We start from the raw sequence: 115,343 nt of genomic DNA on the forward strand, positions 1-115,343 counted from the left end.
CCAACTGATTATAGCCAATGCCATTCGCGAAGATGTAGGTCCCGGAGACTACAGCTCTCTTGCCTGTATTCCTGCCAATGCTGAAGGCCGCGCAAAGCTTTTGGTAAAAGATACCGGCATACTTGCCGGAGTAACTTTTGCACAGCAGGTATTTGCTTATGTAGATCCGCAATTAGAGGTAGAAGTTTTTATACATGACGGTACTCCCGTAAACTATGGCGATGTGGCATTTCATGTTTCAGGCAGCTCGCAAAGCATACTTAAAGCCGAAAGACTGGTACTCAATGCAATGCAGCGCATGAGCGCCATTGCCACTAAAACAGCCGGTTATGTAAAACTGCTTGAAGGGACGGGCACAAAAGTACTTGACACACGCAAAACTACCCCGGGCATACGTGCTATTGAAAAATGGGCTGTAAAAATAGGTGGAGGCGAAAATCATCGTTTCGCCCTTTACGATATGGTAATGCTTAAAGATAATCATATTGATTTTGCCGGAGGGATTACACCTGCTATTCAAAAAACTCAGGAATATCTTAAAACCAACAATCTTGACCTTAAAATTATTGTTGAGGCAAGAGATTTAGAAGAGGTGCGTGAAATAATTGCCAACCCGGGCATTCATCGCATACTGCTTGATAATTTTGACTATGATCAAACACGTGAGGCTGTTACCCTTATTGGTAATTACTGCCAGACCGAATCATCAGGAGGCATTAACGAGCAAACCATGCGACAATACGCGGAATGCGGTGTAGATTATATTTCATCGGGCGCACTTACCCATTCTGTTTACAATATGGACTTAAGCCTAAAAGCATTTTAATGTCGTTAGAACTGGAACATAAACTGGAACGCATTCCTGTACTTAAATACCTGGTTCGCTTTGGTAAAAGCATCAAGCTCCCCTATTCTGAAGGGCTCACGCTATACCATCTTGCAGAATTATATATTACAGGTATTGTTAAAGGTGACATTTCCTATCGCGCCGGAGCCATTGCTTTTAGCTTTTTTATGTCGCTGTTTCCGTTTGCGCTGTTCCTGCTTAATCTTATTCCTTATATCCCTCTGGAAGACTTCCAGCAGGACTTTATGCAGTTTGTGGCAGATAATGTTCCGCCAAATACTTTTTATGCTATAAAAGGCATTCTGGACGATATTCTTCATAACAGTCAGGGTGGGTTGCTTTCGGTAGGTATCCTTCTTGCCATACTGCTTATGAGTAATGGCATGAATGCTATACTAAGCGGTTTTCAAAGCAGCCTGCACATAACTATAAAACGAACCTATTTCAGGCAGTATGCACTTGCTATAGGGCTGTCATTAGTGTTTGCTATATTGCTTATTATTACAGTTGCAGCCATAGTAACACTTGAAGTTATTATTCATACACTTACAAGCCAGGGCTTTCTTACCGATGACGTTTATCTTCTTAAATTAGGCCGGTTTGTTGTGCTTATAGCCCTTGTGCTTACCATAACATCATTACTATTTAAATTTGCCGCAAAAGAAACCCGCAATGCAGCCTTTTTTAGTTATGGTTCGGTTTTCAGTACTATATTATTCGGCCTTACCTCTTATGGCTTCGGAATTTATGTGGTTCGTTTTGCCAAGTACAACCAGTTATACGGCTCAATTGGCACATTACTTGTATTAATGCTTTATATATGGATCAACTGCTTTATTCTTCTCCTCGGATTCGAATTAAATGCACTTATTCATAAATTAAAAAGAAAAAATTTATATATTTAACAAAACTAAAAAGCATTATTTATGAAAAAAGCGATTTTTACAATCCTACTTGTAGCCGTAGCCGGCATATTTTCTTTGAATGCTCAGGTGACAGGCAAATGGAAAACCATTGATGATGAAACGGGACAGGCAAAATCTATCGTGGAAATATATGAGCAGAATGGTAAAATTTATGGTAAGGTAGTAGAAATACTTAACCCTGCCAAAAAACAGGCCAAATGCACAAAATGTAAAGGTGCAGATAAAGACAAACCTATTGACGGGCTTGTAATTATTAAAGGCCTTACTAAAGATGGTGATGAATATACTGATGGCGATATTCTTGACCCAAATAAAGGTAAATTATATAGCTGTACCATAAAACTTGATGGTAAGGACAAATTAAATGTAAGAGGCTATTTAGGCTTTTCATTACTTGGCCGCACACAGGTTTGGCATAGGGTAAACTAGATTTCCTTTTCCTCAAAAAAATGCACAAATTATATAGCAAGACACCTTCACATGGAGGTGTTTTTTTATTTAAAAAAACCTGCATAAAGAACTGTGAATCGCATACTGTGAACTGTAAATTATATGCATTATATTTGTAATTCAAATCCCGTATATGCCTTTTTTTATAGAAGTAGTACTGCCTTTAGCTTTGCCAAAACCCTTTACCTATGCTGTTAATGAGGCCGAATATGCCTTTTTGCAAACAGGTATGCGTGTGGCTGTACCTTTTGGCCGGAACAAAATATATACGGGCCTGGTTTTAAATAAACATCAAAACCCGCCACAGCTTTACGAAGCAAAAGACATTCACCAGATACTTGACGATTTTCCACTTGTAACACAAAACCAGTTAGATCACTGGTTGTGGATAGCCAATTACTATATGTGCAGTCTTGGCGAAGTATATAAATCTGCCATGCCGGGCGGTTTTCTCCTGGAAAGTGAAACCTTAATTACATCTCGCCCCGATTTTAATGCACAAAGTGAAGAACTTTCTGATGATGAATATCTTATTTACGAAGCTTTACAAAAGCAATCTGCATTAAAAATACAGGAAGTTGTTTCCATACTCAACAAAAAAACGATACTACCGGTAATAAATAAACTCATTTCTAAAAATGCGGTGTCGCTTCAGGAAGAAATTAATGAAAAATATAGGCCTAAAACCATACGGTATATCCGGATGCAGCAGGAATTTCTGCAACAGGATCAGCTAAGTGAGTTAATGGAGGTGCTTTCACGAGCGCAAAAGCAACGAGAAGCAGTTATGCTGTATTTTCAGTTGCAGGCTTCAGACAAACAACCTGTAACTGTAAAAAAACTTACAGAAGCCGGAGCGACAGCCGCAGTAATAAAATCACTTATTGATAAAGAAATTTTTGAAGAATATTACCTTGAAGAAGACCGCGTTCAGTTTGAAGGCTCCGATAATGCAGGCTTTAGCCTCAGCCAAAAACAACAGCAGGCGTTTGATGAAATAAAAACTTCTTTTACGCAAAAAGATGTTACCCTTTTACATGGCATAACATCAAGCGGAAAAACAGAGATTTATATAAAATTAATTGAAGAATATATTGCTAAAGGCAAACAGGTATTGTATTTGCTTCCTGAAATTGCGCTTACCACACAACTGGTAGTAAGGCTTACTGCGTATTTTGGCAATCAGGTAGCTGTATTCCATTCAAAATACTCTAATAATGAGCGTGTAGAAACATGGCAGCAGGTACTATCAGGTTCCGAAAAAGCGAGAGTTATTATTGGAGCCCGCTCTGCCCTTTTCCTGCCTTTTCAGAATCTGGGGCTTATCATTATAGATGAAGAACATGAGCAAACCTTTAAACAGGCAGATCCTGCACCGCGCTACCATGCGCGGGACGCCGCTATTGTATTAGCCAATTCCAATGAGGCAAAAGTATTATTAGGTTCGGCCACTCCGGGCATAGAAACCTATTATAACGCCACGCATGGTAAATATGGGTATGTTTCGTTAAACGAGCGGTTTGGTAATGTTATGCCTCCGGAAATTGTACTTATAGATCTTAAAGACAAATACAAGCGCAAACGTATGACAGGACATTTTAGCGATGAAATGACTGATGCAATAGCCGAAACTCTTTATAACGGTAAACAAGTAATCCTTTTTCAAAATCGCAGAGGCTTTTCCCCGTGGGTGGAGTGTATGACGTGCGGGCACGTGCCGCAATGTCCGCAATGTGATGTTAGCCTTACCTATTATAAATATAAAAACGCGCTAAGATGCCACTATTGCGGTTATCACATCGCTAATCCGACCAACTGCCATAAATGCCACTCTACCGATCTAAACACAAAAGGTTTTGGCACAGAGCAAATTGAGTTAGAATTAAAGTCTTTATTTCCAAATAAAAATTCCTGGCGTATGGACCAGGACACAACCCGTGGAAAACACGGTTATGAAAAAATAATAGACTCTTTTAAAAACAGGGAGATCGACATACTTGTTGGTACGCAAATGCTGGCAAAAGGACTTCATTTTGATAATGTTGGCATGGTAGGAATACTTAATGCCGATAATATGTTATACCAACCGGATTTCAGGGCTTTTGAACGGGCTTATCAAATGATGGTACAGGTAGCAGGACGTGCAGGACGTAAAGACAGCAGAGGAAAAGTTTTTATACAGACCTACAATCCTTTACATAATATTATTCGTCAGGTTACAGATAATGACTATGACGGCATGTATAAAGAACAGGTATATGAAAGGCACAATTTTAAATATCCTCCTTTCTACAGGCTAATACGCATTACATTAAAGCATAAAGATTATGAAAAGCTTAAAGACAGCGCATTGTGGCTGTACAATATGCTTTCGCAAAATTTAGCACTGCCGGTACTTGGCCCCGAAGAACCGGGAATAAACCGAATAAGGAATGAATACATCCGCACCATAATGATAAAAATACCGGGAGGCATAACATTAGGCAATACTAAAAAAACAATAGAAAAAATACTCGGCAGCTTCGATGCTGTGCCGCAGTACAGACCTGTAAAGGTTACTATAAATGTAGATCCTTACTAAGACTTATTAAGTGCTTTGGCAAGATCTTCCTTTTTATTTCGGCTTAAAGGTATTTTTGTATTCCCTATTTCTGCAAATTTACTATTAAAACGATCTACCTTGTCAATATTTATGATGAATGATTTATGCACTCTCAAAAACTTCTCAGATGGTAATTCATTCTCAAAAGATTTCATAGTAGAAAGTACAAGATGTGTTTCATCTTCAGTATTTAATTTAATATAATCTCCAAAAGCCTCAATCCATTTTATTTTTGAAATAAAAATTTTAAAGTTTTTCAGATTACTTTTAATAAAGATAAAATCACCATCATCATCGGCGCTTTCTTTTTTACGCTGGCTTACTTCGATAGCCTTCTGAACAGCTTTATAAAAACGGTCTTTTGTAATAGGTTTATGAAGATAATCTATAGCGGCATAGTCAAACGCCTTTAACGCATAGTCGGATTTAGACGATACAAAGATAATCTGTGGCCTTACCTTGAGTCCGTCAAGCAGGTCAAAACCGCTCTGCACCGGCATTTCAATATCAAGAAACAAAAGATCTACATTCTTATTAAGAATACAGTTTCTAGTTTCAGAAGCATTAGAAAAATCACCCACCAGGGTTAAATCAGGATGCTCATTGACCAGTTTAGCGATAGTTATCCTATGTATTGTGCTATCATCGACAACAACACAGTTAAGTTTCATTAGCAGCTCTTAGTTAATAATGTTCAGTAAATTTTTTGGTATTCGGTTGGATGAATACAAATATAAACAAAAAAAGGTTTTTTTAACATTTTAAATTTCAAAATTACGTATTGCCAATTAAATATTAATTACTATTTTTGCACCCAATTTTATAACAAATAAATACTTTGTATTATGAATCACTATGAAACTGTTTTCATCTTGAATCCCGTTTTATCTGAAACCCAGGTAAAGGAAACAGTAAGTAAGTTTGAAGATTACCTTACTTCTAAAGGGGCCAAGATGGTATCAAAAGAGGATTGGGGCCTGAAAAAACTGGCTTACGAAATTCAAAACAAAAAAAGCGGATTTTATACGCTTTTCCAATTTGAGGCTCCGGCTGATCTACTAATCGGTTTTGAAACTGAATTCCGTCGTGATGAGCGAGTTATGCGTTTCTTAACTGTTAGCCTTGATAAACATGCTATATCTTGGGCAGAAAGAAGAAGAGAAAAACTAAAAGCAGCTAAAGCAAACTAATTATGTCAACAATAGAACAGTCAGCTAAAGGAAAAAAAGACGGGGATATCAGATATCTTACGCCTTTAAATATAGAGACGAACAAGACTAAAAAGTATTGCCGTTTCAAAAAATCAGGCATCAAATATGTAGATTATAAAGATCCTGATTTCTTATTGAAATTTGTTAACGAGCAAGGTAAAATACTTCCTCGTCGTTTAACAGGTACTTCATTAAAATACCAGAGAAAAGTGTCTGTAGCTGTAAAAAGAGCACGTCACTTAGCATTAATGCCATATGTGGCTGATTTATTAAAATAAAAACGAGTCATTGTAATGGAACTTATACTTAAGCAAGACGTTCAGAATCTAGGATTTAAGGACGATGTAGTTACAGTTAAAGCCGGATATGGCCGTAACTATTTAATACCTCAGGGATTTGCACAAATGGCAACTCCAACAGCTAAAAAAGTACTAGCTGAAAACTTAAAACAACGTGCATTTAAAGAGCAAAAATTAGTTAACGATGCTAAAAACGTTGCTGAAGCTCTTAAAGCTCTTGAAATAAAAATTACTGCTAAAGCAGGCGGCGATAAACTATTTGGTTCTGTAACCAATGCTGATATCGCTGAAGCTCTTGATAAAGCAGGACAGTCTATCGACAGAAAATACATCACTAGTGGAATTGTTAAGCGTACAGGTAAATATACTGCCAACGTAAGACTACACAGAGAAGTTATTGTTGAGCTTCCTTACGAAATTGTTGCTGAGCAGGAAAAATAATAATCATTCATGATTAAACCAAAAAGCCTTCCAAATGGAAGGCTTTTTCTATTTATACACATTTCTAACTACCATAAAACAGCTTAAACTTTGTAACTTTGCTGCTTTGAAACTTAATATGAAATACGCAAGATTAACCAAAGAACAATTAGAAGAACTGCACCCGGAATTTGTACGTTTTCTGGCCTCGCAGCAAATAGACAAAACCGAATGGGATATACTAAAATATGAAAAACCCGAAGTAGCAGAACAGGAACTGGATGTTTTTAGTGACCTGATATGGGATAATGTACTAGAAAAAGCCGAATGGCTGGAGCATTACTCTAAAAACCATATCTTCCTTTTTAAAATGAATAAAGAAGGTATGGAAAGTATTGTTATACATGCGCACAATTCGCACGCAGATTTTCTTACCGAGGGCGGATTACAATGGCTTAATGAAAATATATTTTCAGATGATGTACAGCTGACCCGCGGTAAAAAAGATTTTGGTGAAGACCGTAATCTGGATATTTTTAACCTTATTGAACAAGGTGCTATTTTAAGCGACGGGATATTATACCAACAGCTTGAGGATATGTTTTAACAATAAGTTGCTAAGGCAGTAAACTATTACGTTTCTTAGCAACTTATCTATAAAAACATTTTCCTTTTTTTAAAAGTTAGCTAAATTAGCAGAGCAAACAAACATTTAATAAATGGACATCCTTCAAACTATTCAGGCACTGCGTGAAGAGCTTAACCAGCATAACTACAATTATTACGTACAAGACAACCCCATTATATCTGACTTTGAATTTGACACCAAACTCAAAGAATTACAGGAACTTGAGGCGAAACATCCTGAATATTTTGACGAAAACTCTCCTACTCAGCGTGTAGGAGGTGCCATTACTAAAAACTTCAATACAGTAGTACATGAAACACGCATGTATTCGCTTGACAATGGCTATTCTAAAGATGAATTGTTAGAATGGGAGAAGCGCGTGCAGAAAGGACTTGGCACTACCGATGTAGAATATGTTTGTGAACTGAAATATGATGGTGCATCTATAAGTATTTCTTACGAACACGGCAAATTAACCAAAGCGGTAACCCGTGGAGATGGTTTTCAGGGTGATGAAGTTACAGCGAATATTAAAACCATTCGTGCCATTCCGTTAAAGCTTAAAGGTGAATATCCTGAAAAGTTTGATATCCGTGGGGAAATAATTCTTCCCTTAGAAGGTTTCGCAAAGATGAATCAGGAATTAATAGAAATTGGTGAAACTCCTTATTCAAATCCACGTAACACAGCATCGGGCAGCCTTAAGCTTCAGGATAGCGCTGAAGTAGCCAAACGCCCGCTTGACTGTCTGCTATATTTTATTGTAGGCAATAATCTGCCATTTAAAACTCAGTTTGAAGGCCTTGAAAAAGCACGCCAATGGGGATTTAAAGTTCCCAAACAATCAAAGCTTGCTAAAAGCATGAATGATGTTTTTGCTTTTATAGACCATTGGGACATTCACCGCCATGACCTGCCTTATGAAACAGATGGTGTGGTCATAAAAGTAAACGACCTGCACCAACAGGATGAATTAGGCTACACAGCCAAATCGCCACGTTGGGCAATTGCCTATAAATTTAAAGCCGAGCGTGTATCTACCCGGTTAAACTCCATATCCTATCAGGTAGGGCGAACAGGTGCTATTACTCCGGTAGCTAATTTAGAGCCGGTGCAACTTGCAGGGACCATTGTAAAAAGAGCATCATTACACAATGCAGACCAGATTGAAAAACTTGATGTCCGCGTAGGCGATGAAGTATTTGTAGAAAAAGGCGGTGAAATAATACCAAAAATTATCGCGGTAGATTTCACAAAGCGGCCTGAAGACTCTATGCCTACAATTTACATTGATAAATGTCCTGAATGCCTTACCGAACTGGAACGCAAAGAAGGTGAAGCACAGCACTATTGTCCTAATTTTTATGGGTGCCCGCCACAAATTATAGGCCGTATACAACATTACATTTCGCGTAAAGCAATGGATATTGAAGGCCTTGGCGGAGAAACCGTTGCATTGCTTTATAATTCTGACCTAATACATAACTACGCTGATTTATATGAGCTTAAAAAAGAACAGGTATTACCATTAGAGCGTATGGCCGATAAATCGGCAGACAATCTTATTAATGGCATTGAAAAATCGAAAGAAATACCTTTTGAGCGCGTATTGTATGCTTTAGGTATTCGTTATGTAGGTGAAACCGTTGCCAAAAAATTAGCAAAGCACTATAAATCTATTGATAATCTTGCTAATGCATCTTTAATGGACTTAGTTCTGGTGGATGAAATTGGTGAACGTATAGCACAAAGTGTAATTACTTTCTTTGAAAACGACGAGAATAAAAAAATTATAGAACGCCTTAAAACCTATGGGGTTCAGCTTGAAACCAAATCCGGTACCGACACAAGTGTAAGCGACAAACTTGCCGGTAAAATTTTTGTAGTATCAGGCGTATTTGAGAAGTTCTCACGTGACGACCTTAAAAAAGCTATTGAAGATAATGGCGGTAAAGTAGGAAGCTCTATATCTTCTAAAACCAATTATGTGGTTGCGGGAGATAATATGGGTCCTGCAAAGCTTGAAAAAGCCAATCAGCTTGGTGTAGCAATTATTAGTGAAGATGATTTTATTAAATTAGTGGCTGAGTAACAAAATGAACATTAAACTTCTTGCTATTGGCAAAACCGATAATAAAGCATTACAGCAACTTATAGACGATTACACGAAACGTTTATCTTTTTATGTAAAGTTTGAGCTGGAAATTATTCCGGATATTAAAAACGTGAAAAATCTTAGCGAGGCACAGCAAAAGGAAAAAGAAGGTGAACTGATATTATCTAAGCTCTCCCCTACCGATCAGCTTGTTTTACTGGATGAGAACGGAAAAAACTTTAGTAGTGTAGGTTTTTCGGAAGAATTACAAAAGAAAATGAATTCAGGTATAAAAACACTCGTATTTGTTATTGGAGGCCCCTATGGTTTTAGCCAGGAAGTATATAATAAAGCGCAGGGTAAAATATCATTATCACTAATGACATTCTCTCACCAAATGGTTAGATTGTTTTTTATTGAACAGGTGTACAGGGCATTTACCATATTGAGAAATGAACCCTATCATCATCAGTAATGTTAATTTGTTTATGCGATAATTTGTGATTTGTCAACAAAATTAGATCAAATTAATTGACTGCAAATACGGATACATTCTACTGCTTCTTTAACATCATGTACTCTTAGAATATTAGCTCCTTTTGTTAAAGCAATTGTATTTAACACTGTCGTGCCGTTTAAAGCTTCGTGCGGCGTGATATCGAGTAACTTATACAACATAGACTTTCGCGACATTCCTACCAGTAGAGGCAGTTCTGTTATTTTAAAAAGTTCCATTTTATTAAGCACCTTATAATTTTGTTGCAGCGTTTTTGCAAAACCAAAACCGGGATCTATAATTATATCGTCAATACCATGTTTACGGGCTTGGGCTATCCTTTCCGAAAAATAAAACAGCATTTCTTTAATTATATCATCATACTGCGTAAGCTTTACCATAGTTTGCGGCGTACCGCGCATGTGCATCATTATATAAGGCACTTTAAGCTTACCTACGGTTTCCAGCATCTTATCGTCCAGCATTCCTGCTGCAATATCATTAACTATGGCTGCACCACTTTCAACCGCTGCTTTCGCTACAGAAGCGCGGAATGTATCAACAGAAATTAAAGTATCCGGAAAATGTTTTAAAACCAATTCTACTATAGGTGCCATTCGGCTCGTTTCCTCCTCTTCGGTAACAAAATCAGCATTAGGTTTTGAAGAATAAGCACCAATATCTATAAAATCAGCACCTTCATATAATAACTTTTCTGCCTGCTTTAAAAACTGACTTTCATCTTTATATTTCCCCCCGTCAAAAAAAGAATCGGGTGTACAGTTTAATATCCCCATCACCTTAGGAGACGAAAGATCTACGAGCTTGCCTTTGCAGTTAATAAGCATACTTTGTATTTTTAGATACCCCTTGCCTTTGGGGGGCTTTTTTATTACATTTGAAAAAATTTCAAATACAAAGATACTACATTAAATGAGTAATACTTCTCAGGAATATGACCGCGTAATAGCCATTTGCAGGCAACTTTACATCAATAAAATGAAAGATTACGGTAGTGCATGGCGCATACTTCGCCTGCCTTCACTTACCGATCAGATTTTTATAAAAGCACAGCGCATTCGCAGCTTACAGGAAAATCAAGTTCGCAAAATAGATGAAGATGAAACCGGAGAATTTATTGGTATCATTAATTATTCTATTATGGCACTTATTCAGCTTGAAAAAGGCATAGCAGACCAACCCGACCTGAATGTTGAAGAAGCTACTAAACTGTATGACGAAAAACTGCATCTTACCAAAACACTTATGGAAGCTAAAAACCATGACTATGGTGAGGCATGGAGAGATATGCGTGTCAGCTCGTTAACCGATCTTATTTTACAAAAGCTGTTACGTGTTAAGCAAATTGAAGATAACAAAGGTAAAACGTTAGTGTCTGAAGGTATTAATGCCAACTATCAGGATATGATAAATTATGCTGTTTTTTCGTTGATATTGATGAATTTTGGTCAATAACAACTTGTTAACAAATTGAAAGGACATAAGCCTTAATTTTGAGAAAAAACTTATTGAAATGGAAAACATCAAAAAATATTTACCCTGGACAATACGAATTATAATTGCATTTTTATTCCTGATTTCTGCAGCAGCTAAAATGTACCCGTCGCCTTATTTTGCAATCTCTACATTTGAAGTAAAACAGTTATATCCGCTTGGGTTTTCGGCAGATCTTGCTGTTTATTTTTCGCGTACCCTTATAGGTATTGAATTTGCTTTAGGGTTATTGATGCTGCAACCCCATTATCTTAAACGATTGGTGATACCTGCAACCATTTTGATGTTGGTAGTTTTTATAATTCACCTTACCATAGACACTATTTTACATGGCAATTCAGGTAGTTGCGGTTGCTTTGGCAGCTTATTACCTATGACTCCTGTAGAAGCTATTGTTAAAAATATAATTGCAGTTATATTATTGGTATGGTTATATAAATTGCTGCCTTTTGGTACAGACCGCAAAAATTTCTGGGTACTTACAACTGTCACCTTTGCTTTAATACTAATGGTATTTATGATGGCACCAATACAGCTTACACAATCTGAACCTGCTGTAATTGAAACAACCGAAACTATTCCGGCAGGAAATACTGAATTTATTGATGCCATTAAAGAAGATACCATAAACATTATAACAAGTACAGGAGATAAACCTGCAGTTATAACCGAAACTCCTGCTACAGTAACAACTAAACCTGTAACGGATGAGCCTCAGGCTACAAAATCTATATATTCTAAATATTTTGCAGGTGCGGACAAAGGCAAAAAGATTGTTGGGCTTTTTGCTCCGGGATGCGAGCATTGCATGAATGCTGCAAAAGAGCTTACAGCAATGAAGGCCAAAAATAAAGATTTCCCTGAATTACAAATTATATTTATGGATGAGGAAGCAGATAAAATACCTGATTTCTTTAAATATGCAGGGGCTAAATATCCTTATAAAGTAATTGATATTATTTCCTTCTGGAATGTTTTAGGTAATACAAAAGATACACCGGGTGTTGTATATCTTTGGAATGGTAATATTATTAAAGACTGGGATGGTATTAACGAAAAGAAATTTGTTGGAACCGAACTTATGAAACTTTATAAAAAACCATATTCTGAAATAAAAAAATAAGCCTGGAGATAACATATTAAAATAGAATTATGGAAAATCAGACAAAGGATACTAAATCAAGGCCATCGATATTCAGAAGGCTGCCCCTACTACCTATTGCATTTCTTTATCTTTTAGGTTTTTTCATAGTTCGAAAAAGTAATTTTGACGGCAGTACAGCTCTTGGTATTGGCATGCTTATTTTTGGGTGGTTATGTATAGTCGGCTCTTTAGTCTTAAGTATATCAGTACTGGTAAGCCTGTTTAAAGCAGCCTTTAAGAAAAAATAATTGATTAAATACTTTATATATAAAACAGGTTATGCTTTGCTTACACTTTTTGGTGTAGTAACTGTCATATTCTTTTTATTTACGGTCCTGCCGGGCGATCCGGCACGTATGATGCTGGATCAGAACGAAAATTCAGAACAGCTGGCCCTCATCAAAAAAAAATACGGTTTCGATAAGCCGGTTTCTACGCAATACATGTATTACCTCAACGACCTGTCTCCTGTTTCTTTTCACAGCACTACCGAAGGCGATTATACATTTTTGTCTGAAGGAAAATATAACGCCGTAAAACTCTTTACAGTAGGCGGCAGTACAACTGTACTTAAAGCGCCCTACCTGAGGGAGAGTTTCCAGAAAAGCGGAAAGAAGGTTACTCAGGTTATAGGCGATACTTTGCCAAATACCATAGTACTGGCCTTTTTTGCAATTGCCATAGCTATAATTATCGGGATTATATTCGGAATAATATCCGCTCTTTATAAAGACACCTGGATTGACAGAACAATTGCTTTGGTAAGTACGTTAGGCATGAGTCTGCCTTCCTTTTTTGCAGCTATATTATTTGCCTGGCTGTTTGGGTTTTTACTGCATGAATACACCCATCTTGATATGACCGGAAGCCTTTATGAAGTAGATGATTTTGGCGAGGGTACTTATATTAAATGGAAAAATATAATATTGCCTGCTATAGTACTGGGTATACGCCCGCTTGGGGTAGTAATACAATTAATGCGTAATTCGTTACTTGAAGTATTAAATCAGGACTACATACGCACAGCAAGAGCTAAAGGACTAAGCGAGCTAAATATTATTAGAAGGCATGCATTAAAAAATGCTCTTAATCCGGTAGTAACGGCAATATCGGGCTGGTTTGCATCAATGCTTGCCGGAGCTGTTTTTGTTGAATACATTTTTGGATGGAACGGGCTTGGCAAAGAAGTGGTTGAAGCATTAAACACATTAGATCTGCCTGTTATAATGGGATCGGTACTTGTTATTGCAACCACATTTGTAATCATCAATATAATTGTAGACCTCATCTACGCTTACCTTGATCCCAGAATCAGATTATCTTAACTTCACGAAAACGATATAATCAATTTTAATGATAATTGCATCTTAAATATTTCCATTTGGTCGGGTATTTGTTACACTTGTTATCGTAAATTTGTTACGCTTAATTTAGAAAAATGAAAAAATTACTTTTATTACCCATAGTTCTTTTCAGTATGGTATCATGTTCCCAGCCACAGGATACCGCTTTTACCGAAGCTGCATTAAACTCGAAAATGACAACTACTGAAGGACAAGAAATTACTTTTAAAGATATCCTTAAACAATACAAAGGAAAAACCGTTGTAATAGATGTTTGGGCTTCATGGTGTCCCGACTGCGCTAAGGGCATGCCTAAAGTTCATGACCTTCAAAAACAGTTTCCTGATGTTGGTTATCTTTTCCTTTCATACGACCGTGTTGATGATGCATGGAAAAAAGGAATTGAAAAATATGAATTACAACAGTACGGAAATTACCATGTAGGCAAAAGCATGAAAGAAGGCGACTTTGCCAGAGATATTAAACTGGACTGGATACCACGTTACATGGTTGTAGATAAAAACGGAAAAATTGCATTGTTTAAAGCCATTGAGGCAGATGATGACAAACTTATAGCTATTCTAAAAAAACTTAAATAATGAGAAAACAAATCGTTGCAGGAAACTGGAAGATGAATAATGACAGTGCGCAGACTGAAGCACTACTGGCTGAAATAATTTTAAAAAGACAAAGTGGCAGCATTGCTAAGGTGGTAGTTGCTCCTACATTTGTTAACCTTCAGTCGGCAGTACATCAGGCAAGCGGTACAGGTGTAATTGTGGCAGCACAAAATATGCATCAGGCAGAAAGCGGTGCTTACACAGGTGAAATAGCAGTAGGTATGCTAAAAAGCATTAATGTAAATACTGTTATACTTGGCCACTCTGAAAGAAGAGCCTACTTTGGTGAGACCAATGCACTACTTGCTGAAAAAGTAAATACTGCTCTTAAACACAATCTTACCATAATTTTCTGTTTCGGTGAAGAACTGGCAGACAGACAATCGGGCAATCATTTTAATTTAGTAGAATCTCAGCTAAGAGAGGCTCTTTTCCATATCAGCGAAAGCGACTGGAGTAATATCGTTCTTGCTTATGAACCCGTTTGGGCTATTGGCACCGGAGAAACTGCTTCGCCGGAACAAGCTCAGGAAATGCATGCTTTTATACGTAATCTTATAAGAGAAAACATAGGAGAGGCTGTAGCTAACAGTACTTCTATTTTGTACGGAGGAAGCGTTAAGCCTGATAATGCCCGTGAGATTTTCGGAAAGCCCGATGTTGATGGCGGACTTATAGGTGGTGCATCTCTAAAAGCCGATGATTTCTTAGCTATTGTAAATGCCATATAACTCATACAGTATATAAACAGAAAAGCGGTAATTATTAAATTACCGCTTTTTTTATAAATGACAATTAGTTCTTAATGCCTTTATTTATAGTGTATAATCAATCCCTGATTTTCTCTTGCGTATTCTAAGCAGCCTTTCCCGCTCAATTTGCAGATAGGATGCTAAAAGATGCGGTGGTACCCTTTGTAATATATAGGGTTTATTTTTTGCTATATATTCATAACGTTCTGTAGGAGTATATAACTTAAACATATCTGTATGTTCCTCAAATCTTGCAGCTGTAAAATAAAGGCAGTTTTTTTCCAGTATAGCTATTTGATTAACACTGGCACCGGCTTCTCTCAGCTTTTCTTTATCAAATTCAATAACTGTAACAGGCTCACACGCTTCAATTGTGTAGGCAGATAGTTCCCCTGTAGAAAAACTATGTATGTTTGTTACAACCTCATCTTCAAAATGAAGAGCTATATTAATTTCTTTGCCATCAACTTCATGAAAATTACGCACAAAACCTTCTTCTATAAAAAATAATGAATTGCAAACTTCTCCTTCAGCAAGTAATACTTCTCCTTTTGCATAAGTTTTCTTTGTAAGTGCCGGCTTTAATGCTTCCCAGCTTTCGTTGGAAAACTCTACAAGCGAATTTATGTAAGTAAATAATTTTTGCATAGCTTTATTTTTTAGCTAATTTAAATACAATACGTTACGGTTGTTTTTCATTTAACTTTTCCTTGAAAAACTATATGAAAATTTTAATATTTAAGGCATGTAAGAGTCTGCTGTATTTTTAACTTTTGCATAATATTAGTTATTATAAAACTGAATATCACTGCTTAACATCTATTTGTTAAAACCTTAATTTTCTTGGGCATCCTTCCCTTACTATTACTATAGTGTTAAGTAGTTAACTTTAAGCTTACTATTACAAAACAATAACAAATATCATCTTAATACTACTTTATTATTCTGGTAATGGTAACTTAAACTGCAACATGGACTTTTGTAGCACTATTAAAAAAACCAAAAAAGACCATGCTAAACAATTACCTTAAAAAAGGATTACTCCTCGCAGGATTGTGCTTATCAGTACAATTTACAAATGCACAGGATCTGATTCATTACTGGAACTTTAATGATAATACAACTGTAGTTACTCTGGCAACACCCACCCAAACTATAGGCGGAGCTACAATAACTGCTTTTACAGGTACTGCAAGTGAGCTTGCCATAGGTACAGGACAAAACTTTGATGTACTTAACCTTAATGCTCAAAATGGCGATGCTGCCGGAACTCACTTACGTTTCAATAACCCTATTGGTGGTTCACTTGAATTTGCATTACCAACTGTTGGTTATGAAAATATAACAGTAAAATTTGCTACCAAACGTTCAGGATCTGGAGCCGGAACACAAACATGGTCGTACTCTACAGATGGAATAGCCTATACTGTTCTTACTACAGTAACACCTGTTGATGGTGACCCGGAACTAGCAACTCTAGACCTTTCTGATATAGAAGCTGCTGATAATAATGCCAACCTTAAACTTAAAGTTGAATTTACAGAAGCTCCGGGAGGTGCAGCAGGTAATAACCGTTTTGACAACTTTACGGTAAATGGTAGCGCTATAGGTGGTGGTGACACTATTGCCCCTATTGCTATAATTACACCAATAAACAATGCTGTAAATCTTGCTACATCATTACAGCCAACTATTGCCTTTAATGAAGATGTAAGACTTATTGATGATTCTGCTATAAACAATACAAATGTAGATGCTATAGTAGAACTTCGCCTTAACGACGAAAACGGAACAACAGTTCCTTTTGATGCTACATTTACTGATAATACTATTACAATTGTTCCTACAGCTGCTTTGCTAAACGGACAACAGTATTATGTTGCTCTTTTAGCCAATACTATAGAAGACACAAGCAATAATGCTATTGAAGAAACCAAATCTTCTATATTCTCTGTAATTGCACAACAATCTCCTATCACTGCAGGCGATATGGTATTTACTGCTTACAGAATGAACGCTACAGGTGCTGAAGACGAAGTTGCATTGCTAACTTTTGTTAATATTTCACCGGGTACTTTTATTACTCTTACAGATTCTAAATATACGAGTAATACAGTGCCTCAATGCGCTAATGGTATTACATGGACAGCTACAGATTGCGTTCCTGCAGGATCGGTAATAACAATACAAACCTCTGCGTTTATTGCTAATACAGGTTTAGTTACAGGATCAGGATTTGGCTTAAGCTCAAACGGAGACCAGGTTATTGTTTATACAGGTACTGCCGCGTCGCCAAACTATATTACTGCTCTTTCATCTAATGGGTGGGTAGCAGATAATACAGACTGTGGAGGAAGCCTTTCAATGATTCCTGCCGCTTTAACAGATGGTACAAATGCACTTAATTTAAGCGCTAACCCTGCTAACATAAGCGGAAACACAGTAAATGCTTATTATAATGGTACACAAGCAGGTGCTGTTACCAACTTAAGAGCTTCTATACTTAACCCAGCAAACTGGACAGGTGTTGAAGGGTCTACTGCACCGCAAGTATGGCCTGCGTGGGCTTTCCCAGGAGCACCGGTCGTACAAAATGCTGAAGTTACTAATAATACAAATATTGTACTTACATTCAATAATGAATTACAGTCAGCATCTGCTACTAATATTGCTAATTATACAGGCGTAGAAGGTTTAACTTCTGCAACACTTAACGGAAATGAAGTAACACTTACCTTCTCAACTCCATTTATCGCAGGTACAGAATATATACTTACGGTAGACAATGTGGCTGACGTAACAGGTCTTGAAATGGCCTGCCCATATAACTTTACTTTTGGTTATATTACAAAAGTTTCTTTAGCTAATGACTTTGTTGTTGTAAATGAAGATCACGGTACATTAAACTTTGTTATTAACCTTGAAAGCCCTGCTGCCGGTACAGTTGATGTTGTTCTTAAAGCTGCTCCGTTTAGCACCGCTACAGCAGGCGAAGATTTTACTTATGCAACCCAGACACTTACATTTACTGCTTCAAGCCCATTAACGCACACTATCGCTATTCCGATTATAGATGATGCAGACGAAGAGCAGCATTCGGAATATTTTGTACTTAGCCTTGAAAATGCAACCGGGTTAACTATTGATGGAGAATCGTTAGCAACCATATACATAAAAGATAACGACAGAATGGCTCCTGTGCCTACACAGGATATAGAACTTAACTATGTAATGAGCTTTGACCCATCGGGTGCTGGTGAAAGTACATGCGAAATTGTAGTTTATGATGCTGAAAGCCAAAAGTTGTTTACAACGAGTGCCGTAGCCGGTTTCCTTGATATTATTGACTTCTCCGACCCTACTGCACCTGAAGTGACAGAATCTGTAGACATGAACGTTTACGGCGGCGTAACAAGCGTAGCCGTTAAAAATGGTTTAGTTGCCGTGGCATCACCTAATACTCTTGAGCACCTTGACGGATCTGTAGTATTTTTAGATACTGACGGTAATTTCCTTAAGCAGGTAACTGTTGGTGCACTTCCTGACAATATCTCTTTCACAACGGACGGAACAAAAGTACTAACTGCAAACGAAGGTCAGCCAAACAGCGATTATACTATAGACCCTGAAGGATCCATAAGTATTATTGATATAAGTGGGGGTATTGAAAACCTGACACAATCTAACGTTACAACATTATTATTTGATGCATTTAATGCACAGGAAACTGCACTAATAGCTTCTGGTGTGAGGAAACTGAAGCTAAGCAGTACCCTGTCGCAGGATCTGGAGCCGGAATATATTACAACGGCTGCAAATTCTGAAAAAGCATGGGTAACCCTGCAGGAAAATAATGCCGTTGCAGAAATCAACCTTACAAATAATACTATTACAGATGTATGGGCACTTGGAACTAAAGATATGAGCCTACCAGGAAATGGTTTTGATATTTCTGATAAAAATGGCGAAATACTTATTGCCAACTGGCCAATACTATCATACTATCAGCCGGATGGCGTTGCTAACTACAGCGTAAATGGTGTTAATTATATTGTTACTGCCAATGAAGGTGACGAAAAAGAATATACAGGTTTTGTAGAAAGAACAACAATCGGTGCTGATTCTTATAACCTTGATGAGACTGCCTATCCGCAGGCAGCAATGCTTAAAAATTCTAATAATGCAGGTCGTTTAAGGGTTAGTGCTTTTGCAGGCAGCAATGGTACTGCTTACGATCAGATATATGCTTTAGGCGGACGTTCATTCTCTATCTTTAATGCTGACACTAAAGAAATTGTTTATGATAGTGGTGATGATTTTGAAATGTACACTGCACTTACCCCATCAATAAACGCATTGTTTAACTCTGACCATGAAGATAACTCTTTCAAAAGCCGCAGCCGTGCTAAAGGCCCGGAAGCTGAAGGTATAACTATAGCTACTATTGCCGAAAGAACATTTGCTTTTATTACTCTTGAACGTATAGGCGGTGTTATGGTTTATGATGTAACAGATCCTGCTGATGTTAAGTTTGTAGATTATAAAAACAGCCGTAGTGTTTCTGCATACGAAGGTGACCATGGCCCTGAAGGTATTACGCATATTAAAGCTGCTGACAGCCCAGACGGAAAAGATTACATTATTGTTGCTAATGAAATAAGTGGTACGCTTACCATTTTTGAAATTGATACTACTATACTGGGTAATGGTGAATTTAACCCTGAACCTAAAACATTTGTGGTATTTCCTAACCCTTCCGTAAGTGGTGTAGCTTACTTTAACCGTGCTGCCGATATAGAAGTATATGATTACAGCGGTAAATTGATTTATTCGGCTAAACAAGCCCTTAAAATAGATACCTCCGGAATGGTATCAGGTATATATCTGATCAAAACTTCTGAAGGTATCGTAAAAAAACTACTCGTTAAATAGAGTGTTAGTTTCGTGTTTTTTAATTTTTTCATTGAAAGTCCTGCCCCTAAAAAGGCAGGATTTTATCTTTAATCCTACTATTATAGAAAGTATGTTACAGAATCTTAAAAATATTTTCCTTCCAAAATATTTTTTCTAAATTGTAATACAAATACTTTCAGTATACCCCCATGACGTTTTTTAACCCCATCACTTTCTTTTGGATATTTAGTATAATAGCATTTGTACTGTATAAAAGGAAAAAAGAAAAAGCTGGGAAATATTTACTTATAACGGCTTTTACAGGCCTGTTTATTTTTTCTGTTACGCCATTGCCTGTTTATATGCTGCATCATTTAGAAAACAAATATGCTGCTTACAGAAACCCCGATAACGCAAAACTACCTATACTTGTTTTAGGCAATAATCATAGTGACGACTCAACTCTTTTTCCTAACCAGCAACTTAGCCTACATTCATTAGAAAGAGTAACAGAAGGCGTTCGTATTTATAAATCATTTTCAGGGAGCACTATAGCTTTTTCCGGCTTTGCTATAAACGGAAAACAGCCAACGGCATCTGTCATGGCAAAAACAGCCTTAACAATGGGAGTATCTCCCAAAGACACTATAATGCTTACTAAGCCATCAAGCACATGGCAGGAAGCACAGGAATACAAAAAGAGATTTGGTACTAAAAATAAGTTTATACTGGTTACAAGCGCATCCCATTTACCAAGAGCTATGCAAATTTTTAAATCACTGGGAATGCAGCCTATACCAGCTCCTGCTGACTTTTTTATTAAAAAAGACGGACAAAATTCAATCTATAACTGGCAACCTTCGCCTTTTAAATTATTATATACCGAAATAACCCTATATGAATATTTATTGCAGGGCTATTACAAATGGTTTAAAAACTAAAAATGCCTCCTGTATAACAGGAGGCATTTTAGTATAGGTATAAATATTATTGCCTTTTCAGTCTGTGTTCTAAATAAAGGTTTACTTCGCCATTGATAAGCGTGTATTCTTCATTGCTTTGTTTTTCCAGCCTGTCAGTAAACAAAATTCCCATAAGGTGATCTGTTTCATGCTGAAAAATGACTGCTGTAAAACCTTCAATTATTTCTTCATGATGTTTACCCTCTTTATCATAATACGTAAGCTGTATTGTATAACTGCGAAGTACTTCGCCATTTATATCAGCTATTGACAAACAGCCTTCTGTACCTTTTCGCAATAATGAAGACCTCCATTTTATTTTAGGGTTAAGATAAGCCTCAAAGGGTTCTCCCGGCTTATCAAAACGCTGTACCAATATTACATTTTTATTGATGCCTATCTGCGGAGCCGCAATACCTACGCCTGTATTCTCAGTACCCTGAACGGTAGCAAGCATCCTGTCTAAAAGCAAGGGCAGCGTTTCATCTTTCAGATTAACATCTGTAGATACTCCTTTGAGTATTTTAGCATCCTCTGCATTGGTTATTTGTAACACACGAAATATATCAGTTTTTCCACCTGACATAACTAGGCTACGTTCAGTTTCAGTAAGCCTTTGTGCCTGTGCAGTAAGCACAATTACCAAAACTAACGAGGTAAGTATTACTTTTTTCATCGTTAAATTCCGGCTACTGCCTTAATTTCATCAATAATCCTAACAGCAAGAGCATCAGCTTTATCCTGTGTTGCCGCCTCGGTATATATCCTGATTATAGGTTCTGTATTCGATTTTCTAAGATGCACCCATTCTTCGGCAAAATCAATTTTAACGCCGTCGATAGTAGATATATCCTCAGCTTTATATTTATCTGCCATAGCTATAAGTATAGCATCAACATCTATTTGCGGAGTAAGCTCAATTTTATTTTTACTCATGTAATATTGAGGATAAGAAGCTCTTAAAGCAGCTACACTCATTTTTTTCTCTGCAAGATAAGTAAGGAACAATGCCACACCTACAAGTGAATCACGACCATAATGAAGTTCAGGATAAATAATACCTCCGTTACCTTCTCCGCCAATAATAGCGTTATTTTTTTTCATCATCTCTACTACATTTACTTCACCTACAGCACTGGCTTCATAAGTACCGCCATGTTTTTGTGTAATATCTCGCAATGCACGCGATGATGACATATTCGATACTGTATTACCTGGTGTTTTGCTCAACACATAATCGGCACAGGCAACAAGTGTGTATTCTTCTCCAAACATTTCACCATCGTCAGATATAAATGCCAAACGGTCAACATCAGGGTCAACCACAATACCAAAATCAGCTTTTTCCTTAACTACAAGCTCACAAATATCGCCAAGGTGCTCTTTAAGCGGCTCAGGATTATGAGGGAAATGTCCGTTAGGTTCACAATAAAGGCGTACTACCTCTACCCCCATTTGCTCAAGCAGTTTTGGTATAATAATACCACCCGATGAATTAACCCCATCTACCACAACTTTAAAACCTGCTTTTTTAACAGCTTCGGCATCAACAAGCGGTAATTCAAGAACTTCATCTATATGAATATCCATATAGGCATCATTTACAGTAATTTCGCCAAGGCTATCAACATCCGAAAAATCGAAAGCTTCATTATCGGCAATTTCAAGTATTTTAGCACCATCGGCACCACTTAAAAACTCACCTTTTTCGTTAAGCAGTTTCAGTGCATTCCATTGTTTAGGATTATGACTTGCAGTAAGTATAATACCACCATCTGCTTTTTCTAAAGGCACGGCAACCTCTACAGTAGGTGTGGTAGAAAGGCCAAGGTCTATTATATTAATACCCAGCCCTATCAGGGTATTCATTACAAGGTTATGTATCATTGGCCCCGAAATACGGGCATCACGTCCTATTACTACAGTCAGTTTTTCTTTACCGGCATGGCCTTTAAGCCATGTTCCGTAAGCCGATGCAAATTTCACCGCATCTACAGGTGTAAGGTTATCTCCTGTTTTTCCTCCAATAGTTCCTCTTATTCCGGATATCGATTTAATTAATGTCATTGTTGGTTTGTAATTTTAGTAAAGCAAATATAAGTTATACAGTATATTTAATTTTTAAATATTGTAGGATTTTTTTAAACAAAACCAGTAAAGCAGGCTATAATTAAGAATTTTGAGCTTTGCTGCCACAAAAGTTATTCCTATCTTGCTGTATGAATTTTTTAGCACATATATATCTTTCAGGCGATAATGACCTGGTTAAAATAGGCAACTTTATGGCCGATGGCATACATGGCAGGCCTGAGGGTTTTCCTGTTGATGTTCAGAAAGGCATACTATTGCACCGAGCCATTGACACCTATACAGACGCCCACCCTATATTTCGTCAGGGTACTAAGCGCCTGCATGCCCGCTACCATCATTATGCAGGGGTTATAATGGATATTTATTATGATCATTTCCTTGCTAAGAACTGGAAAAATTATCACGATAAGTCTCTTGAAGATTACACTGCTGCTTTTTACAAATCATTAAATGATAATTACCAACTACTAACCGACCGGACAAAAAATATAATGCCTCACATGGTAGAATACAATTGGCTGGCAAGCTATGCTACAACCGAGGGCATTAGCCGCATACTTACCCAAATGGACAGGCGTACCAAAAACAGGTCAGGCATGAGTACTTCTATTGATGAGCTTTTAAAATTTTATGGTGAATATGAAAATGAGTTTACCGTTTTTTTTGAAGAAATTAAAGATTTTGTACGCGAAAAGACAGCCCAGCTTGAAGAAGAATTATCAGTCTAAACCTTAAAAATTACATATTTATTGTCAAATTTTTTATGAAATGGCGTAACTTAGCGTTTTATTACATTTTCCAAAAAATTTATCATCAAAAATGCAAAACCGTAAAGTTTCAAAGGTCAGATTATTTTTCAGGAATAACCTACGCCACCTTGAAACCCTTTTCTTTGTTCTTAAAAGCCTATTGTCAGAAAGGCATTTTATTTACCTTTCATGTGTATTAGTTTCCATATCTACAGCTTTTGCAGTTATTGTTCTAAAAAGCTTTGCGCACAATGTATTTCTCTTCGCTAATTATTTAAACGGTTTTTTAAAATTACCTTATACAAACAGTATACTGCCTATTCTCGGTATTGTACTTACTGTATTTGTGGTTAGGCGTATTCTTGATGGTAAAATTGAAAAAGGAAGTTCCAGAATACTATATGCAGTGGCCAAAAAAGGTGGTATTATGCCCCGCAGGCAAATGTATGCGCAAATAATAACCAGTTCACTTACGGTGGGTCTTGGAGGTTCGGCTGGACTTGAGTCGCCAATTACAATTACCGGTGCTGCATTTGGATCTAATTTTGCGCAGAAATATAAATTATCTCAGAAAGACAGAATACTTTTACTGGCATGTGGTGTGGCTGCCGGTATTGCGGCAGCGTTTAATGCACCTATAGCTGGGGTATTGTTTGCGATAGAAGTAGTTTTGACAGATGTTACTATTACAGCTTTCATTCCTATTATGATTTCTGCTGCTACAGGAGCTTTAATCACAACAATAGTTCTTAACGAAGAAGTTTTGCTGTCATTTAAACAGGAACTAACATTTGATTATCATAATATACCTTATTATATTATTCTCGGGCTTGTTGCCGGATTCATATCCTTGTACCATGCGCGGGCATTTCAAAAAGTGGAAGCCCATTTTGAGAAGTTAAGAATTAAAGGATATCGTAAAGCTTTGTATGGCGCTATACCGTTGGCTGCGCTGATATTCGTTTTCCCTACACTTTTTGGTGAAGGATATGAAAGCATAAAGGTTCTTTCAAATTCACATCCGGAAGAATTACTTAACAATACCATGCTTGAGCCTTTTAAAGAAAACGGATGGGTACTGCTTATATTTGTCGGGCTGTCTATGATGGTTAAAGCTTATGCAACCGGGCTTACACTTGCAAGTGGCGGTAATGGCGGTAACTTTGCTCCTTCGCTATTTGTAGGCTCTTATTTAGGCTATTTTGTAGCTAAATTATTTACCCTGATAGGTTTCTCTAACGATATTCCCGTAAGCAATTTTACCATAGTAGGAATGGCAGGTATTTTGAGCGGATTATTTCATGCTCCGTTAACATCTATATTCTTAATTGGGGAAATTACAGGAGGCTACGGATTAATGGTTCCGCTAATGATAGTTTCTTCAATAAGTTTTGCTGTATCCAAACAGTTTGAAAAACACTCTATGGATATTAAGCATTTAGCCGCAAAAGGACAAGTGTTTACATCTGACAAAGATAAAAACATACTTTCGGGCATAGACATATTAGAAGTTATAGATACAGATCTTCAAACGCTTTCTCCTAACCAAAAAACAGAAGATGTTATTGGCCTTATAGCTACTACCAAACAAACCATTTTTGCAGTTATAGATGAAAAGAAAAGGCTTTTAGGCATAATAGATTTTGATAAAGTAAGACCCATACTTTTCAATCAGTTTCAAATTAAACATACTCCTTTTCAGGATATAATCGCTACTCCCGTTCAGATAGCATGTATGGAAGATTCTATAGAAATGATAATGGAAAAATTTGAAGCAACTACTGCCGATTATCTTCCTTTAATAAAGGAAGACCGCTACTACGGCTTTATCTATAAATCTAAAATACTTGAGGCTTACAGAGCCAAACTAAAAGAAATGATCATAGAATAATCGTTTAAGTTTAGTTAAAGTTAATCAACTTCAGTTAATCGTTCAATAACTTTATAGGTATAAGCAATACTTATGAAGATTAATGATTTATATGATGTTATAATTATAGGCGGAAGTTATGCCGGGCTATCAGCTGCTTTGGCATTGGGTCGTTCACTACGAAAAGTACTTGTGATAGACAGCAATAATCCCTGTAACAAAAACACGCCTTTAGCACATAATTTTATTACCGATGACGGGATAAGTCCGCATGAGCTTAGAGAAAAATCAAGAATGCAGTTGGAGAAATATAAAACCGTAACTCTTTTAGATGGATTAGTTATTGAGGTTATTGGTAGTAATGAAAATAATTTTGAAGTTATTACAGAAAACAAACAACGATTTAATGCCAAAAAGCTTCTTTTTGCTACCGGTATAACCGATATAAATCCTAACATTGAAGGATTCAGCGAATGCTGGGCAAAAACTATACTGCATTGCCCCTATTGTCACGGATATGAAATTAAAGAAGCAATAACCGGAATATTGGGTAATGGCGACATGGGCTTTGAATTAGCCAAGACCATAAGCCAGTGGGCAAAAAGTTTAACTTTATATACTAATGGTATAAGTACACTTTCACCCGAGGAAGTATTAAAACTTAACAACCACAATATAAAAGTAGTAGAAAATGAAATTGACTTTATAGAGCACGAAAACTGTCAAATTAAAAACCTTCATTTTAAAGATACACCGCCGGATGAAATTGAAGCTTTATATGTACAGCTTCCCTTTATGCAACAATGTGAAATCCCGGAAAAACTAGGCTGCGAGCTCAATGAAAAGGGATTTATTATTAGAGATAAATTTATGGAAACTACTGTAAAAGGAATATATGCTGCCGGTGACTGCCTTTCATTATTTAGGTCTATAGCAAATGCCGTAGCACAGGGTAATAAAGCAGGTGCTATTATAAATAAATGCCTTATTGAAGAAGAGTTTGCCTACTAACCTACAGTTTTAAACCTTTTATTCGCAACGAGTTTACAATGACCGATACCGAACTAAGGCTCATGGCAACAGCAGCTATCATAGGTGAAAGCAATATACCAAATGCCGGATATAATACGCCCGCAGCAACCAGAATACCTAACGCATTATAAACAAATGCAAAAAATAGGTTTTGCTTTATATTGCCCATAACACCCTGACTTAACATTCTTGCCTTTACAATACCCTGAAGATCACCTTTAATAAGGGTAATTTGTGAGCTTTCAATAGCAACATCAGTACCTGTACCCATAGCAATACCAATACTAGCCTGTGCCAAAGCAGGCGCATCATTAATTCCATCACCAGCCATTGCAACTACTTTACCTTCAGCCTGTAGCTTTTTAATTTCTTTAAGTTTATCTTCAGGTAGACAATCTGCTTTAAAATGTTTTAATCCAAGTGTACCAGCTACAGCTTTAGCTGTATGTTTATTATCACCCGTAAGCATTACCACATCAATACCTTCATTCATGAGTGTTTTTATAGCTTCGCTACTGGATGGTTTAATAGCATCTGAAATACAAACATAGCCTTCTATTTTTCCGGCTACACTAATAAAAGAAACTGTTTTTCCAAGTGATTGCTCTTTTTCTGCACTATCAATTATCTCCTGAATAATTTCGGCATTTACATGTTCCATCAGTTTTTTGTTTCCTACGGCTACATCTTTGCCTTCAAGTTTTCCTGTTACACCTTTACCGGTAACTGCATTAAAATCGTCTACAGGTTCAACCCTACTATTTTTTTTACTGGCATACCGCATTACGGCTTCTGCCAGAGGATGCTCACTATATTGATTAACAGAAGCTACAATTTTCACAAGCTCATCTTCACTCTTATCTCCTGTAACAACCATTTTCTCTACCGAAGGTTTCCCTTCTGTTATAGTACCTGTTTTATCAATTATAAGAACATCAACCTTATTCATTACTTCTATGGCTTCTGCATTTTTAATAAGCACGCCGTTTTGCGCTCCCTTACCCACTCCTACCATAATAGACATTGGCGTTGCTAAACCAAGGGCACACGGGCAGGCTATTATAAGCACTGCTACCGTATTTGTAAATGCAAAAACATACGCATTTTGCGAACCAAAAATTGCCCACAAAATAAAAGTTAAAATAGCTATACCTATTACTATTGGTACAAAATAGCCCGAAATAGTATCTGCCAGTTTTTGTATTGGTGCCCTTGAACGGCTCGCAGTATTAACCATTTGAATAATTTGCGATAATAAGGTTTCCTCTCCTACTTTTTCGGCAACCATTAAAAATGATTTTGTTCCGTTAATAGTTCCTGAATTTACTTTATCACCTTCTTCCTTTTCCACAGGAATAGGCTCTCCCATAATCATCGACTCATCAATACTGCAATCTCCCTGAGTAATAGATCCGTCAACCGGAATTTTATCACCCGGTTTAACACGCAATACATCACCTACTTTTATATCATTAATACTAATCACAGTTTCTTTACCATCTTTAACCAAAACTGCCTCAGATGGTGATAGTTTAATCAGCTCTTTTATCGCACCACTGGTTTGGCTGTGTGCTCTTGCTTCCAGTAACTGCCCTAGCAGCATTAGCGTAAGTATAACAGCTACCGATTCGAAATACAAAAATACCGTATCGCCATGCCCTCTGAATTCTTCCGGAAACAGAGAAGGGAAAAACAAGCCCACTACGCTAAATATAAATGCCGATGAGGCACCAAGCCCAATAAGACTGAACATATTAAGTTTCCATGTTTTAAAAGATGTCCAGGCCCTTTGAAAAAATATCCATCCTGCATAAAACACTACAGGCAATGACAATATAAATTGTATCCAGTTTGAAGTACTGTGCGATATGTATTTAGATATAGGGTTTCCCGGAATCATTTCAACCATCGCAATTATAAATATTGGAAGTGTAAAACCTACTGCTATCCAAAACTTTTTTGAAAGCTTTTTATATGTAGCATACTCATTTTCTTCCGTAGGTTCAAGAGGTACCAGATTCATTCCGCATATAGGACAGCTTCCCGGCGTATCTCTTATAATTTCCGTATGCATTGGACAGGTATATTGTTGCTTTGCAGGTTTTAAATCGTGTTCTTTTTCCAGATTCATACCACATACTGGGCAACTGCCGGGTTTATTATACATTTTATCACCCTCGCAATGCATTGGGCAATAATATTTGCCTTTACTCCCCTTCTTTGAAACTATTTTATCAGACTGTTCATGACCATGATTATGAGTAGTATGGTCATGCATTGGCATTTTTTCATCATTCCATTCTCCAATACTATATTTTCCTGCAGCAGACAAAGCTTCCTGTAGTTTCTCTGTGGGAATATGGTCTTGCATTGTAATAACAGCCTTAGGAGGATTAAGTGAAACTTCCGCCTTTACTCCATCAATACTATTTAATACATTTTCTACTTTACTTTTACAGCCATCACATGACATTCCGGTTATTCTATAAGTATGTTTCAAAATAAAAAATATTATATGTTATAGTCTTTACCTGCAAGTTAACACCTTATCGTCATAATAGAAACCTTTTTACATTTTACTTACTATTGTTTTAACTCCATAAAAAAAGGACTGCCAAAACTGGCAGTCCTTTTGTATAGCTATACTTAATGGTATGTGTCTATTATTTATTTCCTTTTTCGAAATCGGCAACAAATTGCGCAAGACCAATATCTGTAAGTGGATGTTTAAGTAAACCTGTAATTGCAGAAAGAGGACCTGTCATAACATCTGCACCTATTTTAGCACAGTTAACAATGTGCATTGTGTGACGTACTGATGCTGCAAGAATTTCAGTTTCGTATCCATAGTTATCATATATCTGACGGATCTCTTCAATAAGCGCAAGACCATCTGTAGAAATATCATCAAGACGCCCAATAAATGGCGAAACATAAGTTGCTCCTGCTTTTGCAGCAAGAATTGCCTGACCGGCAGAGAATACAAGAGTAACATTGGTTTTAATACCTCTGTCCGAAAAGTATTTTGCAGCTTTAACACCGTCTTTGGTCATTGGCAGTTTTACAACAATTTGCTCATGAAGTTCAGCAAGCTCCTCGCCTTCTTTAACCATACCTTCAAAATCAAGGGCATTAACCTCAGCACTTACATCTCCTTCTACAATATTGCAGATATCTACATAATGCTTAAGGATGTTGTTTTTTCCTGTAATACCTTCCTTAGCCATTAGCGAAGGGTTAGTAGTTACACCATCTAGAACACCAAGTTCCTGAGCTTCTTTAATTTGTGCAAGATTTGCTGTGTCAATAAAAAATTTCATTGTATTCTTTTAATTTGTTGTGTATAAAAAAGTTGTGCAAAGCTACAATTTATAAAACATCAAACAATATTTTTTATTTGTTTTTATATAATAAAAAAGCAGTATAACATTGCTGCTATACCGCTCATTATCTTACAACTATACTTCTTAAAGCTTATAGTGGTTCATTAGCATTTTTTCATACATTTTGCCAGGGAGAATTCTTTTAAGCACTATAGAAAACTTCTGCATAAAAGCACCTACTTTGTAATGCACTTCAGGGTTTGGCGTTTTCATAATAGCATATACTGCTTCTGCCATTTGCGCCGGATCACTACCTGCATCAACATGATCATTCATAGTGTCAAGCATATCACCATATATTTTTGAATAAGGAGATCCTTTAATTACAGGGGCATGGTAACGGCCTGCAGCGATATTAGTAGCAAAATCGCCTGGTGCTACAGTTGTAATAGTAACTCCAAATTGTTTAACTTCCATACGCAATGCCTCGCTTATAAGCTCCAGCGCACCTTTACTGGCTGAATACACACTTCTGTACGGAAGTCCCATATATCCGGCAATAGAAGTTACATTAATAATGAGTCCGCTTTTCTGATTACGCATTTGTGGCAATACAGCCTTCATAACCTCAACGGGACCAAATAAATTAGTTTCAAAATTATTTTTTATTTCTTCCGCAGGTATTTCTTCAAGCGGACCTGTTATACCAACTCCGGCATTATTAATCAGCACATCAATAGTACCAGCTTTTGCAATAACTTCGGCAACCGCTTTGTATATACTTTCAGTATTACGAACATCGAGTGCAACTAACGGAAAAACTGACCCTGTTACTTTTTCAGGATTCCGGCTGGTACCATATACCGAATAACCTTTTTCGTGAAGAAATTCGCCAACAGCTTTTCCTATACCTGAAGACCCTCCGGTAATAAATATAACTTTACTCATTATGTATGGTTTGAATTGCGAAAATAAGGTTTACTATACAGATTAGCAAACCGGTTGTAAAAGTAGAATAGTAAACAAACTACTATAAACAAAAAAATCTCCCGGAGGAGACGACTTAAAAAAAGAAAAAAATGGCAAGCGACCTACATCGCACCGCTACAACCACATACCTTTGCTGTGTTCCCACCCTGGAGGAGTCTGCAGGAGCTGGTCGTGTAGGACTTGCCGCTGCAAATATACAATCTTTTTGTATTTTCGCAAGGCAATTGCCAGATATAAAATACAATTGTATATTGGCTATATTATATTTTTAACCATGAAAAAACATAACTTATTAGCATTCATTTTATTGGGTGCCTTAGTAGTATCCTGTGGAGATACAGAGAAAGAGAAAAAAAATTTATTCAGTATAGATACATCCGGTTTAAAGCAGCAATATCAACCACAGGAAACACTTCCGCTGCAGGTTACAAACGCCAATAAAGAAGTTATAGATTCTGTAGTGTATTTTATTAACGATAAAAAAGTAGGTTCTGTCGCCGGAAATAAAAAGTTTGATTTTGCACTGAACGGACAAAAATTTGGCTATCAAAATATTAAAGCCCTGGTATATTATAGTGGTAATACTTCTGAAACTACAGGCAGAATAGAACTTGTTAGCAATGTGGATGCTAAAATACTTAAATATGATATTGTAAATACTTACCCTCACGACATGACAGCGTATACCCAGGGTCTTGAATTTTATCGTGATACACTTATAGAAAGTACAGGAAGTGGCGGCGGACCATCCGGGAAAAGAGCAGTTTCAGATATTAGAAAAGTAAACTACAAAACCGGAGAGGTTTATAAAAAGACTCAACTGGATGCTGAGAATTTTGGTGAAGGAGCAACGGTATTAAACAATAAAATATACCAACTAACCTATAAACGCAACGAAGGTTATATTTATAATGCCGATAACCTTGAGAAAATTAAATCCTTCCCTTATTTTAAAAATACTGAAGGATGGGGACTTACAAATGATGGTACTAACCTGTATATGACAGATGGTTCTGAAAAAATATACAAACTGGATCCTGAAACCCTTAAAGAGGTTGATTACGTTAATGTATATACTAAAGGATCAAAAATTAAAGATGTTAACGAACTTGAATGGGTAGATGGTAAAATATATGGCAATATATATCAGAAAAATGCTATTGCCGTTATAAATCCTCAAACAGGGGCTGTTGAAGGTGTGCTAGATCTTTCTGCACTTAAAAACAAAGTAACCCAGCATATGGATATTGATGTACTTAACGGTATCGCCTATAATCCTAAAACTAAAACATTTTTTGTAACAGGTAAAAACTGGGATAAGATGTTTGAGATAAGGATTAAGGAATAAGTTGGATTATTTAAAGGTTTCTAAAATCCTATAATTCTTTATAAATAATAGATATACAAAAATCCCCGGCGTTTTACAACACCGGGGATTTTCTATCTAACACGAACTTAATTTCTTACTTGTGCATTAAAACAGTATCTATTACGTGTATAACACCATTAGATTGGTTAACATCTGCAATAGTAACTTTAGCTTTCCCTCCTTTTTCATCCATTATCCAAAGGTCTTTTCCATTCATCATAAACCAAAGTTTACCTCCCTGTACTGTTGCAACCTCAGCTTTTCCTCCGCCTTTTTTTATAGCAGCAGCTACATCGGCAGCACTCCATTTGCCTGAAACAACATGGTACGTTAACACACCTTGCAGCATAGCTTTATTTTCCGGTTTTAGTAATGTTTCTACAGTTCCTTTAGGAAGTTTATCAAAAGCGGCATTTGTTGGCGCAAATACAGTAAAAGGACCTTTGCCCTGTAATGTTTCCACAAGGCCGGCAGCTTTAACAGCAGCTACAAGTGTAGTATGATCTTTAGAGTTAGCAGCATTCTCAATAATATTTTTGTTTGGATACATTGCTGCACCGCCTACCATTTTGGTTTTTTGAGCATAAGAAAAATTTCCTAGCATCATTATTACTAGCATTATTCCCGCTGATAAAATTTTTGAAGTTTTCATGGTTGTCTTTTTGTTTAAAGTTTATAGAGACAGATACGCCATAAACACAAGTACGGTTTTAGCCAACTATGAAATTTTAGATTTTTTTAACTTTAAATACATATTGTGGTAATTGATTGTCACAAAAAAAGCCCTCTCATTACTGAGAGGGCTTCATATTTAAAGAGGATTAAGGATTATTTGTTTTCTCCTTTTTCCATTCTTTCTTTTAATTCTGCTAATGCATCAATATCACCTAAAGTGGTTCTTTCAGCATTGTTAGAGTTATTGTTGTTGTTATTATTAGACTCTTGTTGAGCTCTAACGTTTTTCTCTTCTTCATCACGGAAAGTAGCAGTGTGAGAAGCTACAACTCTTTTGAATTCTTTGTTGAACTCAATTACTTTGAAGTCAGCAGATTCACCTTTTTTAAGTTTTTTGCCATCTTCTTTCTCAAGGTGACGTGTAGGAATGAAAGCAACGATATCGTCACCAAATTCTACAGTAGCTCCTTTGTCAACAATTTCAGAAATTTCACCTGTGTGTACAGTACCTACAGCGAAAGAATCTTCATATTTATCCCAAGGGTTAGCCTGAGTTTGTTTGTGGCCAAGAGATAGTTTACGTCCTTCAACGTCTAGTTCAAGAACAACAACATCAAGTTTATCACCTACGTTTACAAACTCACTTGGGTGTTTGATCTTCTTAGTCCATGAAAGGTCAGAGATATAGATCAATCCGTCAATACCTTCTTCAAGTTCAACGAATATACCAAAGTTTGTAAAGTTTCTAACGATACCTGTGTGTTTAGAACCTACAGGATATTTAGAAGTAATATCAGTCCAAGGATCCTGAGAAAGTTGTTTGATACCAAGAGACATTTTACGGTCATCTCTGTCAAGAGTTAAGATAACTGCTTCTACCTCATCACCAACTTTAACGAAATCCTGAGCAGATCTTAGGTGTGTAGACCAAGACATTTCAGAAACGTGGATAAGACCTTCAACACCTTCAGCAACTTCGATAAATGCACCGTAGTCAGCAATAACTACTACTTTACCTTTAACTTTATCACCTACTGCAAGGTTTGCATCAAGTGCATCCCATGGGTGAGCATGAAGTTGTTTAAGACCAAGTTGAATTCTTGTTTTCTCATCATCGAAATCAAGGATAACAACGTTAAGTTTTTGGTCAAGTTCAAGAACTTCACTTGGGTGGTTGATACGGCTCCAAGAAAGGTCAGTGATGTGGATAAGTCCGTCAACACCTCCAAGGTCGATGAATACACCGTAAGAAGTAATGTTTTTAACAACACCTTCAAGTACCTGGCCTTTTTCAAGCTGCCCGATGATTTCTTTTTTCTGAACTTCAATATCAGCCTCAATAAGAGCTTTGTGAGATACAACTACGTTTTTGAACTCATGGTTGATTTTCACAACTTTGAATTCCATAGTTTTGTTCACATATTGATCGTAATCCCTGATAGGCTTAACATCAATTTGAGAACCTGGCAAGAAAGCCTCAATACCAAATACGTCAACGATCATACCACCTTTAGTTCTGCATTTAACAAAACCATTAACGATTTCACCTGTTTCGTTAGCATTGATAACTCTGTCCCAAGCTTTGATAGTACGGGCCTTTTTGTGAGATAGTACTAATTGTCCTGATTTGTCTTCGCGAACGTCAATAAGAACTTCAACTTTGTCTCCAACTTTTAGATTTGGATTGTAACGGAATTCATTAAGAGAAATAACACCTTCCGATTTTGCGTTGATGTCTACAATAGCGTCCCTGTCAGTAATTCTAACTACAGTACCTTCTACTACTTCATCATTATCAGTTGAAATAAAAGTTTTTTCAACTAATGTTTCAAATTCCCTAAGGTTTTTCTCATCTACCGGATCAATACCTTCTTCGAAGTTATGCCAGTTAAATTCCTGTAGAAATTCTTCTTTTGTTTTTGTTTGTTCAGACATGCTGATTAAAAAATTTGTATCCTGTGTTTTAAGGGGTTTCTTATGCAGCGTAAAACAGCAGAAGCGTTTTACATAAAATTAGTTTATTACCTTAAGGAAACCCTATCTGCCAAAAGGTGCGCAAAGGTACAACTTTTTTCTATTTATACAAACATAACAAACACGTTTTTAAGCATCTAAAATACGATATGATTTTCAATTTGATTTCAAATAAATCTTTCAGATTTTCAAACATTTAAAACCAAAAAAATTAACATAGTTTTTATATTAAATATTTTTTCTACCTTAGGCAACGGAAAAAACTTGAAATTAAGTCACAAAAGAACTTAATTTTCACTATGAACTTAAACTTAAATAACACTTGCTCCGGCTTAGTGCATTTCTCTGTAAAGAAGTGTGCCCTGATAGTATTATTTCTAATTTTATCGGTATCAGCTTCGGCACAATTTACCGTTACTGCCACAACCACGCCGGAAACATGTACCGGAAACGGAGCAATTTCCTTATCTGTACAAAATCAAACTGCAGGAACTACAATAAATTATAAAGTATACGCAGGTACAGACGCTACCGGTACACTTGTACATGACAGTTCTAGCCCTACAGTAGCAGGCCAGCCGAGCGGAAACTACTACATTGTAGCTACCGAATCTACTGGAAATACTCCTGTATCTACTGCCACTACTACAGTTGTAATAGACGACGAAACAGTACCTTTGCAATTTACTTTAGACAAAACTATTGAACATTGCGGTAACGATGCTACTATAACGGTTAATGTAACAAATGGTATTGCCGTGAGTTATAAAGCTACATCTTTGGCCACAGGCACGGTAACAGGCCCTCAGTCTTCCAATGTACTTACCGGACTGACAGCCGGACAATATAATGTTTTTGTATTAGATAACTGTGGCAACGGAGATTCTGAAGTTATAACAGTACTATCAGAATATCATCAGCTGGAAATTAGCGGGGCTTTGTTTCCTGACTTAGAATTACCGGCCTGTGATATGCTCACAATTGCAAACCAGATTTCATCAACCAATAATATACCTATAATATATCCGCTACAGGCTACTTTTACTGTATACCCTCCGGGGGGCGGAAGTGTAGTTTATACACAAACTATAACAATGGGCGATCAGTTTACCGTAAATGCAGAGCAGGTAGTACCTTATTATTATAACCAGCCCAACCACTCCTACAAGCTTACTATAACAGATATTTGCGGTAACTCTATAGAAACTCCTTTGCTGCCAATAAATCCTATGCCGGGCCTATTTGCAGAATTAAAGAACATAGACTGTTCGGGTAAAACAATAGAACTTACCCCAAATAAATTTGTAAGCCCATTTACTCTTGAAGTTATAGATGCACCTGCAGGGTTTGATCCGGCTGATTACAATGATCAGTTTCCCGGTCCGTACAATAGTTCTGATGTCCCGATAAAATTAGGTGAAGAGGGAAATCCTCTTCCCATAGGTAATTATCAGTTCAGGATATTGGATGCATGTAACAGGCCTATAGCAGTATTGTCTAACATATTGGAAATTCCTGTTCCTGATATCGAAGTTACCACAAATGCCAGCGCAGCAACTTGCCTCGGCGGTGGAAGCGTAGAAGCATACATACCTGGATTATTTGTTGGTGCAGCAGAAATGACAAATTATGTTGGTGATGGAGACTATCCTACTCCGGCAGATATTTCACAATACATACAGCCGCCTGATGGCGACTCCGTTATCGTTGGAGGACTCCCGCCAGGCACCTATACTATTACACTAACAGATACTTGTGGAGTTACCTATCCTCCCGTTGAATTTATTATTGAACCATATAAAGGAGATCAATCAGCTTCAAATTCACGGCCGGATTGTGAAGTTGGATATGGAACGCTGAATATAAGCGGCACTTTTAACCATATAGAAATAATAAGTGGTCCGAGCGGATATCCGGTTCCGCAGGATGTGACAGCCTATGTTACACCAGGCGGGTTATCTATGGATCATCTACCACCAGGACAATATAAATTTAAAGCATCTAATGATTGCGATGATGACATTGAGATAAATAAATCAGCCGGAGGAATAGTACAGGTTTTTGCCTATAATGTAACCGTTAATGAATATACATTAACACCCCATTGCGGATCATTTGATATCTTTATAAATCATCAGAGTACAGGCGTAACATTTTTAAATTTTGGCCTTCAGTTTTTTGATGAAGATACAGGATTGTGGATAAACCCTGATAACGGTAATCCTTATATAGAAGGCGATGCTATTAATACTGATGACACGGACGACGAATCAAATGCTATAAAGGTAAAAAACAACTTTAATAATCTTGACCTGGTTTACCCGAGTGGGAAATACAGGATTATAAAACAATTTACAACTTATGCAGATGGCAGTATACCTGATGGAGATACCACTAAGCTTTGCACAGAAATTCTTTATGAATTCAATTATTATAGTGATATAGTAATTGATGGCGCTGTAAGCCTTGATTGTATGGGTGATTCCGGTGGAGTACAGATTATAGCCCACGGAGTACCTCCCCTTAATTATAAAATTATATCAAAAAATGGACAGCCATTTGTAGTTGATAACGGGCAAAATAATATTTTTTCCGATCTTGAATCTGCTGTATATAGTGTAGAAGTTTCAGATCAGTGCTCACAAAGAACACTTACTTTTAATATTGCCGAAATACCATCTCTTGTCAGCCTGCCTGCCCCTGAAGAAATTAACGGGCTTGAGCTTTGTGATGAAGGCAATGATGGTAAAGAAACATTTGATATATCCTCTTATACAGCGCTTTTATTAAATGGACAGGATCCTGATTATATAACAATAACGTATCATACTTCATTGACAGATGCAGAGCAGGGAATAAATGCCATAGCAGACATAGCAAATATTACAACAGCCACAACGGTTATATATGCCAGAGCTGTTCATAGTTCTAATCCTGATTGTACTGCCCTTACACATTTTGATCTTATTGTAAGGCCTTTACCTGTTTTAAGTATGAAAGATAAATGGGGTGGCTGTGATGGGAAATACATAACAATTACAGCAGATGAAGGATATGATTACTATGAATGGTCTAATCAGGAAGGTACATTATTTATAACAGGGCCTAATGAAATTACAGTTAATAATGCCGGGTTTTATACTGTTTTAGTAAGAGATAGTTTTGGCTGCAAAAACAGCAAAACTGTTGAAGCCGTAGTATCTCCTATTCCTGTTATAAATACTGTGAAGGTAGAAGACTGGACAGATAACAGCAATGTTATTACAGTAGTTATGGAAAATGACAACGGGGAGAATAATTTTGAGTATTCCCTTGATAATATTAATTATCAGGATTCTCCTGTATTTACAGGTCTCGCTCCCGGACAGTATACTGTTTATGTTAAAGATAAATTTGACTGTGGTTTAGATACCCAGCCAACTTATATATTAACCTATCCTAAATTTTTTACTCCTAATGGCGATAATATAAATGATTACTGGAAAATTAAATTCTCTTCACTGGAACCAGATATGCTAATTTATATATATGACCGCTATGGCAAGCTTATAACAGGCTTTGGCGCTGATAGCAAAGGATGGGACGGCACATTTAATGATGCCAGGTTACCCGCTACAGATTACTGGTTTGTAGTAAAACGCCAAAACGGTGAGGAACTCAAAGGGCATTTTTCGATGATACGATAAATGAGATATAGGTAAGGTTAATTGATATTATCGGTTAACCTTATTTTTTTCTTTAAAGACCATAAAAAATAATATAGCAAGCAATAATGCATAAGCCGCAAAAGTTAGCCATATGCTCTCCCAGTCTTTAATTCCGTTTATTGTAAAGTAATCTACAACTAATCCACTTGCAAGGCCGCCAATAAAAGCTCCTGCTCCGTTACACATTATCATAAATAATCCCTGTGCACTGGAACGGATGGAAGGACTCGATTCTTTTTCAACAAAAAGTGAGCCTGAAATATTAAAAAAATCAAAGGCCATTCCATAAATTATCATTGAAAATATAAGCATCCATAATCGGTCACCCGGATTGCCAAAACCAAAAAAACCGAAACGAAGTGACCACGCAAGCATACTAAAAAGCATTATTTTTCGAATACCAAAACGACTTAGAAAAAAAGGGATAGAAAGTATAAACAGGGTTTCTGATATCTGAGAGACAGAAAGTAAAAGATTTGGATGCTTTACAGCAAAGGAATCCGGATAACTTGTTTTAAAATCATTAAGAAAAGGCCCGCCAAATGCATTTGTAATTTGCAGGGCTGCTCCTAAAAGCATTGCAAATAAAAAAAATACAGCCATACGCCGGTTTTTTAAAAGAACAAAAGCATCCAGCCCTAATACTGAAGATATACTTTTCTTGTCAGTACCTGATGAGGTTGGTATTTTAGGCAACGTAAAAACATATAAGCCAAGCATCACTCCTGCACCTGCACTTATATATAATTGTAAGGAACTTTGCGTCCACCCCAAAAAATCTACAATCCACATTGCCAGTATAAAACCTACTGTACCCCAAACCCTTATGGGAGGAAAAGAAGATACAATATTCATATCATTCTTTTCAAGTACTGCATAGGATACCGCATTATTAAGCGCTATTGTTGGCATATAAAAAAAAGAATGCAGTAACATTGCCCAATAAAACGAAGAAAATTCATGAAGTGAAGATGCATAAAATAAAAATACTGCCGATGTTATATGACATAAGCCCAACACCTTTTCAGCATTAAGCCACCTGTCTGCAACTATACCCATAATGCCCGGCATAAACAAAGATGCTATGCCCATTGTAGTATAAATACTGCCTATCTGCAGTCCGGAAAAGCCCAGCTCTGCACCCATGTAGCTTCCAAGAGAAATAAGCCATGCACCCCAAATAAAAAACTGGAGAAAATTCATGGCAGTAAGCCGTAATTTTATACCCATACTTTATAACCCGGAATTTACAAGGCATAGTAAATATAATAATTTTGATGAGATGAAAACAGGATAAAGACAGGTAGTAATTTTAAATTTGAATCGCCTTAAATCAGCATAAATAGTATAAGAAGCACTAAGAGAGCAATCAGGATATAACCTCTCACATATTCCTTACTCTTAAGAAATATATTGCCGCTATTAAGCCGGTCCTTAGTACTTTTAATCAAAAAATAAATCAGCTGTATAATCACAATTGCGAAAAACAACAGCAGGATCTTATAAAGCATTTTAGTTATGGTTACTACTAATTACTTATTATCTTTTTGGCAATAACCAATACCTTTTCAAGCTGCTCCTGTTTAGATATATAAGAGTTATCCATTTCTATCGCATCTTCTGCTTTTATAAGAGGAGAGTCTTCCCTGTGGGTATCAATGTAATCGCGGTCTATAACATTTTTATATACTTCTTCATATGTTACTTTCTGTCCCAGCTCAACCAGCTCTTTAAAGCGTCTTTGAGCACGGACCCCCGGAGCAGAATTCATAAAAATCTTAAGTTCTGCATTCGGAAAAACAATTGTACCAATGTCCCTGCCATCCATAACAACTCCTTTACCTTCTCCCATATGTTTTTGCTGCTCTACAAGCTTAACGCGCACCTCATGAATTTCAGCCACATGGCTAACAAGCTGTGATACACCAAGTGTTCGGATTTCTTTCTCAACATTTACATCGTTAAGATACATTTCTGCAAACTCAAGATCGGGATTATATAAAAATTTAAGTTTAATAGCATCAAGACTGTCAATAAGTGCCTGCTTATTAAAAAAATCTTCCCCTATATATCCCTTTTGCATAGCAAAAAGAGTAACAGCACGATACATTGCTCCGGTATCTACATATACATATCCTAAATGCCTGGCAAGCTGCTTAGCAAGTGTACTTTTTCCTGTAGAAGAAAAACCATCTATAGCTATAGTAATTTTTTTATCCAACTCTTATTGTAAGTTTATGGTTAGCCCAAACAGGCTTGTGTTGGCTGCAAGGGTATATCTTGAGTACGAATAATCAAAGCGCAATTTACCAAATCTTATACCTACACCTGCTGAAATTCCGGAAAAAGTTCGCTTATCAACTATACGCAACTCTTCACTCCTTCTGAAATTGTAGCCTAAACGTATGTTGAAACTTCTGCCGGGTAAAAACTCAGCACCAACAATTACGTGGCGCAGTGCGTTATTAAAGAATGATACTTTTTCTTCACTACTGCCGCCATCTATACTCTGTTCTGCACGGTTAGGATTAGAAAAAGCTATATTCCATTGCTGCAAATTTTCCAAAGTAAGATGCCAGCGCAAAGGAATATTTTCCATTTCCTGAGAGATACCTGCTATAATTTCCAATGGAAGCTTTTCCTGGGTACCTGCATAGGTTGTTATCTGGGTACCTGCATTACGTATAACAAGTGCATAATTAATATCGTTATCCTCATCAATATACAAAGCACCAATATCGATAGCGGCACCTAAAGAATTATAACTTTCTAAAGTTGATGATATTATTTTTGCATTAGCACCAATAAACAAATCGGTATAAGGAACATTATATGCATAACCTACCGATAGCGCCAATTCGCTTCCTGTAAAATCTCCAGTTAATAAACCAGCCTCGTCACGGCCTTCAAAAGTACCGTAATCAACATAGTTTACCCCAACATGAAATGTTTGCACATGCCTGTCCCATGTATAAGCATAAGCAGCAGTGCCATAAGCTACTTCACCATAATAATTACCATAGTTTGCCGAAAGATGATTATCCATTTCAGGGTTAATGGTCGCGGGGTTAAAAATGCCCTGATTTACGTCATAATCGTGGAGAGTTATAACTTTTCCTCCTAACGCAGCCTGCCTTGGAGAAGTGACAAGATTTAAGAACTGATATGTGTATTTACCTCCTATCTGACTAAAAGACAAAGTGGTGTACAATAGAATTAGTAAAAGATACCGGTTTTTAAACATTGTTGTTTTATAGGATTTCGCATACTATAACGCGAATGCGAAGATATTATTTTTAAATAAAAAAACGGCTAAGAAATTTTAGCCGTTTTTTATCGAATTAATCTTTATAATTATAAAGTTCTTGCATTTTTAACTTTTTGGTCGGTAATTGCATATTTAATCACTTCGCTCATTTCTTTTACATAATGAAAAGTAAGTCCTTCAAGATATTCCTGCTTAATTTCATCAATATCGCGTTTATTTTCATAACACAATATTACCTCCTTAATATTAGCCCTTTTAGCAGCAAGTATTTTTTCTTTTATACCTCCTACCGGTAATACTCTTCCTCTTAAAGTTATCTCTCCTGTCATTGCAAGATGTTTTTTTACCCTGCGCTGTGTAAATGACGACACTAACGATGTAAGCATAGCAACACCTGCGCTTGGCCCGTCTTTAGGGGTAGCTCCTTCCGGCACGTGAATATGAACATTATAATTGCTTATCACTTCCGGAGAAATACCTAATAGTTCGGCATTAGCTTTAATATATTCTAATGCAATTGTAGTAGATTCTTTCATTACAGTACCAAGGTTACCTGTCATAGTCATATGGCCCTTACCCTTTGAAAGTATAGATTCTATAAATAAAATATCACCTCCTACACTCGTCCAGGCCAAACCTGTAACCACGCCTGCAACTTCATTATTTTCATATTTGTCACGTTCCATTTTTGGTGCACCAAGTATGCTAATAACGTCTTCATCAGTAATTTTTACGTTATATTCTTCTTCCATAGCAATACATTTTGCTATGTGGCGTACAACCTTTGCAATTTGCTTTTCAAGCCCTCTTACACCCGATTCACGTGTATAGCCAACAACAATTTTTTCAATTTGTTTTTTGCCTATTGCAATGTCTTTCGCTTCAAGACCATGTTCTCTAATTTGTTTCGGAACAAGGTGTTTTTTTGCAATTTCTATTTTCTCTTCAATAGTATAACCTGTCATGTTTATAATTTCCATCCTGTCGCGCAATGCAGGCTGAATAGTAGAAAGGTTATTCGAAGTGGCTATAAACATAACCTTAGAAAGGTCAAAGCCAAGTTCAAGGAAGTTATCATAAAATTCCGAATTCTGTTCAGGGTCAAGTACCTCAAGTAACGCGGAAGAAGGATCTCCTGAATTGCTTACACTTAATTTATCAATCTCGTCGAGCACAAAAACAGGGTTAGAAGTACCTGCTTTTTTAAGGCTTTGCAGTATTCTACCCGGCATAGCGCCAATGTATGTTTTCCTGTGTCCTCTGATTTCTGCCTCATCACGAAGCCCACCAAGCGAAATACGAATATATTCTCTACCCAGGGCCTCTGCCACCGACTTACCAATAGATGTTTTACCAACACCGGGAGGGCCATAAAGGCATAGTATAGGAGATTTCATATCATTACGCAGCTTAAGTACAGCAAGGTGCTCTATAATACGTTTTTTAACATCATCAAGGCCATAGTGATCGCGATGCAATATTTTTTCAGCACGTTTCAGGTCAAAGTTATCTTTGGAAAACTCACTCCACGGAAGATCAAGCATTAATTCAAGGTAGTTGCGTTGTGTAGCATACTCTGCCACCTGCGGGTTCATACGCTGTAATTTGGCAACCTCTTTATCAAAATGTCCTTTTACTTTTTCATTCCATTTCTTTGCCTTACCCTTTTGGCGCATTTCTTCTATTTCCTGATCATGAGATACGCCTCCCAGTTCTTCCTGAATGGTTTTCATTTGCTGATGAAGGAAATATTCGCGCTGCTGCTGATCAAGATCAAAACGTACTTTGCTCTGGATATCATTTTTAAGTTCCAGTTTCTGCAACTCAAGATTCATGTAACGCAACGTTTCAAGCGCTCTTTCCTTCAGGTTGCTTGTAGCAAGTAAATCCTGCTTCTCCTTAACCGTAAGGTTCATATTGCTCGACACAAAATTTACTAGAAAAGAATTGCTTTCAATGTTCTTAATAGCAAAAGTAGCCTCTGTAGGAATATTTGGGCTTTCCTTTATAATTTGTATAGCCAGTTCTTTAATAGACTCTATAATGGTAGCAAATTCTGCTTCATCTTTTTCAGGCCTTACCTCATTAACCTCTTTTATTGTAGCCTGCAGATAAGGGGTATCTGTAATTACCTGATCTATTTCAAAGCGTTTTTTACCCTGAAGTATTACTGTAGTATTTCCGTCAGGCATTTTAAGAACACGCAATATTCTTGCTACAGTACCTACTGTATTAATATCTTCAATAGATGGTTCTTCTACATTTTCATCCTTTTGTGAAACAACACCTATAATTTTCCCGCCTGCATTAGCATCATTAATCAGTTTTATAGATTTATCCCTGCCCGCAGTAATAGGAATAACAACACCCGGAAACAATACCATATTACGTAATGGTAGTATTGGCAATGTTTCAGGTAATAATTCATTATTCATTTCTTCCTCATCTTCCGGTGTCATTAACGGAATTAATTCAGCATCCGTATCAAGTTCCTGAAGTGACAAACTGTCAATATTCAATATTTTTTGATTAGCCATAGTATGGTAAAAGTCATTTTGTCATTAAACGTAAGTAACAAGTAAAGGATAATGATCAATTGAAACACTCCTTTACTACTATATATCAATAAAATGCGAAAAATGTTTTATATTTCTGCACAATGATATGACAATCATTATGCCATAAAGAAATATAAGAGCGGTATATTTGGTTTTTAGATTTAATAGGTTTTACTAATCCAATATCAGTTAAAATTTGAAGCATAAAAAAAGCTGCTCAAAAGCAGCTTTTTTTATGAGGTCATCATCTTAATATTGTACGCTGAATTCTCCTTCAGTAATAGTCATCGGATTATCATCAAAATCATGTCCGCTAAACTCAAAAGTTCCTTTAATCCATCCTCCTGTATTACTTGTAATGGTTAAAGTACCACTTTCTGAACTGAAAGATGAATCACCACCCAGATAAGCGGCATAGTAATCTGTAAAATCTTCAAGATCATATGTACCTGCTGTAATACTTTCAGGAACACTAATAGAAATAGATTCCTGTGACGCTACATTAGTACCCGTTAATGATAAAGTACCTGCGGAAGATATAGGCATTATTGTGCCAAAAGTTTTTGCTGTTCCGTTTACCTTAGCTTTAAAAAGTTTTTGATTAACAGGATTTGTTCCCGGATTTTGAGGAAGGCCTGTTATAGGAATATTTTCAAATACTCCGTTTGTAAAAGCTATTGAAGGTAAATTCATTTCAACATCAACATAATATCCTGTAAAACTAAAAGTACCGGATATTGTATTATTTACTGTATCAACCTCTGTAATAACAACCTGTCCGTTATTTTGCCCTGTTTCGGGGTTAATATTCAAATAGCCTCCTGCAGTGCTTGACCCCGGATAATATCCTATAAATGCTTCATTATATGTTTTAACTGCATAATCATCAAGTGTAATTGAAACAAACTCTGCGTTTGTACCCATAACTCCTGCTATAGAAAGCATACCTTCTTCAAACTTAGCAGTAGCCTGTATAGCAGTATGAGTTTCATCGCTGAAATTTACTTTAAAAACAGCATCTCCCGGCTGATTTTCTCCTATGTTTTCAGTTAATACAGGATCTACAGGTTCTGTATCACAAGCAACAAATGATATTGCCGAAAAAACCATAAGCAGTACTGATAAAAATCTAAATCTTTTCATGTTAGTATTTTATTTAAGATTTCAAATATAACAGGAATTTAATTAAATCTTAACTCAAAAATGTTAATTACGTGTTTTTAGCTATAAAAAAAGCAGCCAAAGGCTGCTTACTATATTAAATGCTTTCATTAATTAACTACATAAGACTGAAGCTCATTAGTTGCTGAAAATCCTTCAGAAGTTGATACTGCTTTAATAGGACCTATATTTTTAGCAAACCATACCTCAGTATTAGTTATTGTAGGAGGCACACCTTCTCCAAACCCTTCAATTACAGAAGTTTGTTTTAAATTCATTTTTATCACATCATTATATGTGACTCCGTTCACAACTGCTGTCACTCCTTTTTCTAATATTTTACCATTAAATGTAAGATTCATAACTACATCGGGAAGTGGAACCGGAGATTCCGGCATATCATAGCTGGTAGTCTGGGTTGTTGTTTCTGTCCAGGTTTCTCCTACAGCAAGATTATCTTTTAATATGATATATTCAAATGGTGATACACTTATAGACATCCCTTCCTGAACAGGAATATCAACACTTACCCTTACGGAATAATTACCACCGTCTTTTCTTAATAACATAACGGCAGAACCAGTAAATTCTCCATTGCCTGCATTACTGAAAAACTGATTTATTTTATAATATGATTTATTATTTACTGTAACAGTACCTGTAATTTTCATTGGGTCCTGCATTACCCCATCTAAAGCAAAAACCCACTCATTATTTAAAGCCATGGGAAAATAATCACCTTCACTTGTTCCGGGGTCAGTACCTGGATCTGTTCCAGGATTGGTTCCCGGATTTTCAGGATCAATATTATCTGTTAAAACAGGATCTACGGGTTCGGTATCACATGAAATTAATGTAAGGGCCGAAAACAGCACAAACAATACAGATAAACTCTTAATTTTTTTCATTATAAATTTAATTGGTTTTGGATTTCCAAATATATATAAAATTCTTTAAGATTTTTTTCTTTCAACCCTTAGCAGCAAAAATATTCCTATTATAAAGAATAAAGTTAGAAACACTACAGAATAACGCATACTGCCGAATATTTGATCTATAGCGCCATATAACAGCATACCTATTACAATACCAATTTTTTCCGTAACATCATAAAAACTGAAAAAAGAAGCAGTGTCCTTTGTTTCCGGAAGAAATTTTGAATATGTAGATCGTGACAACGACTGAATACCGCCCATAACCAAACCTACAAATCCTGCTGTTATATAAAAATGTATAGGCAGTACTACAAAAAATGCACATACACATATAATAGCCCATATAATATTAATCCCTATCAGTGTTTTAATATTGCCATATTTAGCAGACAATTTAGATGTAATAACCGCACCTCCTACAGCAACTAACTGAATTAAAAGTATACTTACTATTAACCCCATTTGTTTTGCTCCGCCTTCACCCCATTGTATTTCCTCAGCACCAAAGTAAGTTGCCACGAGCATTACTGTCTGAACAGCCATGCTGTAAACAAAGAAACCTCCAAGGTATCGCTTAAGTGTCAAATTTTGTTTGAGCTCGCCCCATACTTTTCTTAGCTCTTTAAAACCATTAAAAACTACATCCCCTGTTACTTTATTACCCGATCTGTTACCTTTTGGCAGGTAATAATAAGTATACTGGCTAAACAATATCCACCATACTCCTACTGATACAAAAGAATAACGCATCATTTCTTCTTTCATATTATCTTCTACAGATAATACCATAACAAGATTAATAATTAACAGTATAACACTACCAATGTATCCCATAGAATATCCTTTGGCACTTACAGAATCCTGTTGCTCCGGATAAGCAATATCAGGTAAATAAGAATTATAAAACACAAGGCTGCCCCAAAAACCTATAAGTCCGAAAAAGTAACATACAAGGCTCCAGTAAATATTATCTAAACTAAACCAATAAAGCCCAATACATGACAAGCCGCCTATATAACAAAACAGCTTAAGGAAACTTTTTTTATTGCCCGAATAATCAGCAATACCGGAGAGCAAGGGGGAAATAAACGCTACTACCAAAAATGCAAAAGCAGTAACAAAGCTGATAAGTGCCGTACTTTTCATAGATGTTCCAAATACAGCAATATGCTTAACACCTTTTTCTTCAAAAATCAAATCATAAAAAATAGGGAAGATTGCCGATGCTATTACAAGGCTGTAAACAGAGTTTGCCCAATCATAAAAAGCCCAGGCATTAAGAAGCTTTTTGCTTCCTTTTTGTAATTGTGTCATAGTTATTGGTTTGTAGTCCCAAAGCTAAATTATTTTTCTTTAAATTATAAAGTTTTTAAAAAGCAAAAGCCATCTTTAGATGGCTTTTTGTGTAAATTTATTTTAACAGCTAATATTTCACTCCAAATTTAGCTGCTTCCGCCTTAGCACTTGACGTTAGGCTCTTAATATGGGCAATCCTTGTTGCTCCGGAAGGGTGAGTACTTAAAAATTCAGGTGGTGCACTACCTCCCGAATTTGCTTCCATCCTTTGCCAGAATTCAACAGCTTTATCAGGATTATATCCTGCTATAGCCATTAATGTAAGTCCTACTTCATCGGCTTCTGTTTCGTGTTTCCTGCTAAATGGAAGCATACCTCCCACCTCAGATCCCAAACCGTAAGCCTGCATTAATATTTGCTGTGTTTGTTCGCTTTGCCCCGATGCTGCTACAGATACACCCGCTGCTCCAAGCTGCTGCAATTGTGCTGCACTCATACGCTGGGCACCATGATTTAATAATGCGTGGGCTACCTCGTGCCCCATAACAGTTGCAAGTCCTGCCTCATCTTTGGTAATGGGTAATATCCCCGAATAAACTACAATTTTACCGCCGGGCATACACCATGCATTTACTTCTTTACTATCTACAAGATTATATTCCCATTGATATCCGTTAAGATATCCCTGATAGCCTTTTGAATTTAGATATTTTTCGGCAGCCGCTTTAATCTTCTGTCCAACGGTTACTACGCGCTGGGCATCGGCAGTACCTTTAATAACCTTATTTTCTTTTAAAAACTCATTATATTGCTGAAATGCAGAGGGAAATATCTGGTCATTCGAAACAATATTAAAGTCCTGTTTACCTGTAAATGGATTCTTAGTACAGGCAAATACCGAAATTAAAAGCAAGGCAGACAGTGTTAAGACACTTTTTCTCATAATTGGTAATTTATTAAATTCTATGCAAATTTAGTAAATTCATTTAATAATTATTTCCGAAAAAACACATCTGACAGTTAAAGTATTGTGAATGTTTAAATTGCATAAATAATTTTATCCTATCTAAATATTTATAATAGCATTAAAATACATCAACATTAATATTGTGTAACTTGCTATTATAATATACTAATGATGCCTGATAATAAAAAAACACAAAGAGATACATTAAAAATTCCAAAACCGATACTGGTTACTGCTAAAATACTTGAAATGACATCTCTACGAATGGCAGCAAAATTTGCCATGAAGATATTTACTACTCCTATGAAATTTAAGCTTCCTAAAAGAGAAGAAGAAATAGATAGGAATAGCAAACAGGAATTAATATTAATTCCCTCAATAGGAAAAAAAATAAATGTATATCACTATGGTAAAAGTAATAATAAAGTACTATTAGTACATGGGTGGAGTGGCCGTGGTACACAGCTTCACAGCATTGCAGAAAAATTATTGAAAAACGGTTACAGCACTATTAGTTTTGATGCTCCTGCACATGGTAAATCGCCGGGTAAAACCAGCGATATGACAGAGTTTGTTGCTTCAATACTTGAATTGGAAAAGCAATATGGCCCTTTTGAATTTGCTATCGGGCATTCACTTGGTGCAATGGCTGTTTTAAATTCTATAAAAAAAGGATTAAAAGTTAAAAAAGCTGTAACTATTGGAAGCGGCGATGTAATCAAAGATATTATGGATGACTTCATTGATAAATTAGGAATGAATATTGATACAGGTAAAATGATGATACAGTTGTTTGAAAAGAAGTTTGGCGAAACCATCAATGCTTATTCGGCGTATATAGCTGCTATAGACGTTACCAATCCTGTACTTGTAATTCACGATACGAATGATGCCGATGTTCCGGTTAGCGCGGCATATCATATTAAAAAATATCTTGCAAATTCTGAACTTATAATTACTCAAGGATTGGGTCATCGCAAAATATTAGGAGACAATAAAGTCATCAAAAAAATTATTCAATTCTTAGAAACATGAAAAAAATAGCTATTATCATTTTACTTTTCTCACTTGCTTCATGCCAGGGACAGGAAAAGAAAAAAAATAAAGAAACAGAGATATCGCAGCAGCCTGTAAAAGGTAAACTGAATATGAATACTACTGATGCCGAGTGGAAAAAAGTACTTACAGAAGAACAGTATGAAGTATTACGGCAAAAAGCAACAGAACGGCCTTTTACAGGAGAATATTATAAAAACTTTGAAAAAGGTGTTTATGTGTGTGCAGCTTGTGGCAATCCGCTATTTACTTCCGATGCCAAATTTGACTCTCCATGTGGCTGGCCTTCATTTGATCAGGCTATAAAAGGATCTGTTATATATAAAGAAGATAAAACACTGGGCATGACACGTACAGAAGTAATGTGTGCTAATTGTGGTGGTCATCTTGGACATGTGTTTGATGATGGACCTGAAGAAACTACCGGAAATCGCTTTTGTACTAATTCTGTTTCCATTAAATTTATACCATCTAAAAAATAAGTTATCAGGTTATGAAAAATTATAATATAGAAAAATCAGAAGCCCAGTGGAAAGAAGAACTGGGACCCGAGCGATATAAAATTTTACGCCAAAAAGGAACTGAATTTCCTAATTCAGGAAAATACAATCTTACTTTCGACAAAGGAACTTACTGCTGCGGAGCCTGTGGTGAACCATTATTCAAAAGTGATTCAAAATTTGAATCAGGGTGCGGATGGCCTTCTTTTGATGAATCAATTCCTGGCAAGGTAGAATACGTAAAAGATACATCATTCGGAATGATAAGAACCGAAATACTTTGTGCCAACTGCGGAAGCCATTTAGGTCATGTTTTTGACGACGGCCCTACAGAAACCGGGCAACGCTACTGTGTAAATTCCTTGTCAATAGATTTAAAAGAATAAGAATGGATCTTTTTAACGAAAGTACAGATTGGGAAAAAGCGCTTCGCCCACTAATTACTAAATATAAAGGAAAGCAACATCCTTTGCATTACCATAATTTATATCAGCTAATGGTAATGGTTGTACTTTCTGCACAGGATAGCGACGCACATATTAATAAGATAGCTCCTGCATTTTTTGAAAAGTTTCCTGACATGAAAGCTCTTGCAAAAGCAAATACTGCTCAGCTCACAGAATTACTTTCTGAGGTTCGCTTTCATGGAAATAAAATAACGTGGCTACAGGAAATAGCCGAAGAGATTAAAGAAGATAAAAATATACCTAAGACAATGAAAGAGCTTACAGCTCTTAAAGGTATTGGACGAAAATCTGCTAATGTAATTATGCGCGAAGCAGGAGTTGAGCCTGAGGGCATATTAGTCGATCTTCATGTTCTTCGTGTAGCACCACGTTTAGGTATTGCTAAAGGTAAAGATGCTACAAAAATTGAAAAGCAGCTTATGGAGAAGCTTCCTAAAGATATGTGGGGTGAAATCGGGATGGCAATATCCTTTCTAGGCAGAGAAACCTGCAGGCCTACTAACCCTAAACATAGTGAGTGTATAGTAAGCAATGTTTGCGAATATTGTCTTTTACATAATAAATAAAAGAGGAGCCAATTGGCTCCTTCTTTATTTCTAATATATCTTAATAAGATCTCCAGCCGCCGTAAATGTTGCTGTAGTATCTATACCATCTTTCGTTAAAACCAGTTTATATTCTCCATCATCTGCTCTGTAGGCCTCTTTTATTGTATAACTGCCATATCCTTTTTTAATCTTTTCCAATGCCTCTTTAGAAACTTGTGAAACTTCAATTTTTTTATATTGTTTTTCCTGATAAAAAGAAATAGTATGACTGTTTTGTGTCCTGATAGCTGCTGTTGAAGATAAGCCTGCAACTACAGCTAATGCTAAAAATAACTTTTTCATGATTTTTGGTTTAGTAATTATCTCAAAATTACCGAACGAAAAGAAGAAGATTATTAAAATAATCATAAACTTTAAAAAACAAAAAACCCTTCATCGTAATGATGAAGGGTTTTCAAAAGAAAGGCGATGACATACTCTCCCACAAATTGCAGTACCATCTGCAGTACATTGTATCTAAGAACTTCGCTGTGATTGCGGGTGCAAAAGTAGCAAACTTTTTATTACCTCCAAATCTTTTTCAACTTTTTTTCGGTTATTTTTCTTTAACCAGCCCTTTATTCATAAGGGTTTCGTTGATGTCAGCCTGTCAGTGAGCATTGCCTTGATTGCGGGTGCAAAAGTAGCACCTTTTTCACCATTTCCAAATTTTATACAACCTTTTTTTAATGTTTTTTTAACCTTATTCCCCAACTGCCTAATTACCCGATTATTGCAGTATGAATTATTTTACTTTTTTAGGGGTGGTTGTTTGAAAAATCAGCGGTTTTAATATCTCAATATCATCCCTCCTCCATTTTAAACCTATATACATATATATATTATAGTGTATCATCAAAGGAGTACCAGATAAAGAGTTCTTGCTATATGATACAAAAAATAAATCCCGGACCAGCCAGGATATATTCTTAATATTATAAGTTAATTATATTTTACTAAACTCTTCGACACATAGTTTCGCATAAGCTTTAGTTATTGCCAGTACTTTCTTTCGTGCATCAGAATCTTTTTCTAAACTATACTTTTTAAGGAAATTAGAAGCCACGGACTCATATTCTTTTTGCAACTCTGTTATAAAAGCCTCCAGCTTTGCCCCTCCTGCCGATATATAAGTATCATTTTTAAACTCATTTAAAAAATCTTGGTTTACTTCCCGGCATGCTGCCTCTAATTGTTCTTTTAATTCCCTAAATTTTGAATTCATTTATAAGCCCCTTCGTTTTGTTGGATTGTGAGGCAAATTAAATTCAGTAGTAAATAAACTGAGTTATAAAATTCAACTGAAATTTAATAAAATTATTCATGTTAACTAAAAGTTATAAAAAAAGCTCCTTATAAAGAAGCTTAATAGTTTTTAAATAGAAATCTTGCTGTATTCATCAAGGCATTTTTTAGCATATGATTTTGCTATAAGCTTTATTCTTCTTAACGCTTCGATGTCCACAGAAAGTTCATTATCTCTTATAAAGGCAGATTCGACCTGCTCAAATTGCAGCTTAATTAGCTCAAGAAATGCCGAAAGCCTGCCCGGGCCGCCTGTCTGATAGGTATTTTTATACTGAACTGATAAGTCTGATACTGCATCGTTGCAAGCGCAGTCAAAACGTTTTTCCAAATCTTCGTAGTTAAGTGCCATTATTGTTTGAATTGATGAATAAAGATATTGGTTTAATTTTAATTTGCAATAATCTAAAAATAAAAAAAGCCCTGAATTACTTCAGGGCTTTACATTTAAGGGTGAATGAGGGGTCTCGAACCCCCGACCTTCGGAACCACAATCCGACGCTCTAACCAACTGAGCTACAATCACCATTTGTTTTGCGAGTGCAAATGTATAATATTTAACGGGTTTCGCAAATATTTTTTTGAATTTTTTACAATAAATCTGCTAAACTGTTCACTGCCAAATATCTTTCTACAGTAAAACCTTCCGCGTATTCTGTACCTATAAGCCTGCCAAGGTCTGCAGCCCGATAATGAATGCTCTCTTTAAAGTTTTTTGTTGCTATAGGGGTAACGGGCTCAGTACTGTCCGGATCATAAAATTGCGATTTATAAGCCATGAGCGATTCAACCTTTTTATCTATAAAACCAGTTACATCTACAACAAAATCCGGAGTAATATTTTTCCATTGTATATAATGATATACCTGTTTTGGCCGCCAGGCATTTTGTGAATCATTACCAATCTTTGTTTCAATTTTTATTAAACCCGACAAGAAACAGGCATCAGATACCAGTTTACTGCCCTTGCCATGATCTATATGACGGTCATCTACAGCATTACATATTACTATATCGGGCTGATACTTTCGTATCATTTTAATTACTTCCTGTTGATGTGCTTCATCATTTACAAAAAAGCCATCTCGAAAGCGAAGATTCTCTCTTACACTTACTCCTAAAATGCCTGCCGCATCAGCTGCTTCCTTATCTCTTAATTCTGCCGAACCACGTGTACCAAGTTCGCCCCGTGTTAAATCTACAATCCCAACTTTTTTGCCAAGGGATATTTCTTTGGCTATTGTAGCACCACAACTCAATTCTACATCATCAGGGTGTGCACCAAATACTAATATATCTAATTTCATTAATTTTTATTTCATTTTTCAGGAAGTAGATTTACTATCCTGAATTAATTTATAATCGCATACAAAGTTAAGAAGAAATCATTCAAAACTTTTACAACACTCTACGCATCGTCATGCTCTTGTTTACGGTTTCTAAAAATTCTTTTTCAGGATCACTGTCTTTTGTTATTCCACAACCTATATATAGATGTGCCGAATCATCAATTTTCATACAGCGTAGATTAACAAATAAATCGGTTTTGGATTGACCTGTAGCAAAATCGATATTAAGTTCACCCAAAAAACCGGAGTAATAATCCCTTTCATAGCCTTCATTTGCAATAAGATACTCTTTAGCCTTTTGTTTTGGTAATCCGCATACGGCCGGTGTTGGATGTAATGCATCTATAATTCCGGCTAAACTCTCTGTATTTTTTAAATCGGCAGAAATATCCGTTTTTATATGTACAATATTTCCGGCCCTAAATGTATAAGGTTCTGTACTATTTATAGCAATTGTGAATTGCTTAAGAGAATCAATAATATAATTGGTAACAAATAACTGCTCTTCTTTCTCCTTGTTTTCCCAAACTGCTTTTTCTCCTTCTTTATACAACTGGGTACCAGCCAGGGCAACAGTATGTAGTGTTCTGTTTTCTACTTTAAGTAACTGTTCAGGTGTTGCTCCCAGCCATAATCCGCTTTCAGGGTGATAAAAACAATAACGATATGCCATTGGATAGCTAAAAAGCAGCTTATGATAAATATCCACTATGTTAATAGCATCAATATCAAAAGTTTCTTTTCGGGAAAGTACCAGTTTTTCAAAATGTCCCTGTTTAATTTCCGATACACTTTTGGCTACCAGATCTTCAAAAGATCTTTTAGCTATTGTATCAGTTTCAGGCTGAATACTATCTGCAGGCAAAACACCGGTTTCATTTATAATTACCGATATTACATCTGAAGCTTGTGCAGGTATAAAACAAATCTTATCTCCATTAAAAGGAGCAAATGCAAAACCCTGCTGCGCATAATCGTTAAGAAAAAATGGTTCAGCGCTATTCTGAAAGACACCTGTTATAGCCGTGCTTCCCGGTTTTGCATATACTGCAAACGGAAAACCTGACTTATACTGATTTTTTATTTTCTTGAAAAGATCTGTCATTACACTAATTTAAATGATGTAAACCATTATCGTTTTCTTGGCAATACCATGTTGGTTATTTTACAAACCGAAATAAGTCTGTCTTTTTCATCAGTTATTCTTACTTCCCAAAGATGCAGACTCCTGCCCTGATGCACAATTTTAGCAGTTGCAGTTACTACCCCATCACGCTTGCTTCTTAAATGATTAGCTGATATCTCTATCCCTCTCACCTCCTGTACTTCAGGATTTATCATCATTAATGATGCACCACTGCCTACACTTTCTGCAAGAGCTACGGTTGCACCTCCGTGCAATAAGCCCATTGGCTGTTGTACTCTTGAATTTACAGGCATTGTTGCCTTTAGCATTCCCTCATCAGCATCGGTGTAAACAATTTCAAGCGTTTCCATCAACGTATTCTTAGCGAAGTCATTGCACATTTTTAATACATGCTCTTTATCAAATGCCATAGTTTAAATTTAGAAATGTAAAAGTACGAATACCTGATATCAAAAGCCAAATAAATATCAGGTACCTATTAAGAGAGCTTATCAATTAACAGTATTACAAACTAAATCTTACAATTATGCGTTAACCATTATATTGCTTTTCAATATTTCAAATTAATAGCTATTTTTACCAAAAATTGTTAACGCTATGCGCCATTATTTACTATTGCTTTTTATAGGTTTTGCACTTTGTTTCACTTCCTGCCGCGAAGACTTTGAGTTTGAGCAAAGCACAGGAAGCCTGGAATTTTCCAGAGACACAGTGTATCTTGATACTGTTTTTACCAATATAGGATCAAGTACTTATACCTTAAAGGTGTATAACCGTAGTAATAAGGATATAAAAATACCAAGCATAAAACTAGGCGAAGGCGAACAGTCTAAATACCGACTAATGGTAGATGGCCAGCCAGGAAAGGTTTTTAGTGATGTAGAGCTTATGGCGAAAGACAGTATGTTTATATTTATTGAAACTACTATTGATTACACTGAATATGCCAACAACGAAACTACTTTTTTATACAATGACAAAATTTTATTTGACAGCGGCACTAAAGAGCAAAAAGTAGAACTTGTTACACTGGTACAGGATGCAGTGTTTATTAAACCGGACAGACCTTTACCAGATGCAATGAAAGAAAAATTAACAATAAACGGACAGGATACCGAGTTGTTTGGACATGAACTTTCAACACCGGAAGAACTACACTGGACAAACGAAAAACCCTATGTAATATATGGATATGCTTTAGTACCGAATAATAAGACACTAACAGTGGATGCCGGTGCAAGAGTCCATTTTCATGGCAGCTCAGGATTGATTGTAGATAAAACCGGTTCTATTAATATTAACGGAACTTTATCCAGTACCGAAGAGCTTGAAAATGAAGTTATATTTGAAGGTGACAGGTTAGAACCTGAATTTTCAGATATCCCGGGGCAGTGGAACAATATTTGGCTATTCTCGGGTGAAGAAAACAATACAATAGAGCATCTTACGCTTAAAAATGCAGTTATAGGTATATATATGGTAAGCATTGATAATGATGAAACACTTCCGAAGCTTACCATTAATAATTCACAAATATATAATTGTGTAAACTTTGGGGTACTTACAGTTCATTCTGTTTTGAGTGGAGATAATTTAGTAATAAACAATTGCGGTCAGGCCTCTCTTGCTCTTACACAGGGTGGAACCTATAATTTTAAACAGTGTACTTTTGCCAACTACTTTGGCAGTTTTAATCAGGTTCCGGTTCTCATAAATGATTATTATGAAACTGACGACACACTTTTTGTTAGCGATGTTACTGCAAATTTTGACAATTGTATTCTTTACGGATCATCAAACATAGGAATGTCTTTAGAAAACAAGGCAGGAAATCAGATTGCCTTTAAGTGTAAATTCAATTATTGCCTTATTAAGCTGGTAGATTATTCCAACCAGTTTAAAAATAATCCGCTATATCCTTCCACAGGCAATATATCCGACCTTGTATTATATCATAAGTGTAAGATAGCACGAAGCTCAACTGAGGACAGACCCGATTTTCTTGATCCGCAAAATAACAAACTTAATTTAGGTGATGCACAGGGTGGTGCTAACGGGGCTGCCGATGTAACAATAGCTGCACTCGTACCTAACGATATCACAGGTACACCAAGAAACACTACTGCAACTCCGGATATAGGCGCCTACGAAAGCACAACTTTTACAGAAGATTAATAATGGTACACATTTTTTCATAATTTTACATAACAAACATAAAAACAATTAATTATGAAAAAAATTTTACTTGCACTGTCGGTATTGGCAATGTGCTTTACTTCATGTAAAAAAGAGGTGAAAATAGAAACTGAGGTTTCTGAAATGGATACCATTACAACCGACGAGCCGATGGTTGAAGAACGAATGGACTCTATTACCGAAATGAAAGCCTGGCAAGCTTATATGACACCCGGTGATGCCCATAAAATGATGGCTGCTGAAAATGGCACATGGACCAATGAAATGACCTTTTGGCATGAACCGGACAACAAGCCAATGAAAGCTACTTCTACATCTGAATGTAAAATGATACTTGGTGACCGTTATCAGGAGATGAACTATAAAGGCACTATGATGGGTATGCCATTTGAAGGCCGCAGCACACTTGCTTATGATAATTCTACTAAAGAATATATTTCAACATGGATAGATAATATGGGCACTGGCATGCTGGTAATGAAAGGCAAATATGATCCAAATACAAAAACAATAGAGTTTAAGGGAGATATGGTTGACCCGGCGCGCGGAAAAACAATACAATGCCGCGAACTATATACTATTGTTAATGACAACACCCGAAAAATGGAAATGTATGATATTAAAAATGGTGCTGAGCATAAGAATATGGAAATAATAATGAAAAGAAAATAACATCATTTTACACAAAAAAATCCCGCGATTGCGGGATTCTTTTTTTAAGCAAACGTAATATTCCAATTATTTTTAATGGCTTCCTTTTTAGGAATCAGACAGGAATGCTTGCCATCTTCGGAAATAAAGATCTTGACCTTATCCCCTGCCTTCATTTCTGCCAGTAAAGAAAAATCAGTAGAAGCTGTATTACCATATTTTTTTTCGCCTTCCTTTATTCTGTAGAAATAATCAATCGAAACCTTTCTTCTCTTATTAGTAATAGGCGTCCCTGAAATCGTCAATATAGAATGTACTTCTGCTTCATGTACAATACCATTTTTATATAATCTGTATATTTTAATTGCAGGCACAATTTTTCTTAAAAGCAGCATTACTCCAACAAGAAAAAATGCAACAGGGGCTATTAGTAAAATAAGAAAAAATGGAAACGTAAAAGACTCATATCCTATTATAGAAGATGCTCCATTATATGTTTTTATCTTTAGTTTATCACCTACAGAAAGTTCTCCTCCCTTTTCAACATTAAGCGTTTTAAATTTATCGATTTTATTTACTCCCCTATCATCAAATAAATAAGTTATTACAAGTGGATTTTTTCCGTTAATTTCTACATTATCTTTTGATTGTAAATTTACAATTATTGCCTCCTGCTCTACTCCGTTAGCATTAATAACTTCATGATCGTAATTTTCATAAGGTTCATTAAAATTGCGGCTTAAAGAAATTGAAAGTAGTAAAGTTACAACAGACGCCAGTAGTGCAATTATACCCATTAAAAATCGGGGATCTTTATACTGAACTATTTTTAATAAGGTTGTGAAACCAATGTGCCTGTTTATCATTGTCGAAATCTTTAAAATCGATGTCGAAAATACAGAAATATATTGAAAACAGAGAGGTATAAAAAAGAATATACATAAAAAGTACCATGATTACTGAAAGACATTTCCCCACATTCCTTTTACCTTTCTGACATCACATTATGTAGTATGTAAAGTTTGTGTTTGTTAGAAAATTAGATTAATTTTGCGCTCTCAACATGTAACTACAATTGTAATGATTCATTTCTTCGGAAACCAGACGAATACGGTTTTTGCAGTTCAATCGCAAAACGAGCTATCAGCAGAAGACATTTCAAAATTAAACTGGCTTTTTGGAAACGCACATAAGATAGAAAAATCCGCCCTGACGGATTTTTTTGTTGGACCACGCGCAACCATGATCACTCCCTGGAGTACTAATGCCGTAGAAATTACCCAGAACATGGGCATTAGCGGAATTATAAGGATAGAGGAGTTTGAAAAGACAGATGAGGCTAACGCCAGCTTTGACCCTATGCTTTCGCAAAAGTATAACGGGCTAGACCAGGATATTTACACTATAAACATACAGCCGAAGCCTATTATTGAGGTTAGCGATATTGCTGCTTACAATGAAAAAGAAGGTTTGGCACTTAGTCCTGAAGAGGTTGAGTATCTTAACAATCTTTCGGAAAAACTGGGAAGAAAACTTACCGACTCTGAAGTGTTTGGTTTTTCTCAGGTTAACTCTGAACACTGCCGACACAAAATATTCAACGGTACGTTTGTAATTGATGGTGAAGAGAAACCTTCTTCCCTATTTAAACTTATCAAAAAAACATCACAGGAAAATCCTAACGACATTGTATCGGCATACAAAGACAATGTAGCTTTTGTAAAAGGCCCTCGTGTACAGCAGTTTGCTCCTAAAACTGCCGATAAGCCAGATTACTACGAGATAAAAGAATTTGATTCTGTTATTTCTATAAAAGCAGAAACACATAACTTCCCTACTACTGTAGAGCCTTTTAACGGTGCAGCAACAGGTAGTGGTGGTGAAATACGCGACAGGCTTGCGGGCGGACAGGGTTCGCTTCCGTTAGCAGGTACAGCGGTGTACATGACATCATATTCAAGACTTGAAGAAAACCGCCCTTGGGAAACAGGCATGGACGAGCGTAAATGGCTTTACCAAACCCCAATGGATATTTTAATAAAAGCATCTAACGGTGCTTCTGATTTTGGTAATAAATTCGGACAGCCGTTAATTTCAGGATCAGTACTTACATTCGAGCACGAAGAAGATGCCCGCAAACTTGGTTTCGATAAAGTTATCATGCTTGCAGGTGGTATTGGTTACGGTAAAGAAAGCCAGTCTAAAAAACAAAAGCCGCAAACCGGCGATAAAGTAGTTATACTTGGTGGTGAAAACTACCGTATTGGTATGGGTGGTGCAGCAGTATCATCTGCCGATACAGGTGCTTTCAGTTCGGGTATTGAACTTAACGCAATTCAGCGTTCTAACCCTGAAATGCAAAAACGAGCTGCTAATGCTGTTCGCGGACTTGTAGAAAGCGATAATAACCCTATTGTTTCTATTCACGATCACGGTGCGGGCGGACACTTAAACTGCCTTTCTGAACTTGTTGAAGAAACAGGAGGTAAAATAGACCTTGACAAACTGCCGGTGGGTGACCCTACCCTTTCGGCTAAAGAAATAATAGGCAACGAGTCGCAGGAGCGTATGGGACTTGTAATTGGCCAGAAAGACATTGACACACTTAAACGTATTGCCGATCGTGAGCGTTCGCCAATGTATGAAGTAGGAGATGTAACGGGTGATCAAAGGTTTACTTTTGAATCTGCCACTACAGGTGCCAAGCCAATGGATTTTGCTCTGGAAGACATGTTTGGTTCTTCGCCAAAAACCATAATGGCAGACAAAACTGTTGAAGCTAAATATGCTAACCCTGATTACAGTCAGGATAAAATTCATACATATCTTAACCAGGTTCTTCAGTTAGAAGCTGTAGCCTGTAAAGACTGGTTAACAAACAAAGTTGACCGTTGCGTAGGTGGTAAAGTAGCGAAACAACAAACTACCGGACCTATTCAGCTTCCCTTAAACAACGTAGGTGTTATGGCACTTGATTATGCAGGTAAAGAAGGTATTGCAACAACTATAGGCCACTCGCCTGTTGCTGCTCTTGTAGATCCTACTGCGGGTAGCCGTACAGCTATCGCTGAAGCTTTAAGCAATATTGTTTGGGCACCACTTAAAGACGGACTTAAAAGTGTATCGCTTTCGGCAAACTGGATGTGGGCTTGTAAAAACGAAGGTGAAGACGCAAGGCTTTACGAAGCGGTTGAAGCTTGTTCTGACTTTGCAATTGAGTTAGGCATCAATATCCCAACGGGTAAAGATTCACTTTCTATGAAACAAAAATACCCTAGCGGCGATGTTATTGCTCCGGGTACAGTAATTATATCGGCTGCAGGTAACTGTAACGACATTACTAAAGTAGTTGAGCCTGTATTAAAAAAGAATGGTGGTAACATTTATCACATAAACCTTTCGGGTGATGCCTTTAAACTTGGAGGATCGTCTTTTGCTCAGGTATTAAACAAAGTGGGTAATGAAGTACCAACTATTAAAGATGCGGCTTCTTTCAAAAACACTTTCAATGTTATACAGGATCTTATTAAAGCAGGTAAAATTGCAGCAGGTCACGATATAGGCAGCGGCGGACTTATTACTACGCTGCTTGAAATGAGTTTCCCTGAAGTTAACCTTGGTGCTGAATATGACCTTACAGGTCTTAACGAAGCAGATACGGTTAAAGCTTTATTTGCAGAGAACATTGCTATTGTTATACAGGCTGATGCTTCTGTTGAAACTGAGCTTGCAAAACACAATGTGGCCTTCACCAAAATCGGCCAGCCGAAAGAAGGTGCCGTGATTACCATTAAAAATGGCGATACCAATCTTACTTTCGATATTTCAGAAACAAGAGACACCTGGTTTAGGACTTCATACCTTCTTGACCAGAAACAAAGTGGAAAAGTAAAAGCGCAGGAGCGTTTTGACAATTATAAAAACCAACCGCTTAATTATACTTTCCCTGCTCATTTTGATGGTAAGAAAGTAGCGGTTGACGCCTCTAAACCAAGACCAAAAGCAGCTATTATCCGTGAGAAGGGTTCTAACTCGGAACGTGAAATGGCAAATGCTATGTACCTTGCCGGATTTGATGTAAAAGACGTACACATGACCGACCTTATTTCAGGTCGTGAAACACTTGAAGATATCCAGTTTATTGGTGCTGTGGGTGGTTTCTCTAACTCAGACGTTCTTGGTTCGGCTAAAGGATGGGCCGGTGCTTTCCTTTACAACGAAAAAGCTAAGGCTGCACTTGACAACTTCTTTAAGAGAGAAGATACATTATCGGTAGGTATTTGTAATGGATGTCAGTTGTTTGTTGAGCTTGAGCTTATAAACCCTGACCATGAGGTTAAACCTAAAATGCTTCATAACGACAGCCGTAAACACGAAAGCGGATTTACATCGGTTACTGTACAGGAAAATAACTCGGTAATGCTTTCTACATTAGCAGGCAGCACACTGGGTGTTTGGATTTCTCATGGTGAAGGTAAATTCAGCCTTCCATACAGCGAAGACCAATATAACATTGTAGCTAAATATGGCTACAACGGTTACCCTGCCAACCCTAACGGTTCTGCTTTTGATGTTGCCATGATGGCAAACAACGACGGCCGTCACCTTGTTATGATGCCTCACATTGAGCGCTCGATGTTCCAATGGAACTGGGCGTACTACCCGGAAGAACGTAACGACGAGGTTTCACCGTGGCATGAAGCATTTGTAAATGCACGTAAGTGGATTGAGAACAGAAAATAGATTTTAGTATTGAAATACTAGATTTGAGATATAAATGCCCCGCAGAAATGAGGGGCATTTTTGTTAAAAATATGTTAATCCTAATAATTAAAAGTAGGTTAAATACTACTTTTAATTAAATTGATTTATTATATATGAAAAAATTAATTTGTTATTTTGGTATAATGCTGCTTTTAAGCTGTAGCAATGATGACACTACGAAAGAAAACAATGAATTTTTAAATCAGGTAAAAGGCATCTACACCCTTGATAAAATTGAAAGCGATGTACCGCTCGACCTTAACTTTGATGGTATAGCACAAGTGAACGTTATGGGTGAGATTGACTGTTTTTCAGGTTATCAGGTAATTGATGGTAATTACGTAATAAAAGATGAAATTATTTCAAGACCTTCATTTTCTGGAGGCAAATTTAACTCTTTAGACATTAGTATACCTGAGCATGATCTCATAAATGATCAGCCTTATGATCAATGCTTTAACAAACTTTGGTTGGTGTATACTTTTGAGGTAGATGAAAATACGAAACAAATAAGTATTACAGGGCGAGATTCTGAACGTGAGGCTATACACGGAACCTTAACTGATATTAAATGGGAAAATAATGTTATTCATTATTGGGTAAAAAGACAATATTTAACCCCTGACGGATGGAAGGATGTTGTGTTACATATAATATATAATAAGGATCTTTCTGAAAAAAAATAATTATGAGTCTTCTTGGCGCAAGCGCTAGTATACAGTCCTGCCCCTTGCGGGACTTTTTTGTATTCAGCATGCACTATATTTGCGTACACTAACTTAATATAATGAAACCAATTTTCACCTTACTACTGTTATTATTTACTACTGTTTCTTTTTCACAAAGAAAGACTTTTTTAGATTTTAGAAATGAGTCTACAGCTATCTACCCCGGCTGTGAAAATGCAGAGAACAAGGAAGACTGCTATCGCGAAAAAGTAGGCGCGCTTATACTGGAAGAAATAAACAAATCTAACACTGCCAAATCACTTGGCTTAGAAGAGTTTTCTATTAAAGTTACCATCTTTAGTAAAGCTTCAGGCGAAGCTCCTTTTAAGGCAGAAACAGAAAATGAAAGAATAAAAGGACTGGCAGTTTCAGCATTGGAAAAATTACCTGCTATCATTCCAATTAATGACCTTAGAGGTAAACCTACATCATCTAGTTACGGTTTTTTTGTTAGTTTTAAAAAGAACAACAATACAAAACAATATGAGCAAGTAATTAAAAGTACAACAGAAGACATGAAGAAAAAGCCTCATCCCTTTCCTATGGTGATTGAGCATGCACATTTTAAAGACTGCTCTGCTGAAGATGAATTTGTATCTGCCTGTTTTGAGGATAAATTCATTATTTGGATTACAGAAGAAATAGGCAATGAATTAGAAAGTCTTAAGGGCACTAAAGTAAAAATAAAAGTGGCTGTAGACAAAGAAGGAAATGTTTCTGTAAACAAAATAGAAACCAGTTCGGATAAACTTAAAAAAGTTTTGGAAAAAGCTTTTATCAACTTTCCTAAAATAAAACCCGCAGTTATTAATGGTCAAACTTCAGGTATTGTATATGATATTATGCCTTTAAGTTTTTAATTATTCATTACGTTAATTTAAGCCTGAAAATTGCGTTTATTATTGGGCTTAAAGCAAATCTGTACCTTAAATAGATTACCACGTCGTCCTTTCTCGCAATGACAGAAATCCGGGAAATAGTGAAGCATCATCTGGCGAGCACCACTCTCGTGCTAAAAATAATATATAATTTAGTTTTCAAATTATTAATCCATTGACATGAATTTAAAAACATTAATATCTCTCAAATTTGCATTTTATTTAATCGCTTGTATAACAATTGTTATATTGACTTCTAAATTAAGTAACTCGAATATTACTTTAGAAAAGGAAAACAAAGTACTTTATGAGCAAAAGGATGTTTATGAAAGAATACTTGCTTTAAAACCAGATGACATTACAGGTAAGGCAAAACTATATAATACTATTGAAACATCTAATTCCAAGTTACAAACATCTAAAATAAATACCAACACTAATTATTGGCTGTGGATATATACAATATTTATAATTATAGCAATAACCCTTTTTAACTGGTTTAATTTAAAAATTGAAAAACTTAAAAGCACTACGAAAGATAAAGGGCAAATGTTATAATGATGTTCATTAAAAGGCTTTCCTAAACAGCCCTGTGCAAATCACGTTTTTAATGAAATTAAAGATACTATAAAAAATATAGTTAATATAACTTACAATATTATATTTAATATTAATTATTAAGATTTATCCGTAATTTTGCTTCGCTAAATAGCGGTACATCTCCTTTGACTTAATCTGCCCTTACAATTTTACCTCAAGTCAGTTGTTCCGTTATTGGTAAATATCAATTTATACATAATTTTTATCCAGCCGTGAAACAACCACTACTAATGGTGGTACTATCTTTTTGTATTTTTTCACAGTACACCTTTGCCCAGGAAGTGGCAACTGAGCCTGAAAAATATACTGCACACAACAAAGGGAAATTCTTCATTTATTGGGGAGGTAACAGGGAATCATATTCTAAATCTGACATTCATTTTAAAGGCGATGGCTACAATTTTACAGTTGAAAATGCTGTAGCCGACGATAAACCTAAAGGATGGAATATTGATTACATTAACCCGGGAAGAATGACCATTCCGCAAACGAACCTTAGAATTGGCTATTTTATTTCCGACCATTATAACATTTCCATTGGTGTAGACCACATGAAATACGTAATGAGAACCGGACAGACTGCCAATATAAATGGTACTATTAATTTACCGGAAGATCATCCGGGGTATGTTTATAATGGAACTTACAATAATACACCTACTGTACTTACTGAAGAGTTTCTTGATTTTGAGCATACTGATGGCCTAAATTACATTAATACAGAATTTAGCCGTGTTGATGACGTTTCCAAATACCTGACTATAAATAACACAGATGTATTTCAGGTTAATATTTACGAAGGTCTTGGCGGGGGTATATTATACCCAAGAACCAATGCCAAAGTATTAGGCATGAAACGTAATGACGAATTTCACGTTGCAGGTTTCGGAATGTCTGCCAAAGCAGGTATCAATCTTACTTTCTTAAAACACTTTTTTGTAATGGGAGAGCTTAAAGGCGGGTATATTGACATGTATGATGTACGCACTACACATCAGGGCCCTGACAGAGCCGATCATCATTTTACATTCTTTCAGAGAATTGTAGCTGTGGGCGGTATTTTCAGGATATAATAACATTACCCAGAATAATAAAAGGCTGCTTAAATTTAAGCAGCCTTTTATTATTACAAGATCCTTATTATCAATTTAAACTTCTATATTCTACAGGACTCATACCTGTTTTTTGTTTAAACAGTTTACTAAAATGCTGCGGATATTCAAATCCTAAACTATATGCTATCTGGCTTACAGAATCTGCCGAACCTAACAGCATAGTTTTAGCATTGTTTATTAAAAAGTCATTTATATATTTTTTAAGGCTTTTACCTGTTTCCTTTTTTAGCATATCGCTTAAATAGTGTCCGGACATATTTAGTTTTTCACCAAAATAACTTACTCCCGGTATTCCGTTTTGAGATAACATGCCGGAACTGGAATAATTATGGAGTAATTGTTCAAACCTGGTTACGCAATCTTTGTTAAGATTGGTACGGGTATAAAACTGCCTGTCATAATAGCGATTACAGTAATCCAGCAACAGCTCTATATTAGAAATTATAAGATTTTGAGTATGCTGGTCTATATTCTGATTATACTCCATTATAATTTTTTGGGTGAGTTCTGTCAAAATTCTTATTTCGCTTTCCGATACATGAAGAGCTTCGTTTACATCATACGAGAAGAAAGAATACTTACCTATTTTTTCACCTAATGCCGACTTACGTATAAGATCAGGATGAAATGCCAGTGACCATCCGCCCTCATCTGTTTCATGCGAACTACCTGCAGGTGAAATAACCTGACCCGGACTCATAAACATAAGCGTACCCTCCTGAAAATCATAAGAGCTGCGCCCATAACCCATTCTGGCATATTTTCCGTTTTTATAGGATATATAATATAACCCAAAAGCATAGCGCTGCCCTGCAAAATCTTCCGATGGCACTGTATCTTTATGAAAACTCACAGAAACCAAAGGATGTTTCGGACTTTGCAGTCCGGCCAGCCGATGATAATCGGCAACCGAATTTATGTTGATTATTTCATTCAAAACTAAAACAATTGAGATTAGTGTAAATTTAAGTAAATAACAATAATTATAACCCAAGTGTCTGTTTCATCATAGCTTTAAAATCATCATCAGTCATTTCCTTACGTGCTTTTACAATTTGTTCAGCATCAGGACCGGCTGTGTAGCGCAATTTGTCGCTTCCATCTGTTGCAGCTTCATAAATTACTTCTGCAACAAGCGAGGCTGGAGAAGCATCTGAAAGCATTTGCTCCACGGCATTCATTATAACATCTACATATTGTTCATATTCTGCTATAGTACCTTTTTGGAAATCGAATGATCTTCCTGCAAAATCTGTAGCTATAGCGCCCGGTTCTACAATTTTAACCTTTGCTCCTATGTTTTCAAGCTCATAACTTAACGATTCGGATATTCCTTCAACAGCAAACTTAGTACCGTGGTATAGAGAACCCAGCGGAAAAGTTAATTTACCACCGATAGATGAAATATTTATAAAGATTCCGTTTTTATTTTGTCTGAAATGGGGCAGTATTGCTTTAGTAACATCCAAAAGCCCAATAACATTAGTATTGAACTGCCTTACGATATTTTCACGGTCAAACACTTCTAAAGGGCCATAAGCGCCATACCCGGCATTGTTTACCACCACATCTATTTTTCCGAATTTTGCAATGGCATTACTTATGGCTGTTGTAATAGAATCTATATCCAATACATCCAGCTTTTCTACAATTACATTTTCAAAACCTGTAAGTTCAGTCTCGTTTTCAGGTGTCCGCATGGTAGCTACTACATTCCATCCTTTTTCGCTAAATAACTTTGCTGTTGCTTTTCCAATTCCTGTACTCGTTCCTGTAATTAAAATGGTATTCTTCATTTTTTATATTTTAAATATTTACAGGACAAAATTATGGCACGGACAGAGCCTGGGTTTAATCGTTTTGCAGACAATCTAATACATTTTGCAGAATACCAATTATCTTTACTGAATACAACAATACTAACTCATCGTGAATAATTATAGCATTAGAAAAGCCGATTCTTCTGAATATGCTACCATAGGAAAACTGCTGGTAAGTGTATATTCTCAACTGGAAGGCTTCCCAAAGAAAGATGACCAGCCGGAATATTATCATACCCTTGCCAATATTGGCAATCTTATTAAAAGCTCTGATATAGAAATAATTGTAGCTACAGACCAACAGAATAACATTTTAGGTGTATTGGTGTATTATGGAACTATGAAACATTATGGACCAGAGGAAATAAATATAACAGAACAAAACACAGCAGGTTTGCGCCTGTTAGCTGTTAGTCCGGAGGCACAAGGACAAGGTATTGGCAAACATTTAACCGAATCATGTATTGCTAAAGCAAAACTGCAAGGCTGTGGTCAGATAATACTACACAGTACCAAAGCTATGCAAACCGCCTGGAACATGTATGAAAGAATGGGTTTTAAACGTTCACATGATCTGGATTTTATGCAGGGCAGTCTTGGAGTATACGGATTCCGTCTGCTTCTTTTATAATTAAACCACACTGTTCTACAACTGTAAATCAGGAATATATCATCAAAAAAATCCTTAAATAACATCATAATAATTTATTTAAATAATTTTTTAATATTTTGTAACTTTAAGCATACATATATATTTTTTTCATAATTTGCAGGAACAAACACTATAAAATCCTATGACTACTATAAAACGCCTGTTTGATTTTCCTTATTACCAGCTGGAAAAATACAACCTGTCAGATGCATTGGTTACTAAGTATGGAAATGAATGGGTAAAGACCTCAACTCAGGAATATATTGATAAATCGAACGCTTTCTCCCGCGGACTGCTTCGCATGGGCGTTAAAAAGAACGACAGGATAGCTGTTATTTCTTCTAATAACAGAACAGAATGGCATATCTGTGACATAGGTATATTACAAACAGGGGCACAAAATGTACCTATCTACCCTACTATAAGTGAAGAAGATTACGAATATATACTTACGCATTCAGAATCTACTTATTGTATTGTTTCAGATGAAGAACTGTACAATAAAATCATGTCTATCAGGGCAAATGTGCCTAAACTAAAAGAAATATACTCCTTCAACGAAATAAAAGGCTGTAAAAACTGGAACGAAATTCTGGAACTTGGTAAAGACATTTCAAATCAGAATGAAGTTAATAGCATTAAAGACGCTATTACCGAAGAAGAACTCGCAACAATCATTTATACTTCAGGCACAACAGGAAGACCGAAAGGTGTTATGCTTTCTCATAAGAATATTGTATCTGACGTATTAATGAGCGCCGAAAGGGTGCCTTTTGAAGCCGGTAAAAGTAAAGCATTGAGCTTTCTGCCAATTTGCCACATTTATGAAAGGATGATATTGTATTTATACCAATATTATGGTGTTGCTACTTATTTTGCCGAGTCTATCGACAAAGTAAGCGATAATTTAAAAGAGGCGCAGCCCTTTGTTATTACAGCAGTGCCAAGGCTACTTGAAAAAGTATATGATAAGATCATTGCAAAAGGAACAGAACTTACCGGTATAAAACGCAAATTATTCTTTTGGGCTGTAGATGTAGGTTTAGCCTATGAGCCTTATGGTGCAAATGGAGTTTGGTATGGCTTTAAACTAGCTATAGCGCGTAAGCTTATCTTTTCTAAATGGAAAGCAGGACTTGGTGGTAACCTCGGCCTTATGGTATCGGGCAGTGCAGCTATTCAGCCAAGGCTGGCACGAGTATTTGCTGCTGCCGAAATTCCGGTTATGGAGGGTTACGGACTTACAGAAACCTCTCCTGTTATCGCCGTAAATGATGAACGCAATAAAGGTTTTAAAATAGGTACTGTAGGCAGGCCGTTAAATGGTGTAGAAGTAAAAATTGCCGAAGATGGCGAAATACTTTGTAAAGGCCCTAATGTAATGATGGGCTATCTTAACGAACCTGAAAAAACAGCTGAAGTAATTACCGATGGTTATTTCCATACGGGAGATATAGGCGTTATTGACGATGAAGGCTTCCTGAAGATTACCGACAGGAAAAAAGAAATGTTTAAAACATCGGGAGGTAAATATATTGCACCTCAGCTTATAGAAAACGCAATGAAACAATCGCGTTTTATAGAACAGATAATGGTTATAGGCGATGGCGAAAAAATGCCGGCTGCCTTTATTCAGCCCGACTTTGATTTTGTAAAGCAATGGGCCTCACGTAAAGGAATTAGCCTGAAGTCAAATGAAGATATTGCGAATAGCAAGGAAGTACATGACAGAATACAGGAAGAGGTTGACGGTATTAATAAAAAGTTTGGGCACTGGGAACAGATCAAAAAGTTTGAAATAACTCCTGAAATCTGGAGTGTAGATGGTGGAGAAATGACCCCTACACTTAAACTGAAACGCAAAGCAGTAAAAGAAAAGTACCAGAAACTATATAATAAGATATATGATGGTTCTTCAAAATAATGAAACTCCCCAAATGGGGAGTTTTTTATTGGAAAGTACTCGAATTAAAATTATAAAGTAGCTATTCGTGAAATATATTTAAAATTTTCAACACATTTATTATACGTTTTTTTATCTGTATTCATATTCTCCTTATCATTAATCATCATGGGATGGAAAGTGTCTTTTTTTGCGTATTTTAAAATTACCGCAGATTTTTCTTTTACATAAGCTTCATCAATAGGTTTTAGAGTCTGTAATGCATAGTACAAAGAGGTATAACCCATATATTCTGTTCTTGTTAATACATCTACATATTTTTTAAGTGCTGCAACAAGCTCTGCATTATCAGGTTGTTTATTGACCTGCCCTATAAGATCTTTTTTACATAGAATAATATAACCTATATCCTGCTTTGTAGGATTGCTCAAACTATCATTGTATAATTTATCAAAATGGTGCCAGCCAAATTTTGAGACATTTTGATAGCCAAAAAATTTAGGTTCCTTACTCATGTCTTTTTTCCTGTCTTTTTCTGTTGAAGCAACCAAAGGCATTTGGTTCATATATGCCTCCCGCTCTGTCTCCGAAAGTAATCTTTCAGCATGCTGAAGCTCCTGGTTTTCTTTTTGAGATTCTTTTTTTGAACAGCCCGTGTTCAGAATACAGACGATAGCGATGATTGAAGCCGCAAACAACGGCCTTGTAATTTTTTTCATTAAGTTAAATAATTAATTGGTTTGGAATATAATTTCGGGAACCCGGAAATTGTGCTATAAATTTATAATAAATACTGCCTTACAACTATAAAAAGTAATTATTTTTCTGACCTTTTATTTATTTTAAAATCTAAAATTTTACATGTTCAATATATCTTACTATATCTTCAAAATAATACTTTTACAGCATGACTACTCCAATTAATCTTCTATTACTTCCACCACAGGACCGCTATTTTCATTTCATCAATACAACTGCTGAAACAGGTGAAATATGGACAATATTAGACAAGAATGGAGATTTTGCTTTGTTCGAAATTGATAATAAAACAGTGCTATCCTTTTGGCCGGAAGAGGCTTTTATAGAAAGTAACCTTACCCCTGACTGGAAAGACTGTATTCCGTACAAGCTCACCATAGATACCTTACAGGAAATTATAATACCCAAAATAAGACAGAATAATTATTATATAAATGTTTTTCCGGTTGAAGCTAAAACAGGCTACCTGGTAAACCTGAATGATTTTGTTCAAGATCTAAATGAAGAATTAGAATAACGAAAAAAGATTTCAAAAAATATATTTTAGACTAACTTCCCTCCCTTGAGGGAGTTTTTTATTGCGATATTCTTCAAAATAAATTCATATATTTACTATAAACCCATATAAAATGCAGGTGTTTTTAATTAACAATAATTTTTTACGAATTTAATATGCACGCATAACAAATTTTTGTATATTTGATAAACAATAACCTATGAAAGATAAAACAATAGACTATGTGCTTAGGGCAACCTGGCAGGCCGTATCAAGAATGTACAATGAGGAGGCCTCAAAGTATGGTGCCAGCATGTCTGTAGGGTTTGCACTACTTTCTATCGATAAGGATAACGGAATACCATCAACGGCATTGGGTCCGCAAATGGGTATGGAGCCCACCAGCCTTACCAGAACACTCAAATCGATGGAAGAAAAAGGCCTTATAGTACGAAAGAAGAATCCTGTTGATGGTCGCGGTGTATTAATACACCTTACCAAGCTGGGCAAAGAAAAAAGAGAGCTGTCCCGCGACAGGGTACTAAAATTTAATGAAGTTGTCAGGCAACATGTATCTCAGGAAAAACTTGATGACTTTATGGAAGTAGCAGAGATAATAAATGAGTTAATATCGGAAAAACTGGTATTTAACAACGATAATAACGAACCAACTGAATAACAAATAAAGCGAAGGTTTGGATTTATAACCAGACAGTCGTTAAACCAAAAAAGAATTTAAATAATGAAACGCACTATTAAAAAGGCAGCCGTAATAGGCTCCGGCGTTATGGGGTCGGCAATAGCCTGCCACTTTGCAAATATAGGTGTTGAAGTACTTTTGCTGGATATTCCGCCAAAGGAACTTACCGAAGCTGAACAAAAAAAAGGGCTGACGCTGGAAAGTAAAGCCGTTAGGAACAGGATAGTTAATGAACATCTTTCTAACTCTTTAAAATCTAAGCCTTCTCCTATCTATCATCAAAAGTTTGCTGAAAGGATAAAAACTGGTAATACTGAAGATGACATGGCTAAAATTGCCGATGCTGACTGGATTATTGAAGTTGTTGTAGAAAGGCTTGATATTAAACAGAAAGTATTTGAACAGGTAGAAAAATACCGTAAGCCGGGTACACTTATCACTTCCAACACTTCGGGTATTCCTATCCATTTTATGAGCGAAGGCCGCAGCGAAGATTTTCAACAACATTTTTGCGGTACACACTTCTTCAACCCTCCACGTTATTTAAAACTTTTCGAAATCATACCGGGACCTAAAACTTCTAAAGAAGTATTAGATTTTCTTAATAACTATGGTGAAAAATTCCTCGGAAAAACATCTGTGGTTGCTAAAGATACTCCTGCTTTTATTGGTAACCGTATAGGTATATATGGCATCATGAGTCTTTTCCATCAGGTTAAAGAAATGGGGCTTACTATAGAAGAAGTAGATAAACTTACAGGCCCTGTAATTGGCCGTCCTAAATCGGCTACATTCCGTACTGTTGATGTTGTAGGTCTTGATACTCTTGTACATGTTGCTAACGGTATATATGAAAACTGCCCTAACGATGAAGTACATGAGCTTTTCAAGCTACCGGGCTTCATCGATACAATGATGACCAACAAATGGCTTGGAAGCAAAACCGGACAAGGTTTCTACAAAAAAGTAGATAAAGATATTCTTTCTCTGGATCTTGATACTTTAGAGTACCGCCCGGCTAAGAAAGCATCTTTTGCAACACTTGAACTTACAAAAACAATAGACAAACCGATAGACCGATTTAAAGTGCTTATAAAAGGTACCGATAAAGCAGGAGAATTTTACCGCAAGAATTTTGCAGGTACTTTTTCGTATGTGTCTAACCGCGTTCCTGAAATTACAGATGATCTTTATAAAATAGATGATGCCATGAAAGCGGGGTTTGGCTGGGAAAATGGCCCTTTTGAAATATGGGATGCTGTAGGTGTTGAAAAAGGAATTGAATTGATACAGGCAGAAGGACTTACTCTGGCTCCATGGGTTAACGAAATGCTTGCCAGCGGTAATAAAAGTTTCTATACAATTAAAGATGGAGCTACTTATTATTACGACCTTGAGTCTAAATCACAGAAAAAAGTACCGGGGCAGGATGCCTTTATTATTTTAAACAATATTCGCGAAAGCAAAAAAGTATGGAGCAACAGTGATGCTATCATCCAGGATCTTGGAGATGGAATAATAAATCTGGAGTTCCGTTCTAAAATGAATACTATTGGCGGCGGAGTACTGCAAGGCATCAACAAAGCAATAGACCTTGCCGAGAAAGAATATGACGGACTTGTTATAGGAAACCAGGCAGCTAACTTCTCTGTAGGTGCAAATATCGGAATGATATTTATGATGGCAGTAGAGCAGGAATATGATGAGCTTAACATGGCTATTAAAATGTTCCAGGACACTATGATGCGAGTACGCTACTCTTCTATTCCGGTAGTAGTAGCTCCTCACGGTATGACACTTGGTGGCGGATGCGAAATGAGCATGCATGCCGATAAGGTAGTTGCTGCTGCAGAAACTTATATTGGCCTTGTAGAATTTGGCGTCGGGGTTATTCCAGGCGGTGGAGGTTCTAAAGAAATGGCACTTCGTGCTTCTGATACTTTCCGCAAAAACGACGTTGAGCTTAATGTACTTCAGGAGTACTTCCTTACTATAGGTACAGCTAAAGTTTCTACTTCTGCTTATGAGGCCTATGATCTTGGCTTCTTCCAAAAAGGAAAAGACGTTGTTGTTGTAAATACAGACAGGCAAATTGCAGAAGCTAAAAAACACGCTAAGCTTCTTGCAGAAGCAGGTTATACACAACCTATAAAACGTACAGATGTAAAAGTACTGGGTAAACAGGCACTGGGTATGTTCTTAGTAGGAACTGACAGTATGGAAGCTGGCCATTACATCTCTGAGCATGACAAAAAGATCGCTAACAAACTGGCTTATGTAATGGCTGGTGGCGACCTTTCTGAACCTACTTTAGTTACTGAACAATACCTTCTTGATCTTGAAAGGGAAGCGTTTCTTTCTTTGACTGGAGAACGCAAAACACTAGAACGTATCCAATTCATGCTCACAAAAGGAAAACCCTTGAGAAACTAAATGAAAAAAGAGGAAAAATTAATTCTTTATATTCCTTTTGGAATAATTATAATCACACTCCTTGCATATATAATTAAGGGGCATATTACTTTTTATGATATAAACTTTGATAAGCTAGATGCTTTTGGTGGATTTATTGGTGGACTAGTCGGTACTTCTTTAACAATAGTCGCCACATTATATATTTATAGAACATTCCATGCACAAAAAGAAGAGCTCGCATCACAAAAAGAAGAGCTCAAAATTCAAAAAGAATTAATTGCTCAACAGCAATTTGAAACAACCTTTTTCAACTTATTTAATATTCATTTAGAACTCAAGAAAAATATTAATTATAATACTGAAAATAGTATATCTAAAACAAATTTTGAGTCAATAGTAAATGGAATACAATTTTTTGAATTTGTTCATGATGACTTTAGAAATGTATGGAAATATGAACATAATATGTCACCATCACCTATAATTAAAATTCATGATATTAAAGAACAGATGGATAATTCCGATTTTTCCGGATTATTTTTTAGCGATAACATCACAAACGAAAAACTAATACAGGATATCAAATTTAAGTACCAAATTTTATTTCAATATTATAAGAATTATTTAGGTCCATATTTTAGAAATCTTTACCATTTATTGAAATATATAAATAATAACTGTCCTAATAACTTAAGTAAAAAACAATATGCTGATGTATTACAATCCCAAATGAGTTTTTCGGAATCAGTACTTCTATTTTATAATTCTTTCGAATTTGATAAGATGCGAGAACAAATTAAAAGTTTTGATTTTTTAGAAAATATGCATACATCAAATCTTTTTGAATTAAGGCATAACAACTTAAGTGATTTAGGTAAAATTAAAAGCGATTAATAATTTAGACATGAAAACAGCATATATAGTAAAAGCATACAGAACAGCCGTAGGTAAAGCACCTAAAGGAGTGTTTCGCTTTAAAAGGCCTGACGAACTGGCTGCTGAAACCATACAGTTCATTATGAATGAACTGCCTGATTTCGACAAAACAAGAATTGATGACATAATGGTAGGTAATGCAATGCCGGAAGCTGAGCAGGGTTTAAACTTTGCACGTCTTATTTCCCTTATGGGACTTAAAATTGACGATGTGCCGGGTGTTACCGTAAACCGTTATTGTGCATCGGGACTGGAAACCATTGCCATGGCTACTGCTAAAATACAATCCGGTATGGCCGATTGTATTATTGCGGGAGGTGCAGAAAGCATGAGTTATATACCAATGGGTGGTTACAAACCTGTACCTGATTATCAGGTTGCTAAAAATGGACATGAAGATTATTACTGGGGAATGGGTCTTACTGCAGAAGCTGTTGCAAAACAGTTTAACGTAAGCCGTGAAGATCAGGATCTTTTTGGATACAACTCACATCAAAAAGCACTTAAAGCTCAGGCAGAAGGCAGATTTGATAAACAAATTGTACCTATTACAATTGAGCAGGTTTATGTAGATGAAAATGGTAAAAAAGCAACTAAAAGCTATACAGTTACTAAAGATGAAGGACCAAGAGCCGATACTTCTTTAGAAGCTTTGGGTAAACTTAGACCTGTATTTGCTGCCGATGGTAGTGTTACCGCTGGAACCTCATCGCAAATGAGTGATGGGGCTGCTTTTGTAATGGTGATGTCTGAAGATTTAGTAAAAGAGTTAAATCTTGAACCTATTGCCAGAATGGTTAGCTATGCTGCTGCCGGTGTAGAACCAAGAATTATGGGTATAGGCCCTGTAAAAGCAATTCCGAAAGCTTTAAAGAAAGCCGGATTACAATTAAAAGATATTGAACTTATAGAACTTAACGAGGCATTTGCATCGCAATCGCTGGCTGTTATGCGTGAACTTGATATAAACCAGGATATAGTAAACGTAAATGGCGGTGCTATTGCGTTAGGACATCCACTAGGTTGTACAGGCGCCAAATTATCAGTTCAGTTATTTGATGAAATGAAACGTCGTGGCAACCAAAACAAATACGGCATCGTAACAATGTGTGTAGGTACCGGACAGGGTGCAGCGGGAGTTTATGAAATACTTTAGATATTATTTTAAATGATGAATTTTAAATTTTAAATGAATGAAGGATAATATTATAGCAGTAAAAACTTTTGAGTTTTCATTAAACATTATTAACCTTTATATACAGTTAAAAAAAGAAAATGAATTCATCATTTCCAAACAATTATTGAGATGTGGCACAAGCATAGGCGCTAACGTTGAAGAAGCAATCGCAGCTCAGTCGAAAAAGGATTTCATAAGTAAAATGGCTATTGCATCTAAGGAAGCAAAAGTGACAAAATATTGGCTTCGGCTGCTTGACAAATCAGACTTAACACAAATTTCAGTGAATAATTATTTAATTGATATAGAACACATAATTAATATCATAACAAAAATAATAAAGACATCACAGGAGAGCACTTTAAAAATTTAAAATTTAGAATTCATCATTTAAAATAAAATATACTATGTCAGAGGTAATAGATATAACAAGAGGAGGACAATTCCTCGTTAAAGAAACAAAGAGTGAAGATGTCTTTACTCCTGAGGATTTTTCGGAAGAGCAGGTAATGATGCGTGATACGGTTAAAGAATTTGTTGACCGTGAAATATGGCCTAACAAAGATCGTTTTGAGAAAAAAGATTATGCGCTTACCGAAGAAACTATGCGAAAAGCAGGTGAACTTGGTTTTCTTGGAGTAGCTGTACCTGAAGAATATGGCGGGCTTGGTATGGGCTTTGTTTCTACTATGCTTGTATGTGATTATATTTCGGGAGCTACAGGTTCATTTTCTACTGCTTTTGGTGCTCACACCGGTATTGGCACTATGCCAATTACACTTTACGGAACCGAAGAGCAAAAACTTAAATATGTACCAAAACTTGCATCGGGGGAATGGTTTGGTGCTTACTGCCTTACTGAACCGGGTGCGGGATCGGATGCTAATTCGGGTAAAACAAAAGCCGTATTATCTGAAGATGGTACACATTATAAAATTACAGGTCAGAAAATGTGGATTTCCAATGCCGGATTTTGCAGCCTGTTCATTGTATTTGCAAGGATAGAAGACGACAAAAACATAACCGGCTTTATTGTAGAGAATGATCCTTCAAATGGTATTTCTCTTGGTGAAGAAGAACATAAACTTGGTATTCGTGCCTCTTCTACCCGTCAGGTTTTCTTTAATGAAACCAAGGTTCCGGTAGAAAACATGCTTTCTGAGAGAGGAAACGGTTTCAAAATAGCGATGAATGCTTTAAACGTAGGCCGTATTAAACTTGCAGCAGCATGTCTCGATGCACAAAGAAGAGTAACATCAGGTGCGGCTAAATATGCCAACGAGCGTATTCAATTTAATACTCCTATTGCTAATTTCGGAGCCATACGTTCTAAACTTGCTGAAATGGCTACGAGTTGTTATGCCGGGGAAAGCGCATGTTACAGAGCTGCAAAAAACATTGAAGACCGTATAAATGCACGCATTGCCAACGGAGAATCACATCAGGATGCAGAACTTAAAGGCGTTGAAGAATTTGCTATTGAATGTTCTATACTTAAAGTTGCTGTATCTGAAGATATACAAAACTGTTCTGATGAAGGTATCCAGATTTTTGGAGGTATGGGCTTCTCTGAAGACACCCCTATGGAAAGCGCGTGGAGAGATGCAAGGATTGCCCGTATTTATGAGGGTACAAACGAAATTAACCGCATGCTGTCTGTAGGCATGCTGGTAAAAAAAGCAATGAAAGGGCATGTTGATCTTTTAGGCCCCGCAATGAAAGTTGCTGAAGAACTTATGGGAATACCATCATTCGATACTCCTGATTATTCTGAACTTTTTGCTGAAGAAAAAGAAATGATAGGTAAGCTTAAAAAAGCATTTTTAATGGTTGCCGGTTCGGCAGTACAAAAATATGGCCCTGCATTAGACGAACACCAGCAATTGCTAATGGCTGCGTCTGATATTCTTATCGAAATATACATGGCAGAGTCAGTTATATTGCGTACAGAGAAACTTGCTAAAAAACAAGGTGCAGACAAAGTAAAAGAACAAATTGCAATGGCAAAGCTTTATTTATATAAAGCTGTTGATATTGTAAATATAAAAGGTAAGGAAGGGATTGCTTCTTTCTCTGAAGGTGATGAGCAACGTATGATGATGATGGGACTTAAACGATTTACAAAATATAACAATATGCCCAATGTAGTGGCGCTTAGAGAGACCATTGCAGCAAAAATTGTAAGCGAAGGTGCTTACCCATATTAATAATTTCAGTTTTTAGTTTGTTATAAAACCCTGCTAAAGCAGGGTTTTATTTTTTTATAATTTTTAGTAATGAGAATTGAGAATAAATCTGTGAACAGACGCCTAATAGTTTTATTCTCTATATAAACTAAAACCCCGTAATGTGATACATTACGGGGTTTTATTATAATTACAGATTACCAAACCTATGGGCGGTTTCTTCTTAACAGGTTAAGTACAATCATTACAACTGCCACCAAAAGCAACAAGTGAATAAAAGCACTGCCCACATGATAAGCAAAGCTACCTAAAGCCCAAAAGATTATCAGTATTACAGCAATTATATATAATAAATTTCTCATAGCAATTTAGTTTTATAACTATTTAACCGCGTCAACTTTTTCTTTAGTCATTTTAGCGTGTTCTAAATGTTTTCTTAGTTCAGGCAGCATATTAGCAGCCCACATTCTGATATCCGGATCATTAGCTTTTTCTGAAGCTTTTTCCATTTTATCAATGGTTTTTTCATGACCATCAACCATCATATCAGCATATGCTTTATCAAAATCATGACCCGTTTTATCATTAAGGTCTTTATAAGCATCCTGTACATTTTCTGTAGATGATTCAGGGATACTGATGTTTTTCTTAGATGCAGTTGCTTTAAGATCGGCTAATGCTTTTGAATGTGCATCTTCCATCATTTTTCCAAGAGCTTTTACATCCGGATTGGTACTTTTTGTCTGAGCCAGTTTACCAAGCTCAATTTCTTTCATATCCACTTCTGCGGCTGCAACAAGGTAATCAGAATCACTTTCTTTTTCGTCATTTACGTCGTCAAATTTAGCTTCATTCTGGTCTTCTGCAACTTCTTTAGCGTCTTCATTTTTTGTTTCATTTTTACATGACTGAATCCCGAAAGATAAAGTTACAACTGCTGCTCCTAAAAGCGCTTTACTTAATAGTGATGTCCTTTTCATAATAGGTTATTTTTGTATTATTAATTTGTTCTGTACGAAGTTAACCCATTAAATGGTGCATCCTTGTTATGGTTATCACAATAAGTGTTAGCAAAATACTAAAACATCGGGTTAGCGGTCAAAGGCAAAAAGTTCAATGTCTTTGTTTTCTTTTCCTAATATCAGGTCTGTAATCATTTCGGCAGCTATTAAACTAAATGTAATACCATTACCTCCAAAACCTAACGCAAAATAGCTATTAGGCAGCTTGCTATACTCACCGATGTAAGGAAGCCCGTCTTTTGTAGATCCGAAAGTACCAGTCCAGACAAACTCAGGTTTAAATTTTAAATCCGGAAATATTTTATTTATATCCTTAACCAACTGTCCTGTCTTTCTTTTCATAAGCTTATCCCGCTTGTGTGGATCGCTGAAATCTTCATCCCGCCCTCCTATAAGCACCCTATTATCGGGAGTTGTACGCATATATAAGTAAGGGTTTGCCGTATTCCAGATAAGTACTTCATCTTTCCAAAAATCACGTTCATTATATTGTTCACTTACAACGGCATAGGTAGATTGAAGGTCTACAACTTTTTTATCAATAAAATTCACTACTTCATATCCAGTAGCATAAATCAACTTTTTAGCTTTAATGGTATGTCCTGATTCTGTTTTTAAAACTACACCATCTTTATTATGCTTTATATTGGTTACTGGTGAACGATCAAATATATCATTAGCTTTACCTCCTTTGTGTTTATGCTGTAAAAGGCAATGTGTAAGCATATATGCATTTGTCTGCGCGCCCTGTTCAGATAGTATTGCACCTGGTGCATCAATATTAAATTCTTTCTTAAGAGCTTCTGCCTCAAGATAACGTACTTTAAAACCTGCAGCTTTTCTGGCTTCAAATTCTTGTTTAAGTCCTTTTACATCTTTTTTATAAGCCGCATAAAAAAGACTTTCTTTTTTCTCAAAATAATCTGCTCCCCTCGCTTTTACAATTTCCCCCAGTTTATCTATAGCTTCACTGCAAAGCTGGTACGCCCGTTCTGCTTTATCTTTACCAATCATTTCTGAAAGTTTATATAGCGGAACATCTATTTCATACTGCAACAATGAGGTACTGGCACTGGTACTGCCTAAACCTATTGTCCGTGCATCTATAGTAATGCATTTTATACCTGCATTTATAAGATGGTAGCGTACCAATGCGCCCGATATACCGGCACCTATTATAGCCACCTCAGTTTCTATATCGTGATCAAGCTTAGGAAAAGTAAACGGAAGGCCGTCTTTAATAAGCCAAAATGGATAACCTGCCTTTAATGTCATAATAAATTGGTTGTATAACAAAGTTATTGCATTTATTAAGTTGTAAATTTAACATCAATAAAATATAGGTTTTAATTAACGCTTGTTCAATACCTAAAAAAATGCATAGTTTTGCAACAAATATCCCACAATGATAAACCCATCTGCAAGCGGCTGGATAGACAAGTTTTTTGCACAGCTAAAAAGCAAGTTACCTGTTTACGCAAATTCCCACGATTTTTACCGATCTGTGAGGGATGCAGGGTTTATATATGGCCACGTAGTATCTTTCAGTAATATAGATTCAAAAGAAACCAAAGGCTGGATAACTGAAGAAATTACAAAAGTTGCCCTGCTTAATACCTTATACGATGTATTCAGGCTTGTTGAAAAGCAGGATGACACACAAAAGTTTATAGAAAAAACCATACTTTTTTATAAAGAAATGACCCCGGGAGGGTTTGATTTCTTTAAAAAGGTATTGCCTGCTTCATCACCCAGCCACGAACTCGAAGAAATTCTTGATGAGCGTATTAAAACCAACAGCAACATTATAAGCCGTAATTTTTCGCATATACTTACTAATGCCCTGCTGTTTATGGATGTACTGGCTTTTCGTCAATATTTACTAAACAACGAGATACCTCAAAAGTACCTTAAAAAGCTTGAAGAAACAGTTATGAGTATAGTGTCGTTAGCTTTACAGGCAAAAGACAAAATATCTGACTATGATGAGTTGCTTATAAAACTGTTTGAAGCATCTGTACGTTATACTAAGTTCTCGAAGATAAATGCGCAAGACCTTGATAAACTAGAGTTGGACTATTTTACTTCTAAGCCTGAAAAAAACTATTTACTGGACATGGCGGGCATGGCTATATGGAGTGACGGTGCAGCGCAGCAAAGCGAAATTGAATTTTTATATAGTCTGGCAGCACAATTAGAGTTAAGTGATGATATTGCTGCCGAAAGTATTGCTTCTTTTGATGTGTTCATTAAACTTAACCGTAAAGAAATTCCGTTTTTTAAATATTCTAATCCGGTTAAACATTTTTACGAACATGCGTCGCAATCTGTGGTATTACTTATAAACCGTAATAAAAACCGCCTTATAAAAGAATTATCAAATAATGGTGAGTTAATGCTGCTTCTTACTCATTCAACCCATCGTAACCTTGATGAAAAAGAAAAGAAAAAAGTAAAAAAACAATTGCTGGAAATATGCAAAACAGTACCATCGCTTACTATTTTCTTATTACCGGGCGGGAGCCTTTTATTACCCCTGCTAATAAAATTTATTCCTCAAATGCTGCCATCAGTATTTAATGAGAATCTTGATAACGAATAAAAAAGCCGTTTCAAAAAAAGAAACGGCCTTCGTTATACAAAATAAAACAACGGTAAAACAATAATTAAAACTGCAGGCGGTGAACTTTACCAAGGTCGCCATTATCGCAATAATTAACCTCCAGATCTTTCACAATACCTGTATCCAGGCCGTAAACCCATCCGTGAAGGCAAAGCTCCTGCCCGTTTCTCCATGCGTTCTGCACGATAGAAGTTTTAGCAAGGCCGGAAACCTGTTCTTTAACGTTAAGTTCCACAAAAGCATTAAATCTGTCATTTTCATCTATAATAGAATCCAGGTATGTATTGTGGTGGCGATACACATCTTTAATGTGGCGTATCCAGTTATCTATAAGCCCTATAGAATCGTTGCCCATAGCAGCTTTTACACCACCACAGCCATAATGCCCGCAAACAATAACGTGCTTAACCTTTAAAACATTTACGGCATAATCCAGTACGCTTAACATGTTCATATCAGAATGTACAACCATATTTGCTATGTTTCTGTGTACAAATACTTCTCCGGGCTGTGCGCCAATCACTTCATTAGCCGGCACACGGCTGTCAGAACATCCAATCCATAATAAAGGCGGCGACTGGCCTTTTGATAGTTTCTCAAAATATTCAGGATCTTCACTCAGCTTTGTCTGAGACCATATTTTATTATTATCTAAGATTTTTTTATAAAAATCACTTGTGTGGTCGTTTATATCTGCCATAATATTAATCTTTTATATAGTTGTGCTATGCACAAAATTTATTTTATTTTATTTTATGTTCCTTATGTTCTACAAATACATTTTGTTTTCCTGTACCGGTATTTTCAAGCTCATATGCTTCTTTAAAGCCTATAAGCTTAACTTTTACATTTCGTTCTTTAGCCTTAATATCCCTAAATTCCTCAATCAGGTCAAGTACGTCGTGAGCTATATATACTGTATCAGAGGCATCAATAACAACTTTAGAATCTGCCGGTATGTCGTTAAGCGTAGATTTAATAGCAGCCTTATTTAAAAAAGAAACCTCCTGTGCAAGTTCTATATGAATTACATCACCTTCGGCATATTCTTCTTTCCTGAAATTATAAGCTCTTTTAAGGTTGCCCCTTAAAATAAAGATAATGCTTATTATCATACCCAATGCAACACCTTTAAGCAAATCGGTAAACACAACAGCAAGTAAGGTAGCTATAAACGGTACAAACTGATATTTTCCTTTATGCCAAAAATGTATAAATATAGCAGGCTTAGCCAATTTATAACCAACCATAATCAGCACAGCAGCTAGCGTAGCTAATGGTATTTTATTAAGCATGGCGGGTATTGCCAAAACACATATTAGTAACAAAACACCATGTATAACTGCCGATAATTTTGTTTTTGCACCGGCACTGGCATTCGCCGAAGAACGTACAACTACAGATGTCATTGGCAGGCCACCTAATAGCGAACTTACCATATTACCTATACCCTGTGCTTTAAGTTCTGTGTTAGTATTGGTGTATCTTTTTTGTACATCCATCCTATCTGAAGCTTCTATACAAAGCAATGTTTCAATAGATGCTACAACAGTAATGGTACCTGCGGTAATCCAGACTTTTATATTATTAAATCCTGAAAAATCAGGCATTACAATAATATTTTTAAGATCTTCAAAAGATTGCGGTACAGGCAATTTTACCAAATGGGTCTGAGCAATCTCTAAGCGGCTTCCAGTTCTGATGAATATCTCATTCAGTACAATACTTATTATTACTGCAACAAGTGCTCCCGGCACCAGTTTAAGCTTTTTAAGTGCGGGCACTTCATTCCAAAGCAAAAGAATTGTTATAGAAACCACCGTTATAATAATAGCTCCTAAATGAAAATAGTCTAATGCGCCAATAATGGAAGAAAAGGTATTGCCGCCCCCCCTTTCAAAAAAAGACTGGTCTCCTTCAAAATCGGTATCAAAACCTACTGCATGCGGCAACTGTTTTAGTATAATAATTATACCAATACCCGCAAGCATGCCCTCTATAACATTTGATGGAAAATAATTAGAGATACTACCTGCCTTTATAAATCCAAGTATTAATTGAAAAACACCGGCAAGAAAAACGCTTAGTAGAAAAATTTCAAATGAGCCAAGCGTAGATATAGCTGTTAATACAATAGCTGTTAACCCGGCGGCAGGACCCGAAACGCTTATATGGGAAGTGCTGAGTGAACCTACAACTATCCCACCAATAATGCCCGATATTATACCTGATAAGGGTGGAGCACCCGATGCCAGGGCAATACCCAGACACAATGGTAAAGCCACTAAAAAAACTACAAGGCCTGATGGAAAATTAGCCTTAAGACTGCCAAAAAAATTCATCTTTTTTGTCATAATCGAAAATATATATAATGCAATTATTCTCTCAGTTGCACATGCATATGAGAGCTGCCCAATACAGGCTTAAAATTGAATTATATAAGTTCGGGAGGTGGTGAGCATATATCCCGCGATACATTATCATGTTCACCGGGATTTGCTGAATTGATTATAGTAGTTTTTTTTGCAGGTGCAAAGAAAGCAAAATGCAGCTCCAGATAAGAAGGAGCTGCTTTTACTTCTTTTATTTCTTTCTGAATTTCCTCTTCGGTAAGACTGTAAACCATAGACATATCAGCATCATCCTGTAACAGGCTCACAATAGTAGGAACCGCCAGAAATGACAGAAACATGAATAATACAAAGTTTACAATAATCTTCATGGTACAAATATAGGTAATAATTACCTCAATATCTGTACCACCAATTTTTATAAATTAAATTTCTTCTTCGCTCCAGGCTTTCATCATCCAAATGGTTTTTTCCTGCTCTTTAATAAAGTCACTCATCATAGAATTTGTTCCTTCATCACTTATTTTATCGGATTCATCAAGTATTACTCTTTCTATTTTAAGCAGGTCAGCTAATGAAGTTATAATAAGATTGACAGCATCTGTATCTACAGTTACATCTTTACCCACTTTTAACCTGTTATTTTTAATATAATCTTCAAACGTATGTAGTGGAGTTCCGCCTAATGTAAGCACACGTTCTGCAATAAGGTCAATTTTTAATTGCGCATCATTATAAAGCTCTTCAAATTTTATGTGAAGATCAAAAAAACGTTTGCCACGTATATTCCAATGGATACCGCGCAGGTTTTGATAATATACCTGGAAGTTAGACAGCAGTATATTAAGTTCTGCTGCAATAACTTCTGTTTCTTTTATCGGCAAACCTAATGTATTCGTGGTTTCAGTTGATTTTTTTGTTTTCATAAAATTGACGTTTTTATTGGTTTTGTAAGATAAATTTACGTAAAATTAGTTATTTAAAATATAGGAAATATCAATAGTTTTTATAATTTTATCATAAAAATCTATACTATGACAATTACACAGCTTTACTATGTGTTAGCCGTTGCAGAACATAAAAACTTTACGCTTGCAGCCGAAAAATGTTTTGTAACACAGCCTACACTTAGTATGCAGATACAAAAACTTGAAGAAGAACTTGATATACAGATTTTCGACCGCAGCAAGAAACCTATTCAGCTTACCGACGTAGGACAAAAAATAGTACAGCAGGCAAAGAATATAGTTAATGAATCAGGCCGTATAAAAGATATTGTAGAACAACAGAAAGGTTATATAGGAGGTGATTTTAAAGTGGGTATTATTCCTACTGTTATGCCTACCCTACTGCCTATGTTTATGGCCAATTTCATAAACAGATATCCTAAAGTTAATCTTATCATAGAAGAACGGACAACTGAAGAGATTATAAAAATGCTTAAAAACGGGCAGCTTGATGCCGCTATTGCAGCCACTCCGCTAAACGAGGAAAGTATTAAAGAAATAGTTTTGTACTATGAACCCTTTGTAGCCTATGTACCCGAAAACAACCCCGCATATAAAAAGAAAGAGTTTGAGGTTGAAGATCTGGAAATGAATTTAAGCAATATTTTATTATTGCAGGATGGCCATTGTTTCCGAAATAATGTGCTGAATATCTGTAAAGCGGGCAACTTACAATCTGATAATCATTTTCAGATTGAGAGCGGAAGTTTTGAAACTATGGTAAAACTTGCAGATGAAGGACTGGGAATGACATTACTCCCTTACCTGCATACTTTAGATATGGAAGGTAAACACAAAGATAAACTTCGTCAGTTTAAAGAGCCAAGACCCTCACGTGAGGTGAGCCTTATATATTCTAAAAAAGAATTAAAGCTTCATATAATAGAAGCATTGCGTACAACAATTGCAGGTGTGGTTAAAGGAGCAATAACTTTTCAGAACGTAGACATTACAAGCCCATTACATAAAAAGCAATAACTAATTCTTTTTATTGAAAGACAAAAAATAAAGGAGCCAATTGGCTCCTTTCTAATTTTATTGTTCAACGTAAATAAGACAAGCTTTTAATTCAGGCTTTTCGGTCGTGAAATTATTAAGCCATTCTACCAGTTGTTCAATTTCATAAGGTAAAAGTATTTTTATTGCTTTTTCTACCTCCTTACAAAACAGTATAGGATCAAAGCTTACGCTTTCCAGAATTGTTTTTGTATAGCTAAACATCGGTCTGGTCATGATATGAAATTTATCTATTTTAATTTAGTCCGGTTGATAAGAACGATATGTAAATGTACTAAAAAAAATTCTTCGAAAACGAAATAGTTTTCAACACTTGAGCGTTAAAATTTTCAAAACAACAATTTATTAACATTTTGTTAGCTTTTGAATGCGCGCAGCATTTCTCTCTTTCCCGGTGGCCCCGGAATTTTTTCTACGCTAAAACCTGCTTCAATCATCGCTTTTTTAATAATTGTTCTGCATGCATAGGTTACTAATATACCATCATTTTTAAGGGCAGCATACATTCGTTTAAATATATCCACGCTCCACAAATCAGGCTGAAACTGGTAGCCAAAAGCATCAAAATAAATTAAGTTATATCTATTCACATCATTAATATCCTGAAAAAACTGCTTACGTTTTGTTAATGAAAAGATGTTGCTTACAGGTGTCTTTGTTTCCCATTCTGCATTGTGCATAGCTTCAAAAGCCTGCTGACCATTAGGGGTTTCCAGTAATAATGGATAGTTAAGATGGGTAATTTCATCAATAGTAACGGGATACGCCTCTACTCCTGTATAATCAATTATCTGTCCGCTTTTTACACCTTCACAATATGTTATAAAAGCATTAAGCCCTGTACCAAACCCTATCTCTAAAACAGAAATGGGCTGCCCTTGTATTAAGTTCAGCCCATTGTGTATAAATACATGATTTGCCTCCTGAATAGCCCCAAACTTTGAATGATAGCTTTCCTGCATTTCCGGAAGGTGTATGGTTACAGATCCGTCTTCTGTTATTATAAATTCTCGTTTCAATTATTTAATATAAAGTTTTTTAATTCTGGGTATAGGCCCTTCACATTTTTGTTCATGGCATTTTACACATGATGATACTGCATCATTAAAATGCATTTTGGCATTTACGGAGTCTTTATAAATAAGTTCCTGGGCTTTTAAAAATTTTGCTGCCTGTTCTTTAAAAAAGGCATCATTTTCACTTTCATCAGTCATTGCAGAAGCGTGTATCTTTAAGAAGTGTTGAGGAAAGTTACCTATAGTGTCACCGGAGGTTATACGTTCTTTAAGCCTCATATTATCTACATACATCTGCTCCATAAGTGCTGCCATTTCTGACATCTCATACATTTTAAACTCTTTTTTTTCAGCAGTTTTTTCCTTTACCACTTCGGCAGGCTTGTTGATATTGGATTTTTGTTTGCAACCTGCAAAAATAATAGCGCAGAGAATGGATAATAATAAAAGCTTCCTCATTATTTACTTATTAGCACGCCATCGGCCATAAATTTATACTCTACTTCGGGCTTTGTTATTTTTGCTATCTCTGCTTCCGACTTACCACCATCTTTAGCGTAATGTCTTAACTGAGCCACAGATGTTTCGCTTATAAATGCTTTACCGCTTACTATAGCTTCCTGATCGGCAGCATTTAGGGGAACGAAGAAAGCGTAATCTTTAAACTTAACAAAAGTTTCTTTACTACCTGGTAATGCTAAAGACATCCAGCAGCCTTTCTTTTGGCATACGGCATTAATTTTAGACTTAAATTTTACATTAACTGTATCACCGGGTTTAAGTGAGTTGTATTTTTTAATCATATCTTCTTTGGTAAGTGCTTTATCTGCCACTATTTTATCACCAAAAGAAGCATATTCAACTGCTACTCCATTTGCAGGTTTTACTGTAGTAACCTCAGTTGTTTTCTTTTCAGAATCAGTTTTAACATCTATTACTTCCACTTCATTTTCAGTCTCAGGGAGAACAACAGAATCCGTTACAGTAGATGTAGCATCCGTAGCTATTTCTGCTGATGCAGCCGGTGTTTCAGGTGCTGTCTCTTTATTCTTCTGGCACGCAGTAAGTATAATAACCGCTGTTGCTAATACTATTGATTTTTTCATTATATAACGAAAATTTGATTTTATGTGACAAATTTATACAGAATCTTTAACCTTGCAAGTTTTGTCTGCTATTTCATCTTTTATTGCACTTTATTCCATCGTTTTAATTTAAAAACACTCAAAATTATTCTAAACAGAGTGTTACTTCAATAACAATCTGACAATATAGCAATACCCTATACTGAAAAGTGTAGGGCTTTTCATTTTAAAAATAAAATGTGTTGCAAATAGTGTTTATTGTATTTTAGCAAAAAAAAAGGTAATGAGATTAGAACAGTTAACTTTTACACGTTTTATAGCAGCTATTGCAATTGTTGTTTTCCATTTTGGTTCGGGTGCTTATCCGTTCAATAATGAGAAAATAGGTTTTATTATTCATCAAGCAAACGTAGGGGTAAGTTATTTTTATATTTTATCCGGATTTATAATGGTTGTGGCTTATAGTTCATTAGAAAAGATTAATACATTATCTTTTTTAAGAAACAGGTTCGCAAGAATTTATCCTTTACTTTTTCTCTCCGTTGTTATTTTATTTTTACAAACCTATTTTTTTGATCCTAATTTTAGTTTTGGGATTATTAAAGATGCTATTATAAATTTATCGTTGTTACAGGCCTGGATACCATCAAAAGCACTTATTTTTAATGGACCCGCATGGTCATTATCTGTAGAAGTTTTTTTCTACCTTATTTTTCCTTTTCTGTTTAATAAGTTTTTTTTCAGGCGAAAGTTATGGGTGGTAACTATTGTAGTAATTGTTTTCTGGATAATTTCTCAAATGACACTTTATTATCTTTCAAATTCTTCTTTTAATAAAGGCTATCCCTCACCAAGCCATGCGTTCATATTTTTTTTCCCGGTGATGCATTTAAGTGCCTTTCTTATGGGAAATCTGGGGGGTGTTTTTTTTATAAAGAAACTGGCAGGCAAAAGCGGAAGATATGATATAGCAGTTGTTTTAAGTATTATTTTTTTTATTTTGTTTTTAAAACATCATCCGTTTGGATTAAATTACCATAACGGATTACTGGCGGTAATATTTGTACCGTTTATAATATTTATGTGTATAAATAGAGGTATAGTAACAAGAGTACTTAATACACGTTTTTTTATAGTATTAGGCGAAATAAGCTTTGGTATTTATATACTTCAATTACCTGTTTTCAGATTAACAACTTCTATTGTAAGGCAGCTTAACATAACCCATGATCCTCAAAATTTATTTTATATATCATTTGCAGTGCTTATTATATTATCTACATTGAGCTATTATTATTTTGAGACACCTGTTAGAAATATTATAAAGACCATAAAAATAAAAAGTTTCCGAGTTTGATACTTTATTATAACATCCATACCCAAAAGTCATCGGAAGATGCCAATGTTTTTGATATCGTAACCCTTATCATTTCAAAAAAATATAAACACATATACCAAATGTAATATGTTGGAAAAGTGTGGAGTATTTGATTTTAAAAATAAAATGTGTTGCAAATAGTGTTTATTGTATTTTAGCAAAGAAAAAGAAAAGCAATGAGATTAGAGCAGTTAACATTTACCCGTTTTATTGCGGCTTTAGGAATAGTAATCTTTCATTTTGGGCTTAATGCCTATCCATTTAATACAGAGTTGGTATTGGCTGCTTTTGAAAAAGCTAATATGGGGGTTAGCTATTTTTTTGTATTATCAGGATTTATCATGGTGATTGCTTACAGTAATTTTAACAGGATAGACGCGGTAGGGTATTATAAAAACAGGTTTGCAAGATTGTATCCATTATTGGTACTCTCTGTGCTGCCTTTTTTTGCGGCTATTATGCTCACAGATAAAGTTACCTTTACTGATCTTATTCTGAATCTTAGCCTTTTGCAGGCATGGATACCGGGACATGCCGTTGTTGGGAATTATCCTTTATGGTCGCTATCGGTGGAGGTTTTTTTCTATGCGCTATTCCCCTTGTTGTATAACAGGATATTAAAAAAATATGATGTAACAACTCTTATTCTGCCAATACTATTACTATGGGCAGGTACAGTAGTATTGCATAATTATCTTCTGTCAAACGGTTTTTATCAGGGTTTTGGTACGCAAAGTCATGATCTGATTTACTATTTTCCTCCTATGCATCTTAATCAGTTTCTTATTGGGAATCTTACAGGTATGCTTTTTTTAAAGAGAAAATCAATTAAGGGAAACTATGATTTATTAATTGTCCTGGCAGGACTAATTATATTTATGCTGTTAAAATACTCTCTGGGGATTGATTATCACGATGGTTTTTTGGCAGTGTTTTTTGCAGTATTCATTTTTTTAATGGCTGTCAATACAGGTGTGTTTTGCAAGCTGTTCTCAGGAAAACCATTAGTGTTTTTGGGTGAGATAAGTTATGGTATCTACGTTTTGATGGTGCCTGTATATGATACTATTGAATTGATTTTCGAAAAACTTGGGATTAACTTTAATGAGGTAGGTATGTTTTATTTAAAATTAGCGGTACTGATCGCTATATCGGCCTTTTGCCATATATTTATAGAAAAGCCATTGCGAAACAAAATCAAAATGTTACAGCTAAAAAAACATAATGCTGCTCTATAATCTTCATACACATAAATCTTCAGAAGACAATAATATCTTCGATATTGTAAACCGTTACCCCTACGAGGATATTGATGTTCCTTTTTTCTCTACAGGCATTCATCCATGGCATATTGATAAAGATAAACTTGATGAGCACTTTGCTATTATTGAAGAACGACTTTCTTTGCCTAATTGCCTTGCTATAGGTGAATGCGGATTGGATAAACGTATTAAAAAGCCAATTGAATTACAGATAGAAGTTTTCGAAAAACATTTGCTATTAGCAAAAAAATATCAAAAACCCGTAATTTTGCATCTTGTCGCAGCTTTTCAGGAGTTGATCGAGATCAAAAACAGAATTCAGCCCGGCGTACCGATAATCGTTCACGGCTTCTCTAAAAATATACAGGTGGCACAACAATTGCTGAATAATGGCTTTTACCTTTCTTTTGGCAAATACCTGTTACGCAATCCGGAATTATCGGAAGTATTTGCACAAGTGCCGGAAGACAGATTTTTTATGGAAACCGATCTGATAGAAGAAAGTTTGGATGAGGTTTATGAAATGGCAGCGAAAGCACGGAATATAGAAATTGAACTAGTAAAAAATATTGTAAGCACTAATTTTAAAACTGTTTTTAAAAATGGCTGAATGGACTGAGAGGGCAGAGCTCTTATTTAAGAAGGAAGGACTGGAGAAATTAAAAAATGCACATGTAATAGTGGTAGGCCTTGGCGGTGTCGGCTCTTTTGCGGCTGAATTTCTCGCAAGGGCAGGAGTAGGAAACATGACTATTGTTGACGGCGATACAGTAGATATCACCAATATAAACCGTCAGCTACCGGCTTTACACTCTACCGTGGGGCAGCCAAAGGTTACTATAGTAGGTAACAGGCTGATGGATATAAATCCGGAACTCAATCTTATAAGAATACAGGAGTTTCTTTCTCCTGAGCGTGCTTATGAATTAGTAACGCCGCAGTATGATTATGTACTGGATTGTATAGACAGTATTACACCTAAGTTAAACCTGCTTATTTCTGCCAGACGACAAAAGGTTAAGATTATAAGTAATATGGGCGCAGGAGGCAAATATGAGGCTTCTAAGGTTAAAGTAGCCGATATCAGCAAGACAGAATATTGTCCGCTTGCCAAAACTGTTAGAAAACGTCTTAAAAAGGAAGGTATATCTAAGGGGATAAAAGTAGTTTTCTCTACCGAAGAGCCTGATCAGACAAGCCTCGAAATGACAGATGGCAAAAATTTTAAAAAATCGTTTTTCGGAACTAATAGCTGGATGCCTGCTTTATTTGGGCTTCATTCTGCTGAAACCGTTGTAAAGCATATTATAAAAAAATAAAAAAATCCCCGATGGGGATTTTTTTGTGTCTGGTCTGTAAGTTATATTAAGGATTAGTTTCCGGTTTAGGGCTAGCTGGTTTTGAAGCAGTATTTACTGGAGGTTTTGTACTAGTGCTGTTCCCACTGTCATTTCCAGCTTTAGATTTAGCAGTTATGGGCTTATCAATTATCCACGCCGCTGTTTTTACAGCGGGTTTAGATGCAATTGTTACAGGAGTATTTACTGTAGGTTTTGAATTAGCTGGTTGTGAGGCAGGATTTTCTATTACCGGTAAAATTGTTGGTGTTCCTATAGGTATATAAATATCTGTAACCCATTCAGAAGGGCGCTTTGTTTTCTGTATGTTTTTAGTGAAAAGTTCCAGATAGGTTCCTGTAGTATTTTCTTCCAGTCCTTTTTCAGTGATATAATTGTTCGCTGTATCCCAGGCTTTTTTAAGATGCGAGTAATCTCCTTTTAAAGTTGTTTTAAGCGCCGTAAAAGATTGTAGCCTGCCTCCTTCAAATTCGCTTCCGGGAGAAGTGAACATTTCATCTCTAATAGGAATACAAACCATATAGGACGCAGTGTTTTTCTCCTTATCAAATGCTTTATAAAGTATAAAAGGAGATCCGCTTTTTACGATCTTATTCTCTTTCATGAAATCTAAAAGCTTGGGGAAAATATCGTAAGCTTTTTTAGTAATATCTTCAATTTTAGAAGTTACAGACTGTCCCAGATAAAATGTTCCTGATTTGGTAACAAGTTTATCATTAACTTTAATATCAAATTCTGTAAGTTCCTTAACAAGGAAGCTGTCAAGATTTTCCAATCCTTTTTGTAGTGAAGCTTCCAGTTCTTTATTTACATTATTGCCTCTTAATATAGCATTTGCTTTTTCAGAAAAACTGAGTTGTCCTTTTACCCTTACAGTTACTTTTGTGCTCTTAAGCGTATCCGTAAAACTCCATGAAATTTCAGAATCCAGATCATTTACAATGGCTTTTTGTATTATAGAGTCGTTTTCAATAGTATTGGTGGTAATTATTTCTCCTGTATTTTCGCCTTTTTTCCATGACATTTCTGCCCCCCTCCCCGATGTGTTTTCAGAGAAACTGAATACAGAAGTGGTATCGCTGCCTGTAAGTATACCAATGTTTTCCCAGTTTTTGTATTCGTTTATGTAATTGTATAACACCATTTTAGGTGCTTTAATAATACGCTCTTTTTTTATATCATATTTCCCGTCCTGTGTGGCTATAAAAACCGAGACTGCCACGACAGATAATACCAGTAAGAGAAATATATATTTAACAATTTTCATAGGGCTAGAAACGTTTGGTTTGTTGTAAAATTATAATAATTTCTTAGAACAAACCAATTATCTTTTAAAGTGTTAAAATATACGACCAAATGCAAAAAAAAGTCCTTTAATGGACTTTTAGTTAGTATCGCAATCTACAAGATCTTCAGGATATGGCGAAAAACTCAATTTATCGACTAATAAAAAAATATCATCTTCTTTAGTGAAAATTTCTATATCATCACTTACTTGATTTGCAGTGAGTGTTTTTCGATGTGTAGTAATATTATATTGTTCAAGTTTATCAGTTACATGATAATTAAATGAGATAACTTCAGGATAATCATTTTTAAATTGTATTTTCCAATGAAACTGCTCTCCGTATTTTTTTTCACTTTTTATCCTGAACGATATTTTAGAATAGCAGCTTGTTTTCTGCCACTCATCCCAGTCATTATTTTCCTGTGCAAATAATGATATGCCTGTAAGGAGAAACAATAATAGCAATAACTTTTTCATAATAAATATTTTAGGGTTTGGAACCAGAATCATTACTAGTTGCAGCAGGAATTTGTGCTCCGGCAGGGACTACCTGAGTTCTGCCCAGATCAAAATAATTTACAATTTGTAATCCCTTTTTAAACGGAATGGTAATAGTATCAGTATCTACAACACCCTGCGGACCGTATTTTTTTATTGTATATTCAGTCTGTCCTTCCTTTAAAGGAATTCTGATGTAACTGATAGTACCCGGCAATGATTGCCAGTTACGGGTATCAGCTTTTTCGGTAACTGCTCCGGCTATATCGCCTACCAGTCTTGCTCCGTCTTCGCTATTATCTCCTAACAGGCTTTTACTAAGGGCTGCCAAACCTTCACTTGCTGCTTTTTTAGAGGCAAATCGTGTTACAATATTTACAATTTCGCGAAGCATTCTGTCCTGAAGGCATTGTTTTGCTATAGGATAAAAGTCTTCGCCAAGCTGAAAAGGGATTTCCTTATTACTAGTAACTATAGCTGCTTTTGTATAAAAACTTTCCCTTTTTTGGTATTTTGGTATTGCAATGGCATTAACTGTTCCTACATTAAATCCCATCGGAATAGGTAAAATGATGTCCACCAGCTTACCATCTTCCATATAAGAAGTGTAAAACCAGTGTTCAGTAGCCGAAAAAGTTAATGTTATCTGATCTTTGGCGGGGGCAAGGCCATTCTCCCAGAAAATTACAGCTTCACCTCCCGCCACATTAGGTGCCGAAAACTGAGGGTTAGCTACTTTAGCACTTGTGTCAGGCTGTATGTTATACTTATTTACATATAAATTATATTCCTCAGTAAAGCCCATCTGCTTTGCAGTTCTTATTAAATCCTGCTTAAGCTGCTCGGGCATAGGTACGCCAAAGTAGTTACCGCCATTCTGGCTATATATTTCTTCTGCATTTCTGTAGGCAATAAAAGCATTGTTTATATCGCCGGTACTTTCATAAATTATGCCCTGCAAAATTTGAGAAAAAGCATCCCTGCTATACTTGTTTTTGTTTGTACGATATTTTTCGTTTAGTTCCAGCAGCTTAATATCTATTCGTTTTGCCTCTACAAGCGCTTCATTAGGCATGCCTAAATGAAAATAATTTAGAGCCATGTAATAGTGAATAGTTACTTTTTCAAAATCCTCACCTTTGTAAGGCAGTGCCATAGGGTTTGTTAAATTAGACGCTACAACCTGCCCTGCATTAGTAGTTATCTTGTCATCAATCATGATATAAGCCTGTTCAAATAAAGTATTGCTTGCCTCATAATTGCCTCTCAAATGCTCAATTTTCCCTTTTTCCATGAGGTACAACAATTTATTCCTGTTCTTGTTGAGGAATTTATTATTGTCTATCTCCTTTATCGCTTTATTAAAATTGCCATTGTATAAATCTGCCTCTATTGTGGTTTTGGTGTTGTAGGTACCACAGGACTGTAGCCCAAGCAATAAAAGCACGGCTGTTATTTTAAAAAAAGCGGGAACGGTAGTTTTTACCATCATGGTTGTTCAGGGGAATTACTTGATGTATTTTTTGATCTTTTTATCGCCAATCCAAACTTTATCGTTAGTCTGAATATTAGTAAGCTCAAGATCTACCTGATAGTATATTGTTTTTTCTTTTTTGTTAGAGTCAACTATTGAGTTTATAGTACCCTGAAGCATAAAATCAGCACCGTTTTCAAGGCCAAATTTTTTCATGGTAGACTGCGATGCGAAGTTTTGCTGATCTGCTCTTTCCGCTCTTATTTCTTCACGCATATTGCCCGCCTGTACCAGTTTCATTCTGCCTGAATTAATTATAGCTTTCTCTATGTCTTTAGAAAACGTTTCTGCAGGAATATGTTCGTGTGATTTATTGGTAATCATACCTACTATAATAACCGGTTTCTTGCCACCGTTTTCAGAAGCAAAAGTACTGTACCATGAGTGGTCCATAAGTTCTGCAGTAATGTCTTCGGCTGTCAGCCTCGAATCTGTTTCGTTCCAGCGGCCGCTAAGATCGGTTACGCTTGTTTCGCTTACACGCGATACTTTTGGGCTTCCGCAATTAGATAAAGTAAGACCTAATGCTGCTGCCAGGATAAATTTGTAGGTACTTGTTCTCATGTTGTAAATTATTGATTTATAGTTTCAAATTTATTAAAAAAAGGTTGTTAAAATATCCCTAAACAAAGAATATGCCAATTAAATTCATCTAAAGATTTAAAATAAAAAACACCCTTAAAAAGAGTGCTTAATAGATTGATTCTGACTGATGATTAAATTGTTTTAGCCTTTATTATTTTATAATAGATAAAGATTAAAACAAATTGTAATCTCCCCTTAAAAGACGTCTTTGCTTTGCGAAGGCTGTTTTTTTACGGCGAAAGATTCGGCTGAAAAAATTTGTTTTGCCTAAAAGCGCTGAAAATTTTGTTGTTTTACTCATTGGTTTTTGCATTTTGACATGTAATGCCTAATTGACTTTTACAAAGTTGGTATAATGTATAACGCAAAAAAATACCCATAAGTGGGTATTTTTAGGTAAATATTTGTTAATTATTACAAATTAAAAGTCATATTTCTTTTCCATAGAGTAGCGCAACAGTTCACTTTTACCCTGAAGGCTAAGTTTTTTGAGAATGTTTTTTCTGTGAGTATCTACAGTTGTTTTGCCAATAAACAGTATATCAGCAATTTCCTGAGATGTTTTCCCTTCTCCAATTAGCTTAACAATTTCCATTTCGCGTTTACTTAATGGTACATCATCATCTGTTTTTTTAAGGTTACTGTTTTTTATAGTGGCATCAAAATAAGTTTCACCGCTCATTACAGTTCTAATAGCAGCCAAAACTACTTTTAGCGATGAGTTTTTCATAATATAGCCTTCTGCTCCGGCTTCCTGCATCTGGTTTATTGCCTCATCCTGTTCAAACATGCTAAAAGCAATAACCTTACAGTCAGGAAACTCTTTTTTAAGATACCTGGTAGCAGTAATACCATCCATTTTAGGCATACGTATATCGGTTAGCACCACATCGGGCTGCCTAAGCCTTACAATCTCCAGAAGCCTTTCACCATCATTGGCTTCACCGACTACTTTAATATCATCCTCATATTCAAGGAATATCTTTATACCGTCTATAAGCGACTGATGGTCTTCAGCAATTACTACGTTAATCATTTACAGGTATATCTATAATTATTGTTGTTCCTTTACCCGGGGTAGAATCTATTTCAAGCGTACCGCCAAGCTGGGCAATTTTTTTCTTTATGTTTGCTAGACCCATTCCATCGGCAGTATTTATTTTACTGCTGTCAAATCCAACGCCATTATCCTCAATTATTATGTTTATGTTGTCATCATGGTCCGTCATATGTATTGTTGCTTCTGTAGCCTGAGAATGTTTTATTATGTTGGTTGCCAGTTCCTGAACTGTTCTAAAAATAGCAATTTCTAATGTGTTTTCCATTCTTTCTTTAAAACCGAAAGATATAACCTGTAATTGCAGTTTACCGGGAATGGATATTTTTTCGGCCAGTTTCTTTATGGCAGGTATTAAGCCTTCACTTGCAAACACCCCTGCATTTTTGGCATGCGCTATACGGCGTACTTTTTGGTAAGCTTCTTCTATAAGCTCATCGGTACGTTCGTACAGTTTGTTTTCTTCTTCCCTAAGCTCTATTTTTCTGAGCTTTAAGTTTTCAAAATTCAGCTTTAGTGTTGCAAGCATACTCCCTAGATTATCATGCAGATCGTTAGCAATGCGCTGGCGCTCTTTTTCCTGGCCTTCCAGCATCATATCTATACTGTTAAGCTCATAATCTTTTAGCGCTTTTTCAAATTTTTGCTGTTCTATAAGTTTTTCCTGCTTTGATATTTTTTCCCTTCTTCTGGAATTTTTTATCATTAAAAAAGCAATTACAACTATAGCCAATAAAATAACAGCAATAGAATATATTAAAATGCGGCTGGTTTTTACTTTGCTTTTAAGCAAAGTATTTTCAAGTTCTTTTTCTTTGGTTTTGTATTTAGTGTCTAAATCATTAATAGCAATATTTTGCTCTTCAATATTTATACTGTCAGCATATTTTTTGTTGAGCATCAAATATTTATAAGCATTTTTATAATCTCTTATAGAATCATAATTCATAGAAAGAAACTCATAAATATACTGGTTTACCATTGACCGATGATCTTTTATAGGTAAGTTATCTGCCAGTTTAAGGTATTCAATTGCTTTATTGTAATTTTTTAGATTATAGTAAGCTGATGCCTGGTTTACATAGTTATAGCAAAGATTTTGAATATCACCATAATCCTTCATTCCATCAAGTTGCTTATTTAGATAAAATAAAGCGGAATCTGGTTTATGTAAATCTTCAATATAGATTGCTGATATATTTATATATATTTTATTGGCTTCTTTTTTGTTATTGGCTTTACTATAAAGTTCAATTGCTTTTTTATAAAATGAAATACTTTCTTCTGGTTTGTTTTCTCCTGATCTGAAGTTACCAAGAGCCTGATAGCCTCTGGCAATTTTTTTTAGATTATTGCTTTTTTCAGCATAATCCATATATTCTTTGAAATACTTTTTATAAATATCAGTATGATTTTCTTGAACGTGTATTAAATTGGCTATATTCATATTAATGTCCATAGCCATACTTATACTATCAATTTGAGTATAAAGCTTTTTTGCTTTTAAATAGTATTGATAAGCCTTATTAAATTTATCATCAGCATCAAAACATTGAGCCATTAAAAAATTATAAAAGGCCTTTTCTGGTTTAGCCAAAGAAGATTCTCTTATGTTTTTTAAATCAGTCATTGCCTGATTATATTTATCGGATTCTATTTTTTCACGAATCGATAATAAATTTTCAGAATATTGTGTCTGACAATGCATCCTGCTTATAAATAAATTTATAAGCAGGAATAAAAAGACTTTTAAATAAGGCTTTATCATATATTAATTATGTGGAACAAAACTAGTTCCTCTTTTTTTAGGTGTTTCACCAATTAAGCATGTGCTATCCTGAAAATTACCATTGCTTATGGCATTATTCCATAAAGTCTTGACTTCAACAAATACCTTTTCAGCACAGGTAAACCAATCGTCTTCATCTTCAGAATTATCATGGTATATTACTACAAGTGCATTATCTTTTTTTGTATGATCGAAAGCAGAATAGCCTGCCTGAGTATCTACTGGTAACATCTGACTGTGTGTAAAAACGCAGCCACATTCTGTCTTGTCGTCGTCATCGCCAGAAATATCAGTACCATTATCTGTATGCTTTTTCAGGTAAATAAATACTGCATTTTTATGTTTACCGTCAATTATCTGTGAAACATCAAAATATTTAAATACATACGGGTTTTCAGTTGTTGCTGCCGGTAATAAAATGTTAAGACATAATCCTGTGGAATTAAAATAACTGTTTTCAGAGTTTACTGTAAACGTTTTGTCTGTAATTTCAGGAGTTTCATTTTCCATAATTTGTGATTTTTTCTTTTATTGGTTATTAATGCAAATTTCAAGAAGTCAATGTAAAAAAAAATCCCCATTAATGGGGATTTTTGGCATTACAAAATTAACAATATTTTAAGACTGATGTTTTAAATATGATTTTAATACAAACAGTATGGCTATAAAAGCAAGAAACGCAATTAATATTTTATAACTGCCTTTATAATATTTTTTATGCTGCTTAAGGTCTTTACGATATACATATATCATAGCAGCTACAAAAACAATAATAAAAAATATGGCAAAATTAATTTGTCCTGTTGTGAACATGTTGAAATCTTTTTGCAAAGGTACAATACTATCCCTGTATTTTTAGCTATTTTTAGGTCACAAATTTTATAAAAAATGAAAAAACAGTTAGATTCCGTTAAGCAATTCCATACCTCTTTTGGTCTTGGTGTAAGCGAAAGACCCAAAGGTTCACTGGGCGATTCGGTAAACCTGCTTCGCTATAATTTGATGAAAGAAGAGAATGAGGAATATTTTGAGGCAGTTCAAAACAATGACCTTGTAGAAATTGCCGATGCCCTTGGCGACATGCTTTATATATTATGTGGAACAATTATAGAACATGGCCTGCAATATAAAATAGAAGAAGTTTTTGATGAAATACAGCGCAGTAATATGAGTAAACTGGGTGAAAATGGTAAGCCTATTTATCGTGAAGACGGTAAGGTTATGAAAGGGCCTAATTATTTTAAACCTAATTTTGAGGAAATACTTAAATAGTTAGCAGTATTGAGTAATCAGTATTCAGCTATATGAGGCATAAGAATAAAAAAGAGGTCAGTAAATATTAAATTTACTGACCTCTTTTTTATTCTTACTAAAAGTCAACTGGTTATTGAAAATTAATCCCTATCAATTGAATACTAAACTTTAACTGTCCACCCAAAAGTATCTTCTGCAAGTTTGTATTGTATGTTGTTTAGTTTTTCTTTTAATTCCAATGCTACTGAATTTTCAATTTTTGGCAGTTCATAGTATTTATCCTGATAGCTAAAACCAACAATAGGGTTTACTACAGCAGCGGTACCTGCGCCAAAAATCTCTTTAAGGGAACCATTATTGGCGGCTTCAATAAGCTCATTTACCAATACCGAGCGAACTTCTACTTTAATATTTTCACGCGCCGCAAGTTCAATAAGGCTTTTTCTGGTTACACCATCGAGAATTCTTTCACTTGTGGGAGCCGTATATAAAGTGTCATTTATTCTGAAAAAAACATTCATTGTTCCTGCTTCTTCAAGTTTAGTATGGGTGGCATCGTCTGTCCATATAATTTGCTGGAAGCCCATCTCGTTAGCCAGTTTCGTTGGGTAAAACTGTCCTGAATAATTTCCTGCAGCTTTAGCGGCGCCTATACCTCCGTTAGCGGCACGGCTGTAATGCTCAGCTATAATAACTTTTACTTCACCTGAATAGTATGATTTTGCAGGAGAAAGTATGATCATGAAGCGGTATTGTGTAGAGGGTGCTGCCACAACACCGGAACCGATGGCAATCATGAAGGGGCGGATATATAAGGAGTTGCCTTTTCCTTTTTTTACCCAGTTTTTTTCTATTTCAAGAATCTTTTTTAATCCGCCAATAAATACTTCTTCGGGTACTTCGGGCATCGCAAGCCTTACCGCAGATTTATTAAAACGTTCAAAATTTTGATCTGGCCTGAAAAGCCAAACATCATCCTGATCGTCTTTATAGGCTTTCATACCTTCAAAAATAGCCTGCCCGTAATGAAACACTTTAGCTGAAGGATCTATAAGAAAAGGCTCATAAGGTTTAATTACAGGCGTTTCCCATTCTCCGTTCCTGAAGTCACAAAGCAGCATGTGGTCTGTAAAAGTGTTGCCAAAAGTAAGGTTTTCAAAATCTACAGTTCCAATCTTTGAAGTTTCTGCTTTGTTGATGATAATTCCATCAGTAACGTTATTACTCATTAAGTTTTGTTTTCGTGTTGGTTTAATATGTTTAGGTCATGTTATTGCAAATTTAATAAAAAAAGGAAGCGTGTAGTACGTATTTACGAAATCACTCCACTTCCAATAAGCTCTTCGCCTATATGCCATGCAGCAAATTGTCCTTCTGTAATGGCAGACTGCGGTTGTTCAAAAGAAATGTACATACCATTATCAAATTTGTGAAGGGTAGCTTTTTGTAATGGCTGGCGGTAGCGTATTCGTACCATAACATCCATTGTTTCGCCTTCTATTAACTCAAGGTCTTCGCGCACCCAATGGATCTCACTTTCCTGAATAAATAACGCTTTACGGAAAAGTCCGGGATGATTTGCACCCTGTCCCGTATATATTGAGTTGGTTTCTACATCAGTAGCAATAATAAACAAGCCTTCTTTAGTTCCACCAACATTAAGACCTTTACGCTGGCCAATAGTAAAATAATGCGCTCCCTGATGCTTGCCTACTACTTTACCCATTTCCGGTCTGTAATCTATATTTTTGGCTTCATAAGCTAGTTGCTCTTTCACAGAATTAAACTGTGGAGTTGCAGCTGTATACGTTTCAACATCCGCGTTTACTTCATAGATAAGTCCCTCTTTAGGCTGAAGCTGTTGCTGTAAAAATTCAGGAAGACGCACTTTACCAATAAAACAAAGTCCTTGTGAGTCTTTTTTATCAGCAGTAACCAATTCCATTTTAGCAGCTATTTCACGCACTTGTGGCTTGGTAAGCTCACCAATGGGGAATAAAGATTTTGCCAATTGTTCCTGTGATAACTGGCAAAGAAAATACGACTGATCTTTATTACCATCTACTCCTGCAAGAAGCTGATAGGTTTCCTTACCGTCTTTTTCAATTGTTCCTTTACGGCAGTAATGGCCAGTAGCCACATAATCTGCACCAAGGCTAAGGGCAATCTTCATAAAAACATCAAACTTAATCTCGCGGTTGCAAAGTACATCGGGATTAGGTGTTCTGCCTTTTTCATATTCATTGAACATATAATCTACTATACGTTCTTTATATTGTTCGCTAAGGTCAACTGTCTGAAATGGTATGCCCAGTTTTTCAGCCACCAGTAAAGCATCATTGCTGTCTTCAAGCCATGGGCATTCATTAGAAATTGTAACAGCTTCATCATGCCAGTTCTTCATAAACAAGCCAATAACTTCGTAACCCTGTTCCTGAAGCAGGTAGGCTGCAACACTCGAATCTACACCACCGGATAGCCCTACTACTACACGTTTCATTTTAATTCCTTTCTTAAAAATTTCTGCAAAAGTACGACAAAAATTAGTTTTTACGTTCTTTACGTGCCAGCTGCACTTTACGCTTACTCATATCTTCTTCTTTTACCATTTTCCCTTTTTCAAAAAATATCCACTTGCCCGTTTTAATATTATCTGAAAACTGACCCTGGCTAACTACCTCTCCATGCGCATTCTTAAATGTTGCCGGGCCATTAAGCTTATCGTTCTTGTAAATAGATTCTTCTAATACAATCCCCTTTTCGGTGTATTGTTTATAAATACCTTCTTTAACTCCGTTAACATAAGCAGCTTCTTCAGCCAAATTGCCGTTTGAAAAATAAACCTTTTTAACCCCATTTAATTTTCCTTTATTGTAAGGTTCAGTAGAGAGTAATGTTTCGGTCCCTTCAGCATAAAACTTCCACTCACCCTCTTTAAGTTTATTTACCTCTTTGCCTTCGCTAATTTTCTTCCCTTTGGCATCAAAGAAAGTAGTTATGCATGATCCGTCAGCAGCAAATGTTCTTGTAGCAGTAAGTGTAGATGCTTTATTATCTTCAAAAAATTTAAAAGTACCCGTTTCTTTACCATGATCAAACATGCCTTCATAACGTGGCCTTTTAGATTCATAAGTGCCTTTCCAAACTCCGTTACGCTTACCGGCAGCATCTGTCTGGTTTATATTTTGTGCGAAAGCACCAAAACTTATAAATAATAAAAATATAAAAGCTATAAACTTGTTTTTCATATACTGGTTTTGTTTTCTATTAATCGAATTTATGTCTTTTTTATTATATCCAAAAATAAGCCACATTTAAAAAAAGCACTCCGAAGAGTGCTTTTAAGTATTTTATTTTTTAATCTGTTTAGATTTTTGCTGTTCTTGTGCCTGTTCCATCATCTCCTGCATTTTACGCTGAAAACGGCCCTGAGTTTTAGGTTTGGCTTTGTTCGCCTGTATTTTAGCATGTATCTTGTCATCTTTTACAATGTAATTTTTAATTACAAGCATAATACCTATTGTAATAAGGTTAGATATAAAGTAATACAAACTTAAACCTGATGCGTAGTTGTTGAAGAATATAAGCATCATAAGCGGAGATATGTAAATCATGATCTTCATAAGCTTGCTCATATCCGGCATACCTTCCTGCTGAGGGGCAGACATAGACTGATCGCCTGTTGTCATCTTCATATAGAAGAATATAGCTACCGAAGCAAGTATTGGAAATAAACTAACATGGTCACCATAAAACGGAAGTCTGAACCCGTTAGAAAAATGGTAAACAGAATCATAAGAAGAAAGGTCTGTTGCCCAAAGGAAGCTTTTCTGCCTTAGATCAAAATAAGACGGGAAGAACTGGAACAATGCGTAGAATACCGGAATCTGCATTAATGCGGGGAGACATCCTGCCATAGGATTAACGCCTGCACTATTATACAGCTTCATAGTTTCCTGCTGTTTTTTCATTGGGTCTTTTTTATACTTCTCGTTAAGTTCTGCAATTTCAGGGCGAAGTACCTTCATCTTAGCCTGCGAAACATATGACTTATAGGTAACCGGAGACATTGCAAGCCTAACAAGAATTGTAAATAAAATAATTGCGATACCATGAGGAAGGAAACCACTTAATGCACCATAAACAGGAATAAATATCCAACGGTTTATCCAACCAAATATACCCCAGCCTAACGGCATTATTTCGTCAAGGTTTTTATTTTCATACCCTTTAAGTATATCATAATTAGCAGGACCATAATACATATTCATATTATAGCTTAATTCACCGCCTTTAAATTCAAGCGGCATTTTTGCTATGAATTTTTTAGTAAAAATGGTATCTGTTTTTTCATCTTTTACAAGATTTTCAGAAGTAAGATCTGCTGTTTTAAATGGTGTTTCCGTTAAAAGTATAGAAGTGAAGAAATGCTGTTTAAAAGCAATATAAGTTACATCTTCCGCTTTTTCAGTATCCAATTTAGAGCCTTCACTAAGACTGCTGTCTTTACCGCCTTCGTGTTCATAAACTATTTTGGTATACCTGTTTTCATAAGTAACGCTTTTTTCATTTCTGTATGTTTTAAGCATCCACTCTAAATCCATAGGTTTAGAAGTATCAACTATTTGCGAAAGCCCTTGGGAACGGATATAAAAATCCATCATGTAATCATTAGGCTTTAATACATAGCGATACTCTAAAAACTGGTTTGCACCGGCTTTAAGGCGCATCGTTAAAACGTCATTCCCGTTTTCTTTTGTAAGAGTTGGTTCAAAGTAAAGATCTTTAGTATTAAGTATTCTGTTATCCTGCGTCTTAAACTGAAGATTAAGGTTAGCATTATTGTTTTTAATAAGCTCAACTTTTTTACCGGAATCTTTAGAAAGCTGTTCAAAGTCATTTATAACAGCTTCATGTATATATCCTCCTTTATTAGCTATTTTTAATGTAAGCAATTTGCTTTTAAGCTCAGTTACATTATTTTTAGCAGAAGGAAGTGAAGCACTGTAAGCAAATGCTCCCAGCGAACCTTTAAGCTTTTCAACATTTACTGAATCGTTTAAAGTAGAATCTTTTACTATGGAAGCGGTACTTTTTTCAGGTAGTTGCGGCTGTTTAGCTTTATCTATCTGCTCTTGTTTCTCTTTTTCAAGACGTGCCTTTTCATTTTCGGCAGTATTGTTGTAAATCATCCACAATAGTAACAGCATTATAAGACCAAAGCCTACTATTGTTTTTAAATCTAACTTTTTTTCTTCCATTATAAAATTATTTTACTTTATCTCTTTGGCAGACAAAATATTATTATTTGCTCTTTTTATTTACTGCCGCTTTTACAAAACTTACAAAAAGCGGATGCGGATTAGCCACTGTACTTTTATATTCAGGATGATACTGAACACCAATAAAGAATGGATGGCTTTCAATCTCTATAATTTCTACAAGGCCTGTGTCAGGATTAACGCCCGATAATTTAAGTCCCGCATTTTGAATATCCTTCATGTAAGCGCTGTTAAATTCATAACGGTGGCGGTGACGCTCCAATATTTCTTCCTGGCCACTATATATAGTACTTGCAAGAGTATCTGGTTCTATAGTACATTTCCAGGCACCAAGACGCATAGTTCCACCCATATTGGTTATGGTTTTCTGCTCTTCCATTATATTAATAACCGGATGTGGAGTATGTTCATTCATTTCTGTTGAATTTGCATCTTTCCACCCTAATACATTTCTCGAATATTCTATAACTGCCATCTGCATACCAAGACAAATACCAAAGAAAGGTATTTTATTTTCTCTTGCGTAACGAACAGTTTCTATTTTACCTTCAATTCCTCTTCCACCAAATCCGGGAGCAACCAATATACCGTCAAGTCCGCTTAGTTTTTCTTCAGCATTGTCTCTGTCAATATATTCAGAGTGGATACTTATAACATTTACCTTAGTTTCATTAGCAGAACCTGCATGGATAAACGCTTCAAGTATTGATTTATAGGAATCCTGAAGTTCTACATACTTACCTACAAGACCAATGTTTACAGTATGTTTAGGATTTTTAAGCCTGAAAAGGAACTGGTTCCATTGTTTAAGATCCGGAGTGTTTTTCTCAGGAAGATCAAGTTTTTTAAGTGCAACCCTGTCAAGGCCTTCTTCAAGCATAAGGTTTGGCACATCATATATTGTAGAAGCATCTATAGATTGTATAACCGCTTCTCTTTTTACATTGCAAAACAATGCCAGTTTCTGGCGAAGGTCAGATGAAAGTTCATGCTCTGTACGGCAAACCAGAATATCGGCTTTAATACCGCTTTCCATTAATGTTTTAACAGAGTGCTGGGTAGGTTTTGTTTTAAGCTCTCCCGCAGCAGCCAGGAACGGAACCAGCGTTAAGTGAATAACAATACCATTGTTTTCACCCAGTTCCCAAACCAACTGCCTTACCGACTCGATATACGGTAATGATTCAATATCACCTACCGTACCACCTATTTCGGTAATAACAATATCATAGTCACCTGTATTGCCCAGGTGTTGCATGCGTTCTTTAATCTCGTTTGTAATATGAGGTACTACCTGTACGGTTTTACCAAGAAATTCTCCTCTTCTCTCTTTCTCTATAACCGAAAGGTAAACTCTTCCTGTAGTAACGTTATTGGACTGAGAAGTAGGCACATTTAAAAATCGTTCATAGTGGCCAAGGTCAAGATCCGTTTCTGCACCATCGTCAGTAACATAGCACTCTCCGTGCTCATAAGGGTTTAAGGTACCCGGGTCTACATTAATGTATGGATCAAATTTCTGGATTGTTGTCCTGTAACCTCTTGCCTGCAGTAGTTTTGCCAGTGATGCTGCTATAATTCCTTTTCCTAAAGAAGAAGACACACCGCCTGTAACAAAAATATACTTTGTCTGATTCATTTGTAAAAATATGTGTTGTGTTGCTGTTGTAAAAAACGTGGCAAAAGTACGTATTTTTTTTGATTGTTTACTGTAGCTCTTATTTAAAGTAACACTACAATCATTTTCTTATTTGCATTATTAATATTCCACAGTCAATAATAATGCTAAATAATAGTTTTCTGCCAAACTGTCGCTCTAATTTTTAATATATCAGTCATTTAATTTAGCAATTAAACAATTGACATATTACTTAATTAAAAAGTTATTTTTTAGGATATTGCCTTTGTATGTTCCTCACTATATTTTCGAGCCCGTTAAGTTTCAGTTCATACACGAGCTGAAGCATTTGCCCTAACTGCCCCGCCGGAAACCCCTTATTATGATACCATACAACATAATATTCGGGCAGCTCAATTAAATAACGTCCTTCATATTTACCAAAAGGCATTTTTGTATGTGCCAGTTTAATTAAAAATTCTTTCTGCTGATCCAAAATAAATGAAGGTTTAAAAATAAAAATGCCTCTTTGAAAAAAGAGGCAAAGTTACTACAATAATAAACTAACCCAATCCATCATTGCAAAATGAATTTTTATTGAGTGAGCTGCATTTTAAAGCATCCACCAGCAGTAACAGTTACATTACCATCCCAATTGTATGAACTACAACTTGCCGTAAAGCTGTAATTACCTGCAGGAAGTGTAAAGTTAGCTCCATATGCCGCACCACATGAAGGTGCTCCCGAACTATAATAACCTGTAATACTGCCTCCGTTTCCGGCTACATTTACCGTTATAGTACCGCATCCTAAATCATTTTGAGTCCAGAACATAACCTGCCCTGTAGTTTCTGTTGTACCACCACCTCCATTTTGAAGCAGTCCGCAATCACCTCCCCATGAACCTCTTTCATAATCGGTTACCAAACAAAAACTACAGTCAGGGTAAGAAAATTCAAGCTTACCTCCTACTATTTCAATATAAGTATCCGGCAGGCCGTACTCTGCGTCCCAGGTAATATAATGACCATCTATATAGCCTTTATACAGTCCCGCAGCAGTAGAACCTTGTTTTTCGCACATATATACCCTTTCTGACGATTCTCCTTCTATACCTCCTATTGCAAGATCTGTCCTGTCGCCACTTGGCCCTGGCAGCCTTGTCCATACCCCCTTTAAAGAAGAATTGTTGTTATTATTCGTACCCTCATCACTATCATCCTCGCAAGAAGAAAAGAGTAAAGCCGTAAACATAAAACATACTATACCAGTGCATTTTAAAAATTGTGTAATTGTTCTCATAAATTAGCATTTAATGGTTTCCATTCTCAAAATTAGTATGCTTATATAAAAGAAAATCCCCCTTTACAGGAGGATTTTAACTATATACAAATAAGGATTTACCCTACTATTACCAGTTAAATGTTATATCGCGAATAATATCCGGATGAAGGCTTAAATGCACAGGGCATGTTTTTGCAACACGTTCAAGTATTTCTTTAGACTTTTCGTCAGCATCTGATTTCATATTAAAAATCACTTCTATTTTTGCTATTTTTCTTGGGCTTGGCTGCATAACTTTTGTAACCTCAGCCGTAGAACCTTCAAGATTAACGCCCAAATCGCGAGCCTTAATTCCCATAATAGAAAACATGCATGTTGCCAATGCATTGGCAACAGCATCTGTTGGTGAAAAAGCCTCGCCTTTGCCATGATTATCTGTTGGTGCATCTGAAATAATCTCGTTGCCAGACTGTATGTGTACAGAAGATGTTCTTAACTCTCCTAAATATGTTACTTTAGATGTCATAATTATTCTGCCAGTTTAATAGTTAAATCTTCGTCATAATACAGGATATAAACCCCTGTATTATAATTGCTTCCTTTTTCAGTTATATATGCAAATTTATTTTCTACCTGTTCAGATGCATTTACTGCCATCACCTCTTTAAAGCTTTCGGCCTGAAAAAGGCGAAGGATCGTATCAAACGTAAGGTCAAAACCTCTTGTTGCATACTGATTAGGCATTATATTATTTTTTTCTTTAAATACTTTTCCAAACAACTCTGATTGTTGAGTATTGCTGTCATTAGTTACAGAAGGATAAAGCATTTTTAAGCCCGTTAACCTTGAAACCGGCATCTCATCATTGTCAAAGGCATCATATCTTTCTAATACAACGAGCTGAATCTGGTATTCACCAAGTTCATCCATCAGTGTTTTTGTAGTTCCCGCCATCATACCTATCCTTTCGGTTTCAAGTATAACATAATTAACTTTATCTTTTACCAAAAGTGCTTTGAGTCCATCCGGTATAATGGTACCATCTGCATTAAGAGGAGCAAATTTTGCAATTGGTAAATTAGCCTGAATAAATTGCTTTGAACTTGCCTTTTTAGCATCTACCATGGCTATTATGTTACCATTTTTAGATTTAAGATATTCCAGCATGGCACCTCTTGTTCTGTCTGATGTTGGTACTGACTGAAACATATTAGGATATGCCCTCGCCTCTTCTTTAGAAAGCGGAGATATTACAGGAATATTTTTTGAAGAAAGCATAGCTGCAAGCGTTTCTACATTACCGGGGAAAAACGGACCAATAATCGCATCCATACCAGATAGTCCAGATGCAAGAGCACTTACATCAGATGTAGTTCTGCTTTCTTTAGAATCCAGTATTTTTACTTTTAAAGGAAGCCCTAATACTCTTGCTGAATCTATTGCCATAAGAGCTCCCGCATAAAAATCAAGTGTCATATTAAGAAACTTATCGCTTCGCAATAATTTGGAACGTACAGTATCCGATTCTATTCTTGCAATATTAAAAGGCAGCAAAAGGGCGATTTGTCTTTGTTCTGATTTTTTCAGAGAAGCCAGAAGATTTGTAACAGGTTTGTCTGCTGTATTTACAACAGCGCCTGGCGAAAGTATGCCGGATGAAGCCGGCAACTTAATAACCATACCTTCCTGAAGACCTTCTTTAGCCTGCGGATTTAATGCAAAAAATTCAGCTTCAGTAAGATTGTTGTCTCTCGTAAGGCTGTATAAAGTTTCTTTAGCTTTTACGGTATATTCTACATATGCCTCTTTTACGGGCTGCTCTGTTACTGGCTGTATATCTTCCTTTTTAAGCAGGGCATTTTTATCTAGCTTTAACTTAAAGCCTAATGGTAAAGTATCTTTAACTTCAGGATTAAGTTCTTCAAGCAGCTGAAGGGTCATGCCATATTGTTTAGCTATAGAATACTTGGTTTCTCCGGCTTCAACAACATGATAAAAATAAGAAGGATAGGTAGGTTTTTTTTCTGCTTTTTTCTCAGCTTTAACCTGAGCTGCCACACCACTGCCTTTAATCGGGATTATTATTTTTTGCCCTATCTGCAATCCATTCTCCAGTACAGTACCATTAGCTTTTTTTATATCTTCTATAGATACATCATATTTTTTAGAAAGGCTGAAAAGCGTTTCTTTTGGCTGCACTTCATGAATAGTATTTGCTACTTTGGTAGTTTTTTCTTTTTCAGGAGTCGAAACAGGAACTTTTGTAGCTCCGGGTATAAGTAAAAATGTATTTTCTTTTATTCCGTTTTTAGAGTCCGGATTAAGCCTGTAAATATCGTAAGGAGTAATTTTATACTTTTTTGCTATGCTTACAACAGTTTCCCCTTTTTCTACTTTATGCTTTTTATAATCCTGTGCATAAGCGGGCGTTGACAGCAGGGCAAGTGAAAAAATAAAAATCACGATATATTTCATAAGTGTGGTCTTTTTAGAACAATTTAACAAATGCAAATTTAGGTTTTACAGCAACTACAATGTAGTTTTATCTTATAAATTTCAGTTAAAAATACAAAACACATACCAAAAGCATTTTATATAAAAAAGAGGACTAATAATCCTCTTCTTCTTCATCTTCTGTTTTTTTCTTAAGTGGAGGCACTGCTGGTACTTGTATAGGATTGCCCCCGTTTTGTTTTATCAGTTGTTCTTTAAATTTTTCAAGGTCTTTTTTATGTGATTCATGCAATGGAATTTTTAATGTCTGCCCCGGGGCAATGCCCATTTTGTCCATTTGTATTTCATTATATTTATATATCTCATCCGGATCTACCATATATTTCCTGGAGATCATAATAATCCTTTCTCCCATTGTAGTTACATGATCTATAAAATAAGTATCATAATCTATTAGTCCGCCATCTGCAGGTACATCTGTTGTTTCTGTTTCCTCCTGCGCCTCAACGGTATTAAACAGGCAAAGCGTAAAAAGTAATAGTAATAATTTTTTCATAAAATAAGTAATCTTAGTAATTGGAAAACCTAAAAGTAATAATTTTAGACTAAACATGAAAACTGAGAGCACATATCCGTACTGATATAAAAAAGCCGTGCAAAAAATGCACGGCTTTCAATATTATATAAAGCTTATTCCCACTCAATTGTGGCCGGTGGTTTAGAACTAATGTCATATACCACGCGGTTTACGCCTTTTACTTTATTTATTATCTCGTTAGAAACCTTCATAAGGAATTCATACGGAAGGTGAACCCAGTCAGCAGTCATACCATCTGTAGATTCTACAGCCCTAAGCGCAACAACTTTTTCATAAGTACGCTCATCACCCATAACACCTACACTGTTTACAGGAAGCAGGATTGCTCCAGCCTGCCATACTTTATCATAAAGTCCGTGTTCTTTAAGCCCGTTAATAAAAACAGCATCTACTTCCTGAAGAATACGTACTTTTTCAGGTGTAATATCACCAAGAATCCTGATAGAAAGACCTGGCCCCGGGAAAGGGTGACGACCTAAAAGCTCCGGATCTATACCTAAAGTAGCTCCAACACGTCTTACCTCATCTTTAAATAACATACGTAGCGGCTCTACCACCTGCAGTTTCATAAAGTCAGGCAGACCGCCAACATTGTGGTGCGATTTAATTGTAGCCGATGGCCCTTTTACAGAAACCGACTCAATAACATCAGGATAAATAGTACCCTGCGCCAGCCACTTTACATCTGTAAGTAAATGTGCTTCGTCATCAAATACCTCAATAAATACACGGCCTATAGTTTTACGCTTTGTTTCAGGGTCATCTATACCTGCAAGTTGGGAAAGAAAACGGTCGGCAGCATCTACCCCCTTCACGTTTAATCCCATATCTTTATATTGGTGAAGAACATTTTCAAATTCGTCCTTTCTTAACAATCCGTTATTAACAAAAATACAATAAAGGTTTGCACCAATAGCTTTATTTAAAAGTACTGCCGCAACGGTAGAATCTACCCCCCCGGAAAGCCCAAGTACTACTTTATCATTGCCTATTTTTGCTTTAAGCTCGGCAACAATATCCTCAACAAAAGTATCAGGAGTAAAGTTTTGTGGCACTTCTGCAATTTTCACAAGAAAGTTTTCAAGCATTTGCTTACCATCTGTAGAGTGGTATACTTCAGGGTGATACTGTATAGCATACGTTGTTTCACCTTCAATTTTGTAAGCTGCATTTTCCACGTCTTTTGTACTTGCCAATACTACTCCACCTTCAGGCAGTTTTTTTATAGTATCACTGTGGCTCATCCAAACCTGGCTCCCTGCCGAAACACCTTCTAGGAAAGGTTCATCTTCTTTCACAAAAGAAAGATTGGCACGCCCATATTCTCGAATATTAGATGGGGCGACCTCACCTCCATGAAAATGGGCAAGATACTGTGCACCATAACAAACAGCCAGCAAAGGCAGTTTACCACGAATTTGTGAAAGATCGGGGTGTGGCGCATCTTCAGCCCTTACAGAAAATGGGCTTCCCGATAATATTACCGCTTTGTATGATGATAAATCAACCGGAGGGTTGTTGTAAGGGAAAATTTCGCAGAAGATATTTAACTCGCGAACCCTTCTCGCAATAAGCTGAGTATATTGCGAACCGAAATCTAAAATAAGTACGTTATGTTGCATGCGCAAAAGTAATGCTTATAATTGAAATGCAAAAGTGAGATTTAAGGATTTTTATTTTGATTATTTTTTAGTAAAATTCTTTTAGAATATGCTGTTTCTAAAAGAATTTTAAACAGGTTTTACAGAAAAAAACTTTTTTTCTGCTCGTTATTTTCAACTTAAGGATTCTTAAATATTTTGAGAGCCGTAAAATTCTAATAATAAACAACTTTAATTATTACAATGGCTTTCCTGTAATTTACATTAAAACAAAAAAGAAGCTTAAAGCTGCAAAAAAAATATAATTTTGTCGGAAATAATAACACCACACTTTATGGAAGTAAAAGACAGCAACGGAAACATTTTAAATGAAGGCGACAGCGTAACGGTTATAAAAGACCTTAAAGTAAAAGGTTCGTCTTCTGTAATTAAAAGAGGTACAACCGTAAAAAACATACGCCTTACCGATGATGAAAAAGAAATTGAAGGCAAGGTAGAAAAAACAGTTATGGTACTTAAAACTGAGTTTCTTAAAAAACTGTAATAAAAAGGTTCTTATATTTAAGAGGAAACGGCTGTGTATAATTACACGGCCGTTTCTTTTTTTATTACTTCACATAAACTTCTGCTGACATACTGTTGTCATTATGCGCTTATATTTTTGCAGTATTAATTATTAAAAAGCAACTATATGAACTTACAATCATTGCGAATTATAACCGCCGACATTAAACGATTGGCAGATTTTTACGAAAAAATTACAGGAGCAACAGTAAAGTGGTATACTGAAGACTTCGCTGAAATCAGAATAGGATTAGCTACAATTG

General features: G+C 36.0%; 109 protein-coding genes, 1 tRNA gene, 1 other RNA gene and 1 pseudogene (2 of these 112 cut by a window edge). 52 read left to right on the forward strand and 60 right to left on the reverse strand.

What is annotated here, in order from left to right; all coding sequences use genetic code 11:
- The 4 genes from nadC to priA form a co-directional block, all read left to right on the forward strand.
- On the forward strand, positions 1–826 hold the 3' portion of the coding sequence (nadC, locus tag NHE85_RS00250; protein WP_252808587.1) for a carboxylating nicotinate-nucleotide diphosphorylase. 32 nt of this gene lie to the left of the window's left edge; only the last 826 of its 858 coding nucleotides appear in the window; its start codon lies off the left edge, out of view; the stop codon is at positions 824–826.
- Positions 826–1,752 carry a YihY/virulence factor BrkB family protein gene (locus NHE85_RS00255; protein ID WP_252808589.1) on the forward strand — a complete coding sequence of 309 codons (927 nt, stop codon included), beginning with the start codon at positions 826–828 and terminating at the stop codon, positions 1,750–1,752. Before nadC ends, NHE85_RS00255 begins: the two co-directional genes overlap by 1 nt.
- Before the next feature lie 21 nt (positions 1,753–1,773).
- Positions 1,774–2,202: a DUF2147 domain-containing protein gene (locus tag NHE85_RS00260; RefSeq protein WP_252808591.1), complete on the forward strand. Its 429-nt coding sequence runs from the start codon at positions 1,774–1,776 to the stop codon at positions 2,200–2,202.
- A gap of 154 nt (positions 2,203–2,356) precedes the next feature.
- Entirely contained in the window at positions 2,357–4,804 is a 2,448-nt protein-coding gene (gene priA / locus NHE85_RS00265; RefSeq protein ID WP_252808593.1) for a primosomal protein N', read from the forward strand.
- On the opposite strand, the gene NHE85_RS00270 is transcribed toward priA, so the two are convergent.
- The gene (locus NHE85_RS00270; protein WP_252808595.1) at positions 4,801–5,496 is read right to left on the reverse strand and encodes a LytTR family DNA-binding domain-containing protein; all 696 of its coding nucleotides are present in this window, start codon (positions 5,494–5,496) and stop codon (positions 4,801–4,803) included. The two genes, priA and NHE85_RS00270, sit on opposite strands and share 4 nt — an antisense overlap.
- Before the next feature lie 174 nt (positions 5,497–5,670).
- Between NHE85_RS00270 and rpsF the strand changes: the two genes are divergently transcribed.
- From rpsF to rlmH, 6 genes are all read left to right on the forward strand, one after another.
- Positions 5,671–6,015 (forward strand): 30S ribosomal protein S6, encoded by a 345-nt coding sequence (gene rpsF / locus NHE85_RS00275; protein WP_252808596.1) that lies wholly within the window; start codon positions 5,671–5,673, stop codon positions 6,013–6,015.
- Between the two features lie 2 nt (positions 6,016–6,017).
- A complete protein-coding gene (rpsR, locus tag NHE85_RS00280; RefSeq protein ID WP_020211613.1) occupies positions 6,018–6,314 on the forward strand; it encodes a 30S ribosomal protein S18 in 297 nt (98 codons plus the stop codon).
- A 15-nt stretch (positions 6,315–6,329) separates the two neighbouring features.
- Positions 6,330–6,776, forward strand: a complete 447-nt coding sequence (gene rplI, locus NHE85_RS00285; protein WP_252808597.1) for a 50S ribosomal protein L9 — start codon at positions 6,330–6,332, stop codon at positions 6,774–6,776.
- Between the two features lie 118 nt (positions 6,777–6,894).
- Positions 6,895–7,362 carry a DUF6495 family protein gene (locus NHE85_RS00290; RefSeq protein ID WP_252808598.1) on the forward strand — a complete coding sequence of 156 codons (468 nt, stop codon included), beginning with the start codon at positions 6,895–6,897 and terminating at the stop codon, positions 7,360–7,362.
- Positions 7,363–7,474: 112 nt separating this feature from the next.
- The gene (ligA, locus tag NHE85_RS00295; protein ID WP_252808599.1) at positions 7,475–9,475 is read left to right on the forward strand and encodes an NAD-dependent DNA ligase LigA; all 2,001 of its coding nucleotides are present in this window, start codon (positions 7,475–7,477) and stop codon (positions 9,473–9,475) included.
- Positions 9,476–9,479: 4 nt separating this feature from the next.
- Positions 9,480–9,953, forward strand: a complete 474-nt coding sequence (gene rlmH, locus NHE85_RS00300; RefSeq protein ID WP_252808600.1) for a 23S rRNA (pseudouridine(1915)-N(3))-methyltransferase RlmH — start codon at positions 9,480–9,482, stop codon at positions 9,951–9,953.
- A 47-nt stretch (positions 9,954–10,000) separates the two neighbouring features.
- Here the strand turns inward: rlmH and folP are convergent, their stop codons facing one another.
- The gene (gene folP, locus NHE85_RS00305; protein ID WP_252808601.1) at positions 10,001–10,822 is read right to left on the reverse strand and encodes a dihydropteroate synthase; all 822 of its coding nucleotides are present in this window, start codon (positions 10,820–10,822) and stop codon (positions 10,001–10,003) included.
- Between the two features lie 85 nt (positions 10,823–10,907).
- On the opposite strand from folP, the gene NHE85_RS00310 reads away from it, so the two are divergent.
- The 6 genes from NHE85_RS00310 (at position 10,908) to tpiA (ending at position 15,327) form a co-directional block, all read left to right on the forward strand.
- On the forward strand, positions 10,908–11,450 hold the full coding sequence (locus NHE85_RS00310) for a DUF1599 domain-containing protein (protein WP_252808602.1): 543 nt from the start codon (positions 10,908–10,910) through the stop codon (positions 11,448–11,450).
- Positions 11,451–11,508: 58 nt separating this feature from the next.
- Positions 11,509–12,612 (forward strand): MauE/DoxX family redox-associated membrane protein, encoded by a 1,104-nt coding sequence (locus tag NHE85_RS00315; protein ID WP_252808603.1) that lies wholly within the window; start codon positions 11,509–11,511, stop codon positions 12,610–12,612.
- 29 nt (positions 12,613–12,641) lie between these two features.
- The gene (locus tag NHE85_RS00320) at positions 12,642–12,881 is read left to right on the forward strand and encodes a hypothetical protein (protein WP_252808605.1); all 240 of its coding nucleotides are present in this window, start codon (positions 12,642–12,644) and stop codon (positions 12,879–12,881) included.
- Positions 12,882–13,958 carry an ABC transporter permease gene (locus NHE85_RS00325; protein WP_252808606.1) on the forward strand — a complete coding sequence of 359 codons (1,077 nt, stop codon included), beginning with the start codon at positions 12,882–12,884 and terminating at the stop codon, positions 13,956–13,958.
- A 113-nt stretch (positions 13,959–14,071) separates the two neighbouring features.
- Complete coding sequence (locus tag NHE85_RS00330) at positions 14,072–14,575, forward strand: TlpA disulfide reductase family protein (RefSeq protein ID WP_252808608.1); 504 nt, start codon at positions 14,072–14,074, stop codon at positions 14,573–14,575.
- Positions 14,575–15,327, forward strand: coding sequence for a triose-phosphate isomerase (gene tpiA / locus NHE85_RS00335; protein WP_252808610.1), 753 nt, complete (start codon positions 14,575–14,577; stop codon positions 15,325–15,327). Before NHE85_RS00330 ends, tpiA begins: the two co-directional genes overlap by 1 nt.
- An 84-nt stretch (positions 15,328–15,411) precedes the next feature.
- Here the strand turns inward: tpiA and NHE85_RS00340 are convergent, their stop codons facing one another.
- Positions 15,412–15,996 (reverse strand): Crp/Fnr family transcriptional regulator, encoded by a 585-nt coding sequence (locus NHE85_RS00340; protein ID WP_252808612.1) that lies wholly within the window; start codon positions 15,994–15,996, stop codon positions 15,412–15,414.
- 363 nt (positions 15,997–16,359) lie between these two features.
- Between NHE85_RS00340 and NHE85_RS00345 the strand changes: the two genes are divergently transcribed.
- Positions 16,360–20,280: a choice-of-anchor I family protein gene (locus NHE85_RS00345; protein ID WP_252808614.1), complete on the forward strand. Its 3,921-nt coding sequence runs from the start codon at positions 16,360–16,362 to the stop codon at positions 20,278–20,280.
- A gap of 170 nt (positions 20,281–20,450) precedes the next feature.
- The gene (locus tag NHE85_RS00350) at positions 20,451–21,182 is read left to right on the forward strand and encodes an ElyC/SanA/YdcF family protein (RefSeq protein ID WP_252808616.1); all 732 of its coding nucleotides are present in this window, start codon (positions 20,451–20,453) and stop codon (positions 21,180–21,182) included.
- Positions 21,183–21,228: 46 nt separating this feature from the next.
- Here the strand turns inward: NHE85_RS00350 and def are convergent, their stop codons facing one another.
- Complete coding sequence (def, locus tag NHE85_RS00355) at positions 21,229–21,879, reverse strand: peptide deformylase (RefSeq protein ID WP_252808618.1); 651 nt, start codon at positions 21,877–21,879, stop codon at positions 21,229–21,231.
- A 2-nt stretch (positions 21,880–21,881) separates the two neighbouring features.
- On the reverse strand, positions 21,882–23,270 hold the full coding sequence (gene glmM, locus NHE85_RS00360) for a phosphoglucosamine mutase (RefSeq protein ID WP_252808620.1): 1,389 nt from the start codon (positions 23,268–23,270) through the stop codon (positions 21,882–21,884).
- A 152-nt stretch (positions 23,271–23,422) separates the two neighbouring features.
- Here glmM and NHE85_RS00365 point away from each other — a divergent pair, with 152 nt between their 5' ends.
- The 3 genes from NHE85_RS00365 to NHE85_RS00375 all read left to right on the forward strand — a co-directional run bounded on the left by NHE85_RS00365 (position 23,423) and on the right by NHE85_RS00375 (position 26,924).
- Positions 23,423–24,022, forward strand: a complete 600-nt coding sequence (locus NHE85_RS00365) for an ACP phosphodiesterase (RefSeq protein ID WP_252808621.1) — start codon at positions 23,423–23,425, stop codon at positions 24,020–24,022.
- Between the two features lie 91 nt (positions 24,023–24,113).
- Positions 24,114–25,934 carry a chloride channel protein gene (locus tag NHE85_RS00370; protein WP_252808625.1) on the forward strand — a complete coding sequence of 607 codons (1,821 nt, stop codon included), beginning with the start codon at positions 24,114–24,116 and terminating at the stop codon, positions 25,932–25,934.
- A 72-nt stretch (positions 25,935–26,006) separates the two neighbouring features.
- Positions 26,007–26,924: an NAD(P)/FAD-dependent oxidoreductase gene (locus tag NHE85_RS00375; protein ID WP_252808627.1), complete on the forward strand. Its 918-nt coding sequence runs from the start codon at positions 26,007–26,009 to the stop codon at positions 26,922–26,924.
- Between the two features lies 1 nt (position 26,925).
- Here the strand turns inward: NHE85_RS00375 and NHE85_RS00380 are convergent, their stop codons facing one another.
- The 4 genes from NHE85_RS00380 to ffs all read right to left on the reverse strand — a co-directional run bounded on the left by NHE85_RS00380 (position 26,926) and on the right by ffs (position 31,444).
- Entirely contained in the window at positions 26,926–29,445 is a 2,520-nt protein-coding gene (locus NHE85_RS00380) for a heavy metal translocating P-type ATPase (RefSeq protein ID WP_252808629.1), read from the reverse strand.
- 163 nt (positions 29,446–29,608) lie between these two features.
- Positions 29,609–30,265, reverse strand: coding sequence for a fructose-6-phosphate aldolase (fsa, locus tag NHE85_RS00385; RefSeq protein WP_252808631.1), 657 nt, complete (start codon positions 30,263–30,265; stop codon positions 29,609–29,611).
- A gap of 147 nt (positions 30,266–30,412) precedes the next feature.
- Complete coding sequence (locus tag NHE85_RS00390; RefSeq protein ID WP_252808633.1) at positions 30,413–31,216, reverse strand: SDR family oxidoreductase; 804 nt, start codon at positions 31,214–31,216, stop codon at positions 30,413–30,415.
- Between the two features lie 129 nt (positions 31,217–31,345).
- Positions 31,346–31,444, reverse strand: an RNA gene (gene ffs, locus NHE85_RS00395) — signal recognition particle sRNA small type.
- Positions 31,445–31,532: 88 nt separating this feature from the next.
- On the opposite strand from ffs, the gene NHE85_RS00400 reads away from it, so the two are divergent.
- Positions 31,533–32,606 (forward strand): glutaminyl-peptide cyclotransferase, encoded by a 1,074-nt coding sequence (locus NHE85_RS00400; RefSeq protein ID WP_252808635.1) that lies wholly within the window; start codon positions 31,533–31,535, stop codon positions 32,604–32,606.
- Positions 32,607–32,721: 115 nt separating this feature from the next.
- Here the strand turns inward: NHE85_RS00400 and NHE85_RS00405 are convergent, their stop codons facing one another.
- Together NHE85_RS00405 and rpsA are read right to left on the reverse strand one after the other, a co-directional pair.
- Entirely contained in the window at positions 32,722–33,279 is a 558-nt protein-coding gene (locus tag NHE85_RS00405; protein ID WP_252808637.1) for a fasciclin domain-containing protein, read from the reverse strand.
- A 176-nt stretch (positions 33,280–33,455) separates the two neighbouring features.
- Positions 33,456–35,237: a 30S ribosomal protein S1 gene (rpsA, locus tag NHE85_RS00410; protein ID WP_252808639.1), complete on the reverse strand. Its 1,782-nt coding sequence runs from the start codon at positions 35,235–35,237 to the stop codon at positions 33,456–33,458.
- A gap of 338 nt (positions 35,238–35,575) precedes the next feature.
- Here rpsA and NHE85_RS00415 point away from each other — a divergent pair, with 338 nt between their 5' ends.
- The gene (locus NHE85_RS00415) at positions 35,576–38,962 is read left to right on the forward strand and encodes a T9SS type B sorting domain-containing protein (protein ID WP_252808641.1); all 3,387 of its coding nucleotides are present in this window, start codon (positions 35,576–35,578) and stop codon (positions 38,960–38,962) included.
- Between the two features lie 27 nt (positions 38,963–38,989).
- Here the strand turns inward: NHE85_RS00415 and NHE85_RS00420 are convergent, their stop codons facing one another.
- The 8 genes from NHE85_RS00420 to NHE85_RS00455 form a co-directional block, all read right to left on the reverse strand.
- Positions 38,990–40,213, reverse strand: a complete 1,224-nt coding sequence (locus tag NHE85_RS00420; protein ID WP_252808643.1) for a nucleoside permease — start codon at positions 40,211–40,213, stop codon at positions 38,990–38,992.
- Positions 40,214–40,511: 298 nt separating this feature from the next.
- Positions 40,512–41,204, reverse strand: a complete 693-nt coding sequence (gene cmk, locus NHE85_RS00425; RefSeq protein WP_252808645.1) for a (d)CMP kinase — start codon at positions 41,202–41,204, stop codon at positions 40,512–40,514.
- Between the two features lie 3 nt (positions 41,205–41,207).
- Positions 41,208–42,227 carry a type IX secretion system protein PorQ gene (gene porQ / locus NHE85_RS00430; protein WP_252808646.1) on the reverse strand — a complete coding sequence of 340 codons (1,020 nt, stop codon included), beginning with the start codon at positions 42,225–42,227 and terminating at the stop codon, positions 41,208–41,210.
- 110 nt (positions 42,228–42,337) lie between these two features.
- The gene (gene lon, locus NHE85_RS00435; protein ID WP_252808648.1) at positions 42,338–44,788 is read right to left on the reverse strand and encodes an endopeptidase La; all 2,451 of its coding nucleotides are present in this window, start codon (positions 44,786–44,788) and stop codon (positions 42,338–42,340) included.
- A gap of 270 nt (positions 44,789–45,058) precedes the next feature.
- Positions 45,059–45,952, reverse strand: a complete 894-nt coding sequence (locus NHE85_RS00440) for a DUF6252 family protein (RefSeq protein WP_252808650.1) — start codon at positions 45,950–45,952, stop codon at positions 45,059–45,061.
- A gap of 128 nt (positions 45,953–46,080) precedes the next feature.
- Complete coding sequence (locus NHE85_RS00445) at positions 46,081–46,878, reverse strand: hypothetical protein (protein WP_252808652.1); 798 nt, start codon at positions 46,876–46,878, stop codon at positions 46,081–46,083.
- A 45-nt stretch (positions 46,879–46,923) separates the two neighbouring features.
- Complete coding sequence (locus NHE85_RS00450; protein ID WP_252808654.1) at positions 46,924–48,219, reverse strand: MFS transporter; 1,296 nt, start codon at positions 48,217–48,219, stop codon at positions 46,924–46,926.
- 109 nt (positions 48,220–48,328) lie between these two features.
- Positions 48,329–49,144 carry a M48 family metallopeptidase gene (locus tag NHE85_RS00455; RefSeq protein ID WP_252808655.1) on the reverse strand — a complete coding sequence of 272 codons (816 nt, stop codon included), beginning with the start codon at positions 49,142–49,144 and terminating at the stop codon, positions 48,329–48,331.
- Between the two features lie 192 nt (positions 49,145–49,336).
- Here NHE85_RS00455 and NHE85_RS00460 point away from each other — a divergent pair, with 192 nt between their 5' ends.
- The 4 genes from NHE85_RS00460 to nth are packed head-to-tail and all read left to right on the forward strand — an operon-like array spanning position 49,337 to position 51,757.
- Positions 49,337–50,203, forward strand: a complete 867-nt coding sequence (locus NHE85_RS00460) for an alpha/beta hydrolase (protein WP_308219340.1) — start codon at positions 49,337–49,339, stop codon at positions 50,201–50,203.
- Entirely contained in the window at positions 50,200–50,706 is a 507-nt protein-coding gene (gene msrB / locus NHE85_RS00465) for a peptide-methionine (R)-S-oxide reductase MsrB (RefSeq protein WP_252808656.1), read from the forward strand. The genes NHE85_RS00460 and msrB (NHE85_RS00465) overlap by 4 nt, the downstream gene beginning before the upstream one ends.
- Before the next feature lie 11 nt (positions 50,707–50,717).
- The gene (msrB, locus tag NHE85_RS00470) at positions 50,718–51,110 is read left to right on the forward strand and encodes a peptide-methionine (R)-S-oxide reductase MsrB (RefSeq protein ID WP_252808657.1); all 393 of its coding nucleotides are present in this window, start codon (positions 50,718–50,720) and stop codon (positions 51,108–51,110) included.
- A 2-nt stretch (positions 51,111–51,112) separates the two neighbouring features.
- Positions 51,113–51,757 carry an endonuclease III gene (gene nth, locus NHE85_RS00475; RefSeq protein ID WP_252808658.1) on the forward strand — a complete coding sequence of 215 codons (645 nt, stop codon included), beginning with the start codon at positions 51,113–51,115 and terminating at the stop codon, positions 51,755–51,757.
- Between the two features lie 30 nt (positions 51,758–51,787).
- Here nth and NHE85_RS00480 read toward each other — a convergent pair whose 3' ends face one another.
- The 7 genes from NHE85_RS00480 to NHE85_RS00510 all read right to left on the reverse strand — a co-directional run bounded on the left by NHE85_RS00480 (position 51,788) and on the right by NHE85_RS00510 (position 55,989).
- The gene (locus tag NHE85_RS00480) at positions 51,788–52,081 is read right to left on the reverse strand and encodes a hypothetical protein (protein WP_252808659.1); all 294 of its coding nucleotides are present in this window, start codon (positions 52,079–52,081) and stop codon (positions 51,788–51,790) included.
- A 643-nt stretch (positions 52,082–52,724) separates the two neighbouring features.
- The gene (locus NHE85_RS00485) at positions 52,725–53,003 is read right to left on the reverse strand and encodes a hypothetical protein (RefSeq protein WP_252808661.1); all 279 of its coding nucleotides are present in this window, start codon (positions 53,001–53,003) and stop codon (positions 52,725–52,727) included.
- Positions 53,004–53,153: 150 nt separating this feature from the next.
- Positions 53,154–53,435, reverse strand: coding sequence for a hypothetical protein (locus NHE85_RS00490; RefSeq protein WP_252808663.1), 282 nt, complete (start codon positions 53,433–53,435; stop codon positions 53,154–53,156).
- Between the two features lie 99 nt (positions 53,436–53,534).
- A tRNA-His gene (locus NHE85_RS00495) sits at positions 53,535–53,610 on the reverse strand.
- A 63-nt stretch (positions 53,611–53,673) separates the two neighbouring features.
- Entirely contained in the window at positions 53,674–54,390 is a 717-nt protein-coding gene (gene bshB1, locus NHE85_RS00500; protein ID WP_252808665.1) for a bacillithiol biosynthesis deacetylase BshB1, read from the reverse strand.
- 91 nt (positions 54,391–54,481) lie between these two features.
- Entirely contained in the window at positions 54,482–55,537 is a 1,056-nt protein-coding gene (locus NHE85_RS00505; protein ID WP_252808667.1) for an isochorismate synthase, read from the reverse strand.
- A 26-nt stretch (positions 55,538–55,563) separates the two neighbouring features.
- Complete coding sequence (locus tag NHE85_RS00510; RefSeq protein ID WP_252808669.1) at positions 55,564–55,989, reverse strand: PaaI family thioesterase; 426 nt, start codon at positions 55,987–55,989, stop codon at positions 55,564–55,566.
- Between the two features lie 187 nt (positions 55,990–56,176).
- On the opposite strand from NHE85_RS00510, the gene NHE85_RS00515 reads away from it, so the two are divergent.
- Positions 56,177–57,754 (forward strand): hypothetical protein, encoded by a 1,578-nt coding sequence (locus NHE85_RS00515; RefSeq protein WP_252808670.1) that lies wholly within the window; start codon positions 56,177–56,179, stop codon positions 57,752–57,754.
- A gap of 54 nt (positions 57,755–57,808) precedes the next feature.
- A complete protein-coding gene (locus NHE85_RS00520; protein ID WP_252808672.1) occupies positions 57,809–58,447 on the forward strand; it encodes a DUF1579 domain-containing protein in 639 nt (212 codons plus the stop codon).
- Between the two features lie 44 nt (positions 58,448–58,491).
- Here NHE85_RS00520 and NHE85_RS00525 read toward each other — a convergent pair whose 3' ends face one another.
- Positions 58,492–59,292: a hypothetical protein gene (locus NHE85_RS00525; protein WP_252808674.1), complete on the reverse strand. Its 801-nt coding sequence runs from the start codon at positions 59,290–59,292 to the stop codon at positions 58,492–58,494.
- Between the two features lie 214 nt (positions 59,293–59,506).
- Here NHE85_RS00525 and purL point away from each other — a divergent pair, with 214 nt between their 5' ends.
- The 5 genes from purL (at position 59,507) to NHE85_RS00550 (ending at position 66,469) form a co-directional block, all read left to right on the forward strand.
- Positions 59,507–63,169 carry a phosphoribosylformylglycinamidine synthase gene (gene purL / locus NHE85_RS00530; RefSeq protein WP_252808676.1) on the forward strand — a complete coding sequence of 1,221 codons (3,663 nt, stop codon included), beginning with the start codon at positions 59,507–59,509 and terminating at the stop codon, positions 63,167–63,169.
- A 134-nt stretch (positions 63,170–63,303) separates the two neighbouring features.
- Complete coding sequence (locus NHE85_RS00535; RefSeq protein ID WP_252808677.1) at positions 63,304–63,876, forward strand: hypothetical protein; 573 nt, start codon at positions 63,304–63,306, stop codon at positions 63,874–63,876.
- A gap of 101 nt (positions 63,877–63,977) precedes the next feature.
- Complete coding sequence (locus NHE85_RS00540; protein ID WP_252808679.1) at positions 63,978–64,778, forward strand: hypothetical protein; 801 nt, start codon at positions 63,978–63,980, stop codon at positions 64,776–64,778.
- Between the two features lie 198 nt (positions 64,779–64,976).
- Positions 64,977–65,354 (forward strand): hypothetical protein, encoded by a 378-nt coding sequence (locus tag NHE85_RS00545; RefSeq protein WP_252808681.1) that lies wholly within the window; start codon positions 64,977–64,979, stop codon positions 65,352–65,354.
- Positions 65,355–65,626: 272 nt separating this feature from the next.
- The gene (locus NHE85_RS00550; protein WP_252808683.1) at positions 65,627–66,469 is read left to right on the forward strand and encodes a hypothetical protein; all 843 of its coding nucleotides are present in this window, start codon (positions 65,627–65,629) and stop codon (positions 66,467–66,469) included.
- A 70-nt stretch (positions 66,470–66,539) separates the two neighbouring features.
- On the opposite strand, the gene NHE85_RS00555 is transcribed toward NHE85_RS00550, so the two are convergent.
- Both NHE85_RS00555 and NHE85_RS00560 read right to left on the reverse strand, forming a co-directional pair.
- Positions 66,540–67,448, reverse strand: coding sequence for an AraC family transcriptional regulator (locus NHE85_RS00555; protein WP_252808685.1), 909 nt, complete (start codon positions 67,446–67,448; stop codon positions 66,540–66,542).
- A gap of 46 nt (positions 67,449–67,494) precedes the next feature.
- Positions 67,495–68,307 carry an SDR family oxidoreductase gene (locus NHE85_RS00560; protein WP_252808687.1) on the reverse strand — a complete coding sequence of 271 codons (813 nt, stop codon included), beginning with the start codon at positions 68,305–68,307 and terminating at the stop codon, positions 67,495–67,497.
- Positions 68,308–68,440: 133 nt separating this feature from the next.
- Between NHE85_RS00560 and NHE85_RS00565 the strand changes: the two genes are divergently transcribed.
- Together NHE85_RS00565 and NHE85_RS00570 are read left to right on the forward strand one after the other, a co-directional pair.
- The gene (locus NHE85_RS00565) at positions 68,441–68,962 is read left to right on the forward strand and encodes a GNAT family N-acetyltransferase (protein WP_252808689.1); all 522 of its coding nucleotides are present in this window, start codon (positions 68,441–68,443) and stop codon (positions 68,960–68,962) included.
- Between the two features lie 163 nt (positions 68,963–69,125).
- Complete coding sequence (locus NHE85_RS00570; RefSeq protein WP_252808691.1) at positions 69,126–70,907, forward strand: long-chain fatty acid--CoA ligase; 1,782 nt, start codon at positions 69,126–69,128, stop codon at positions 70,905–70,907.
- Between the two features lie 50 nt (positions 70,908–70,957).
- Here NHE85_RS00570 and NHE85_RS00575 read toward each other — a convergent pair whose 3' ends face one another.
- Complete coding sequence (locus tag NHE85_RS00575; RefSeq protein WP_252808692.1) at positions 70,958–71,605, reverse strand: hypothetical protein; 648 nt, start codon at positions 71,603–71,605, stop codon at positions 70,958–70,960.
- A 188-nt stretch (positions 71,606–71,793) separates the two neighbouring features.
- Here NHE85_RS00575 and NHE85_RS00580 point away from each other — a divergent pair, with 188 nt between their 5' ends.
- From NHE85_RS00580 to NHE85_RS00610, 7 genes are all read left to right on the forward strand, one after another.
- Positions 71,794–72,162, forward strand: coding sequence for a DUF2750 domain-containing protein (locus tag NHE85_RS00580; RefSeq protein WP_252808694.1), 369 nt, complete (start codon positions 71,794–71,796; stop codon positions 72,160–72,162).
- 199 nt (positions 72,163–72,361) lie between these two features.
- On the forward strand, positions 72,362–72,820 hold the full coding sequence (locus NHE85_RS00585; RefSeq protein WP_252808696.1) for a MarR family winged helix-turn-helix transcriptional regulator: 459 nt from the start codon (positions 72,362–72,364) through the stop codon (positions 72,818–72,820).
- A gap of 63 nt (positions 72,821–72,883) precedes the next feature.
- Positions 72,884–75,274, forward strand: a complete 2,391-nt coding sequence (locus NHE85_RS00590; protein WP_252808698.1) for a 3-hydroxyacyl-CoA dehydrogenase/enoyl-CoA hydratase family protein — start codon at positions 72,884–72,886, stop codon at positions 75,272–75,274.
- On the forward strand, positions 75,275–76,150 hold the full coding sequence (locus NHE85_RS00595; protein ID WP_252808700.1) for a putative phage abortive infection protein: 876 nt from the start codon (positions 75,275–75,277) through the stop codon (positions 76,148–76,150).
- Between the two features lie 10 nt (positions 76,151–76,160).
- Positions 76,161–77,348: an acetyl-CoA C-acyltransferase gene (locus NHE85_RS00600; protein WP_252808705.1), complete on the forward strand. Its 1,188-nt coding sequence runs from the start codon at positions 76,161–76,163 to the stop codon at positions 77,346–77,348.
- 37 nt (positions 77,349–77,385) lie between these two features.
- Positions 77,386–77,742 carry a four helix bundle protein gene (locus tag NHE85_RS00605; protein WP_252808706.1) on the forward strand — a complete coding sequence of 119 codons (357 nt, stop codon included), beginning with the start codon at positions 77,386–77,388 and terminating at the stop codon, positions 77,740–77,742.
- Positions 77,743–77,776: 34 nt separating this feature from the next.
- Positions 77,777–79,576, forward strand: coding sequence for an acyl-CoA dehydrogenase family protein (locus NHE85_RS00610; protein ID WP_252808709.1), 1,800 nt, complete (start codon positions 77,777–77,779; stop codon positions 79,574–79,576).
- A gap of 185 nt (positions 79,577–79,761) precedes the next feature.
- Here NHE85_RS00610 and NHE85_RS00615 read toward each other — a convergent pair whose 3' ends face one another.
- From NHE85_RS00615 to NHE85_RS00625, 3 genes are all read right to left on the reverse strand, one after another.
- Positions 79,762–79,917, reverse strand: a complete 156-nt coding sequence (locus tag NHE85_RS00615) for a lmo0937 family membrane protein (RefSeq protein ID WP_252808711.1) — start codon at positions 79,915–79,917, stop codon at positions 79,762–79,764.
- An 18-nt stretch (positions 79,918–79,935) separates the two neighbouring features.
- On the reverse strand, positions 79,936–80,535 hold the full coding sequence (locus NHE85_RS00620; RefSeq protein WP_252808713.1) for a DUF4142 domain-containing protein: 600 nt from the start codon (positions 80,533–80,535) through the stop codon (positions 79,936–79,938).
- 111 nt (positions 80,536–80,646) lie between these two features.
- On the reverse strand, positions 80,647–81,852 hold the full coding sequence (locus NHE85_RS00625; protein WP_252808714.1) for an FAD-binding oxidoreductase: 1,206 nt from the start codon (positions 81,850–81,852) through the stop codon (positions 80,647–80,649).
- 130 nt (positions 81,853–81,982) lie between these two features.
- On the opposite strand from NHE85_RS00625, the gene NHE85_RS00630 reads away from it, so the two are divergent.
- Positions 81,983–83,179, forward strand: a complete 1,197-nt coding sequence (locus tag NHE85_RS00630) for an LETM1-related biofilm-associated protein (protein ID WP_252808716.1) — start codon at positions 81,983–81,985, stop codon at positions 83,177–83,179.
- A gap of 64 nt (positions 83,180–83,243) precedes the next feature.
- On the opposite strand, the gene can is transcribed toward NHE85_RS00630, so the two are convergent.
- The 4 genes from can to NHE85_RS00650 form a co-directional block, all read right to left on the reverse strand.
- Positions 83,244–83,900, reverse strand: coding sequence for a carbonate dehydratase (gene can, locus NHE85_RS00635; protein ID WP_252808718.1), 657 nt, complete (start codon positions 83,898–83,900; stop codon positions 83,244–83,246).
- A gap of 43 nt (positions 83,901–83,943) precedes the next feature.
- Positions 83,944–85,554 (reverse strand): SulP family inorganic anion transporter, encoded by a 1,611-nt coding sequence (locus NHE85_RS00640; protein WP_252808720.1) that lies wholly within the window; start codon positions 85,552–85,554, stop codon positions 83,944–83,946.
- Positions 85,555–85,634: 80 nt separating this feature from the next.
- On the reverse strand, positions 85,635–85,922 hold the full coding sequence (locus NHE85_RS00645) for a hypothetical protein (RefSeq protein WP_252808722.1): 288 nt from the start codon (positions 85,920–85,922) through the stop codon (positions 85,635–85,637).
- 54 nt (positions 85,923–85,976) lie between these two features.
- Positions 85,977–86,477 (reverse strand): Dps family protein, encoded by a 501-nt coding sequence (locus NHE85_RS00650; RefSeq protein ID WP_252808724.1) that lies wholly within the window; start codon positions 86,475–86,477, stop codon positions 85,977–85,979.
- Between the two features lie 108 nt (positions 86,478–86,585).
- On the opposite strand from NHE85_RS00650, the gene NHE85_RS00655 reads away from it, so the two are divergent.
- On the forward strand, positions 86,586–87,536 hold the full coding sequence (locus NHE85_RS00655; protein ID WP_252808726.1) for a LysR substrate-binding domain-containing protein: 951 nt from the start codon (positions 86,586–86,588) through the stop codon (positions 87,534–87,536).
- Positions 87,537–87,593: 57 nt separating this feature from the next.
- Here NHE85_RS00655 and NHE85_RS00660 read toward each other — a convergent pair whose 3' ends face one another.
- The 4 genes from NHE85_RS00660 to NHE85_RS00675 all read right to left on the reverse strand — a co-directional run bounded on the left by NHE85_RS00660 (position 87,594) and on the right by NHE85_RS00675 (position 89,697).
- Entirely contained in the window at positions 87,594–87,791 is a 198-nt protein-coding gene (locus tag NHE85_RS00660; RefSeq protein WP_252808729.1) for a hypothetical protein, read from the reverse strand.
- Positions 87,792–87,931: 140 nt separating this feature from the next.
- On the reverse strand, positions 87,932–88,594 hold the full coding sequence (gene mnmD / locus NHE85_RS00665) for a tRNA (5-methylaminomethyl-2-thiouridine)(34)-methyltransferase MnmD (protein ID WP_252808730.1): 663 nt from the start codon (positions 88,592–88,594) through the stop codon (positions 87,932–87,934).
- Positions 88,595–89,050, reverse strand: a complete 456-nt coding sequence (locus NHE85_RS00670; protein WP_252808732.1) for a hypothetical protein — start codon at positions 89,048–89,050, stop codon at positions 88,595–88,597.
- Positions 89,050–89,697, reverse strand: a complete 648-nt coding sequence (locus tag NHE85_RS00675; protein WP_252808735.1) for a DUF4920 domain-containing protein — start codon at positions 89,695–89,697, stop codon at positions 89,050–89,052. The genes NHE85_RS00670 and NHE85_RS00675 overlap by 1 nt, the downstream gene beginning before the upstream one ends.
- Before the next feature lie 262 nt (positions 89,698–89,959).
- On the opposite strand from NHE85_RS00675, the gene NHE85_RS00680 reads away from it, so the two are divergent.
- From NHE85_RS00680 to NHE85_RS00695, 4 genes are all read left to right on the forward strand, one after another.
- The gene (locus NHE85_RS00680) at positions 89,960–91,033 is read left to right on the forward strand and encodes an acyltransferase (protein WP_252808737.1); all 1,074 of its coding nucleotides are present in this window, start codon (positions 89,960–89,962) and stop codon (positions 91,031–91,033) included.
- A gap of 197 nt (positions 91,034–91,230) precedes the next feature.
- Positions 91,231–92,292, forward strand: a complete 1,062-nt coding sequence (locus NHE85_RS00685; RefSeq protein WP_252808738.1) for an acyltransferase — start codon at positions 91,231–91,233, stop codon at positions 92,290–92,292.
- Positions 92,279–92,926: a TatD family hydrolase gene (locus NHE85_RS00690; RefSeq protein ID WP_252808740.1), complete on the forward strand. Its 648-nt coding sequence runs from the start codon at positions 92,279–92,281 to the stop codon at positions 92,924–92,926. Before NHE85_RS00685 ends, NHE85_RS00690 begins: the two co-directional genes overlap by 14 nt.
- Positions 92,919–93,635 (forward strand): ThiF family adenylyltransferase, encoded by a 717-nt coding sequence (locus NHE85_RS00695; protein ID WP_252808742.1) that lies wholly within the window; start codon positions 92,919–92,921, stop codon positions 93,633–93,635. Before NHE85_RS00690 ends, NHE85_RS00695 begins: the two co-directional genes overlap by 8 nt.
- Positions 93,636–93,681: 46 nt before the next feature.
- On the opposite strand, the gene NHE85_RS00700 is transcribed toward NHE85_RS00695, so the two are convergent.
- The 8 genes from NHE85_RS00700 to NHE85_RS00735 form a co-directional block, all read right to left on the reverse strand.
- The gene (locus NHE85_RS00700) at positions 93,682–94,941 is read right to left on the reverse strand and encodes a GyrI-like domain-containing protein (protein ID WP_252808744.1); all 1,260 of its coding nucleotides are present in this window, start codon (positions 94,939–94,941) and stop codon (positions 93,682–93,684) included.
- A gap of 117 nt (positions 94,942–95,058) precedes the next feature.
- On the reverse strand, positions 95,059–95,439 hold the full coding sequence (locus NHE85_RS00705; RefSeq protein ID WP_252808746.1) for a hypothetical protein: 381 nt from the start codon (positions 95,437–95,439) through the stop codon (positions 95,059–95,061).
- 10 nt (positions 95,440–95,449) lie between these two features.
- Positions 95,450–96,952: a COG3014 family protein gene (locus NHE85_RS00710; RefSeq protein ID WP_252808748.1), complete on the reverse strand. Its 1,503-nt coding sequence runs from the start codon at positions 96,950–96,952 to the stop codon at positions 95,450–95,452.
- A gap of 15 nt (positions 96,953–96,967) precedes the next feature.
- Positions 96,968–97,558 carry a penicillin-binding protein activator LpoB gene (locus tag NHE85_RS00715; protein WP_252808750.1) on the reverse strand — a complete coding sequence of 197 codons (591 nt, stop codon included), beginning with the start codon at positions 97,556–97,558 and terminating at the stop codon, positions 96,968–96,970.
- A gap of 442 nt (positions 97,559–98,000) precedes the next feature.
- Positions 98,001–98,615, reverse strand: a complete 615-nt coding sequence (locus tag NHE85_RS00720) for a response regulator transcription factor (protein ID WP_252808751.1) — start codon at positions 98,613–98,615, stop codon at positions 98,001–98,003.
- Positions 98,608–100,266: an ATP-binding protein gene (locus tag NHE85_RS00725; protein ID WP_252808754.1), complete on the reverse strand. Its 1,659-nt coding sequence runs from the start codon at positions 100,264–100,266 to the stop codon at positions 98,608–98,610. Before NHE85_RS00725 ends, NHE85_RS00720 begins: the two co-directional genes overlap by 8 nt.
- 141 nt (positions 100,267–100,407) lie before the next feature.
- Entirely contained in the window at positions 100,408–100,935 is a 528-nt protein-coding gene (locus NHE85_RS00730) for a hypothetical protein (protein WP_252808757.1), read from the reverse strand.
- A gap of 108 nt (positions 100,936–101,043) precedes the next feature.
- Complete coding sequence (locus NHE85_RS00735) at positions 101,044–101,238, reverse strand: hypothetical protein (protein ID WP_252808759.1); 195 nt, start codon at positions 101,236–101,238, stop codon at positions 101,044–101,046.
- Between the two features lie 75 nt (positions 101,239–101,313).
- Here NHE85_RS00735 and NHE85_RS00740 point away from each other — a divergent pair, with 75 nt between their 5' ends.
- Positions 101,314–101,697: a nucleoside triphosphate pyrophosphohydrolase family protein gene (locus NHE85_RS00740; RefSeq protein WP_252808761.1), complete on the forward strand. Its 384-nt coding sequence runs from the start codon at positions 101,314–101,316 to the stop codon at positions 101,695–101,697.
- A gap of 143 nt (positions 101,698–101,840) precedes the next feature.
- Here NHE85_RS00740 and NHE85_RS00745 read toward each other — a convergent pair whose 3' ends face one another.
- The 11 genes from NHE85_RS00745 to guaA form a co-directional block, all read right to left on the reverse strand.
- Entirely contained in the window at positions 101,841–102,908 is a 1,068-nt protein-coding gene (locus NHE85_RS00745) for a branched-chain amino acid aminotransferase (protein ID WP_252808763.1), read from the reverse strand.
- 83 nt (positions 102,909–102,991) lie between these two features.
- Positions 102,992–104,179 carry a tRNA 2-thiouridine(34) synthase MnmA gene (gene mnmA, locus NHE85_RS00750; RefSeq protein WP_252808765.1) on the reverse strand — a complete coding sequence of 396 codons (1,188 nt, stop codon included), beginning with the start codon at positions 104,177–104,179 and terminating at the stop codon, positions 102,992–102,994.
- A 43-nt stretch (positions 104,180–104,222) separates the two neighbouring features.
- Positions 104,223–104,927, reverse strand: coding sequence for a toxin-antitoxin system YwqK family antitoxin (locus tag NHE85_RS00755; protein ID WP_252808767.1), 705 nt, complete (start codon positions 104,925–104,927; stop codon positions 104,223–104,225).
- A gap of 102 nt (positions 104,928–105,029) precedes the next feature.
- Positions 105,030–106,940, reverse strand: a complete 1,911-nt coding sequence (gene yidC, locus NHE85_RS00760) for a membrane protein insertase YidC (protein ID WP_252808769.1) — start codon at positions 106,938–106,940, stop codon at positions 105,030–105,032.
- Positions 106,941–106,983: 43 nt separating this feature from the next.
- Positions 106,984–108,600 carry a CTP synthase gene (locus tag NHE85_RS00765; protein WP_252808771.1) on the reverse strand — a complete coding sequence of 539 codons (1,617 nt, stop codon included), beginning with the start codon at positions 108,598–108,600 and terminating at the stop codon, positions 106,984–106,986.
- A gap of 244 nt (positions 108,601–108,844) precedes the next feature.
- Positions 108,845–109,075, reverse strand: coding sequence for a DUF3820 family protein (locus NHE85_RS00770; RefSeq protein WP_252808772.1), 231 nt, complete (start codon positions 109,073–109,075; stop codon positions 108,845–108,847).
- A 98-nt stretch (positions 109,076–109,173) separates the two neighbouring features.
- Entirely contained in the window at positions 109,174–109,881 is a 708-nt protein-coding gene (locus tag NHE85_RS00775; RefSeq protein WP_252808774.1) for a hypothetical protein, read from the reverse strand.
- 109 nt (positions 109,882–109,990) lie between these two features.
- A complete protein-coding gene (locus NHE85_RS00780; RefSeq protein ID WP_252808776.1) occupies positions 109,991–110,389 on the reverse strand; it encodes an OsmC family protein in 399 nt (132 codons plus the stop codon).
- Positions 110,390–110,391: 2 nt separating this feature from the next.
- Positions 110,392–112,338, reverse strand: a complete 1,947-nt coding sequence (locus tag NHE85_RS00785) for a LysM peptidoglycan-binding domain-containing protein (protein ID WP_252808778.1) — start codon at positions 112,336–112,338, stop codon at positions 110,392–110,394.
- A gap of 133 nt (positions 112,339–112,471) precedes the next feature.
- The gene (locus tag NHE85_RS00790; protein ID WP_252808780.1) at positions 112,472–112,873 is read right to left on the reverse strand and encodes a LysM peptidoglycan-binding domain-containing protein; all 402 of its coding nucleotides are present in this window, start codon (positions 112,871–112,873) and stop codon (positions 112,472–112,474) included.
- A 134-nt stretch (positions 112,874–113,007) separates the two neighbouring features.
- Positions 113,008–114,537: a glutamine-hydrolyzing GMP synthase gene (guaA, locus tag NHE85_RS00795; RefSeq protein WP_252808782.1), complete on the reverse strand. Its 1,530-nt coding sequence runs from the start codon at positions 114,535–114,537 to the stop codon at positions 113,008–113,010.
- Between the two features lie 322 nt (positions 114,538–114,859).
- Here guaA and NHE85_RS00800 point away from each other — a divergent pair.
- Positions 114,860–115,060: pseudogene (locus NHE85_RS00800) on the forward strand (alkylphosphonate utilization protein); the annotation flags it as partial.
- A 147-nt stretch (positions 115,061–115,207) separates the two neighbouring features.
- Positions 115,208–115,343 carry the beginning of a VOC family protein gene (locus NHE85_RS00805; RefSeq protein WP_252808785.1) on the forward strand. Its footprint extends 260 nt past the window's final position, so 136 of the gene's 396 nt are visible here — the first part of the coding sequence; its start codon is at positions 115,208–115,210; its stop codon lies off the right edge, out of view.

Origin of the sequence: Flavobacterium sp. NRK1, from assembly GCF_024054175.1 — a bacterium.
Taxonomy (GTDB): Bacteria; Bacteroidota; Bacteroidia; order Flavobacteriales; family Flavobacteriaceae; genus Flavobacterium.

What these genes read in the sequence shown, in the direction of transcription:
- NHE85_RS00255 (WP_252808589.1), top strand. Translation starts at nt 826, where the DNA reads ATGTCGTTAGAACTGGAACATAAACTGGAACGCATTCCTGTACTTAAA.
- NHE85_RS00260 (WP_252808591.1), top strand. Translation starts at nt 1,774, where the DNA reads ATGAAAAAAGCGATTTTTACAATCCTACTTGTAGCCGTAGCCGGCATA.
- priA (WP_252808593.1), top strand. Translation starts at nt 2,357, where the DNA reads ATGCCTTTTTTTATAGAAGTAGTACTGCCTTTAGCTTTGCCAAAACCC.
- NHE85_RS00270 (WP_252808595.1), bottom strand. Translation starts at nt 5,496, where the DNA reads ATGAAACTTAACTGTGTTGTTGTCGATGATAGCACAATACATAGGATA.
- rpsF (WP_252808596.1), top strand. Translation starts at nt 5,671, where the DNA reads ATGAATCACTATGAAACTGTTTTCATCTTGAATCCCGTTTTATCTGAA.
- rpsR (WP_020211613.1), top strand. Translation starts at nt 6,018, where the DNA reads ATGTCAACAATAGAACAGTCAGCTAAAGGAAAAAAAGACGGGGATATC.
- rplI (WP_252808597.1), top strand. Translation starts at nt 6,330, where the DNA reads ATGGAACTTATACTTAAGCAAGACGTTCAGAATCTAGGATTTAAGGAC.
- NHE85_RS00290 (WP_252808598.1), top strand. Translation starts at nt 6,895, where the DNA reads ATGAAATACGCAAGATTAACCAAAGAACAATTAGAAGAACTGCACCCG.
- ligA (WP_252808599.1), top strand. Translation starts at nt 7,475, where the DNA reads ATGGACATCCTTCAAACTATTCAGGCACTGCGTGAAGAGCTTAACCAG.
- rlmH (WP_252808600.1), top strand. Translation starts at nt 9,480, where the DNA reads ATGAACATTAAACTTCTTGCTATTGGCAAAACCGATAATAAAGCATTA.
- folP (WP_252808601.1), bottom strand. Translation starts at nt 10,822, where the DNA reads ATGCTTATTAACTGCAAAGGCAAGCTCGTAGATCTTTCGTCTCCTAAG.
- NHE85_RS00310 (WP_252808602.1), top strand. Translation starts at nt 10,908, where the DNA reads ATGAGTAATACTTCTCAGGAATATGACCGCGTAATAGCCATTTGCAGG.
- NHE85_RS00315 (WP_252808603.1), top strand. Translation starts at nt 11,509, where the DNA reads ATGGAAAACATCAAAAAATATTTACCCTGGACAATACGAATTATAATT.
- NHE85_RS00320 (WP_252808605.1), top strand. Translation starts at nt 12,642, where the DNA reads ATGGAAAATCAGACAAAGGATACTAAATCAAGGCCATCGATATTCAGA.
- NHE85_RS00330 (WP_252808608.1), top strand. Translation starts at nt 14,072, where the DNA reads ATGAAAAAATTACTTTTATTACCCATAGTTCTTTTCAGTATGGTATCA.
- tpiA (WP_252808610.1), top strand. Translation starts at nt 14,575, where the DNA reads ATGAGAAAACAAATCGTTGCAGGAAACTGGAAGATGAATAATGACAGT.
- NHE85_RS00340 (WP_252808612.1), bottom strand. Translation starts at nt 15,996, where the DNA reads ATGCAAAAATTATTTACTTACATAAATTCGCTTGTAGAGTTTTCCAAC.
- NHE85_RS00345 (WP_252808614.1), top strand. Translation starts at nt 16,360, where the DNA reads ATGCTAAACAATTACCTTAAAAAAGGATTACTCCTCGCAGGATTGTGC.
- NHE85_RS00350 (WP_252808616.1), top strand. Translation starts at nt 20,451, where the DNA reads ATGACGTTTTTTAACCCCATCACTTTCTTTTGGATATTTAGTATAATA.
- def (WP_252808618.1), bottom strand. Translation starts at nt 21,879, where the DNA reads ATGAAAAAAGTAATACTTACCTCGTTAGTTTTGGTAATTGTGCTTACT.
- glmM (WP_252808620.1), bottom strand. Translation starts at nt 23,270, where the DNA reads ATGACATTAATTAAATCGATATCCGGAATAAGAGGAACTATTGGAGGA.
- NHE85_RS00365 (WP_252808621.1), top strand. Translation starts at nt 23,423, where the DNA reads ATGAATTTTTTAGCACATATATATCTTTCAGGCGATAATGACCTGGTT.
- NHE85_RS00370 (WP_252808625.1), top strand. Translation starts at nt 24,114, where the DNA reads ATGCAAAACCGTAAAGTTTCAAAGGTCAGATTATTTTTCAGGAATAAC.
- NHE85_RS00375 (WP_252808627.1), top strand. Translation starts at nt 26,007, where the DNA reads ATGAAGATTAATGATTTATATGATGTTATAATTATAGGCGGAAGTTAT.
- fsa (WP_252808631.1), bottom strand. Translation starts at nt 30,265, where the DNA reads ATGAAATTTTTTATTGACACAGCAAATCTTGCACAAATTAAAGAAGCT.
- NHE85_RS00390 (WP_252808633.1), bottom strand. Translation starts at nt 31,216, where the DNA reads ATGAGTAAAGTTATATTTATTACCGGAGGGTCTTCAGGTATAGGAAAA.
- NHE85_RS00400 (WP_252808635.1), top strand. Translation starts at nt 31,533, where the DNA reads ATGAAAAAACATAACTTATTAGCATTCATTTTATTGGGTGCCTTAGTA.
- NHE85_RS00405 (WP_252808637.1), bottom strand. Translation starts at nt 33,279, where the DNA reads ATGAAAACTTCAAAAATTTTATCAGCGGGAATAATGCTAGTAATAATG.
- rpsA (WP_252808639.1), bottom strand. Translation starts at nt 35,237, where the DNA reads ATGTCTGAACAAACAAAAACAAAAGAAGAATTTCTACAGGAATTTAAC.
- NHE85_RS00415 (WP_252808641.1), top strand. Translation starts at nt 35,576, where the DNA reads ATGAACTTAAACTTAAATAACACTTGCTCCGGCTTAGTGCATTTCTCT.
- NHE85_RS00420 (WP_252808643.1), bottom strand. Translation starts at nt 40,213, where the DNA reads ATGGGTATAAAATTACGGCTTACTGCCATGAATTTTCTCCAGTTTTTT.
- porQ (WP_252808646.1), bottom strand. Translation starts at nt 42,227, where the DNA reads ATGTTTAAAAACCGGTATCTTTTACTAATTCTATTGTACACCACTTTG.
- lon (WP_252808648.1), bottom strand. Translation starts at nt 44,788, where the DNA reads ATGGCTAATCAAAAAATATTGAATATTGACAGTTTGTCACTTCAGGAA.
- NHE85_RS00440 (WP_252808650.1), bottom strand. Translation starts at nt 45,952, where the DNA reads ATGAAAAGATTTAGATTTTTATCAGTACTGCTTATGGTTTTTTCGGCA.
- NHE85_RS00445 (WP_252808652.1), bottom strand. Translation starts at nt 46,878, where the DNA reads ATGAAAAAAATTAAGAGTTTATCTGTATTGTTTGTGCTGTTTTCGGCC.
- NHE85_RS00450 (WP_252808654.1), bottom strand. Translation starts at nt 48,219, where the DNA reads ATGACACAATTACAAAAAGGAAGCAAAAAGCTTCTTAATGCCTGGGCT.
- NHE85_RS00455 (WP_252808655.1), bottom strand. Translation starts at nt 49,144, where the DNA reads ATGAGAAAAAGTGTCTTAACACTGTCTGCCTTGCTTTTAATTTCGGTA.
- NHE85_RS00460 (WP_308219340.1), top strand. Translation starts at nt 49,337, where the DNA reads ATGATGCCTGATAATAAAAAAACACAAAGAGATACATTAAAAATTCCA.
- msrB (WP_252808656.1), top strand. Translation starts at nt 50,200, where the DNA reads ATGAAAAAAATAGCTATTATCATTTTACTTTTCTCACTTGCTTCATGC.
- msrB (WP_252808657.1), top strand. Translation starts at nt 50,718, where the DNA reads ATGAAAAATTATAATATAGAAAAATCAGAAGCCCAGTGGAAAGAAGAA.
- nth (WP_252808658.1), top strand. Translation starts at nt 51,113, where the DNA reads ATGGATCTTTTTAACGAAAGTACAGATTGGGAAAAAGCGCTTCGCCCA.
- NHE85_RS00480 (WP_252808659.1), bottom strand. Translation starts at nt 52,081, where the DNA reads ATGAAAAAGTTATTTTTAGCATTAGCTGTAGTTGCAGGCTTATCTTCA.
- NHE85_RS00485 (WP_252808661.1), bottom strand. Translation starts at nt 53,003, where the DNA reads ATGAATTCAAAATTTAGGGAATTAAAAGAACAATTAGAGGCAGCATGC.
- NHE85_RS00490 (WP_252808663.1), bottom strand. Translation starts at nt 53,435, where the DNA reads ATGGCACTTAACTACGAAGATTTGGAAAAACGTTTTGACTGCGCTTGC.
- bshB1 (WP_252808665.1), bottom strand. Translation starts at nt 54,390, where the DNA reads ATGAAATTAGATATATTAGTATTTGGTGCACACCCTGATGATGTAGAA.
- NHE85_RS00505 (WP_252808667.1), bottom strand. Translation starts at nt 55,537, where the DNA reads ATGACAGATCTTTTCAAGAAAATAAAAAATCAGTATAAGTCAGGTTTT.
- NHE85_RS00510 (WP_252808669.1), bottom strand. Translation starts at nt 55,989, where the DNA reads ATGGCATTTGATAAAGAGCATGTATTAAAAATGTGCAATGACTTCGCT.
- NHE85_RS00515 (WP_252808670.1), top strand. Translation starts at nt 56,177, where the DNA reads ATGCGCCATTATTTACTATTGCTTTTTATAGGTTTTGCACTTTGTTTC.
- NHE85_RS00520 (WP_252808672.1), top strand. Translation starts at nt 57,809, where the DNA reads ATGAAAAAAATTTTACTTGCACTGTCGGTATTGGCAATGTGCTTTACT.
- NHE85_RS00525 (WP_252808674.1), bottom strand. Translation starts at nt 59,292, where the DNA reads ATGATAAACAGGCACATTGGTTTCACAACCTTATTAAAAATAGTTCAG.
- purL (WP_252808676.1), top strand. Translation starts at nt 59,507, where the DNA reads ATGATTCATTTCTTCGGAAACCAGACGAATACGGTTTTTGCAGTTCAA.
- NHE85_RS00535 (WP_252808677.1), top strand. Translation starts at nt 63,304, where the DNA reads ATGAAAAAATTAATTTGTTATTTTGGTATAATGCTGCTTTTAAGCTGT.
- NHE85_RS00540 (WP_252808679.1), top strand. Translation starts at nt 63,978, where the DNA reads ATGAAACCAATTTTCACCTTACTACTGTTATTATTTACTACTGTTTCT.
- NHE85_RS00545 (WP_252808681.1), top strand. Translation starts at nt 64,977, where the DNA reads ATGAATTTAAAAACATTAATATCTCTCAAATTTGCATTTTATTTAATC.
- NHE85_RS00550 (WP_252808683.1), top strand. Translation starts at nt 65,627, where the DNA reads ATGGTGGTACTATCTTTTTGTATTTTTTCACAGTACACCTTTGCCCAG.
- NHE85_RS00560 (WP_252808687.1), bottom strand. Translation starts at nt 68,307, where the DNA reads ATGAAGAATACCATTTTAATTACAGGAACGAGTACAGGAATTGGAAAA.
- NHE85_RS00570 (WP_252808691.1), top strand. Translation starts at nt 69,126, where the DNA reads ATGACTACTATAAAACGCCTGTTTGATTTTCCTTATTACCAGCTGGAA.
- NHE85_RS00575 (WP_252808692.1), bottom strand. Translation starts at nt 71,605, where the DNA reads ATGAAAAAAATTACAAGGCCGTTGTTTGCGGCTTCAATCATCGCTATC.
- NHE85_RS00580 (WP_252808694.1), top strand. Translation starts at nt 71,794, where the DNA reads ATGACTACTCCAATTAATCTTCTATTACTTCCACCACAGGACCGCTAT.
- NHE85_RS00585 (WP_252808696.1), top strand. Translation starts at nt 72,362, where the DNA reads ATGAAAGATAAAACAATAGACTATGTGCTTAGGGCAACCTGGCAGGCC.
- NHE85_RS00590 (WP_252808698.1), top strand. Translation starts at nt 72,884, where the DNA reads ATGAAACGCACTATTAAAAAGGCAGCCGTAATAGGCTCCGGCGTTATG.
- NHE85_RS00595 (WP_252808700.1), top strand. Translation starts at nt 75,275, where the DNA reads ATGAAAAAAGAGGAAAAATTAATTCTTTATATTCCTTTTGGAATAATT.
- NHE85_RS00600 (WP_252808705.1), top strand. Translation starts at nt 76,161, where the DNA reads ATGAAAACAGCATATATAGTAAAAGCATACAGAACAGCCGTAGGTAAA.
- NHE85_RS00605 (WP_252808706.1), top strand. Translation starts at nt 77,386, where the DNA reads ATGAAGGATAATATTATAGCAGTAAAAACTTTTGAGTTTTCATTAAAC.
- NHE85_RS00610 (WP_252808709.1), top strand. Translation starts at nt 77,777, where the DNA reads ATGTCAGAGGTAATAGATATAACAAGAGGAGGACAATTCCTCGTTAAA.
- NHE85_RS00615 (WP_252808711.1), bottom strand. Translation starts at nt 79,917, where the DNA reads ATGAGAAATTTATTATATATAATTGCTGTAATACTGATAATCTTTTGG.
- NHE85_RS00620 (WP_252808713.1), bottom strand. Translation starts at nt 80,535, where the DNA reads ATGAAAAGGACATCACTATTAAGTAAAGCGCTTTTAGGAGCAGCAGTT.
- NHE85_RS00625 (WP_252808714.1), bottom strand. Translation starts at nt 81,852, where the DNA reads ATGACATTAAAGGCAGGTTATCCATTTTGGCTTATTAAAGACGGCCTT.
- NHE85_RS00630 (WP_252808716.1), top strand. Translation starts at nt 81,983, where the DNA reads ATGATAAACCCATCTGCAAGCGGCTGGATAGACAAGTTTTTTGCACAG.
- can (WP_252808718.1), bottom strand. Translation starts at nt 83,900, where the DNA reads ATGGCAGATATAAACGACCACACAAGTGATTTTTATAAAAAAATCTTA.
- NHE85_RS00640 (WP_252808720.1), bottom strand. Translation starts at nt 85,554, where the DNA reads ATGACAAAAAAGATGAATTTTTTTGGCAGTCTTAAGGCTAATTTTCCA.
- NHE85_RS00645 (WP_252808722.1), bottom strand. Translation starts at nt 85,922, where the DNA reads ATGAAGATTATTGTAAACTTTGTATTATTCATGTTTCTGTCATTTCTG.
- NHE85_RS00650 (WP_252808724.1), bottom strand. Translation starts at nt 86,477, where the DNA reads ATGAAAACAAAAAAATCAACTGAAACCACGAATACATTAGGTTTGCCG.
- NHE85_RS00655 (WP_252808726.1), top strand. Translation starts at nt 86,586, where the DNA reads ATGACAATTACACAGCTTTACTATGTGTTAGCCGTTGCAGAACATAAA.
- NHE85_RS00660 (WP_252808729.1), bottom strand. Translation starts at nt 87,791, where the DNA reads ATGACCAGACCGATGTTTAGCTATACAAAAACAATTCTGGAAAGCGTA.
- NHE85_RS00670 (WP_252808732.1), bottom strand. Translation starts at nt 89,050, where the DNA reads ATGAGGAAGCTTTTATTATTATCCATTCTCTGCGCTATTATTTTTGCA.
- NHE85_RS00675 (WP_252808735.1), bottom strand. Translation starts at nt 89,697, where the DNA reads ATGAAAAAATCAATAGTATTAGCAACAGCGGTTATTATACTTACTGCG.
- NHE85_RS00680 (WP_252808737.1), top strand. Translation starts at nt 89,960, where the DNA reads ATGAGATTAGAACAGTTAACTTTTACACGTTTTATAGCAGCTATTGCA.
- NHE85_RS00685 (WP_252808738.1), top strand. Translation starts at nt 91,231, where the DNA reads ATGAGATTAGAGCAGTTAACATTTACCCGTTTTATTGCGGCTTTAGGA.
- NHE85_RS00690 (WP_252808740.1), top strand. Translation starts at nt 92,279, where the DNA reads ATGCTGCTCTATAATCTTCATACACATAAATCTTCAGAAGACAATAAT.
- NHE85_RS00695 (WP_252808742.1), top strand. Translation starts at nt 92,919, where the DNA reads ATGGCTGAATGGACTGAGAGGGCAGAGCTCTTATTTAAGAAGGAAGGA.
- NHE85_RS00700 (WP_252808744.1), bottom strand. Translation starts at nt 94,941, where the DNA reads ATGAAAATTGTTAAATATATATTTCTCTTACTGGTATTATCTGTCGTG.
- NHE85_RS00705 (WP_252808746.1), bottom strand. Translation starts at nt 95,439, where the DNA reads ATGAAAAAGTTATTGCTATTATTGTTTCTCCTTACAGGCATATCATTA.
- NHE85_RS00710 (WP_252808748.1), bottom strand. Translation starts at nt 96,952, where the DNA reads ATGATGGTAAAAACTACCGTTCCCGCTTTTTTTAAAATAACAGCCGTG.
- NHE85_RS00715 (WP_252808750.1), bottom strand. Translation starts at nt 97,558, where the DNA reads ATGAGAACAAGTACCTACAAATTTATCCTGGCAGCAGCATTAGGTCTT.
- NHE85_RS00720 (WP_252808751.1), bottom strand. Translation starts at nt 98,615, where the DNA reads ATGATTAACGTAGTAATTGCTGAAGACCATCAGTCGCTTATAGACGGT.
- NHE85_RS00725 (WP_252808754.1), bottom strand. Translation starts at nt 100,266, where the DNA reads ATGACTGATTTAAAAAACATAAGAGAATCTTCTTTGGCTAAACCAGAA.
- NHE85_RS00730 (WP_252808757.1), bottom strand. Translation starts at nt 100,935, where the DNA reads ATGGAAAATGAAACTCCTGAAATTACAGACAAAACGTTTACAGTAAAC.
- NHE85_RS00735 (WP_252808759.1), bottom strand. Translation starts at nt 101,238, where the DNA reads ATGTTCACAACAGGACAAATTAATTTTGCCATATTTTTTATTATTGTT.
- NHE85_RS00740 (WP_252808761.1), top strand. Translation starts at nt 101,314, where the DNA reads ATGAAAAAACAGTTAGATTCCGTTAAGCAATTCCATACCTCTTTTGGT.
- NHE85_RS00745 (WP_252808763.1), bottom strand. Translation starts at nt 102,908, where the DNA reads ATGAGTAATAACGTTACTGATGGAATTATCATCAACAAAGCAGAAACT.
- mnmA (WP_252808765.1), bottom strand. Translation starts at nt 104,179, where the DNA reads ATGAAACGTGTAGTAGTAGGGCTATCCGGTGGTGTAGATTCGAGTGTT.
- NHE85_RS00755 (WP_252808767.1), bottom strand. Translation starts at nt 104,927, where the DNA reads ATGAAAAACAAGTTTATAGCTTTTATATTTTTATTATTTATAAGTTTT.
- yidC (WP_252808769.1), bottom strand. Translation starts at nt 106,940, where the DNA reads ATGGAAGAAAAAAAGTTAGATTTAAAAACAATAGTAGGCTTTGGTCTT.
- NHE85_RS00765 (WP_252808771.1), bottom strand. Translation starts at nt 108,600, where the DNA reads ATGAATCAGACAAAGTATATTTTTGTTACAGGCGGTGTGTCTTCTTCT.
- NHE85_RS00775 (WP_252808774.1), bottom strand. Translation starts at nt 109,881, where the DNA reads ATGAGAACAATTACACAATTTTTAAAATGCACTGGTATAGTATGTTTT.
- NHE85_RS00780 (WP_252808776.1), bottom strand. Translation starts at nt 110,389, where the DNA reads ATGACATCTAAAGTAACATATTTAGGAGAGTTAAGAACATCTTCTGTA.
- NHE85_RS00785 (WP_252808778.1), bottom strand. Translation starts at nt 112,338, where the DNA reads ATGAAATATATCGTGATTTTTATTTTTTCACTTGCCCTGCTGTCAACG.
- NHE85_RS00790 (WP_252808780.1), bottom strand. Translation starts at nt 112,873, where the DNA reads ATGAAAAAATTATTACTATTACTTTTTACGCTTTGCCTGTTTAATACC.
- guaA (WP_252808782.1), bottom strand. Translation starts at nt 114,537, where the DNA reads ATGCAACATAACGTACTTATTTTAGATTTCGGTTCGCAATATACTCAG.